The following is a 114,029-nucleotide window of genomic DNA, read 5'->3' as shown; positions in this document are numbered from 1 at the left end:
TGATGCTGGCGCGCGCCGGTTTCGATGTGCACTTTTTGTTGCGCAGCGAGTTTTCGGCGGTGGCTGAGCGCGGTTTGCAAATCAACAGCGCGGTGCATGGCCCGCTGACGTTGCATCCGGCGCAGGCCTATTCGTCCGCCGAAGACATGCCCAAGTGCGACTGGCTGTTAGTGGGGGCGAAGACTACCAGCAACGCCGGCCTGGCTCCGTCGATCATTCAAGCGGCCAAACCGGATGCGAAAGTGCTGGTGCTGCAAAACGGTCTCGACGTCGAAGATGGCTTGCGTGAGCTGCTTCCCGATTCCCTGCACCTGTTGGGTGGCTTGTGCCTGATCTGCGTGCATCGCGAGGGGCCTGGACAAGTTACCCACCAAGCCTTGGGCGCGGTGAACGTCGGTTACCACAGTGGTCCGTTCAGCGCTGACGCTGCACGCATGGCGATCGTCGAGGAGGGGGCCGGGTTGTTCCGCGCCGCCGGAATCGATTCCCAGGCGATGGCCAATCTGCACCAGGCGCGCTGGCAGAAACTGGTGTGGAACATCCCCTACAATGGACTCTCGGTACTGCTCGGCGCCAGCACCACGCCGCTGATGGCGGACGCCGACAGCCGTATGCAGATCCAGGCGTTGATGGCCGAAGTGGTGCAGGGTGCCAAGGCCTGCGGCCAGGACATACCGCCGGGATACGCCGATTACCTGTTCATGATGACCGAGAAAATGCCCGACTACTGGCCGAGCATGTACCACGACTTTTTACATAAGCGACCGCTGGAGCTGGAGGCGATTTACGCTCGGCCACTGGCAGCGGCCAAAGCGGCGGGCTGTGAGCTGCCGCGCATCGAAGCGCTGTATCGTAATTTACGTTTTATCGACCGGCGCAACGTTTAGGTCGTTTTTTTGTGAGGGGCGGGGGAAAGCATGGCCAAGAACATCGATGACAAACTGGTGCTGGCGATTTCGTCGCGTGCCCTGTTCGACCTGAGCGAGAGCCACAAGGTCTACCTGTCGAGCGGTGTCGAAGCCTATCGGCAATACCAGATTGAGCATGAGGACGAAATCCTCGCACCTGGCGATGCTTTTCCGCTGGTGGAAAAACTCCTGAAACTCAACAGTCGCCTCGGCCGCGCGCGGGTCGAGGTGATTCTGGTCTCGCGCAACAGTGCCGACACCGGCCTGCGCGTATTCAACTCGATTCACCATTACGGTCTGGCGATTTCCCGCGCGGCGTTTGTTGGCGGGCGCAGTCCGTATCCGTATCTGAAAGCCTTTGGTTGCGACCTGTTTCTTTCGACCCATGCCGAAGACGTACGCGCGGCGCTGGATGCCGGATTCGCAGCGGCGACGATTCTGTCCGGTGGTGCCAGTCGTGCGGCCAGTGACGAATTGCGCATCGCCTTCGACGGCGACGCAGTGATTTTTTCCGACGAGTCGGAACGCGTCTATCAGTCCGGCGGGCTCGAAGCGTTCCAGGCCAAGGAGCGTGAGTCGGCTCGCGAGCCGTTGCGCGGTGGGCCGTTCAAGGGCTTTCTGGCGGCGCTCAATCTGTTGCAGCGCGAGTTTCCCGATGACGATTGCCCGATCCGCACGGCGCTGGTCACTGCACGTTCGGCGCCGGCCCATGAGCGGGTGATCCGCACCTTGCGCGAGTGGGACATTCGTCTCGACGAGTCACTGTTTCTCGGTGGCCTGACCAAATCGGCGTTCCTTGAAGCCTTCGCCGCCGACGTGTTTTTCGACGATCAGGCCGGTCACTGCGAACTCGCCCGCGAAGTGGTCGCCACCGGTCACGTGCCTCACGGCATCAGCAATGAGCCGTCCATCTAAAGCCCTGTGCTTCAAGACGTTGCGTCGCCCGTCGTAGTCGCCAAGGCACTGCTAAGCTGAATCAAATCTCCGCCATGTTGGCACGCGAGGAGGTCATATGATTCGTTCGATGCTGTATGCCACTGACCTCGGTCTGTACGCACCGTTAGTGATGCAGCATGCCCTGGCGTTGGCGCGAACGTTCAATGCCGATCTGTACGTGGTGCATGCGGTGGAGCCGATGGGGCTGTTTGCCGAATCGGTGTTGCAGAGCTATCTCGACGAGCAGGCATTGAACGAATTCCACAGTCAGGGTCTGAAAACAGTCATCGCCAATATCGAGCAGCGGGTGCTGGACAGTTTTCGCGAAGAACTGGGGGATGAAGGCGAACAGGATCTGCAGCGCATTCGCGCCGTGCGCGTGCTGCAGGGCGATCCGTCGCAGGTGATTCTCGACCAGGTGCAGAAACTCTCCGTCGATCTGCTGATCGTAGGCAGTCATAGCCATGGGGTGGGCGCGGAAACGCCGTTGGGGCGCACGGCGGCGCGGGTCCTGCAATTGGCCAAGGTGCCGGTTTATCTGGTGCCGTTAGTGGAGCGGCGGCGGCGGGAGGATCGCTAAGGCAGGAATAATGGCGCTTTGATAAAAAAGTTCTAGATTTATTATTCAAACCATTAATATAGTTATATACCGTCGCTGATGCCCGTGGCGTCTACCTGCTTTGAGGGATTCATATGAAGCTTCAACAATTGCGCTACATCTGGGAAGTGGCGCACCACGACCTCAACGTTTCCGCTACAGCCCAAAGCCTTTACACCTCGCAACCGGGCATCAGTAAACAAATCCGCCTGCTGGAAGACGAACTCGGTGTCGAAGTGTTTGCCCGCAGCGGCAAACACCTGACCCGCGTGACCCCGGCCGGCGAGCGCATCATCACCACCGCCGGTGAGATTCTGCGCAAGGTCGAAAGCATCAAGCAGATCGCCCAGGAATTCTCCAACGAGAAGAAAGGCACCCTGTCGATCGCCACCACCCACACCCAGGCACGTTATGCACTGCCGCCGGTGATCAGCAATTTCATCAAGCAATACCCGGACGTGGCGCTGCACATGCACCAGGGTTCGCCGATGCAGATCGCCGAAATGGCCGCTGATGGCACTGTGGATTTTGCCATCGCCACCGAAGCGCTGGAGCTGTTCGGCGATCTGGTGATGATGCCGTGCTACCGCTGGAATCGTTGCGTGGTCGTACCGCAGGGCCATCCGTTGACCAAGTTGCCAAAGCTGACTCTGGAAGCGCTGGCCGAATACCCGATCGTGACTTACGTGTTCGGTTTCACCGGCCGTTCGAAACTCGACGAAGCCTTCAGCCATCGCGGCCTGACGCCGAAAGTGGTGTTCACCGCCGCCGACGCCGACGTGATCAAGACTTACGTGCGTCTGGGTCTGGGCGTGGGCATCGTCGCTAAAATGGCAGTCGACACCAAGCTCGACAACGATCTGGTGGTGCTGGATGCCAGTGAATTGTTCGAATCGAGCGTGACCAAGATCGGTTTCCGTCGCGGTACTTTCCTGCGCGGCTTCATGTGCGACTTCATCGAGAAGTTCGCCCCGCATCTGACTCGGGAAGTCATGGCCAAAGCCATTCAGTGCCACAACAAGCAGGAACTGGAAGAGCTGTTCGACGGCGTCGAGCTACCCGTTCACTGATCAGTTGCCTCAGAGTACCTCGGTGACAGCAAACTGTTGCCGAGTGCCCGCCACCAGAATCTCCACCTCATCACCTTCGCACTTGCCCAGCAGACCTTTGCCCAGCGGCGAGCGCGGAGTGATGACGGTAATCGGCTGACCGACCACATCGACTTTCAGGCCTGCTGCATCCGGCGCCAGAAACAGCCATTGCTCGCGACCCTTTTCGTCCTCCAGGCCGAGCAGGGCACCGACTTCGATACCACGGTTTTCATCGTAGGCCCGCAGCGTCAGGTTCTGGCACAACGCCAAAGACTGACGGATTTCCTCGACCCGTTTTGCTTGCCCGGCTGCCAGATACGACGCTTCCAGACCCAGCGTGTCGTACTTGTTTTCGGCGATGTTTTCTTCGTGCGTCGCGGTTTCGTAAGCGGTTTGCGCGGCGCGTTCGGCGATGTCGAGGTCGATGCGCAGTTTGTCGAGAATCAGTTGGTGGACGATGTGCTTATTCATGATCAATCGCAGAATTGCAAAACGTTGGCGCGGCTTTTCTCGCTCGGGGCCGTCTGATCCTGTTGCAGCCAGAACTGGCATTTCGGATTGGACAGGTTACGCGTGCTGCCGCGTGCCTGATCCAGACGTGCCTGTTGTTCGTTCTTGCGCAGGTTTTCTTCGTACTGCTGGAACTGCGGGCTCGGCGGAGGAATGTCCGGTTGCACCTGCACGACCGGTGGATTGGCCAGTTGCTGCACCGCTTGCGCAACCGGTGCCAATTGCTCCTTGAGCAAAAAGTGCGACAGCAGCCAGCAGGTCAGCGCAATGGCGACAAAGCCCAGCCACATGCCCAGGGCAATGCTGCCGGTCAAATGCAGCGGGCTAAGCTGAACAGGCAACGGGCGACGCGGATTGGGGCGATAGGGCATGGCTGCCTCCTGGCGGATGATTGCGGGCAAGTGGCGATTGTCGCACGAAGATTAATCGCCGTCGGCTCTTCTGCGCGAGGTGATTTATGCGGACAATCGCAGCTTTTGCCAACGGGAGTCTTGAATGCCGCAATTGAAACCCCGCTGGGATATTTTCTGCACGGTGGTCGACAACTTTGGCGACATCGGCGTGACCTGGCGTCTGGCTCGGCAATTGGTGGCTGAGCATGGTTTGGCGGTGCGCTTGTGGGTCGATGATCTGCGCGCCTTCGAACGCATTTGCCCGGCGATTGATATCAACGCCGCACAGCAATCGCAACAAGGCGTTGAAGTGCGGCACTGGCCGGCTGACTGGGTGCACACAGAGGCGGCGGATGTGGTGATTGCAGCGTTCGCTTGTCAGTTGCCCACTGACTACATGGATGCGATGGCTGCGCGCGAGCAGCCGCCACTGTGGATGAACCTCGACTATCTCAGCGCCGAAGACTGGGTGATTGGTTGTCACGGCTTGCCGTCGGTCAAATACAAATCGGTGCAGAAGTTCTTTTTCTTTCCCGGATTCCAGCCAGGCACTGGCGGGCTGTTGCGTGAGCGCGGCTTGCTCGAGCAGCTTCGGCAGTTTCAACAGGATGCCGAAGCTCAACGGCAATTCCTGCAAGGTCTCGGGATCGCTCCTGCGTCTGACGCCCAGCTGATTTCGTTGTTTGCCTACGAGAATGCCGGGCTGGCCAGTTGGCTGGACGTTTTGGCGGCGGACGCTGCGCCGACTCACCTGTTGGTGCCGGAAGGGCGGATTCTTGGCGACGTGGCGCGCTGGCTCGGGGTGGAAGCCCTGACGGTGGGCGAGATCAATGTGCGTCAGTCGTTGACCGTGCAGGTGTTGCCGTTCGTCCGTCAGGATCAATACGACCACTTGCTCTGGTGCTGTGATTTCAACGCGGTGCGTGGTGAGGACTCGTTTGTGCGGGCGCAGTGGGCGGGGCGGCCGATGCTCTGGCACATCTATCAGCAGGACGAAGACATCCATCTGGACAAGCTTGATGCCTTCCTCGCGCTTTACACAAAAGGTCTGTCATCGGCCGCTGCCGAGGCGATGAACGGTCTGTGGCGAGCCTGGAGCGCCGGTCAGCCTATCGGTGAACACTGGCTCGAAGTCCGCAATCATTGGCCAGAACTGCAGGAAAATGCCGAAGCGTGGTGTCTGGAACAAGGCTTGCAGGCCGATCTTGCCGCAGCGCTGGTACAGTTTTACCTAAATTGGATATGATACGCGGCCTAGATTTTTGTAAATCCCATCCAAATTCGGATATTCGCAATGAAAACTGGTAAAGAACTGAAACCCGGTACCGTGATCCGTCTCGAGAACGATCCTTGGCTGGTTCAGAAAGCTGAATTCACCAAGTCGGGCCGTAACAGCGCGATCATGAAGACCAAGCTGAAAAACCTGCTGACCGGTTACAAGACCGAGATCGTTTACAGCGCTGACGACAAACTGGACGACGTAATCCTCGACCGCAAAGAAGCGACCCTGTCCTTCATCAGCGGCGACACCTACACGTTCATGGACACCACTGACTACACCATGTACGAGCTGAACGCTGAAGACATCGAAGCTGTTCTGCCTTTCGTTGAAGAAGGCATGACCGATGTTTGCGAAGCGATCTTCTTCGAAGAGCGTCTGGTTTCCGTAGAGCTGCCGACCACCATCGTGCGCGTAGTTGACTACACCGAAGGTTCGGCTCGTGGCGACACTTCCGGCAAAGTCATGAAGCCTGCCAAGCTGGCCAACGGTACTGAGCTGCAAGTTGCTGACTTCATCGAAATCGGTGACAAGATCGAAATCGACACCCGCGAAGGCGGTTCCTACAAAGGCCGTGCCAAATAAGCACCGCTTTTTACGGAAAGAAAAAGCCCGGCCATTGAGCCGGGCTTTTTTGTGCCTGCGATTTCTCATTAACCACCGACTCCTGTGGGAGCGAGGCTGCTCGCGAATGCGGGGCGTCATTCAATGAAATGTTGACTGACAGGACGCCTTCGCGAGCAGGCTCGCTCTCACAGGGGGTTTGTGTCCGGTTTCAGACGGTGGTGTGCAGACGTACATCGACGTTGCCACGGGTGGCGTTGGAGTACGGGCAAACCTGGTGAGCGGCGTCGACCAGCGCTTGCGCATCGGCTTGTTCCAGGCCTGGCAGGCTGATGTGCAGGTCGATGTCCAGACCGAAACCGCCAGGGATCTGGCCGATACCGACGTGGGCGGTGATCGAGGCGTCGTCAGGGATTTTGCGTTTGGTCTGGCTGGCGACGAATTTCAGTGCGCCGATGAAGCAGGCCGAGTAGCCGGCAGCGAACAGCTGCTCAGGGTTGGTTGCCGCGCCGCCGGCACCGCCGAGTTCTTTCGGAGTGGCGAGCTTGACGTCGAGGATGTTGTCGCTGGAGACCGCACGACCGTCACGGCCGCCAGTGGAGGTTGCGATTGCAGTGTAGAGAGTTTGCATGGTGTGAGCCTCGTTGAGTGTGATTTTGTGCGCTAATTATTTGCGCGCTAAGTAAGTGCCAGATGAATGTATCGCGCGAATATTTAGTGCGCAAGATAAATTTCGAAAAATGTCCCGCTGGACTGATCTGGCTGACTCGTCCATCGGCTGGAAAGATTCGACTTAGAGGGGATGGCGAGACAATGGGAGCGCTGAAAAATAATTTTCAGTCGATGAAATCAAATGTAGGAGTGAGCCTGCTCGCGATAGCGGTGTGCCAGTCAACTCAGAAGTCGACTGAACCACCGCTATCGCGAGCAGGCTCACTCCTACAGGGATTGGTGGGCCTTAAATAAGGCTTTCTTGTAGATGACTGCGCAGCGCCTGCAACTCCGCTTGCAGCTTCTGCAGCCGTTCCAGAGTGAAACCGCTGGCGCCGAGGATGCATTGCGGAACGGTCTGGGCTTTTTCTTTCAGCGCTCGGCCTTGCTCGGTCAGCTCGACAATCACCACCCGCTCATCCTCACGACTGCGGGTGCGGCTGAGCAACCCTTCGCCTTCCAGACGCTTGAGCAGTGGCGTCAGCGAGCCAGGATCGGTCAGCAACCGCGAGCTGATTTCTCCGACCGTCAATCCATCCTTCTCCCACAACACCATCATCGCCAGGTACTGCGGATAGGTCAGGTTCAAGGCTTGCAGCAGCGGTTTGTAGACCTTGGTCATCATCAGCGAAGTGGAATGCAGGGCGAAGCACGCCTGGTTATCCAGCAGCAGGTCGTCGCAGGTGTCGCGTTGGGAAGTCATGTCAAAGCCTTGTTCGGTGATGGTCATGAATCTAGCGCTCGAATCTTTAATGCGCCAGATAATTCTCCGGATCTAATGGCGGCCGAGATCCCGTTGCAGCGCCAGATCCCACGGCGGCACTGGACTGAAACGAGTTTTGAGGTATTCAAGCAACAAGCGGCTGCGCGAGTTGGTTTGCTGTTCCATGCGCAGTGCGTAGATGCCGGTGGATTCCGGGGCCGGCAGACCGTTCTCGCAGAACAGCGGGACCAGTTCACCGCGCAGCAGGTATTCGCTCGCCAGCCAGGTCGGCAAATGCGCAATCCCTAATCCCGCCAAAGCCCCACACACCAGCGCTTCGGCATTGTTGGCGCTCATGCGGATGCGCGCCGGGCGGTGCAAGTGCATCTGGCCTTCCTGCTCGAACCGCCAGGCGAAGGGCGGGGCGAGGCCTTCCCAGTCCAGACCGTCATGCTCGCCAAGTTGCGCCGGACTGCCGGGCACACCCCGGCGTTTGAGATAGTCAGGACTGGCACAGGCTATGCGCACCATGCTCGCCAAAGGCGTCGCCACCAATCGCGTGTCAGCCATTTGCCCGGCACGCAGCACCAGGTCAACCTTGCCCAGGTTCGAGCCGCCCATGTCGACGAAACTGTCGATCAAGTGCAACTGCACATCCAGCCCCGGGTAGAGGACGAGAAAGTCGGCGATCACCGGTGCCAGATGCCGTCGCCCGAACGCGGCGGGGGCGTCGATGCGAATCAAGCCTTCCGGCGCGCTGCTCAAGGACACGGCTTCGGCCCGCGCCAGTTGCAACTCGGCGACAATGCGCCGGGCACGTTCGGCAAACGCCAGACCGGCGGGTGTGGCTCTGACGGCGTGGGTGCTGCGTATAAATAACTGGCTGCCGACGGCGCTTTCCAGGCTGTCGATCCGTCGCGCAACGGCCGAAGGTGTCAGCGGATGACGGCGCGAGGCGGCGGAAAAGCTGCCACTCTCGAGCACATCGAGAAACAGCCCTAATTGTTCAGTCAGTTGGTTGGGGTTCATGAGAATTGACGCTTGTGCGAAATCGGCATAGCCATTGTGCGTTGCTGTGCGTTTCCCCGCCAGCCGCGACTGCGTAGGATGATCAGCCTGACGTGAGAGGAATTCGGCTGTGATGGAGTTTTTGTTGTACCTGTTGTTCGGCGCCGCCCTTGGCACACTGGGCGGCATTTTCGGCATCGGCGGCGGCTTGATCGCCATTCCGTTGCTCGGCGTGTGGTTTGGTCTCGATCAGCAGATTGCCCAAGGCACGGCGCTGGTCATGGTGGTGCCGAACGTGATGCTGGCGCTGTGGCGCTATCACCAGCGCAATCGCATCGAACTGCGGCATGCGTTGCCCTTGGCGGTGATGGGTTTTTGCTTTGCGTGGATCGGTTCGATCTGGGCGGTGGGTATCGATGCGCAAACCATGCGCATCGGTTTTGTCGCTTTCCTGGTGGTGCTCTCGGCGTACAACCTGCTGAAGATGTTCGGCAAGCAACCCGCTGCGACTTCCGAGATGCGCTATTCCTGGCCTTGGCTCGGCGTTCTCGGTGCGGCGTCCGGAACCATGGGCGGCTTGTTCGGTGTCGGCGGTGCCGTGGTGGCAACGCCGGTGCTGACCAGCCTCTTCGGCACCACGCAAGTGGTCGCTCAGGGCTTGTCGCTGGCGCTGGCGTTGCCAAGCACCGGCGTGACCCTGGTGACCTACGCGGTACATCACGAAGTGGACTGGATGATCGGCCTGCCGCTGGCCATCGGCGGTCTGGCGAGCATCAGTTGGGGGGTGAAAGTTGCCCACGCCATGCCGGAAAAGCTTCTGCGCGGGCTGTTCTGCGGTTTCCTGGTGCTGTGTGCGGTGATGCTCGCGTTTAAAGTTTAAAACCTTCGACGATATGCTCGGCCAGGCACTCGGTGATCGGCGACGGATTGTTCAGGTTGCGGATCAGCATGATGCTGGCCTCGGGCAACAGCGGCAGATCTTCGGCGGCGCCGAGAATGCGCATGTCCGGGGTGATCAGGCTTTCCAGTTGCGCGGTGATCGCCAGACCCGCGCTCACCACTGCCATCAACGCCGAGAGGCTGGTGCTGTTATATGCGATGCGGTATTCGCGGCCCATCGCATCCAGTGCGTTACACGCCCACAAGCGGCAGAAACAATCACTGTTGAACATCGCCAGAGGTAGTGGCGTTTGTTCGTGGGCGCTGAAATTCTGCGCCTCGGCCCAGACAAAACGCTCCTTGCGCAGCAACTGACCGATTTCGTTGCCCGGTTCACGGGTGACGATCGACAAATCCAGGTCAGTCCGCTGCAACAGTTGTTTGGTCGATTCGCAATGCACTTCGATCTGGATCAGTGGATAGAACTGCGCAAACCGCGACAGGATCCCCGGCAGAAAACGCATCACGTAGTCATCCGGCGTGCCGATGCGCACGGTGCCGACCATGTGCGGCTCGCGCAAGGTGTTGAACACTTCGCTGTGCAGCTTGAGGATGCGCCGCGCGTATCCGAGCAGCACCTGGCCTTCAGCGGTCAGGCGCACCTGGCGTCCGTCGCGCTCAAACAACTGCCGCTGCAACACGTCTTCTTCCAGACGCTTCATCTGCATGCTCACCGCCGACTGCGTGCGGTTGACCATTTCGCCGGCGCGGGTGAAACCGCCCTGATCGGCAATCGCGACAAAGGTGCGCAGGACATCGGTATCGATACTGGGGTAGGCCGACAATTGATGAATCTCCGTGATGCATGCCATCAGAAACATTCGTTGGATTGATCTTAGCGCCGGCGCGAGACTTGAGCCATCCACAAAGGAGGCAACACGATGAAAGGTCAAAGAGAGTATGTAGACGACGCAAAATTTTCCGGCCACGGCCATCTCGTTTCCGACCTGCTGCACAAGTTTAGCCGCTGGTACGAATTGCACCGTGAACGCGAGCTGCTTGCCAGTCTGAGCGACGAAGCGTTGAAAGACATCGGCGTCAGTCGTGCCGACGTTGAACACGAGTCCGTGCGGCCGTTCTGGGATGATCCGATGCATAAATGACCCGCTGCATAAATGATGAGCAGAACGCTACACAAACCCTCTTCCAGTGAGGTAGGTTGCGAGCAGACAAGGAGATGCTCATGCCCGCGACTCTGGCCTTTTCCCTCAAACAGGCGCGACGACTGGCGCTGGCTGCCCAAGGGTTCAACGGGCGCCAGCCGCCGACCGTCAAGGCGCCACACGTCAACCGGCTGATCGAAAGGCTGGGTTTGCTGCAAATCGACTCCGTCAACGCCGTGGTGCGCTCGCACTACCTGCCGCTGTTTTCCCGTCTCGGCTCCTATTCTTCCGATTTGCTCGACCAGGCTGCCTGGAGTTCGGGGCGACGTCGCACGTTGTTCGAATACTGGGGACACGAAGCCTCGTTGCTGCCGATGTCGATGTATCCGTTGCTGGGCTGGCGCATGCAGCGGGCCAGGCGTGGCGAGGATATTTATCAGCAACTGGCCAGATTCGGTCGCGAGCAGCAGGACGTGGTGCGTCGGGTCTTGAATTCGGTGCAAGAGCAGGGCGCGTTGGGCGCCGGCAGCCTTTCAACCCGTGCAGACAAGGCCGGACCGTGGTGGGACTGGAGCGCGGAAAAACATGCGCTGGAGTGGCTGTTCGCGGCGGGTGAAGTGACGGTGGCGGGGCGGCGTGGTTTTGAGCGTTTGTATGATTTGCCGGAGCGGGTGATCCCTTCATCGATCCTGCAGCAGGCGTTGCCTGATGAAGCCGAAGCGCAACGTGGCCTGCTATTGCACGCGGCACAGGCCTTGGGTGTCGGTACTGAAAAAGACCTGCGTGATTACTTTCGCCTGAATCCGGCGGATGCGCGGCCACGTCTCGCGGAACTGGTCGAAGCCGGGCAATTGCAGATGTGCGAGGTCGCCGGTTGGCGGCAAATCGCCTATTGCCTGCCGGAGCCGAGCGTCCCGCGCAAGGTCATGGCCAGTGCGCTGCTGTCGCCCTTTGATTCGTTGATCTGGGAGCGTAGCCGGACTGAGCGCTTGTTCGATTTTCGCTATCGGCTGGAGATTTATACGCCACAGGACAAGCGAGTCTACGGCTATTACGTGTTGCCCTTCTTGCACAACGAGAGGATCGCCGCACGGGTCGATTTGCGCGCCGAACGGGCGGCGGGGCAGTTGGCAGTGCATGCGCTGCACGAGGAAGCGCCGGGGCTGGATGAGCAGGGGATGCTGGCGCTGGCGGAGAATCTGCGGCGGATGGCGGATTGGTTGGGGCTGGCGCGGGTGCAGTTGAATTGTCAGCGCGAGAGTGCGGCGCGGTTGCGGGTGGCAATGGCGCAGGTCGGCTGACTGAGTTGGCCCCTTCGCGAGCAAGCTCGCTCCCACAGGGGATATGCGAACGACACAAATCCAGTGTGGGAGCGAGCTTGCTCGCGAAGGAGGCGACGCGGTCTAGCGGCGAACCTGCTTCAGGGTTTCAGCAATCAAAAACGCCAACTCCAGCGACTGATCAGCATTCATCCGTGGATCACAGTGCGTGTGATAGCGATCCGACAAGCCATCTTCAGTAATCGGCCGCGCACCACCGATGCACTCGGTGACATTCTGCCCGGTCATCTCGATGTGAATGCCGCCGGCATAACTGCCTTCCGCCTCGTGCACCTGGAAGAACTGTTTAACCTCGCCAAGGATCTGCGCAAAGTCGCGGGTCTTGTAGCCGCTGCTGGCCTTGATGGTGTTGCCGTGCATCGGGTCGGAACTCCACAGCACTTGCTTGCCTTCGCGCTGCACCGCGCGGATCAGCGCCGGCAGGTGATCGCCCACCTTGTTCGCGCCCATCCGCGCAATCAGGTTGAGGCGCCCCGGATCGTTGTCCGGGTTGAGCACGTCGATCAGGCGGATCAGGTCATCGGGATCCATGCTTGGGCCAACTTTGACGCCGATCGGGTTGTTCACCCCGCGCAGGAATTCGACGTGCGCGCCGTCGAGCTGACGGGTGCGGTCGCCGATCCACAGCATGTGCGCCGAGCAATCGTAGTAATCGTTGGTCAGGCTGTCGCGGCGCACGAAGGCTTCTTCGTAGTTCAGCAGCAGCGCTTCGTGGGCGGTGAAGAAACTGGTTTCGCGCAGTTGCGGCGAGCTGTCCATGCCGCAGGCGCGCATGAACGCCAGGGTTTCATCGATGCGGTCGGCGAGGTGACTGTATTTTTCTGCCAGCGCCGAGTTGGCGATGAAATCGAGGTTCCACTTGTGCACTTGGTGCAGGTCGGCAAAACCGCCCTGAGCAAACGCGCGCAGCAGGTTCAGGGTCGCGGTGGACTGGTGATAGGACTGCAGCAGGCGCTCTGGATCCGGCACGCGGCTCTTTTCGTCGAAGCCGATGCCGTTGACGATGTCGCCCCGGTAAGCCGGCAGCGTCACGCCGTCGATGGTCTCGTCGTTGGCCGAGCGCGGTTTGGCAAACTGACCGGCCATGCGCCCGACCTTGACCACCGGGCAGCCTGCGGCGAAGGTCATGACGATCGCCATTTGCAGTAACACTTTGAACGTGTCGCGAATCTTCGCAGCGGAGAATTCGGCAAAGCTTTCCGCGCAATCGCCGCCCTGCAGCAGGAATGCCCGGCCCTGGGTGACTTCGGCAAACTGGCGGCGCAGTTCGCGCGCTTCGCCGGCAAACACCAGTGGCGGATAACTGGCTAGCGTCTGCTCGACCTGGCGCAGATGCGCCGCGTCAGGATATTGGGGTTGTTGCTGGATCGGCAGGGCGCGCCAGCTATCAGGACTCCACGGTTGGCTCATCACGGTCTCTAATTGGTTCTACGCACGGGAAGCCCATGGTAGCAGCAATTAGTACGTGACCTGCTCCCGCCCCATCGCCGACAATCGCCGCTTTGCCACGGCGCCACAGCGGTGCCATCGCGTCACCGCGCCCGGTGACCATCAGGAGACGAAATGACTGAGGAGCGCGTCGAGCATCTGCTCGCCGAAGTACAGGATGAGTTCGGCGTGATTCGCGTGCTGGAAGTGGCCGATTACCGCTTTCTCGAGTTCGGCGATGCGATCGAGCAGAGCTGCGTGTTCACCGCCGACCCGAGCTGGCTCGAATACGATTACACCCGCGCGATGCTGATCGGCGCGTTGTGCCACGAGCAGCCGGAGAGCGCGCTGTTTCTCGGGCTCGGCGCCGGTACATTGACCCAGGCCTGCCTCAAGTTTCTGCCGCTGGAAGATGTCGAAGCCATTGAACTGCGTCCGGATGTGCCGCGCCTGGCCATCGAATACCTTGGCCTGGACGATGATCCGCGGCTGTACATCCGTGTTGGCGATGCGCTGGAGTTACTGCCGACGGCTGAGCCGGCGGACCTGATTTTTGTCGACCTGTATACCGATGTCGGTCCGGGCGTCGGGCATCTGGCCTGGAGTTTTCTCGGCGACTGCCAGAAGCGTCTGAATCCGGGTGGTTGGCTGGTGATCAACCAGTGGGCCACCGATGACGGCAAGCCGTTGGGTGCGGCGTTGTTGCGCGGGCTGTATCACCGGCATTACTGGGAATTGCCGGTGAAGGAGGGCAACGTGATTCTGATTGTGCCGGCGGACCTCGATCAGGAGCTGGACATGCAGGCACTGACGGCCCGGGCTGAAGCGCTGGCGCCGCGGTTGGGGTATTCGTTGCAGTCGTTGATCAACAGTATTCGCCCGGCGACCTGAGTCGTCAGTGATGGCCTCTTCGCGAGCAGGCTCGCTCCCACATTGGAATGCATTTTCCCTGTGAGCGAGCCTGCTCGCGAAGAGGATCTGATAACCAGCAAATATTTCAGATCCCTTTGAAGACTCCAGGCCGCCGCTCCACCAGCGACCGCACCCCTTCCTTGGCATCCTCACTCGCCAACAATTTCTTCACCAACGCCGGTAACCCTTGCGCGGCCGCTGTCTCACCTTCATACCGCGCCTGCCGCGCCGACATCAACGTCGCCTGCACCCCCAACGGCGCCTGCCGCGCAATCCGCTCAGCCAATTCAATCGCCCGCGGCAGCAGGTCTTCGCTGGCCATGACTTCCTGCACCAACCCCAGGTGCAACGCCTCGTGCGCATCAAACTCATCGCCGGTCAGCAGCCAGCGCATCGCGTTGCCCCAACCGGCGATCTGCTGAAAACGTAAAGTCGCACCACCAAAAGGAAAGATCCCACGCTGCACTTCCATCTGCGCGAAGCGGGTATTGCTCGCACACAGGTTTATATCGGCTGCCAGCATCAGCTCGATGCCGATGGTCAGGCAATAACCCTGCGCGGCGACTATCACTGGTTTGCTCACCCGTGGGCCGACGAAAACGCCCCACGGATCGCAACCGCCGGTCGGAACCTGCCAGCCCTGGGCGAGGGCGGAACTGGCGTTGACCAGATCCAGGCCAGCGGTAAAGTGCTCGCCATGCCCGAACACCACCGCCACCCGCGCTTCGCTGTCGGCCTCGAACTCGCCGTAGGCCAAGCTCAGCTCGTTGAGCAGGTCGAGGTCGAAAGCATTGCGCTTGGCCGCTCGATCCAGGCCAATCAGATGGACGTGACCACGACGTTCACGGCTGACGCGGCCGGGGCAGGGCTGATTCATGGGTAGATCCTCGGGCGGGAAGGGCGGGTGCAGCGACGGTATGCCGCACATCAGTGAATCGTTTAAGCGTCATCGCCCGCAGGGCCGGGCCTTTGAAAAATAGACCTTCGCGCGATTATCCGCAAAACCCCGTTACACAGCGGTGACACGCTCATTCAGGCAATAAAAAAAGCTCCCTTTTTGGGCAAAATCCGGTATAGTGCGCGCCGGCCTTTAACCGGGCCGCGTTTAGGTAGCGCATTTCCCGAAGTCAGCTTCGGCTGCACGTCCGCATTGCGGGCTCTTCCCGGACGATTCTTTTTTTCATTCATTCGTTTTCGCAAATCCCCGCCGACAAAGCTGCCAGGGCGACTCTTGAGTCTCAACACGGCATGCGCAGCTTTGGAGCATGGGTCTTTGCGGATGCACTTAGAGGCAGACCCATGACCCAGGAAACCGGCGGATTCGCCGCTTTTAATCTTAACCCGAATATTCTTGCAGCCGTCGCAGCGACTGGCTACGAAGAGCCTTCGGCGATTCAGCAGCAATCGATCCCGATCATCATGGCCGGCCAGGACATGATTGGTCAGGCGCAAACCGGTACCGGTAAAACCGCCGCGTTCGCACTGCCTATTCTGCACCGCATCGATCCTGCCAAGCGCGAACCGCAAGCCCTGATCCTGGCGCCAACTCGTGAGTTGGCGCTGCAAGTAGCAACCGCTTTTGAAACCTACGCCAAGCAAATGCCGGGCGTTACCGTTGTGGCCGTTTACGGCGGCGCGCCTATGGGCCCGCAACTGAAAGCAATCCGTAATGGCGCACAGATCGTTGTCGCCACTCCGGGCCGTCTGTGCGACCACCTGCGTCGCGACGAAAAAGTTCTGTCGACCGTGAACCACCTGGTTCTCGACGAAGCTGACGAAATGTTGAAACTGGGCTTCATGGATGACCTGGAAGTCATCTTCAAGGCTCTGCCAGCGACCCGTCAGACCGTTTTGTTCTCGGCTACCCTGCCGCAGTCGATCCGCGCCATTGCCGAACGCCATCTGCGCGATCCGCAACACGTGAAGATCCAGACCAAGACCCAGACCGTTACCGCGATCGAACAGGCTCACCTGTTGGTTCACGCTGACCAGAAGACTTCGGCCGTTCTCAGCTTGCTGGAAGTGGAAGATTTCGACGCTCTGATCATGTTCGTACGCACCAAGCAAGCGACCCTGGATCTGGCCAGCGCCCTCGACGCCAAAGGCTACAAAGCCGCGGCGCTGAACGGTGACATCGCCCAGAACCAGCGTGAGCGCGTTATTGACTCGCTGAAAGATGGCCGTCTGGACATCGTTGTCGCGACCGACGTAGCTGCTCGTGGTCTGGACGTTCCGCGCATCACTCACGTGTTCAACGTTGACATGCCGTACGACCCAGAGTCCTACGTTCACCGTATCGGCCGTACTGGCCGTGCCGGTCGCGAAGGTCGTGCACTGCTGCTGGTGACTCCACGTGAGCGCCGCATGCTGCAAGTGATCGAGCGTGTAACCGGCCAGAAAGTTGCTGAAGTACGCCTGCCGGACGCTCAAGCCGTTCTCGATGCGCGCATCAAGAAACTGACCAACAGCCTGTCGCCGCTGGTCGCTGATGCCGAATCGACCCACGGTGAGCTGCTCGATCGTCTGACTGCAGACATCGGCTGCACCCCGCGTGCTCTGGCTGCTGCGCTGCTGCGCAAAGCTACCAACGGTCAAGCGCTGAACCTGGCGGCGATCGAGAAGGAACGTCCACTGGTGCCGAACAACGCACCGCGTGGCGACCGTCCTGAGCGCACTGGTGATCGTCCTGATCGTGGTGACCGCGAGCGTCGCGCGCCAATGCCTTTGGGCGAAGGCCGTGCTCGTTGCCGTACCGCGCTGGGTGCGCGTGACGGTATCGCTGCGAAAAACCTGCTGGGCGCCATCCTCAACGAAGGCGGTCTGGCCCGTGAAGCGATCGGTCGCATCCAGGTGCGTGACAGCTTCAGCCTCGTCGAGCTGCCGGAAGATGGTCTGGACAAACTCCTGACCAAACTGAAGGACACTCGCGTTGCTGGCAAGCAGTTGAAGCTGCGTCGCTATCGCGAAGATTGATCCGCCCTTGGGCTGATTGATCGAACATAAAAAATCCCCGACTGGTTCGGGGATTTTTTTTGCCTGTTTTTTGCCTTTGTGGGAGCGAGCCGGCTCGCGAAGGCATCAACCGAAGCGGTAAATATCCATGCCCAGCGCACCCATTGTGAATCCCTTGTGCGCCACGCTGAACTCACCCCCCGCACCCCGGGCAAAATACAACGGCAACAAATGCTCATCACTCGGATGACTGCGCACCGCATGCGGCGCCTGCTGACGATAATCGTGCAGCGCTGCCTCATCGTCGGCCGCGAGCTTATCGATCACCCAGTCACGGAAATCCCGCGCCCAGGGCTCAACGCTTTCCGGGCCGGCGTGCCAGTCCAGTTCGCGCAGGTTGTGCGTGATGCTGCCGGAGCCGATCAGCAAAATGCCCTGATCACGCAGACTCGCCAGTGCCCGGCCGACTCGGGTTTGCAGCGCCGGGCCGCCACGGCTCGGCAGAGAGATTTGCACCACCGGGATATCCGCCTGCGGATACATCAGCGACAACGGCACCCAGACGCCATGATCGAACGGGCGTTGCGGGTCGAGACGGGCAGGCAGGTTGTTGGCAGTCAGTAGATCAGCCACCTCAGCAGCCAGTTGCGGATTACCCGGTGCCGGATACTGCACTTCAAACAGCGCCCGGGGAAAGCCGCCGAAGTCGTGCCAGGTTTCCGGTTGCGCATGGCTGCTGACCAGCAGTTCCTGGCTTTCCCAGTGCGCGGAGACGATAACGATGGCTTTGGGTTTCGGCAATTCGGCGGCCAGACGAGCCAGAGCCGGGCCACTGGCGCCGGGCTCCAGGGCCAGCATGGGTGAACCATGGGAAATGAACAAGCTGGGCAACATGATGGGTTCCTGAGCGTTAAGATGGCTTCATCTTCAGTCAGATCATTGATCTAAATCTAATATAAGTTTTAACGCTTTTTGATCGAATTATTGGGAGTGATGCATGCAGCCTGAGTTTTGGCACAAGAAGTGGGCTTCGGGGCAGATTGGTTTCCATCTGCCTGAGGTAAACCCGTATCTGCAGCGGCACTGGGCGGTACCGGCAGCGGCGCGAGTGCTCGTGCCTTTGTGTGGGAAAAGTCTGGATCTGGCGTGGCTGGCCGGACGCGGTCATCAGGTGCTCGGGGTCGAACTGTCGGAAAAGGCTATCGAGGACTTTTTCAGTGAACATCAGGTGCAGCCGCAGATTAGCCAGAAGGGCGCGTTCAAGGTTTATCGCGGTGAAGCCATCGAGCTGTGGTGCGGTGACTTTTTTGCGCTAACGGCGAGCGATGTGGCCGATTGCGCCGCGTTGTACGACCGCGCCGCGCTGATTGCCTTGCCGGCGACGATGCGTGAGCGGTATGCGGCGCATCTTCAGCAGATTCTGCCGCAGGGTGTGCACGGGTTGTTGATTACGCTGGACTACGATCAGGCGCAGATGCCGGGGCCGCCGTTTGCGGTGGGGGATGATGAGGTGCAGCGGTTGCTGAGTGGTGCCTGGCAGGTGCAGATGCTGGAAGAGCAGGATGTGCTGGGGGAGAGCGGGAAGTTCCTTCAGGCTGGCGTGACGCGGCTGGAGGAGCGGGTCTACCGGGTTTCTTCCCGATAGTTTGTTGGCGCCGTTACGGGCCTCTTTGCGAGCAAGCTCGCTCCCACAGTGATTTGTGCTATGTCACAGATCGCCTAAACACCGCAGAACCCTGTGGGAGCGAGCTTGCTCGCGAAAGGGCCGGCACTGTCGGCGCACACTCCAAAGATGTAAAAAAGGCCCGCATCACTGCGGGCCTTTTTCATTGTTACACCGGTCGGATCAACCGCGACGACGCAGGGCGTCGATACGCTCTTCCAGCGGCGGGTGGCTCATGAACATGCGGGCAAAGCCCTGTTTGATACCACCGTTGATGCCAAAGGCGTTAAGGGTGTCCGGCATGTGCACCGGCAGGCCCTGTTCGGCGCGCAGGCGTTGCAGTGCGCCGATCATTGCGCTGGTACCGGCCAGGCGGGCGCCGGCTTCGTCGGCACGGAATTCGCGCTTGCGCGAGAACCACATGACGATCGCACTGGCGAGAATGCCCAGTACCAGTTCGGCAAAAATGGTCGCCACGTAGTAGGCGATGCCTTGGCCTTCTTCGTTCTTGAAGATCACTTTGTCGACGAAGTTGCCGATGATCCGCGCAAAGAACATCACGAAGGTGTTCACCACGCCCTGGATCAGCGCCAGGGTGACCATGTCGCCGTTGGCGACGTGGCCGATTTCGTGGGCCAGCACGGCTTTCACTTCATCGGGTGAGAAGCGCTCGAGCAAGCCCTGGCTGACCGCGACCAACGCGTCGTTCTTGTTCCAGCCGGTGGCGAAGGCGTTTGCTTCGTAGGCCGGGAAAATACCGACTTCGGGCATCTTGATCCCGGCTTCGCGGGACAGTTGCTCGACAGTTTGCAGCAGCCATTGCTCATGCCGGGTACGTGGCTGGCTGATGATCTGGGTGCCAGTGCTCATCTTCGCCATCCACTTGGAGATGAACAGCGAGAACAGCGAGCCGGCGAAACCAAAGACTGCACAGAAAACCAGCAGCTGACTAAGGTCGAGATCAACCCCGTTGGCCGCCATGAACCCGTTGAAGCCGAAAAGGCTCAGGGTGATGCTGGCTATCAGCACGACCGCCAGGTTAGTGGCCAAAAACAGCAGGATGCGCATCATGGTTGTAGAAATCTCCTCAAGCTAAAGATGTAGCGTACTGCGGGGTATATAAGGTGCTGCACCGGGCTATTCAACTGAGTGACTATTTCAAACTGTGTCCTACAGCGGATTCTTCGGTGCCCGGCACATTTCCCACGACAGATAACGATAGGGATGACGGCCAGCCGCGACCCGTCGCCATTAAGCTGGACGCAGGTAAACGGTACGAATCGCAAGTGTAGAAGGCGTGCGCGGACGCGGAACGCAGAAGTGTTGCTGAATCAGACAGTGCGCAACGTTTGGCCGTTGCGCACTGCTGGCCAGTTACTGGCGGTAGGACTTGAGGAAGTTGCCGATACGGCCGATGGCCATTTCCAGATCGTCGACGCGGGGCAGGGTGACCACGCGGAAGTGATCCGGCCACGGCCAGTTGAACGCCGTGCCCTGTACCACCAGCAGCTTCTCGGAGAGCAGCAGGTCGAGGACGAACTTCTCGTCGTTATGGATCGGGCAGACTTTCGGGTCGATCTTCGGGAACGCATACAGCGCGCCCATCGGCTTGACGCAGCTCACGCCAGGAATGTCGTTAAGCAATTCCCAGGTGCGGTTACGCTGTTCCAGCAGACGACCCTGCGGCAGCACCAGGTCGTTGATGCTCTGATAGCCGCCCAAAGCGGTCTGGATCGCATGCTGGCTCGGCACGTTGGCGCACAGGCGCATGTTGGCCAGCATGTCGATGCCTTCGATGTAGCTCTGCGCGTTGTGCTTCGGCCCGGAAATGGCGATCCAGCCGGAGCGGAAACCCGCCACACGGTAGGACTTCGACAGACCGTTGAAGGTCAGGCACAGCAAGTCCGGGGCTAGCGACGCGGTGCAGATGTGCACGGCATCGTCGTACAGAATCTTGTCGTAGATCTCGTCGGAGAACACCACCAGGTTGTGCGCGCGGGCGATTTCCAGCATGCCCAGCAACACTTCCTTCGAATACACCGCGCCGGTCGGGTTGTTCGGGTTGATGATCACCATCGCTTTGGTGTTCGGGGTGATCTTGGCCTTGATGTCGGCCAGATCCGGGAACCAGTCGGCGCCTTCGTCGCACAAGTAATGTACGGCGTTACCGCCGGCGAGGCTGACGGCGGCAGTCCACAACGGGTAGTCCGGGGCGGGCACCAGCACTTCGTCGCCGTTGTTGAGCAGCGCCTGCAACGACATCACGATCAGTTCGGATACGCCGTTACCCAGATAGATGTCTTCGATGCCGACACCTTCAACATTCTTCTGCTGGTAGTACTGCATCACCGCTTTACGCGCGCTGAACAGACCTTTGGAGTCGCTGTAGCCTTGCGCGGTCGGCAGGTTGCGGATCACATCCTGAAGAATTTCGTCCGGCGCTTCGAAACCAAACGGCGCCGGGTTGCCGATGTTCAGCTTGAGGATGCGCTGGCCTTCCTCTTCCAGTCGTTTGGCGTGCTTGAGCACCGGGCCGCGAATGTCGTAGCAGACGTTGGCGAGCTTGTTCGATTTGCTGAACTGCATGGCGATGTGATCCCGAAAATGAACGATCCAGGCGGCGGATGGACAACCGTACTGGGATTCCTGCGTCTTCACACAGGCGGACGTCTTGAGCCGTGGCTCCCATAATCCGTTTGAATGCGCCCGGTCTGGCTGCCAGACTGGTGCGTGACGAGGCGCAATCATACGTGCCGCCCGATCCGTGGAAAAGGTACAGATCGGGCTTTTTCAGCCGCTGAGGTGTGATGATGGAAAAGTTGGAAAAAACCCTGGAAGAATGGCGGGCGATGCTCGACCCTGAGCAGTACAACGTTTGTCGTCTGAGCGCGACCGAGCGCCCGTTCTCCGGTAAATACAACGACACCAAGACCGATGGTATCTACCACTGCGTCTGCTGCAACGAGCCGCTGTTCGACTCCAAGACCAAATTCGACTCCGGCTGCGGCTGGCCGAGCTTCTACGCGCCAATCGGCGAAAGCGCGATGACTGAAATCCGTGACATCAGTCACGGCATGATCCGTACGGAAGTGAAGTGCGCGCGCTGCGATGCGCATCTGGGTCATGTGTTCCCGGACGGCCCGCCGCCGACTGGTTTGCGTTATTGCATCAATTCGGTTTGCCTGGATCTGGTTCCACGCGCATAAACGAATGAAGGCGACCTTCGGGTCGCCTTATTATTCGATAATTAAATTGCACACAATTTAATTGCTCGCTATGTTTGATCTTTCTTGACTGTCTGCGGAGCCCGACGCCATGAGCGACAACCTGTTGAACATTCCGTGCACCACCATCAAGGGGGAGCAAAAGACCCTCGCCGATTTCGCCGGTAAAGCGGTTTTAGTGGTCAACACCGCGAGCAAATGCGGTTTCACTCCACAGTACAAAGGCCTCGAAGAACTGTGGCAGACCTACAAGGATCAGGGCCTGGTGGTTCTGGGCTTTCCGTGCAATCAGTTCGGCAAGCAGGAGCCGGGTAACGAAGGGGCGATCAGTGAGTTCTGCGAGCTGAACTTCGGCGTCAGCTTCCCGCTGTTCAAGAAGATCGACGTTAACGGTGGAGACGCGCATCCGCTGTTCGTGCAGCTGAAAAAACGCGCGCCGGGCCTGCTTGGCTCCCAGGGCATCAAGTGGAACTTCACCAAGTTCCTGATTGGCAAGGACGGAAAACTGGTCAAGCGTTTTGCCCCGACCACCAAGCCGCAGGAGCTGAGCGGCGAGATCGAAGCCCTGCTCAAATGAACAGCTTGCCGGTCGATTCGCTGAAGCTCGACAACCAGTTGTGCTTCAAGCTGTACGCCGCCTCTCGGGCGGTGATTCGTGCCTACAAACCGATGCTCGATCAGCTCGGCCTGACGTACCCGCAATACCTGGCGATGCTGGTGTTGTGGGAATGGCAGGACGCTGCGCCGGAGCAACCGACGGTCAAGGCGTTGGGCGAGCGTCTGGCACTGGACTCGGGCACGCTGACGCCATTGCTCAAGCGTCTGGAACAGTTGCAATGGGTACAGCGCCAGCGTTCAACGCGTGACGAGCGCGAAGTGCACCTGAGTCTGACGCCGGCGGGGCAAGCCTTGCGCGAGCAGGTCGGGCCGCTCAAGGCCCGATTGCTGTGCGACAGCGGGGTGGATCTGGACCGTCTCAATGAGTTGCGTGACGGCCTCGATCACTTGCTGGGGCAGATCAAAGCGCTGTCGTAGTCGGGATCCACTGATCGAGCAGCGCCGCCAGCTCTTCACGGCGAAACGGCTTGGCCAGATAGTCGCTCATGCCGGCTGCGCGACAGCGTTCGCGTTCTTCGGACATGGCGTTGGCGGTCAGAGCGACGATGGGCAGGCTCGGCCAGCGCCCGCTTTGACGGATCTGTCGGCTGGCTTCGTAGCCATCCATCACGGGCATGTTGCAGTCCATCAGCACCAGATCGAATTCGTGATACTCCAACTGATCCAGCGCTTCGGCACCGTGGGCGGCGACGATGACCTCGCAGCCCAGTTTGCCGAGCATGCCTTTGGCCACCAGTTGATTGACCGGGTTGTCCTCGACCAGCAACACCCGCCCGCGCCGCACCGAGGGAGACGTTTCGAGCTGCGCATCGTTAACGGCGACCACGTCCGGTTGCAGGGTACGTCGCAGGTTCTGGTAGAGCGCATTACGCGCCAATGGTCGGGCCTGTTGCTGCAGAGGCGCGAGTGCGGCGGCTTCTTCGCTGGGCAGGAAACTGCCGTAGGCGGTTACCAGCAAAATCGGCGCCCCAAGCGTCGGGCGCAAACCGAACAGGCACTCCGGACAATCGGTGATCACCACGTCCGGCGTCAGGCCCAGCAGTGAGTCATCGATGGTGCGCTGCTCATATGTAAGTCCCCACACCGGCAGCAGGCTCTGCAACAGTTCCGCCAGTCCACTGCTGGCAGCGGTGATGGCGAGGATTTTTCCGTGCAGCGGCGCCGGAACCAGTGCGCGGGTATGACACGGCAATGGCAGCTCGGCACAGAACTGACTGCCGAACCCGGTTTCGGAACTGATGGTCAGACGCCCCTGCATGGCTTCGCAGAGGTTATACGTCAGCGCCAGACCCAGCCCGGTGCCGCCATATTGTCGAGTGATACCGGCGCCCGCCTGAGTGAACGGCTGGAAGATTTTCAGCTGCGCGTCCTGGGCGATACCGATGCCGGTGTCGCAGACCTCGATGCGCACGCCATCCTTGTAGGTCGACAAGCGCACATCGACCCGGCCGAAGCGGGTGAATTTCAGCGCGTTGGACAGCAGGTTGCTGACGATCTGCCGCACGCGAGTCGGATCGCCCAGCACCAGTGCCGGGAAGTGCGGGTCGATCAGGCAGGTCAGTTCGACGCTCGGCGCGGCATTCTGCGACAGCAGGTTGGCGGTGTCTTCGATCAATGAGCCAAGATCGAACGGGATGTGCTCAAGCTCCAGTTGCCCGGCATCGAACTTCGACAGGTCGAGAATATCGTTGAGCAATTCGACCAGCACCTTGCCCGAGTCGTGGGCGATCGACAGTTGTTGCTGCTGTTCGGCATTCAACGGACCGTCGAGTGACAGCGCGATCATTCCCAGCAGGCCGTTGAGCGGCGTGCGGATCTCATGGCTCATGTTGGCGAGGAACGCCGAGCGGGCCTCGGCCATTTCCAGGGCGGTGCTGCGGGCGACTTCGAGTTCCTGATTGGACTGGCTCAGCCGTGCGTTGATCGCCTTGAGTTCAGCGGTGCGCGCCGAGACGATGTTTTCCAGTTGTCCGAGGTAGTCGGTCAGACGGTTTTCGGCGTTGCGTCGCTGCTGGATCTCGGTGGCAATGTTCTCGAATTGCTGATTGGCGACTTTGACCAGCACGCCGATTTCATCGTTGCCGTGGCCGGACGGGCACTCCAGCGTGGTCGGCTCGGCGCTGCGCGGGTCGCGCCCGCTGAGTTCGCGGATGACCCGCACCAGTGGTTTGGTCAACATCACATAGAACAGCGCCAACAGGATGCCGGTGAGAATCAGGCTGCGGGCGAAGCCATTGAGCAGGGTCACCTCGGCGCGGCGCAGGAAGCGACTGCCGAAGGCATAGGTGTCGACCTCAAGGCTTAACACGCCCAGCGATTCATTGGGCAGATGATCCAGATACAGACGGTCTTCGAACTGGCGTTTGGCGCCAAACAGGAAGTCGCTGATGACCCGATAGCCGCTTTGCAGTTCCGGGCGTTTGACGCTGGCCAGCACCGTATTGTTGTTGTCGATCAGTTGCGCAGAAATGATTGCCGGCGAGCGCAACAGGCCCAGGGTCAGTTCCTGCGCCAGTTCGGCGTCGATGTTGTAGGCGATCCGTGAGGCCGGGTTATGGCTGATTTCCAGCAAAGACAGGATTTCACGGTTGATGGAGGCGTCTTCACTGGCATAATCGATGCCGATTTGCAGCAGGCTGAGCAGCGTGCCCAGAATGAACCCGACCAGCACGGTAAGCCTGGCTTGCTTGTAAGACAGCCGGTGGGTGAATTTGATATCCATGGGGTGTTGAACCACTTCCGTTTCCCTTCGCTGCTCAAGCATAGTCGATCATGTATGGATACCGAGGTTCCCGAATCGCCTTGTAACAAGGCTTGGTAGGGTGATTTTTATCTGTGTGTCGTCGCAGGATTCACCATCATCACTGTGAACGTGCCCGAGGAGAAGACGTGGATTCCCGATTAAATGCTTTTCTTGAACGCGCCGAGTCGGTTCTGGCGCGTATCGAACCGTTGTTGCCGGCACCACGGCCGGTGATCGACTGGGGCACTTGTCTGGCGGCGCGCTGGCAACGCGACGGGCGCAGCGGCTATCTGATGCCGCTGGAAGTCAGCCTCGACATGCGCTTGTCCGACCTGATCGGCGTTGACCGTCAGCTCGAACAGCTGGGGCGCAACACCCAGCAGTTTCTCGATGGCATGCCGGCCAACCATGCGTTGCTCTGGGGTTCGCGCGGTACCGGCAAGTCGTCGCTGGTGCGGGCCTTGCTGGCGGAACACGCCGCCACCGGCCTGCGCCTGATCGAGATCGAGCGTGATCATCTGGCGGATCTGCCGCGGGTGGTCGAGCAGATCGGCAAGCTGCCACAACGCTTCGTGCTGTTTTGCGATGACTTGTCGTTCGAATCCGGTGAAGGCGATTATCGCGTTCTCAAAAGCGTCCTCGACGGCTCGCTCGAGCAGGCCCCGGACAATGTCTTGCTGTACGCCACCTCCAACCGCCGCCACTTGGTGCCGGAAAAGGAGAGCGATAACGAAAACTGGAAACGCGTCGACGGCGAACTGCATCCCAGCGAAGCCGTTGAAGACAAGATCGCGCTGTCGGACCGTTTCGGTCTGTGGCTGTCGTTCTATCCGTTTACCCAAGAACACTTCCTTAACGTCGTCGAACACTGGATCGGTCAGTTGGCCGCCAAGGCCGGCCTGAGCTGGCAGCGCGACGAAGCACTGGACATCCTCGCCGTGCGTTGGGCCACCGGCCGCGGTAATCGCAACGGACGTTGCGCGTACCAATTCGCCCGTTACTGGGTGGGACTGAAATTGTTGGAGCACAAGGCATGATTGATTTGCAGCAAAGCGGCCAAGGCCTCGAAGGCTATGGCATGTTGGCCGCACAACTGGAATCGCTGCTGGCGGACGAGCGCGATTTCATCGCCAACGCCGCGCAGTTTTCGGCGTTTCTGTTCAACCAGCTCGATGACCTGAACTGGGCGGGCTTTTACCTCAATCGCAACGAAGAACTGGTGCTTGGTCCGTTCCAGGGGCAGATCGCCTGCGTGCGCATCCCGTTTGGCCGTGGTGTGTGTGGCGCGGCGGCGGCCACTCGGCAAACCCAGCGCGTTGAAGACGTACACGCGTTCCCGGGGCATATCGCCTGCGACAGCGCCTCGAACAGCGAGCTGGTCGTGCCGTTGGTCAAGGACGGTCGCCTGATCGGTGTACTCGACCTCGACAGCCCGAAGCTGGCGCGTTTTACCGCGCAGGATCAGGCTGGCATCGAGCAACTGGCAGCGATTTTCCTGCGTCTGACCGACTGCTGATCATGCGGTGAGGCCAGCCTTGTGCAACAGGCTGGCCGGATCGACGTTATCGATCTGTGCGGGATCGAGAAAGCGCACGGCGTACTGCATGTAAACGCCTTCGTTGATGAACAATCCGAATAGCTGAGCATCGATGTGCGCCTCACGGCACATGGTGGCCATGATCGCCAAGGCCTCGCTCAGGGTTTTGGCCTTTTTGTACGGGCGATCGGCTGCGGTCAGCGCCTCAAAGATATCGGCAATCGCCATCATTCGCGCGGGCAGGCTCATGTCCTCACGCTTCAGGCGTTTCGGGTAACCGGTGCCGTCCATTTTTTCATGATGACCGCCGGCGATTTCGGCAATGCTGTCGAGGTGGCCGGGGAAGGGCAGGTGGCTGAGCATCATGATCGTCTGCACCATGTGGTGATTGATCATGTAGCGCTCTTCGCGGGTCAGGGTGCCACGGTTGATGCTCAGGTTGTACAGCTCGCCGCGATTGTATTTGTAGTGCGGTACATCCAGTTTGAAGCCCCATGGATTGTCTTCGGGGATCAACTCGTTCGGGTCGCGTTCAAGCAAGTGCTCTGGCTTGTCTGCCAAAAGCTTTTCACTGACCGGCAGATTCGGTGCCGGCGTGCGCGCCTGACGCCGGTTCTCTTCCCATGACACGCCCAAGCGGTCATCAAGGGTGCGTAGCCAGGTGCGTTGCGCCAGATGGTCAAGGCGCTGCAGATCCGCCTCTGCCATCGCTTCACTGCCCAGATTGCAGCGCGCGACAAACGTAAAATCGTCGTCCAGCGCCGTCAGCGTGGCATCGCGCAATTCGGCCAGTGCAGTCTCATCGCCGCCCAGAGCGCACGCCTGCCAATAGCTGATCCAGGCATCACGCTTGAGCACTTCGAAACGCGTGCGAATTTCATGAATACGGTCGTTGATGGTTTCCAGTTTGGTGGCCTTGTCGACCACGTATTCCGGCGTCGTCACCTTGCCGCAGTCGTGCAGCCACGCGGCAATGTGCAAGGCTTCCCATTCATCCTCGCTCGGTTGGTAGGCACTGAACGCCGGCGCCTCGCTTGCCGCTGCCGCCTGAGCGAGCATCAACGTCAGCTCTGGCACGCGCTGACAATGGCCGCCGGTGTACGGACTCTTGGCGTCGATGGCGCCAGCGAGCAGTTGAATGAAGGCGTCGAGCAATTGCTTTTGGCGGGCTTGCAGGCGTTGGCTCTCGATGCTGACCGCCGCCGCGCCGGAGACAGCCTGGAGGAACGCGATGCGATCAGGGCGCAGTTTTTCCAGATCGGCTGCCGTGCCGCTGTCGCTCACCAGCAGAATCAGCAGGCCGATGGTTTCGTCGTGGCGGTTGTGCAGGCGGATGCCGATCAGATGGATGCGGGGCGATTGCATTGCCAGCAGGACCTTCTGCAAGTCGCCGGCCTGATCGACGCCGAAGTTGCTCACCACGTTATTGGCGCCGACCAATTGTTCAAACCACGCCGGCCCTTTGTTCTGCTGCAGGTCGTGGCCCTGAATGTCGAATGCTTCCAACGCCTGAGACGTACCATCGATCACCAGCCCGTATGGCTCCATGCGGCTGCTGTCGCTTTCACGCAGATAGATCAGCCCTGCCTGCGCCTGCGCAATCTGCACCGTTTCAAACAGCACCCGTTGCAGCAGCGGGGCGAAGCGGGTTTCGGCGCCGAGGGTGTCGGTAATCCGGAAGAAACTCGCCAGGGTGTCTTTCATCCGCGCCATCGACACGCTCAACTGGTCGACTTCAAGCACCGGCGAGCGGCGGGCCAGAGGAAAGTTGAAATCGAAACTGCGAATCGCGTCGGCTTCCTTGACCAGTGCATGCAACGGCTTGACCAGAATTCGCGAAATCACCCAGCCCAGCGGCAGGCACAGCAGCAGGGTCGCGAGGGTGATCAGCGCGCCTTGCCAGCGCAGGCGGTAGGCATCGATCAATAACTCGTCCTCGGGCACCAGCAGCGCCAACTGCAAACCTTTCGGACCGCCCTCCTGAATGTTGCTGCGGGCGACGATCCACTGGCGACCATCGGCTTCCAGGCGATTGCCTGTGGCTGCGCCGGACAACAGCGCATGCAAGCCCGGACTCAGATCCGCCGCTTTGGCCAGATGCGCGCCGCTACTGTCGACGATCAGGCGTTCGCTGTCGGGATAGGCCACAGCGTTGCCTTCGGCATCGAACAGGGCAATTTCGGTGGAGGGTGTGACGACATGTTTGCTCAGCGCCGCCGACAGGGCGACCAGCGTCAGGTCAGCACCGATGACGGCGTTCTCGCCGCTGCGTCGGGCCAGCGTCGTGCCGACATTGCGCGTGGAGAAAAACACGTAGGGCTCGGTGGTGATTTGTTCGTTTTGCTGGCGAGCATGGTTGAACCACGCGCGGCTACGCGGATCGTAGCTGTCGTCGGGGTTGTCCTGACGGCTGATCAGCGACAATGTCTGGTCAAAAAACAGCGATTGCGAGTGCATCGCGCCCTGCGGGTCATGTTCGATACTCCAGACCTGATACGCCGCCGCTTCAGGGGCCTTGAGCAATGTCTTGATGGCGGCGCTGCGCAGCGGACGCACCATGAAAAAATCGCCATTGGCATAACCCAGATATAGCGACGCCAGATTGGGATTGTCGCTGAGCGACTGGCTAAACGGTCGGAGCAAGGGCAAGCGTTGTTCAAGGCGCGCGGCCTGAGTGGCGGGGTCATCCGCCAGCAAACTCAGCAGGTGCCGAATCGGCTGATAGGTGGCGGACATGTCCAGACGTACGTCTTGTTCGATCCTGTCGAACAGCTTTTCGCTGCTCGACAGGATGATCTGCGTGGTCTGGTGATAATTGAACAGGCCCAGTACGACCCCGGTGAGCAGCAACAGGAATGTGAACATGACGCTGATGTGCACATGCAGCGGAAACCGGCGTTGCTCCGGGCGCAGTGGGCTGGGCATTTCGGACTCTCCATGATGGTTAACTCACTGCTCAGCGCCAAGCATAGTTAAGGCAAGCTCATTGTGCTTCGATCCGACACCGCCAATTGTTGCTGTAGTGCCTGCTCCAGTTCGAGCATGGCGCGGTTGCTCGCCTCGCAACGGCGAGCGACTTCGTCTGTCGCCATGGCCTCGGCGCAGGCCTGCTCAAGGGCATCGCAACACTCGATCACGCGCGATGCCTGCGCGATACGTGCCGCACCCTTGATTTTGTGAGCGACCACCGCCAGCGCCCCGCGATCCTGTTCCGGCGACAGTGCGAGCAGTTCCTCTCGGTCGATACGGCTGCTTTTGAGCAATTCCGCCAGCAGACGGCGAGCCTGGGCCGGATTGCCACCGGTCAGCATGTTCAGGTTTTGCAGGTTGAAAGCCGGCGGCGCTGATGTCGGTGTGATGCCATCGACCCACTGGCTGAGCAGGCTCAGGCTCAGGGGTTTGAACAGGCAGTCGTTCATGCCGGCCTGCTTGCAGCGCTGGATTTCTTCGGGCTGCGCATTGGCCGTGAAGCCCAGCACGGTGCATGGCGGACAGCGCGCCTGCAGTTCCTGCTGTCGAATGGCGCGGGTCAGTTCATAGCCATTCATCAACGGCATGTTGCAGTCGACAATCACCAGATCGAAGTGGCCGGTTTTCCACAGTTCCAGGCCGCTGCAACCGTTCTCGGCAATGCTGAAGTGATGGCCGAGAAACTCCAGTTGTTGACACATCAGCAGGCGATTGGCGGGATGGTCGTCCACCACCAACACGCGTAAGGGGGTCTGCGATGCCTTGATTGGGGATTCACTTTTGACCGTGCTCAGCTGTATCGGCAGCGTTTCCAGTGCCAGCGAGACGCAGACCTGGGTGCCGATGCCAGGCTGGCTGCTCAATTGCAATTGCCCGCCCATCATTTCGCACAGGTTACGGCTGATCACCAGCCCCAGGCCGGCACCACCTCTGCCTTGCTGGCTGCTGTTTTCCGCTTGGGCAAACGGTTCGAACAAGCGCTGCTGATCCTCGGCACTGATACCGACGCCGCTGTCCTGTACGGTCAACTGCATCAGGGCGCGGGCAGGTACATCGGTGTTCATGAGGTCGAGGGTGATCCGCACATGCCCCTGCTCAGTGAATTTGATCGCATTGCTGACCAGATTCGACAGCACCTGCTTGAAACGCAGTGGGTCCAGATGCACATCGACGGCCAGATCCGGTGGGTTGAAGATGACTTGCAGGGAGAGGTTTTTCTGCCGGGCGAGACCGTCGAAGATCCTGGCGACTGACGTCACCGTATCGACCAGATTGACCCGTTCCGGACAAAGACTCAGACGCCCGGATTCGATCCGTGCGATGTCGAGAATGTCGCCGATCAAACCCAGCAAGTCCTTGGCCGAGTGGTACGCGGTGTCGATGGATGAGCGATCCGGATGCTGCGGATCCATGCGTTTGAGCGTCAGTTCGAGCATGCCGATCACCGCGTTCATCGGCGTGCGGATCTCGTGGCTCATGGTCGCCAGAAAGGTGCTTTTCGCCCGGTTGGCCTCATCCGCCCGTTCTTTGGCCGTACGCAACTCGTCGAACAGCTGGCGGCGCTCGCTGATGTCGATCCAGCCGCCAATGATGCCTTTCACCTCACCGCTGGAGTCGCGGTACGGCAGTATCCAGTGATAGATCGTCAGACGCCGGTTGCCGATGTGCAGGGGCCGGTCGACGACCATCGGCGTGCCTTCGGCGATGACACGCTGGTAATCGGCCTGAAAGGCCTGGGCCTCGAAGGCATTGCTCAGGGAGCCATCGATGACGTTTTTGCCGATGACATCCTCGCGGCGGGCATTGAATGCTTCGAGATAGCTCTCATTGCAACTTTGCAACCGGCCCTGGCGGTCGCGCACGTAAATTGGATGCGGTGTGCCGTCGACCAGCGAACGCATGAATTCGAACTGGTCGTTCAGCGCTCGTTCGGCAGCCTGGCGTTTTTTGATCTGGTGGCGCATGTAAGCGTTCCAGACCAGCAGCAACAGCAGTAACAGGAAAGCGCCGATGATCACTTGATAGAACAGGCGTTGGTAGTTGTGCCAGATGTTCTGCGAGACAGTCGAGTAACCGCGCCAGCGTCCATTGATCACCCCCAGTTCGTCGGGGGCGATGCTCAACAACGCCTTGTTGATGATCGACGTCAGTTCCGTGTTGTCCCGCGCGGTCGCCAGTGAAAACGCCGCCTGGCCCGTGCCGATCGTGGTGGTGATCTGCAGCGCCTGATTGAAGATTCGTGAAGAAATGAAGTAGTTGGCAATCACCAGCGAGTTCACCGCACCGTCGACATGGCCTTCAGCGAGCTGGGACACCGCGCTGAACGTATCTGCCGTTTCGATCAACTGGATGCGCGGATATTCCCGACGCAGGTACTCGACCATCGGATTGCCTTGGGCAATCGCCAGTCGCTTGCCCTTGAGCTTGCCCAGATTGGTCGGACCATCCGCGCTTTTGCGGGTCAGCAGAACGTAGGAGTTTTCCAGATAGGGACGACTGAAATTGAGGGTTTTCTCGCGCTCCGCCGTCGGCAGTAATGCGGCGATCAGATCGGCTTGATGACGGTCGATCTGCTGGATCATTTCCGCGTCGTTGCGGCTGCGACGGATCTCGAAACGCAGGCCGGTGCGCAGGCGGATCAGCTCGAGCAGGTCGGCACTGATGCCGCGAAAATTACCGTCGTTGTCAAAGAATGTCAGCGGCGCGAACGCTTCATTGACCACCACACTGACCACCGGATGCTGTTTGAGCCACGCTTCTTCGCGCTGTGTCAGTTGCAGTTTCCGGTCGGTGAGCAGCAGATCGTTGCCAGCGCTCCAGCGCTTGGCAATATTGTCACGCTCACTGGCCGGCACAGCTTTTAGTACTGCATCGATGATCGCCAGCAGTTGTGGGTTGTTGCGGCGCACGGCGAAGCTGAATCCCTGGGCTTCCTGCTTGCCGAAATTGGCCATGCGCACGTTGTTCAGATAACCCTTGTTGATCATGTAGTGAGTTGAAAGCGTGTCGCCGAGAAACACATCGGCCTGATCGAACGCCACGGCGTTGATTGCATTCTGGTAGGAGGGGTAGCAGGTGATGAGCGCTTTGGGGTATAGCGCTTTGACTTCGGGCAACGGCAGATAGTGATAGACCATGCTCAATCGCAGCCCGGCCAGGCCTTCGGTGAGTGAGCGGGTTTCGTCCTCGCGGGTAACCAGCACCGGCATGTCAACGGCGTAGGGTATCGACAGCGCCAGGTTGGCATTGCCCGCTTCGAAGCCGTTCGCGGTACCGAGCAGGTCGATCCGGCCATCGACCAGTGCGCTAATCGCCGCGTCCCGAGAGGGAAAGCGCTGCACCCGGATCGGTAGACCGGTGGCCTGGCCGAGGAGCCCGGCGTAATCGGCCGTCAGACCTTCGTAATCCTTGCCGCTGGTCGTCATGTCAAAAGGCGGGTAGTCGGGCGCGGAGGTGCCCACGACCAGTTCGTTACGTGTCAGCAGCCACTGCCGTTGGGAGTGTTCGAGCGTGACCGGAACTGGCTCGTCCGCCGACCGGCTGAGCAAGGCGTAGTCAGGTGAGGTGCCGGGCATGGCGAACACATTGGCGCTCAGGTAAAAACCTGCGCTCAACGCAATTAAATAGTCCTTTAAACGGCTAGGCATGCGGGCTCTCACACGAGTGCGTTTCGTTTGGCCATCTCGATAAGTTCTACAAGGGATTTGGCCTTGAGTTTTTGCATCAGACGTTTTTTGTAGGTGCTGACGGTTTTATTACTCAGAAACATGCCCTTGGCTATTTCCTTGTTAGTGCGACCCTGGGCGAAAAGTTGCAAGACCATCAACTCACGATCATTAACAGATTTGAATAATTCAAGTTCGGCAAAACGGATGTCGTCGCTGCGCACCGGATTCAATGCCTGGCTGGGGAAATAGTTGTAACCGGACAGTACCGCTTTGATCGCACTGACCAGTTCACTCAAGTCTTCCTGTTTACAGACATAACCCGATGCGCCGGATTGCATGCAGCGAATGCCGAACAGCGTCGGACACTGTGCCGTCAGGATCAGGATCTTTAACGGGGAACCCATGGCATTGAAGCGAGCCAGTACTTCGAGGCCATCCAGCTTGGGGATGCTCACATCGAGAATGACCAGATCGGGCATGCACTCGCGCACCATTTGCATGGCATCGACTCCGTTATCGGTTTCACCGACGACCTTGTAACCTTCATGCTCCAGCAGCATTCGAACGGCGAGACGGATGACCGGGTGATCGTCGACAATAAAAACGGAGTTCATAATCAAATCCCATGCAAGCACGAATAAAGCGCGCACCTTAGCTCAGTTGAATGAGCACTCGCATGAAGTGACATGGCTTCAGTCACGATATCGGATTAATCCTACAATTAATGAAGAAACGGACTACAACCAAACTAGGTTTGACGTAAGGAAGTGCTGGATTTGAACGGGCTTATAGTTTGACTTGAATGATTTGCAAGTACTGGCCGTAAATGGCTTTTTAAAGATGTTTAAAGTTGCTGATTCGTCGGCGCAATAATTGCCGCTATTCCAGCCATATCAGACGCCAGTCGACACTTGTGGGTCGATAATCACAGGCTGTGTGGATACGGGCGGCCATCGTTATGGCCGCCCGTAGGCGAGCGGGTCAGTGACTGGAGCGCCCGGTCATTTCCAGCGCCATGTCGCTGGCGTAGCTGTCGGTCATGCCGGCGATGAAATCGATCATGCGCAGAAACGACGTGTGTAACGATCCCTGCGGATCCGGTGCGTTACTGCCCAGCAGATCGAGAATGCGCCGGCTTTTGAATGACGGTGTACGACCGTTGTGTTGTTCCAGCGCCGCGCCGCAGAACGAGTTGAGCAGAATCTCGAGCGTGGTATAGGCGCCGATTTCATGCAGGGTTTTGCGTTTGTCCTGAAAGATTTTCTTGCGGGCGATGTCCTTGGCATTCAGCACGCAACGCTTGGCCGGGCCGTGCATGTGCTCGACCAGATCGCCGTGCAGCGTGCCGGCGAGGAGGGCGTCCTGTTGCTCGACAAAGGCCCGTGCGGCGGCGTTGGTCAAATGCTCGATGGCCTTGCCGCGCAGGATCGCCAGTTTGCGTCGGCGCGAATCCTGCGGGCCGAGCTGGCGATAGGTTTCCGGCAGATCATCACCCACCAGCCCGAGCAGCAGCGATTCGACTTCGGCGTACTCCAGCAGCTCCATTTCGAGACCGTCTTCGAGATCAATCAGCGCGTAGCAGATGTCGTCGGCGGCTTCCATCAGGTACACCAGCGGATGACGCGCCCAGCGCTGGTCTTCGATTTGCGGCAGGCCCAGTTTGTGGGCGATCTGCTCGAGCAGCGGCAACTCGCTCTGATAGCAGCCGAATTTGTGTTTCTTGTAGCCCAGGGAGTCGGCGTGGCGCGCGGTCCACGGGTACTTCAGGTAAGTGCCGAGGGTGGCGTAGGTCAGTCGGGTGCCGCCGTCGAACTGGTGATACTCTAGCTGAGTCAGGACCCGGAAACCCTGGGCATTGCCTTCGAAATTGAGGAAGTCGGCGCGTTCGGCTTCGCTCATGCCGTCGAGCCAGCCGCGTCCGGCGGCCTGCTGGAACCAGTGGCGGATGGCGTCTTCACCGGAATGACCAAACGGCGGATTGCCGATATCGTGGGCCAGACACGCCGATTGCACCACCATGCCGAGATCGGCCGGGTCGCACCATTCGGGCAAGGCATTGCGCAGGGTTTCACCCACCCGCATGCCCAGCGAACGGCCGACGCAACTGACTTCCAGCGAGTGGGTCAGGCGCGTGTGAATATGATCGTTGCTGGTGACCGGGTGGACCTGGGTCTTGCGCCCGAGACGGCGGAAGGCGCCGGAGAAGATGATGCGGTCATGGTCTTTGTGGAAAGGGCTGCGGCCAAGTTCTTGCGGGCTGTGCAGCGGCTTGCCGAGGCGTTCGCGGTTGAGCAGGGTGTGCCAATCCAAGGCTGATTCTCTCCGTCAGGTGACTGGGGGCGTTGGCCCCTAGCTTCCCGGTTCACGTCCGCCCCTGCAAGCGGAACTACAGTCCGGCGGCGTCAATATCGATCAGCAGCAAACGTTCACCGTTGTCGAAAAACTGCCCGGCTGTCAGGCAGTACTGATTGCTGGTGGCATCGCGGTAGGTATTGGAGAGCGTCAAGCGCCGCTCCTCCCAACCTTCGGCGAGCAAATGATAGAAGTACGGGCGCCACGACCAGTTGTGCCCCAGATAGCGATTGTCGGCGACCCAGCCATGCTGCCGCCATTCCAGATTGGGCGTCAGTTGCGTGCCGTGGCGATCGCATTGATAAAACCGCAGCAGCCAGGGGAAGGCGTCCAGTTGTGGCAAAGCGCTCAAAGGGGCATGGGCCTGAGCCCAGGCTTGCAGGATCGACATCAGTTCAGCGAGTTGCTGGCGCATTTGCATCAGTCGTCCGCGCTCCACGAGTTTCTGCCGGACATAGCGCTGGCGCAGCTCGGCGAAGCGTTGGACGAATGCGTCACTGGGGAAAAACGCCTCCTGTGCCCGTGCGAACAGGAATCCCTGCACATAGCGCGATCCGCATTCCAGGGCGAAATTCAACTGCGCTTCGGTCTCGACGCCTTCGGCGATGATCCAGCAGCCGGTCTTCTCGGCCATCTGCGCGAGGGCCTTGACCACGTCGCTGCTCGGCCCGCCCAGTGCCGCGGCCTGGAACAGCCGCATATCGAGTTTGAGAATGTCCGGTTGCAGCGCCAGCACCCGATCCAGTTGCGAGTAGCCGGCGCCAAAGTCGTCGATGGCGATTCTTGCTCCCGCCTCGCGATAGCGCGCGACGACTTCGGCCAGACGTTGACCATTGCCACCCAGTTCGGTGATCTCGAAGACGATGCGTTGCGGATCGATACCGTAGCGCGCCAATTGTTTGAGGCTGGGCAGGGCCTGATCGGCGCGCAGGCGACTGATCCAGCGTGGCGACATGTTCAGGCTGAGAAACCAGTCTGCCGGCGCTTCATGCAAGCGGCTCAAGGCGTTATCGCGGATCTGCCGGTCGAGACGGCGCAGGGCAATGGCGGGCGTGCGCGGGTCGGCGAATAGAGGCCCAACCGAGTTCAGTTGACCGTCGGCCTGGCGCAGGCGCCCCAGTGCTTCGACGCCGGCAATGCGTCCGGTGGCGGTATCGATGAAAGGCTGAAAGCAGGCGAGCGGTTGCCCGTCGATCACGGGGCCTCCTTAGTGGTTCTTGTTCTGGTGAACCCCGCCGACCGGGTAGGCGCACGGGATCGAATCTCCGGATAAAGAGATTCATCCCGCCGACAGTGCAAGAATGTAGCCAGATGTATCTGTTTAGCGTTTCGCCGAGCTCTGCATCACCAGTTTGATCAGCGGCCCCAGGCTGGTGCCGAGCCGAATCAAGCGGGTCAGGCCACCGACACCGCCGCTTTTCGCGCCTTTGCCAGTGATGAATCCCAACAGCGTAACGGCGGCCACGCCCCACAAAGGCGCGTGTTTGATGCCGAAACCACCTTGCAGGTTTTGCGACATGCCGCGCATGCGCTGCAGAGGCTGCATCACTTGCCCGGCTTCATGGCGGATTTCCTGACGATGCATTTCCATGCGCAGGCGGATCAACGCCTTGCGCATTTCCCGACGCGAGCTGTTGTGTGGCAGTTCAGGCAGGCTCATGGCAGCAGGCGCTCCCGGTCGTTGGCCAGCTCTTCGAGCGTGCCGTGGAAAGGCGAGGACTCATCGAAGATCGCAGCCTTGAGGCGCAGCGCGCAGAAGATCGAGGCCAGGGTATAGAACACGCACAGGCCGATGATCGCAGCAAGGCGATAAGTGTCCCAGAACACAATCATCACCAGTGTCGATAAGCCCACCAGTAATAACAGGGCAAAAACCAACGCCAGGCCTGCGAACAGTAACAGGCTGACGGTACGTGATTTCTGCTCCTGCAATTCAATGCCGAACAATTCGACATGGCTGTGCAGCAGACCGAGAACGGCGGCGCCCAGGCGTCGCGTGGAAGAGGCGGTGCCCGCAGTCGGGCCGGATTCACCGATCGACATAATCAGCGCCGGGTAGCCAACAGGCCGATCAGGAAGCCGACACCGGCGGCAATACCGACGGACTGCCAAGGGTTGGCCGAGACGTAATCTTCGGTGGCAGTGACCGCCGCCTGACCGCGATCACGCAAGGTTTCTTCGGTCAGTTTCAAGGTTTCGCGGGCGCGCAGCAGGCTGTCGTGAATCTGCTCGCGCAGCTCATCGGCCTGATCGCCGGCCAGGGTGGCGGTGTGCTCGAGCAAGCGCTCGGTGTCGGCGACCAAAGTCTGGAAGTCGTTCATCAGGATTTCTTGAGCGGTCTTTGCCTTGATGCTGGCCATGGGTGGATCTCCGTAAGTGACGTCTGAAGCGTTCGAGTATGAGCCTTGCGCGAAGGTTCAGTACAAATGACTGGTACAACTTTTGCTGTGTCGTGGTGCGTTCCCCGGCGGTTGTGCGCTGTTGCCGGGCGTGCGCCTCGAGAAACCTTATCCCAAACAAGCCCGGTTCGTGTCAGGACATCGATCTCGTGCGCCAAAGCGGTTCGTCGGACCTTCGGATCTGTGACTGCGTGGTCGCAACTTGGTGCATGAAATGTGCGCATGAACCGCTTTGGTGCCTTTTTCGCCTTTAGGTCTGCCTGCTTATGGAAAATCTGCAAAGCGCTGTGGACACTCTGGTTCACAGCTCCAATACCTTGTTCATTCTGATCGGTGCGGTGATGGTGCTGGCGATGCATGCCGGTTTCGCCTTTCTGGAAGTCGGCACGGTGCGCCAGAAAAACCAGGTCAATGCACTGTCGAAAATTCTCAGTGATTTCGCCGTCTCGACCCTGGCCTATTTCTTTATAGGCTATTGGATTTCCTATGGCGTGACCTTTATGCAGCCGGCGGCGGTACTGAGTGCCGATCACGGTTATGGACTGGTGAAGTTTTTCTTCCTGCTGACTTTTGCCGCAGCGATCCCGGCGATCATTTCCGGCGGTATCGCCGAGCGCGCGCGTTTCGTGCCGCAGTTGTGCGCCACGGCCTTGATTGTCGCGTTCATCTACCCCTTTTTCGAGGGCATGATCTGGAACGGCAACTACGGTTTGCAAGCGTGGCTGACGGCACAGTTCGGTGCCGCTTTCCATGACTTTGCCGGTTCCGTGGTGGTGCACGCCATGGGCGGTTGGCTGGCGCTGGCGGCGGTATTGCTGCTGGGGCCGCGTAATGGCCGTTATCGCGACGGTCGTTTGGTGGCGTTCGCACCGTCGAGCATTCCCTTTCTGGCCTTGGGTTCGTGGATTCTGATTGTCGGCTGGTTCGGCTTCAACGTGATGAGCGCGCAGACGCTGCAAGGCGTCAGCGGTCTGGTTGCGGTCAACTCGTTGATGGCGATGGTCGGCGGCACCATGGCGGCGCTGCTTGTCGGACGTAATGACCCGGGCTTTCTGCATAACGGCCCGTTGGCAGGGTTGGTGGCGATCTGTGCCGGGTCGGATCTGATGCATCCGGTCGGCGCGCTGGTGACTGGCGCGATCGCCGGTGCACTGTTTGTCTGGTGCTTTACCGCCGCCCAGGTGAAATGGCGCATCGACGATGTCTTGGGTGTGTGGCCATTGCACGGGTTGTGCGGCGTGTGGGGCGGGATTGCCTGCGGGATTTTCGGCCAGACTGCGCTCGGCGGTATTGGCGGCGTCAGCTTGATCAGCCAGTTGATCGGCACCGCGCTGGGTGTTGCGGTGGCGCTGATCGGTGGCTTCGCTGTGTACGGCGTGATCAAGGCGCTGCACGGGCTGCGCTTGAGTCAGGAACAAGAGTATTACGGCGCCGACCTGTCGCTGCACAAGATCGGCGCGGTAAGTCAGGATTAAGTCTCGGCATCGTCGCTACCGGGATAAAAACCGTGGAGCATGCGATACCGGTCGATGCGCACCTGATCGACTTTTTCCTGCACCTGATGCGCCGGCAAGCCGAGCATGATCAAGGCGTGAGAGGCGAGCATCAGGCTCGATTCCAACAGTTCCGGCACCACTTCGGTGGCGCCGGCGGCTTTCAGTTCGGCCCACTGGCTGTCGTCGCGGGTACGCACCAGTATCGGTACGTGGGCGTTGAGCCGACGTGCTTCCTTGAGGATACGCAGGGCAATGTCGCTCTGATCCACAGCAACCACCAACAGTCTGGCGCGTAGCAGGCCCACGGCGGTCAGCAGGTCGCCGCGCGACGAGTCGCCGTAATGCACGTCGCTTTCTCCACTGGCGGCTTCCTGTACCCGCACCGGGTCATTGTCCAGCGCAATAAAAGGCTGCTTGGCGTTGCGCATGAAACGACCGATGGATTGGCCGACGCGGCCGTAGCCGCAAATCACCACATGCTGGTTGAGGTCGGCGTTGAGGGCGCTGATCTCTTCGATTTGCGCCTCCTGATTGGGTTTGCGGTGCAGCACTGCTGCGATGCGTGGCGCTGCGCGCAGCAACAGGGGCGTCAACAACATCGAGCAGAACGTCGCCGCGAGCAGCAGGTCGCTCAGTGCTTCGGGCATCATGCTGTGTTGCTGCATCTGTGCCATCAGGGCGAAGCAGAACTCGCCCCCCTGGGCCAGCGCCAGACCGCTGCGCCATGCTGTTTCGCTGTCACTGCCGCGCCACTTCACCAGCAAGGCCACGACGATACCCTTGATCACCATCAAACCGACGGTGAGCCCGAGGATCAGCAGGCTGTGACTGACGAACAGTTGCAGGTCGATGAGCATGCCGATGCTGACGAAAAACACCCCGAGCAGAATGTCGCGGAACGGCCGGATATCCGCCTCGATCTGGTGTCGATAGTGGCTTTCACCGAGCAACATGCCGGCCAGAAACGCACCAAGGGCAGGGGACAGCCCCAGCAGGTGCGTCAGCCACGCGGTCAACAGCACAATCACCAGCGCCAGCAGCACAAACAGTTCTGCCGAGCGTGACGCGGCCACTTCATGAAACAGCCTCGGCAGTAACCAGCGACTGGCCAGCAGCAGACCGACAAACAGCACCACGGTTTTTGCCAGGGTCAAAGGCAACGCCCAGTACCAGGCTTGTTCGCTGCTGCCGGCAAACACCGGCACCAACGTCAGCAGCAATACCGCGATAACGTCCTGAAACAGCAAAACGCCGACAGCATTCTGGCCATGACTGCTGAACACCTCGCCGAGGCTGCCCAATTCTTTGGTCACAATCGCCGTTGAGGACAGCGAAAGCCCGGCACCGAGCAACAGCGCCGGCGTCATCGGCATGCCCAACAGCATCAGCAGCAAACCGAGCAGCGCGGTGCTGATCAGCACCTGCTGGCTGCCGAGACGAAACACCACCTGGCGCAGGGCGATCATCTTCGACAGGGAGAACTCCAGGCCCAGTGAAAACAACAGAAACACCACGCCCAACTCGGCTACGTCAGGCAAGTGTTCGCTTTCGTTGACCCAGTCGAAGGCACTCGGCCCGACCAGCAGTCCGACGCACAGGTAACCCAGAACCGGTGGCAACCGCAGGCGACGGAACAGGGCAATGACCACGAGGGACGAGGCGAGGATGATCAACAGATTGGCAAACACTGGACACTCCGATGGCAGATCAGGCTTTTCAAGCGTAGAGGCAAAAAGACCGGGAGGATCGCGCAAATGATTTTTCTGTGGACTGATTTGCGTCAGGGTTTTGCCTGTGACCCTTTGTTGAGGGGCTGGAGCCTTTGGGCGGCGCTGGCTCGACGGGTTTTCAGGTGCGGCCTAGAATAGGCCCACTCATTTTTTGGTTGAGCAATCATGCCTCCTGAATGTCAGCTGTTCGGCACCCTTGGATGCCATTTGTGTGAAGTCGCCGAGGCCGAGTTGATGCCTTTTGTCGAGCACGGCTTGCTGGTGGAACTGGTCGACATCGCTGAAGACGAATCCTGGTTCGAGGCTTATAGCCTGCGGATTCCGGTGTTGCGCCGTGTCGACAGCGGGGCTGAGCTGGACTGGCCATTCAGCGCTGATGAGGTCGTCGCGTTTCTGGGTTAATCCGCATTTTCTGGTTTATCCCGCCGGTCGCTACTGCCATGCATTCCTTGGCATTTTGCGGTTTCATCGGTTACTGTATGTTCATACAGTAAATGCGTCAGAGGGATGAACCGTGGTCAATGTCGAACAGTTGAAAAACAGCGTGAACCGGATGTCGGTTGACGTGGTGCGCGAGGCCGTTCTCGAATTGCGCCTGGACGGGCTGGTCACGGAAGGCAAGACGCCGTTCAACAAGCTGCATTTCAACACTTGCTTTGCCGAAATCGAGGCCTTGTTTCAGCGTGCCGGTTACCACAAGCAACTGGATGTGGTCGGTTATCAGGGGCTGCTCTACGCCTTGTACGATCCGGGGCGCTGGGAGGCAGTTGATGTATTGCGCTGGCTCAAGGAATTCACTGACGCCGCAGCGCTGAAAACAATTCCGGCCTGAACATTCTGCGCTAGGTTCGTTTCCCTCAGTGCTGGATAATGCCGCCCTGCATTGAGGGTCCGATTTTCGTATGTCCACATCTACATTTTCCGCTGCTCAGAATCAGGCGAGCACACTTTATCTGCCGCCCGGTAAATGGCTGACCGTACTCGATTGTCTATGCGAGCATTTCAGCGCCATTGACCGTGAGCAATGGCTGGACCGCATCGCTCGGGGACGTGTGCTGGACGGCCATGGCCAGCCGATCCCGGTGGACTTGCCTTACAAGGAAGGTCTGCGGATTCATTATTTTCGCGAAGTGCCGGACGAGAAGCCGATCCCGGTAGTCGAGTCGATTCTGTATGCAGACGAACATCTGGTGGTGGCTGACAAACCGCATTTTCTGCCGGTGACGCCCGCCGGCGAATACGTTGAGCAAACCCTGTTGCGCAGGCTGATTCATCGCCTGGACAATCCTCACTTGGTGCCGCTGCACCGCATCGACCGGCATACGGCGGGACTGGTGATTTTCTCGGCCAATCCGCAAACCCGATCGGCTTATCAGTCGCTGTTCCCCACGCGGCAGATCGACAAGCGTTATGAGGCCATCGCTCCGGCACTGCCCGATCTGAATTTCCCCTTGGTGCACAAAAGCCGTCTGGTCGATGGCGAACCGTTTTTCCGCATGCAGGAAGGCGTGGGTGCCAGTAATACCGAAACGGCGGTGGAGGTTCGGGAAAAGCATAGCGATCTGTGGCGCTATGGTTTGTTTCCGGTGACTGGCAAGAAACATCAACTGCGCGTCCACATGACTGCGCTGGGGGCGAGCATCTGCAACGATCCGTTCTATCCGCAGGTGTTGAAAGACGTCGAGGATGACTATGCCAATCCGTTGAAGCTGCTGGCGCAAGGCTTGCGGTTTATCGACCCGGTGACCGGTGAGGAGCGCGAATTCGAGAGCCGGATCACCTTGCAGTGGTGATATCGACTTCACTTTTCGAGCGCCCATGAAAAAGCCCGCAATCAATGCGGGCTTTTCTGTATCCGGTGTCGATCCAGAGCTTACAGCTCTTTAACGGTACGAACCTGATCCTTGTTGATGCGGGTTTCTTTGCCGTCCAGCTGTTTGAACTCGTAGAAGCCCGAATCGTCATCGTATTTCGGGGTGTCGACGGCCTGGATTTCGCGACCGTCATTCAAGGTGATCACTGTAGGCGACGAGCAACCGGCGAGGGTGGCAAGGCCCAGTGCGAGCATGAAAGTGGCGAGGGTCCGTTGAGTCATGGGTGTGTCTCCGAATGGGAATTCTTTTGGTTACTGAGCTTGAGACGTATACAAGGCGTGAGAGTTCCTTGAATGGTGTCAGTCTGACACAGTGTTATGGGAATTTAACAGTTCGGGGGTGTTCAGGTTGGCCAGCCGCGGGTCGTTGTCAGGGCACTCCAGGGCAGTGGCGCCGAGACCGCGCATGACCCGGCCGGGGCTGCGTTCACCGGCATTCCAGGCATCTTCGAAAGCCGTTAGAAGAGCCACCGGAATCACACACAGCAAGGGTTCCCAATGCTCGTCATGGCGCAACATTAAAGGTTTTTCAGGATGCTGATTGGCAGTCTCGCGCATGCTTTGCAGCAGCGCGGCGTCAATTCGCGGAACGTCGCACGGCAAAACCAGCAGGTGGCTATGGCGCGCCGCTTTCAGACCGGCACGAATACCCGCCAATGGCCCCGGAAAATCGCCCTCGTCATCGACCACCAATTGATCGGCAAACGGTGCGTAACGCTCGCGGTTGCGGTTGCAGGAGATGATCAGGTCGTCAGTCAGCCCGCGTACCCTACGCTGCAAATGTGCAATCAAAGGTTCGCCCAGCCACTCGACCAGGCCTTTGTCCTGACCGCCCATGCGTTGGCCGCGCCCGCCTGCCAGGAGCAGAATGGAGCAGGGGGGGCAATTGCGAATCGCGGGTCATGGCAGCTCTCCAGAGGGGCGGCGAAAAAATAGGGCGCTGTGATATAACACCGGGCTGTTTCTCCTACAACTGGACGAGCCTATGAAAGCCAAGGCTGATGTACCTTTCGTGCCGCTCAATATTGCGGTGCTGACAGTCAGTGACACCCGAACTCTGGAAACCGACACCTCAGGCCAGGTCTTCGTCGATCGCTTGACGGCGGCGGGCCACCGTTTGGCGGAGCGGGTTTTGCTCAAAGATGACCTCTACAAAATTCGCGCGCAAGTCGCCACCTGGATTGCCGACGATGTCGTGCAGGTCGTGCTGATCACCGGCGGTACCGGATTTACCGGTCGCGACAGCACGCCGGAAGCGGTTGCCTGCCTGCTGGATAAACAGGTCGACGGGTTTGGAGAGTTGTTCCGGCAGGTTTCGGTAGCCGATATCGGTACCTCGACAGTTCAGTCCCGTGCGCTGGCCGGTTTGGCCAACGGCACGCTGGTGTGCTGTTTGCCAGGTTCGACCAATGCCGTACGCACCGGTTGGGATGGCATCCTGGGCGAGCAGTTGGACGCGCGTCATCGCCCGTGCAACTTCGTGACTCATTTGAAGCAGGCAGCGCCTTGTGAATCCCGTGGGTAAGCCGGGCAAGACCGGAGCGCTGATGCCGGTCGAGCTGGCGCTGGAGCGCCTGCTCGACATGGCCGAGGCGTCGCCGATTGTCGAGCATGAGTATTTGCCGCTGGCTCAGGTTCAGGGGCGTGTGCTGGGCGAAGACCTGATTTCGACGCTGGATCTGCCACCCTGGCCAAACAGCGCCATGGACGGTTATGCGCTGAATCTGGCCGACTGGACGGGCGAACCGATGCCGGTCAGTCAGAAGGTGTTTGCCGGGCAATCCCCCGAACCGCTGAAGCCGGGCACCTGTGCACGGATCTTCACCGGGGCGCCGGTGCCCGCGGGCGCTGATTGCGTGGAAATGCAGGAAAACGCTGAGGTTCAAACCGATGAACGGGTGCGTTTCCTTGAACCGATGAAGGCCGGGCAGAACATTCGCCCGCAAGGTCAGGAAACCACAGTCGGTGAACTGATCCTGCCCGCCGGAACTCGGCTGGGTCCGATAGAGCAGGGATTAGCCGCATCGTTGGGCTGCGCCGGATTGAAGGTCGTGCGCAAGGTTCGTGTTGCGGTGATTTCCACTGGCGATGAATTGGTCGAGCCGGGCCAGGCCCTGGGGCCGGGACAGATATACAACAGCAATCGAGTGTTGCTGTGCAGTTGGCTGCAACGACTGGGTTGTGAAGTGATCGATGCCGGTATTCTTCCGGATGATTTGGCCACTACCCGCACCCGTCTGGGGGAGTTGCAGGATGTTGACCTGATTCTTTCCACCGGTGGCGTGTCGGTGGGTGAGGCGGATTTTTTGGGTGTCGCATTGCGTGAAGAGGGCGAGCTTGCCCTTTGGAAGCTGGCGATCAAACCCGGAAAACCGCTAACTTTTGGCCATTTCCGCAACGTGCCGGTCATTGGCTTGCCAGGCAACCCGGCGTCGACACTGGTGACCTTTGCGCTGCTCACTCGGCCTTATCTGTTACGCCGTCAGGGCGTTCGGGTCGTCGAGCCGCTGAAGTTCACCGTGCCAGCGGGGTTTGACTGGCCGGTGGCAGGCAATCGGCGTGAGTACCTGCGAGGCCGCCTTGAGCAAGGACGGGCGACTGTCTACCGCAATCAGAGCTCAGGTGTACTGCGTAGCGCCGCTTGGGCAGATGGATTGGTCGAAGTGCTGGAAGGTCGCACGCTGAGCATCGGAGACGAAGTGGTCTTCATCCCGCTGAGTGACTTGCTCGACTGATCGCTATCTCGTAAATGCAGGCGTCGGCTGACTCAGGCGGCGCCTGCAATGACTGATTCAATTAATTGCTGATCAATGTCACAAGCTGATCGAATCGGCTATTGGCCACCCAGCCCAGCAAACCCAGCACTACCGCTGTTGCACCCGCCGAGTACGCAAGCCGGTGTTTGATCGTTCGGACATCACCGCGAATTTCGTCCATGTCCCGTCGAAGGTATTTGAGATGGGTTTCCAGCTCGGTAACACGGGGTTCCATATCAACTTCTCCAGTGGTTCTGCCGCTGTTTTTGAAATCGGACTTGTGATTCGCGCGACTTTCGACAATCGGTCCAACCGGGCTCATGGGTATTCTCGCTTCATGACCAGGCATGGAAGCATCTACCGATTGTTTCAACTGTTTGCTTGCAACCTTTTCCAGCTCTCGAACCGGCAAGAGCCCATGGGGTGTATCCACTCATTACATGCACGTCCTTGTGTGTTGGATTGAAAATCGATACCGCCTACACACGGTGACGCAATGCTCGAACCGGGTCAATTAAGCCGATTCCGCATGTTTTGTAAGAAAAGGTACCGCTGTGTAGGACGTCCGGCGCCAGGAGGCTGAATTAATTACGGGTATGACGGCTTTTTTGCGTGCGCCAGTGGTCAAGATGTCTTAACCGATCGATTTGGGAGTGATGTTATGAGTGAACGCCGGGCGCTGTTGATTCTGCATGGCAAGCAGGCACTCAACGAGGCGGTACGCACCGCCGTCGAGGACAAGCGCAAGCAAGGCTGGGAGCTGGCCGTGCGTCTGACTTGGGAGGCAGGGGACGCACAGCGCTGGGTAGAACAAGCCTTGGCCGACGGCTACACGAAAATCATTGCCGGGGGCGGCGATGGCACCTTGCGCGATATCGCCGAAGCGCTCGCCGCGCATCCTGGCAAAGCCAGCCTCGTACTCCTGCCTTTGGGCACTGCCAACGATTTTTCCCGTGCCGCCGGCGTACCACTGGAGCCTGCCGAAGCCCTTGAGCTGCTCGATGTGCCACCGCGCGCCATCGATCTGGGTGAAGTGGGCGGGCAGATTTTTCTCAACATGGCCACCGGTGGTTTCGGCAGCCAGGTCACGGCCAATACCTCCGAGGACCTGAAAAAAGTACTTGGCGGTGCTGCTTATCTGTTCACTGGCTTGTCACGATTCAGCGAGCTGCATGCCGCTTACGGCGAACTTCAGGGGCCGGATTTTCACTGGCGTGGCGAGCTGTTGGCACTGGGTATCGGCAATGGCCGACAGGCCGGCGGTGGACACGTATTGTGCCCGGAGGCGCTGGCCGATGATGGCTTGCTGGATATCAGCATTCTGCCGGCGCCCCAAGAGTTGGTGGGCACCTTGAAGACGCTGCTCAGCGATGGTTTCGGGATCGACAACATGTTTGTTCGCACCCGTTTGCCATGGGTCGAAATCAAGGTGGCCGAGGGGCTGTGCATCAATCTTGATGGCGAACCGCTCGAAGGTGACAGCATGCGATTCGAGGCGCGTCCGGCGGCGTTGCGCGTGCATTTGCCGGAACATTCTCCCTTGTTGAGCAGCGCCGGGCTGGTCAGTCGTCCAGGCTGATGATCTGCTCACGCACGGCGAACAGCACCAGACCCGCCACGTCGTAGATTTGCAGTCGCTTCATGATCTGTGAACGGTGGGTCTCGACAGTCTTGATGCTCAGGCCCAGGCCATTGGCGATTTCCCGGGTGGATTTTCCGCGCACGATCAAGCGCAGGATTTCCAGTTGGCGCGCGGTCAGATTGTGCGAGTCGGCTGCCTCCGGCTGCTGCTTCTGATTACGGGTCAGCGCCTGATTGATGACGGTATGGGCGATGGCCGGGCTCAGGTAGCGCTCGTTGTTGCGCAGGGCTTCCAGTGCATGCTCAAGTTCTGTCGCTGTGGTGTCCTTGAGCAGGTAGCCGTGGGCGCCGGATTCCAGCGCCTGCATGATCAGCGCCGGATCGGTGTGCATCGACAGGATCAACACCTTGCTCTGCGGGCGTACCCGCTTGAGCCGTTGCAGGGCTTCCAGGCCACCGGTTTCTTTCATGGAGATATCCAGCAACACGATATCCGGATTCAGTTGCTCGACCATTTCGAGCAGCTGCGAACCGTCATTGGCCTCGCCAATCACCGCGTAACCGGGAATATCCAGCACCAGAGCGCGCACGCCGGCCCTGATCAGCGAGTGGTCATCCACCAGAAGTAAGTTGCAAGTCAACGCATAACCTTATTCGTACTGGCCCGCTCGAGTGCGCGTGGCGCCCACGGGAAGAGTGCTTCGATTTGAGTGCCTTTGCCCGGTTCGCTGATGACGTTCAGGGTGCCACCCAGTTGCTCGATTCGTTCGGCCATCCCGGCCATGCCTCGTTGTCCTTCACGACCGGGGTTGGCCGCCGGGGCGAATCCCAGGCCGTCATCGCTGATCAGCAACGTCAGACCTTTGGGCAGACGTTGCACGCGTATCACCAGATTTTTTGCCTGGGCATGACGCAGGATATTGGTAACAGCCTCTTGGGTAATACGAAAGGCGGCGACTGCCATTTCTTCCGGAATGCCATTGAGCCGCTGCTGGCAATCGAGGCTCCAGTGCACGTTAGTGTTGGCCAATGTCTTGAGCAGGTGCGCACGCAGGCTGGCTTCAAGTCCCAGGCTGGTCAACTGGCGCGGGTTGAGAATGGCTGAAACGTCGCGCACCTTGTTGAGGGTTTCTTCCAGGGTGTCGCACAGCGCGGTGCATTGTTCCTGCAAGTCGTCGGGCATGCGCCGCTTGAGCCATTCGCTTTGCAGTTTGGCGGCCGTCAGCAGTTGGCCGATATCGTCGTGCAGTTCGCGGCTGAGGCGATGACGCTCGTTTTCCTGGACTTCCAGCAAGCGGTCAGCGAGTTCCTGCGGCTGAAACTTGATCGATTTGCGTGACAGTCGATATTGCACCCAGACGCACGCAGTAGCAGCGATATCGAGCAGCAGCAATCCCAGGCAAAGTGGTGTTGAAAGAGCGTAGGTCAGCAAACTGCCGAGCGTGGCCGCGACACACAGTATGAGTGTGAACCGGCGAGCATTTTCGCGGGAGGGTGGCCATGTAGTGATTGACTTGAGGCTGGCGTACATAACGGATGGAGCCAATGGATGTTCGCTGCGGGCAGACCGGCCGGTGGCTGACGGGTCTCTGTCTGAAAATGCTATCAATTATGTTATTGATTTCAACGCGGTTCAGTAAACGTATTGGCCGCCCAATCATCAGTGGATAGCGATCTCTGAGGTCACTGTGCCACTAATTTGAAAGCAACTAATGGGCGGCATAATACCACTTAAGATACCGTTGGTCGCGTTTGCTATATATGTCCATTGAGTCAGGAAATACGTGATATTGGACGCAAGTTCCATAATGGAAAAGTCGATTTGTTGTGTTCGATAGATGTCAGTGTTGCCTGAAGTTGTGCTTGTTTGCACACAGGTAAACCCTGAGGCCGGCAAAAAATATCGGCGTCGGCTTTCAGTGATTATTTAGTTCGACTTGTCGCTGGCAGGTATGAACTATTCAATTGCGACATTCAACGCTTGTGTACCAAGTGCTTGCGCGGGTACCGAGTGCGGGTCAGGCTTGTCCCGAGTAGGGCAGTTGGGGCAAACGTTTGCCCGTCCGGGGCGGTTGATGGCGGCTTTGGTTGACCTGGAAGGCGAATGCTTCGAGCAGCGAAGCCTGCTCACTTTCATCCAGACTCAGTTGCCCTGTCTGCTGATCGACCAGTTCAAGCTGCCAGGCCATTAATGTGAAGCAATCCTGCAAGGCTTGCAGGGCCTGTTCGTGAAGGTCGACGTGATCCTGATTGAGGTTGAGCAGACTGTAAATGTGCAGGGAAAACTCGGAAATTGCCTCCAGCGCCAGGGCTTCAGCCCTGCGTGCGAGTTTCAGCAGAGTACCGAGCATGCACTCGATGGCGTCCTTGTCATTGCTGATCAATTGCAGATGGCTGAGGCATTCTTCGGACTTGGCCAGGAGTTGCTCGGCCTCGACAAGGAATTCGGGGAAGCGTTGTACCCACTCTTTGCGGTCCATTGGCATGCTTATCTCCACAACGTCATGTCTGATGAGGGAATGCCGTGTGTGGCGACGATCGTGAATCGTCGGGAGATCGCGCCCAGACGTGCAAGTGCACAGACTGAGAGGTTCCAGAGGGCTTGTTTCCACTGAACTGCGATCGCACACAATAGCCTGACTCCGTTCATGCAATGAGAATGGCGTCACATTAATGGCTATTGGATATTGCGAATATCAGGTTGGGCCTGATTGTTACTAGGGGAATCCCTTAGACGCGGGAACCTACCGTGCAAACCGAGGTCGCGCCGCAGAGAATGTAGCAGATGAAAATCACCGGGCCAGTAAACCATGATGTTAATGTGACATCAATGCCTGTTCATGGCATTTTTGATGGGGTCGGGTATGGCAATCAAGAACTGCGATTTGCCGCCGATAACCTCACATAGTGAATTCATCAGAACAAGCCCAGGAGTCATTGATGGCCGGCATTCTCGACACGGTAGACCAACGCACGCAACTGGTGGGTGAGAATCGCCTGGAAATTCTCATGTTTCGACTGGCCGGGCGGCAGTTGTTCGCAATCAACGTGTTCAAGGTTCAGGAAGTGCTGCAACTGCCGAAACTGACCTTGATGCCGCAGCGTCATCCGTTTGTGTGCGGAGTGGTCAATCTGCGCGGTCAGACCTTGCCGGTCATTGACCTGTCGCAAGCGATCGGTATGCGTCCGTTGGTGCCGGGGCCCAACAGCACGATCATCGTCACCGAATACAACCGCTCGGTGCAGGCCTTCCTGGTGGGCGGTGTGGATCGTATCGTCAACATGAACTGGGAAGCCATTCTGCCGCCGCCGACCAGCGCCGGGCGTCAGCACTATCTGACCGCGATCAGCAAGGTCGACGATCAACTGGTGGAAATCATCGACGTCGAGAAAGTCCTCGCCGAAATCGTCCCGTACAACGCCAAGGTCTCGCGTGAAAAACTCGATGATCCGGTGCTGGAACGCGCTCGCGGCCGTGAAGTGCTGCTGGTCGACGACTCCAACGTGGCACTTTCGCAATTACGCGACACCCTCGGCCAGCTCGGGGTAAAAATGCACATTGCCAGCGATGGCCTGAAGGCGCTGAACATGCTCAAGGCCTGGGCCGACACCGGCGTCAACATGACCGACAAGCTGCTGATGATTTTCACCGATGCGGAAATGCCGGAAATGGATGGCTATCGCCTGACCACCGAAATTCGCAACGACCCGCGTCTGCGTGGCCTGTACGTGGTGCTGCATACTTCGCTGTCCGGCAGTTTCAACGATTCGATGGTGAAGAAGGTCGGTTGCGACAACTTCCTCTCCAAGTTCCAGCCGGACAAACTGGTCGACGTGGTTCGCCAGCGTCTGATGCTCGACGAAGTTCCGGCCTGATCACACACCCATTGCAGGAGTGAGCCTGCTCGCGATAGCGGTGTGTCAGCCCCGAATCATTACCTGACACACCGTTATCGCGAGCAGGCTCACTCCACAGTTATTGCTCTTTGATTCCTGATCAAGCTCGTATAGGGTGGCGTTTTTACCCTCCAGGGAGCTGGCCATGCTGCGTCTGAGCGCGCTTTATCGTTACCCGTTGAAATCCGGCAAAGTCGATGTGCTGCGCAGTGTTGATCTCGACAAGCTGGGGCTTGATGGCGATCGACGCTGGATGCTCGTGGACGAGGCCAGCGGCCGCTTTCTGACCCAGCGTGCTGAAGCGAAGATGAGTCAGTTGTCGGCGCTATGGAATGCGCAGGGCGGTCTGACCCTTAGTGCGCCGCAACAGCCTCCCATCGAAATCGCCTTGCCGGGCAACGATGCCGAACTGCGTGGCGTGACGATCTGGCGCGATACCTTGCGTGTGCCGGATGCCGGTGATGAGGCGGCCCGTTGGGTCAGCGATTTCATCGGCAAACCGACCCGGCTGGTGCAGGTGCCGCTGGATCGCGCCCGGACCACCCAGGCAGGCTTCGGCAAGGATGACGATCAGGTCGCGTTCGCTGATGGATTTCCGCTGTTGTTGATCGGCGCGGCCTCTTTGCAGGACCTTTCGCAACAGGTCGGACGACCATTGGAAATGCTGCGTTTTCGGCCGAACCTGGTGATCGAAGGCAGTGAGGCTTATGCCGAAGACAGTTGGAAGCGCATTCGCATTGGCGATGTTGAATTCCGCGTGGTCAAGCCGTGTTCGCGTTGTATCCTCACCACCATCGACCCGCAAACCGGTGAGCGCAGTGCCGACCGCGAGCCTCTGGCCACCTTGCAGAAGTACCGCGCCGAAGTCGATGGTGCGATGTTCGGCCAGAATCTGGTCAACGACAACAATGGCCGACTCGAAGTCGGCATGCCGGTGGAGATTCTCGAGTAATCCGTCTCTGAAACGAAAATGCCCGTGTCCTTGGACACGGGCATTTTTTTATCGCAGTGAAAGCCGTGGGTTTAGCCGCGGTACTCGCACAGGTAAGCGGTGTCGACCGCAACTTTCAGCTGGAACTTGCTGTTGGCCGGGACGTTGAACTGGCTGCCGGCGGCGAAGGTTTCCCAGTCGCTGCTGTCGGGCAGTTTGACGGTCAGTGCGCCGGAAACCACATGCATGATTTCACGCTGAGCGGTGCCGAATTCGTATTCGCCCGGGGCCATGACGCCGATGGTCGCCGGGCCTTCAGCGGTGCCAAAGGCGATCGACTTGACGGTGCCGTCGAAGTACTCGTTGACTTTAAACATGGGCGATTCCTCGAAAAGGGTTAGAAATTGGAGGCGGCCAGTATGCACAAGGCTTTTCGCGCCGTCACCTGCCCGGCGTCTGTCCGGTGAGTTCTCGAATTGACCCTAGAGTGGCAACACCAGTGGCAACAACCGCGCAGTGTTGCGCGCATCTTCCAGTGCCCGATGCTGCTGGCCGCTGAACTGCATGCCGGCCAATTGCAGCGCACCGTTGAGGCCTAATGGACGCTCCAGGCGGCGGGCCTTGGCGAAGCGTTGTTTGAGATTCATGTGCGGCACTTTGCTCAAGCCACTGTCGATTTGCAGACGCTGCCACTCCTGCAACAACTGCTTGCGGTCGTAATCACCCCAACTGGCCCAGCCTTCAAGGCGTGTCTGATGTTGCGCGAGCCAGCGTTCGAACGCCGGCCAGACTTCAGTCAACGGCTGAGCCGAGTCGATATTGGCCTGAGTGATGTGCGTGAGTTCACGACAAAAAGGCGTGAGCAACGGCCGTCGCGTCGGTTTGACGAAACGCTGGAAGTGATCCTGCTCGCGCCCGGCGCGATCGACCAGGGTGGCGCCGATCTCGATAATTTCCATTTCGGTGACTGGCCAGCCACCCTCATCGGTGGTGGCTTCCAGATCTATGACCAGCCAGTGAGGCATCGCAGGGTTCCTGATTTCCGCGTTCTGATAACTCAGAGCGTAGTCAAAACCCGCACGGGCGTGTGGCTGACTACTCGATCTGCAACAGAACCTGACGATTTTTTACCTGATCGCCAACCTTGACCTGCACCCGCTTGAGCACGCCGTCGATACCGGCCTTGAGCGGGTGCTCCATTTTCATTGCCTCCAGCACCACCAGCAACTGACCCTTACTGACCGGACTACCTTCGCTGACCAGTACGTCGACGATGGCACCGTCCATGGGGGCTTTCAGGGTGCCGGAGCTGACGCTGGTCTGACTGTCGATCACGGCGTGAGTTCGATCCTCAAGGTGCAGACTGCCGGGATGGCAGAACAACCAGAGTTGCTCGTCATTCAGGCGGTAGGTGTGGCGCTGACGAAGACCGTCAACTTCCAGCGTGACCGACTGGGCATCGTGGTCGATAAGTTTCAATTCAAGCGTGCGGTCGGCTAGCTGCACTTTGAACACGCCGTGTGCCTCAGCGAGTAGGTGCACGGTCCAGGTCTGATCGTCGAGGCCGAGGCGATAATGCAGCGGCACATTCGCGTTATTGCGCCAGCCGTTAAGTGGTGCGCGGTGGCTGCGGGCGCTGGTTTGATAGAAAAGTACCGTCGCGATCGCCAACTGCTCGGCATCCGGAATGGAGCGGTGCAGGCAAGGGTGATCACTGAAGTGCCGGGCGATGAAGGCAGTACTGAAGTCGCCGCTGATGAACTGCGGGTGTTGCAACAGACTGGCGAGCAGGCGCTGATTACTCTGTACACCCAATAGCACCGTGTCCTGTACCGCGCGCAACAGTTTGCGTCGGACTTCCTCGCGAGTCGCACCCCAGGCGATCAGCTTACCGAGCATCGGGTCGTAGAACGGGCTGACCGATTGCCCTTCAAGCAAACCATGGTCGATTCGCGTACCGTGCTGCAGCGCCGGTTCCCAGGCTTGCACTCGGCCGGTTTGTGGCAGGAAGTCTTGCGCGGGATCTTCGGCGTAAAGCCGCACTTCCATGGCATGTCCGTTGAGCTGAACCTGATCCTGGGTCAGCGGCAACGGCTGACCTTCGGCAACGAGCAATTGCCATGCGACCAGATCCAGCCCGGTAATCAGTTCAGTTACCGGGTGCTCGACTTGCAGACGCGTATTCATCTCCAGAAAGTAGAACTGGCCGCGTGTGTCGAGCAGAAACTCAACGGTGCCAGCGCCGACATAGTTCACTGCGCGCCCGGCTTTCAATGCCGCTTCACCCATGGCCTGACGCAACTCGGCGGTCATCACCGGGCAGGGTGCTTCTTCGATGACTTTCTGATGGCGACGCTGAATTGAGCAGTCACGTTCGCCCAGGTAGATCAGGTTGCCGTGCTGATCGCCGAACAGCTGCACTTCGACATGCCGTGGCTCGATCAACGCTTGTTCGAGGATCAGTTCGTCGCTGCCGAACGCGTTCAATGCTTCGGAGCGCGCGGTGCGCAGTTGCGCCGGCAGATCAGCCGCATTTTGCAGCAGACGCATGCCGCGCCCACCACCGCCGGCACTGGCCTTGATCATCAATGGGTAGCCGATTCGCTCGGCTTCTCGCAGCAGGGTGGCGTCGTCCTGTTCGGCGCCTTGATAACCGGCGATGCACGGCACACCCGCTTCGAGCATGGCGATTTTTGACTGGCGTTTGCTGCCCATCAATTCGATGGCTTCGACGCTGGGGCCGATGAAGATCAGCCCGGCCTGTTCGCAGGCGCGGGCGAATTCGGCGTTTTCCGAAAGAAAGCCGTAGCCGGGATGGATCGCGTCAGCACCGCTGCGGCGAGCGGCGTCGAGGATCGCCGGGATGTTGAGGTATGACTGTTGAACGGGGGGCGGACCAATGCGAACGGCTTGGTCAGCCATCTGAACGTGCAGGGCATCGGCGTCGGCATCGCTGAAGACGGCGACGGTGCGATAGCCCAAGGCTTGGGCGGTGCGCTGGATGCGGCAGGCGATTTCACCGCGGTTGGCGATCAGGATTTTGTGGATGGCGGGCATGGTGATCTTCCTGAGTATTTGGCGGTGAATGTGATGGCCTCATCGCGAGCAGGCTCACTCCTACATCTGGAATGCATTTCCCCTGTAGGAGTGAGCCTGCTCGCGATGCTTTTAAGTGGCCCACCGAGGTTTACGCTTCTGCACAAAAGCCATGGTTCCCTCCACACCTTCGGCGCCAGTCACTGCTTCGCTAAACCACTGCGCCGCCTCATCGAGCAATTCACTTGAAGGCTGCCCGGCACTCGCCAACAACAATTTCTTGGTCATGGCATTCGCCTCCGGCGCGCAACACAGCACATGTTGCAACACCTCATCCAGCCGCTCAGCCAAGGCCTGCGAATCCTCTTCGACGAAATGCACCAGCCCTAGACGGCGTGCCTGGTGCCCATCGAAACGTGCGGCGGTCAGTGCCAGTCGACGGGTTTCGGTGAGGCCGATGCGCTGCACCACAAACGGCGCAATCTGCGCCGGCAGCAAGCCGAGGCTGGTTTCCGGTAAACCGAATTGCGCCTGATGATCGGCAATCGCGATGTCGCTGACACAGGCCAGACCGAAACCACCGCCGAGCACCGCGCCTTGCAGCACGGTGATCAGCACTTGCGGCGTGTGCTGGGCTTCTTCCAGCAGGGCGCCGAATGCCCGGTTCAGAACGCGATAAGCCTCGGTGCCTTGAGCGCGAGCGCTGGCCATGTCCTTGATATCGCCACCGGCGCAGAAATGCCCGCCGGCACCGCTGAGCACCAACGCCCGAACAGCGCGGTCATCACGCACAGCCGCCAGCACCGTGCGCAGTTCGCTGACCATCTGCAGGCTCATCGCATTTCGACTGTCCGGCCGATGGAGGGTGATGTGCAGCACGCCGCCATGCAGTTCCAGCAACAGCGTCTGACATTGCGGCAGGCTGCTCATTTCTTTTTCCCCGGGAGGATGCCCATCAGTTTGCAGATAATCCCCAACATGATCTCGTCGGCGCCGCCGCCAATCGATACCAGCCGGACATCGCGGTAGGCGCGGGCCACCGGGTTGTCCCACATGAAACCCATGCCGCCCCAATATTGCAGGCAGCTGTCGCTGACTTCACGGCCCAGACGCCCGGCCTTGAGCTTGGCCATCGACGCCAGCCGCGTGACGTCCTGGCCTTTCACGTACTGCTCGGTGGCCTGATAGACCAGCGCGCGCAGGCATTCGATTTCGGTCTGCAATTCGGCGAGGCGGAAGTGGATGACCTGGTTGTCGATCAGTGCATTGCCGAAGGTCTTGCGCTCCTTGCAGTACTCGATGGTGCTGTCGACGCAATATTCCAGCCCCTTGATCATGTTTGCCGCGCCGAACAGGCGTTCTTCCTGAAACTGCAGCATCTGCATCATGAACCCGGCGCCTTCATGGCCGATGCGATTGCGCTGTGGCACGCGCACGTTGTCGAAAAACACCTGGGCGGTTTCCGAGCTGCGCATGCCGAGCTTGTCCAGGTGCGAGCTGAGGCTGATCCCCGGCGTGTTCATCGGCACCATGATCAGCGATTTGTTGATGTGTGGTTTGTCGTCCGAGGTGTTGGCCAGCAGGCAGATGAAATCGGCGCTCGGCGAGTTGGTGATCCACATCTTGCTGCCGTTGATCACATAGTCGTCGCCGTCCTTGCGCGCGGTGGTTTTCAGCCCGGCGACGTCGGAGCCTGCACCGACTTCGGAGACGCCGATGCAACCAACCTGCTCGCCAGTGATCGCCGGGCGCAGGAACTCTTCGCGCAATTCATCGGAGCCGAAACGGGCGAGGGCAGGCGTACACATGTCGGTCTGCACGCCGATCGACATCGGAATGCCGCCGCAATGAATGGTGCCGAACTCTTCGGCGGCGACAATCGAATAGCTGTAATCGAGGCCCATGCCGCCGAATTTTTCCGGCTTGGAAATCCCCAGCAAACCGAGGTCGCCGGCCTGGCGGAAAATCTCGTGGATCGGGAAGCGTCCAGCCTTTTCCCATTCATCGACGTGCGGATTGATCTCGTGCTCGACAAATTGGCGGACGGTACGGCGCAGGGCTTCGTGTTCCGGGGTGAAGATCATTGTTATTGTTCTCCGTAGGGTCCGTGGCGGTCAGAACCGGCTGACGCCGAAGCTATTGGGTTGCAGCTTGCGAATGTCGGCCTCGTGGCAGATGTCCAGCAAGTAGCCGAGCAGGGTGCGCGTGTCGCGCGGATCGATCAGCCCGTCGTCCCACAGGTTGGCGCTGCCATAGAGAGCGGTGGACTGGCTGTCGAGTTTCTGCGCGGTGACTTGTTCGAGCATGTCGAGCATTTTCGGGTCTGGCGTCAGGCCGTCCTTCAACTGCTTGGCTTCGGTAACGATGCGCAAGACTTTGCCGGCCTGCGCACCGCCCATCACCGCCGTGCGGCTGTTCGGCCAGGCGAAGATGAAGCGCGGATCGAGTCCGCGTCCGCACATCGCATAGTTGCCGGCACCGTAGGAACCGCCGACGACCATCGTCAGTTTAGGCACCCGTGCATTGGCTACCGCTTGAATCAGTTTCGAGCCGTGTTTGATCACGCCTTGCTGCTCGGATTCGGTGCCGACCATGAAACCGGTGGTGTTGTGAAAGAACAGCAGCGGCGTCTGGCTCTGATCGCACAACTGAATGAACTGCGCCGCTTTGCTCGCGCCGTTGGGTGTGATTGGGCCGTTGTTGCCGATGAACCCGCAGGCGCGGCCCTGAATCTTCAACTGGCCGCAAACAGTTTGCTGATCGAACTCGCCCTTGAATTCGACGAAGCAGGATTCGTCGGCAATGCGCGCGATGATTTCGCGCACGTCGTAAGGTTTTTTCGGATCGTCGGGGATCAGCCCGAGCAATTCATCGATGGGGTAGAGCGGCTCTTTGTATTGCGGCTCCGGCAACCACGGCAGTTGCTCGTTCCACGGCAACATACGGAGGATTTCACGGACCTGACGCACGCCATCGGCATCGTTTTCAGCAAGGTATTCAGCCGTTCCGGCGACCTGTGCGTGCATCTCGGCGCCACCGAGTTCTTCATCGGTGGCGACTTCGCCGGTGGCCGCTTTCAGCAGTGGCGGACCGGCGAGAAACAGCTTGGCCTTGCCGCGCACCACCACCACGTAATCCGACAGCCCCGGCTGATAGGCGCCACCGGCCGTGGCCGAACCATGCACCACGGTAATCTGCGGCAAACCCATTGCCGACATCCGCGCCTGATTGGCAAAACTGCGCGCGCCTTCGACAAAAATCTCGGCGGCGTAATTGAGGTTGGCGCCGCCACTTTCGGCAAGGGTGATCACCGGGAGTTTGTTTTCCTGGGCGATCTGTTGCAGGCGCAGGGATTTTTTCAGGCCAGTGGGCGAGATCGTCCCGCCCTTGATTGCGCTGTTGTTCGCCACCACCATCGCGCGAATGCCGCAGACGTAACCGATACCGGCGATCAGTCCGCCACCGGCGGAACTGCCGTCCTTGTCGTCGTGCAACTTGTAGCCGGCGAGGCTGGCCAGTTCGAGAAACGGCGCGCCGGGATCGAGCAACAGATTCAAGCGCTCACGGGGCAGCAGTTGCCCGCGCTTGTCGAACCCGGCTTTGGCTTCGGTGGCCTTGTTCAACAGGCTCTGTTCGAGTTGCTGCACATGTTCGATCGCCGCGAGCATGGCCGAGCGGTTGCGGGCAAACGCTTCGCTGTGCGGGTCGAGTCGGGACTGGATCTGCGGCATGGCTTACTCCTTGTCCTTCAGCACATCGGGTAAATAGGCGCGGTGAAAGCCGTTGAACGACTCGCTGTGGGTCGCCTTGTGCAACGGCCATGCACGGCTGCCGAGGCTGGCCGCGCCGTCGATTTTCAAGGTGCTGCCACTGATAAATGCGGCGGCCGGGCTCAGCAAAAAAACAATCGCCGCACTGACTTCCGACTCGGTGCCGATGCGCTTGAGTGGCACATGTTCACGCAGGGTCGGAATCACCGCTTTGAATGCGCCTTCGTAAGTGTCCATGCCGCTGGAGGCAATCCAGCCCGGCGCCACCGCGTTGACCCGCACGCCGGCATAACCCCATTCGAACGCGGCAGTTTTGGTGAAGTTGTCCATGCCCGACCGCGCCGCGCCAGAGTGACCCATGCCGGGCATGCCGCCCCACATGTCGGCGAGCATGTTGACGATGTTGCCGCCGTGTTTGCTCATCGACTGGTTGAACACTTCCCGCGCCATCAGAAAACCACCGACGAGGTTGGTGCGCAGCACGGTTTCGAAACCTTTCTGATTGATCGAGGCCAAGGGCGACGGGTACTGGCCGCCGGCATTGTTGACCAGACCTTGGATCGGTCCGTGTTCAGCAATCAATTCGCTGACCAGCTGTTTTACCGCTTCTTCATCGCGGATATCGCAAGCCTTCCAGTGCGCGCGGCCACCGTCCTCGGCGATTTCGTCGGTGACCTTTTGCAGCTTCTCCGGCTTGCGCCCGACCAGCAGCACATTGGCGCCGAGGGCCGCCAGTTCATGGGCGGTGCAGCGACCGATGCCACTGCCGCCACCGGTGACGATGATGGTCTGGTCGCTGAACAGATCGGCGTGGAAAATCGACGCGTAAGCCATGCAAACAATCCTCTAGTCGAGCTGTTCGGCGATGCTCTGCGGCACCGGGATCTGGATTTCCAACAGTTGCTGGGCGAAGGCTTTGCCTTGCGGATCGATGCGCAGACTGGCCACGCCGCCACCGCCGAGGGCGTTTTCCAGGAGAAAGTTGAGGCTGTGGGTGCCGGGCAGATACCAGCGTTCGACCCGGCCGTGGATCGGATCGAGTACATGGCTCATCCAGTCGACGATCACCGCCGGGGTCAGTGCTTCGGCGATCCACGGCAGGTATTCGGGTTTGCGCGGCATCACGCCAATGTTGCTGTGATTGCCCTTGTCACCGGAGCGCGCGACGGCCAGTTTCACCAGCGCCACACTGGCATCGGCGCGGCCCTGTGGTTTGGGCGGCTGATGGGGCAGGGGCAAATCCGCGCTGTCGAGTGCGCTGAGCGAAGGCAGGGCGCATGGATAACGTTGACCGGCCATGTCGATCTGTACTGTGCAGGCGCTTTTATCGATCAGGAATGAAAACAGACGAATCAGCGGATACACCGTTGGCCGCCCGCCGATGATGCCGGTCAGCCCCGGCGCCATGCCGGTCGCGGCTTGGGCAATTTCCCGGGAGAACAGTACCAGCGCCTGTTTGCTCGGGTGGCGCACGGCGAGCTTGATCACCACTTCGCGGCTGTCACGGCGCTGGCCGTGGGGGCCGTAGGTGGCTTCGCTGCCGAGCAGTTCGATGTTGATTTCGCTGTAGGGCACCCAGCCGCGCTGGCTGAACATTTGCGAAGTCTTGTCGATGATCGACTGACTGACCCGCTGCGCTTTTTCCACTGCATCGATACCGGCGATCAGGCAACTGGCGGTGCAACGAAACCCTTCCGGGTAGGTGGCGCTGACCTTGTATTTATCGCTTGGTGGCAGGCCTTTGGCGCCGTGGACGTGCACGGCATTCTTGCCTTGTTGCTGAAGTTTGACCTCGGTGAAATTGCAGACCACGTCGGGCAACAGATAGGCCTGCGGATCGCCGATTTCATAAAGCATTTGCTCGCCGACGGTCAGCGGTGTGACCAGTCCGCCGCTGCCTTCGGGCTTGCTGACGATGAACTGGCCGTCGGCGCTGACTTCCACGATCGGAAAGCCGATGTGCTCGTAATCCGGCACTTCGCGCCAATCGGTGAAATTGCCGCCGGTGCATTGCGCGCCGCATTCGATGATGTGCCCGGCGAGCGCAGCCTGGGCGAGTTTGTCGTAGTCGTGCCATGACCAGCCGAATTCATGCACCAGCGCCGCACTGACCACCGCGCTGTCGACCACGCGCCCAGTGATGACAATGTCGGCCCCCAGGCGCAGCGCTTCGACAATGCCCGGCGCGCCAAGGTAGGCGTTGGTCGACACGCACATTAGCGGCAGCGGGGCGCCGCTGAACATTTCGGTGATGCCGCTGAGCTGTTTGAGCTGTGGTTGCAGATCATCGCCCAGTAATACGGCGATTTTCAGTGCGACGCCGGCCTTGTCGCAGACCGCTTGCAGGGCGGCGGCGCAGGCTTGCGGATTGATCCCGCCGGCATTGCTGATCACGCGGATGTTCTGCTCGGCCAGTTGCGGCAGCAGTGGTGTCAGCACGTCGATGAAGTCGCCGGCAAACCCCGCCTGCGGGTCCTTCATGCGTGCCCCGGCCATGATCGACATTGTGATCTCGGCCAGGTAATCGAACACCAGATAATCCAGCTTGCCGCCCTCCACCAGTTGCGCGGCGGCGGTGGACGTATCTCCCCAGAATGCACTGGCGCATCCGATGCGAACGGTGGTGGGCATTTTTATCTCCGACTCAGCAACCTGCGACAGAAGTGTCCTGAGGCTACCAAGCAAGCGCTTGGTTTGTAAACAGTTGAAACTATCTTCTGCCCAAGCGCTTGCTTGGTTGCCGCTGGCGGCTTAAATTGCGCGCAACCCTGCGGTTTCAGGGGGCAACAGACTGATCGACTGTAGGAGAGAACGGGTGGACGAGCAAAAAGCCCTGAGGGTCATGCGCGATTTGGTTGATGAAGGCCAATTGACCGACCCTGACAGCGCCCGCGGCAAATTGCTGCAAGTGGCCGCTCACCTGTTCCGCAACAAAGGCTACGAACGTACCACGGTGCGCGATTTGGCCGGCGCCGTCGGCATCCAGTCGGGAAGCATTTTTCATCACTTCAAAAGCAAGGATGAAATCCTCCGGGCGGTGATGGAAGAAACCATCCGCTACAACACCGCGTTAATGCGGGCAGCCCTGGCCGATGCGGCCAATGTGCGCGAACGCGTGCTGGCGCTGATTCGCTGCGAACTGCAGTCAATCATGGGCGGCAGCGGTGAAGCCATGGCAGTGCTGGTTTACGAATGGCGTTCGCTGTCCGAAGAAGGCCAGGCCAAAGTGCTGGCACTGCGCGATGTCTACGAGGACATCTGGCTGCAAGTGCTGGGTGAGGCCAAGGACGCAGGATTTATCCGTGGCGATGTATTTATTACCCGACGTTTCCTCACTGGCGCACTGTCCTGGACGACCACCTGGTTCCGTGCCGGCGGCAGTTTGAGCCTCGATCAGTTGGCCGACGAGGCGCTGATTCTGGTCCTCGAAGCGCGTTGAAGCACTTTCTATCCGGCCGGGAAACTGGCTAACTGGGCGAAACCGCCTAGCTTGAATGCATTGATCGGTATTTTTTCGGGGAGTGGGGTGTTTTGAAGTCTTTGCCAATTCGGACGGCCGCGGGCTTGATGCTCGCAGCGCTGGCTGCATTTTGGGTATTGCCCGCTCAGGCAGCGCAATTGGTCCGGGTCGGCGCGGCGCATTTTCCGCCTTACACCGTTCGCCCGGAAAACGGTGCCGACACAGGCCTTCTGCCGCAATTGGTCGAGGCCCTTAATCGCCTGCAAAGCGATTATCAGTTCGTCCTCGTGCCCACCTCGATTCCCCGGCGTTTCGGTGACTTCAAGCAGGGCCGGATCGACATGGCAATTTTCGAGAATCCCGATTGGGGCTGGAAGGAAATTCCCCACACAGATGTCGACATGGGCCTTGAGGATGCGGAAATTTTCGTCGCACAACGCGAAGATGGCCGGCAGCAGAATTATTTCGCCGACCTCACTGGCAAGCGCCTGGCTCTGTTCAGCGGTTATCACTACGAGTTCGCCAACTTCAACGCTGACCCGAAATACCTCGCACAGAATTACAACGCCACGCTGACCTATTCCCACGACAGCAACCTGCTGATGGTGCTGCGCGGGCGCGCCGATGTTGCCTTGGTGACCCGTTCCTATCTGTTCGATTACCTGCTGCGTAACGAAAAAGTGCGCGACGAGTTGCTGGTGTCGCAGCGCATCGATCAGGTCTATCACCATTACGCGATTCTTCGTCCGACCGCGCCGATCACCGGCGCGGCGTTTGGCAAGTTGTTGCAGGGTTTGCGCGACAACGGTGAAATGCTGAAGATTTTCGATCCGTACAAGATTGCCGTAGTGCCGGTGCCTCACCACTGAGGCACCGATTTTCGGGCAAAGCCTAAATTTTCCCTCCCGGATCACGTCCCATCGTTGAACTGTCGACGATTATCGTGAGCCCGACCCATGTCCAATCTGAATGACCTGACTTCCCTGGCCTTGCCTGCGGGCAGTCAACTGATCGCTGATGTCAGCGAAAGCCGTCTGAGCCTGAGCCTGGACGGACAACCGCTGATCCGCTTGCGCCTCGATCAAGACGTAAAGGGGCCGATCCAGATCGATGAGCGTTTTGCGTTGCCGCCCGGGCAGGCGTTGTGGGCAGCCTGTTACTGGCTGTTCGCGCGGGATCCGGCGTGCCGGCAATTGACCTGGCAACTCGATCAGCCACCGACCGAAGCGTTGCTCAGTGGCTTGCTGGTGAGCACCGAAGTGGCTGGCGAATATCGCTGCGAGCGCACGCTGTTCTGGCAATTGCCGCAACCTTGGCTTGGGACTTCGCTGACGGGCAGCTATCCGCAGCAAATGGTCATCAGCCAAGGTAAACGTCATCCGCTGCGGCCAGTCAAACCGCGCGGTGAAGTGTATCGGCGTTTCGATGCCCGCCTTGGTGCGTGGATTTCCCTGCGCACTGTAGAGATCGAAGCAGACCTGGCGCGCTTCAACCGCTGGCAGAACAGCCCGCGCGTCGCCAGTTTCTGGCAGGAAGAGGGCAGCCTCGAGAAGCATCGCGAATACCTGAGCAAGCTCGATGCTGACCCGCATACGCTGACGCTGATTGGCTGTTTCGATGATCAGCCGTTTGCCTATTTCGAAGCCTACTGGGCCAAGGAAGATCGCATCGCGCCGTTCTACGATGCCGACAACTACGATCGCGGTATTCACATGCTGGTCGGCGAGGAAGAGCACCGTGGCCCGCATAAAGTGGCGAGCTGGTTATCGGCGCTGGTGCATTACCTGTTTCTCGATGATCCGCGCACTCAGCGGGTGGTCGCCGAGCCACGGGCCGACAACGCGAAGATGATCGGCCATATGCAGAATCAGTGTTTTCACTGTGAGAAAGAGTTCGACTTCCCGCACAAGCGCGCGGCGCTGATGATGTTGGGGCGTGAGCGATTTTTTGATCGGTGCAGGTTGGCGTGAGCTGATCGGGCTCAGGATCTTTGTGATTTTGAGTCCGTCTTCGCGAGCAAGCTCGCTCCCACATGGTTTCTGCATACGCAGATCTAATGTGGGAGCGAGCTTGCTCGCGAATGGCTTGACGCCGAATTCAGATCCTAGCGACGAGCCGCAATCACCGCATCCCGCCGACTGCCCGACACCTTGCGGCAGTGCACCAGTGCATCACGAATCATGAAGTTGACCAGGGTTGGCGAAACACCCAGTTCCTTGGCAATGTCCTTTTGCGGCACGCCGTGCAGGCGGTACATCTCGAACGCATAGCGCGTGCGGCTGGGCAGTTCGGTCAGCGCGTCGGCGATGTTTTCCAGGGTCGAGAAATTGATATGCGAGGTTTCCGGCGAAGCACCCTGGATGACCACATTCAGCCCTTCCTCTTCAGGGCCGGAGTACTTCTGCTCAAGCGCCTGTTTGCGGTAGTGATCGATGGCGAGGTTGCGCACGATCTGGAACAGATAGCTCAGTTGAGCCTTGATCGACGACGTGATCGGTGGCGCCGATTGCAGTCGGAAAAACGCATCCTGCACCACATCTTCGGCGCGCGAACGGCAGCCGGTAATGCGGGCTGCAATCTTGACCAGAATCAGTCGATTGTCGACGAATGCATGAAGTAGCGGTGAATCGCACTTGCTTGTGGATACTTGTTCCGTCATGGAAATCACCTTGCTGCCAAATAGGTTCGTGGGGCGCCTTGGAGGAGGGGCGTCCTACACATCGAGCGACAAATTATGTTGAATGATAATGATTGTCAATTGAGAAAGAGAAGTAATGCGCTACAAAAGTGCGTTCTGAGAACTGCGACATGCCGCCGCACCCCGGCCGCATTGGCGCTCCTGCCCGCCGACTAATTATTTCAAGACGTCATCCGTTCTCATTGGTGAATGGTTCCGGGCGCACAACCCCGGCCACACCACATTCCGCAGCCTTGCGTGGTCGGCACAGACCGCGCCCTGCATGCCCTTCGAGGGGCGTGACGCAGCAAACCCGATTCCATTAGCAAGCCGAATTCAGGCAGGAAACCTCATGACCGACGCGTTCGAACTTCCCAGCACCCTGGTCCAAGCCCTCCAGCGCCGCGCGGCCCTGACGCCGGATCGACTGGCCTTGCGTTTTCTCGCCGAAAACGAAGAGCAGGCTGTGGTACTCAGTTATCGTGAGCTGGATGAGCGCGCACGCACCATTGCGGCAGCGCTGCAAGCCGAGGCTGCCTTCGGTGACCGCGCGGTATTGCTGTTTCCCAGCGGTCCGGATTACGTCGCGGCATTTTTCGGTTGCCTTTACGCCGGCGTGATCGCAGTGCCGGCCTATCCGCCGGAATCCGCGCGCCGTCACCATCAGGAGCGTTTGCTGTCGATCATTGCCGACGCCGAACCGCGTCTGCTGCTGACCAGCGCCGACCTGTGCGACGCCTTGCAGCAGATCGAGGGTGCGCCGCCGTTGTTGTGTGTCGACACTCTCGACAAGACACTGGCGCAAAACTGGGTTGAACCGAGCCTGCCGCAAGACCACATCGCTTTCCTGCAATACACCTCCGGTTCGACTGCACTGCCCAAAGGCGTGCAAGTCAGCCACGGCAATCTGGTCGCCAACGAACTCCTGATCCGTCACGGTTTCGGCATCGACGTGAACCCTGACGATGTGATCGTCAGCTGGCTGCCGCTGTACCACGACATGGGTTTGATCGGTGGTCTGCTGCAGCCAATTTTCAGCGGCGTGCCATGCATTCTGATGTCGCCGGCGTACTTCCTCGGTCGGCCATTGCGCTGGCTGGAGGCGATCAGCGAATACGGCGGCACCATCAGCGGCGGGCCGGACTTCGCCTATCGCTTGTGCAGCGAACGGGTCAGCGAGTCGGCGCTGGAACGTCTCGATCTGAGTCGCTGGCGCGTGGCCTATTCCGGTTCCGAGCCAATCCGTCTCGACACCCTTGAGCGCTTCGCCGAGAAGTTCGCCGCATGCGGTTTCAGTGAGCACAGCTTCATGGCCTCGTACGGTTTGGCCGAAGCCACGCTGTTCGTCGCCGGCACCCCGCGCGGCACCGGTATTCCGGCACTGCGCGTGGACGATCAGGCGCTGGCACAAAACCGCGCCGAGCCGGGCGATGGCAGCCCAATCATGAGTTGTGGTATCAGCCAGCCGGAACACGCGGTGTTGATCGTCGAGCCGAACACACTCGTTGAACTCGCCGACAACGCAGTCGGCGAAGTCTGGGCCGCAGGCCCGAGCATCGCCCACGGCTACTGGCGCAATCCTGAAGCGAGCGCCAAGACCTTCGTCCAGCACGCCGGCCGCACCTGGCTGCGCACCGGCGACCTGGGCTTCATGCGCGACGCGGAGCTGTTCATCACCGGACGCCTGAAAGACATGCTGATCGTGCGCGGCCACAACCTGTATCCACAGGACATCGAAAAAACGGTCGAGAACGAAGTGGAAGTGGTGCGCAAGGGTCGCGTCGCTGCATTTGCGGTCAATCAGGATGGCGAGGAGGGCATCGGCATCGCGGCGGAAATCAGCCGCAGCGTGCAGAAAATCCTCCCGCCGGAGGCATTGATCAAAGCCATTCGCCAAGCCGTGGCTGAGGCTTGTCAGGAAGCCCCGAGCGTGGTGGTGCTGCTTAATCCCGGCGCCTTGCCGAAAACTTCCAGTGGCAAATTGCAGCGCTCGGCGTGCCGCAATCGTCTGGCCGATGGCAGCCTCGACAGCTACGCGGTGTTCCCGTCGAACACCGTTGAAAGCCAGGATGCAGTCACCAGCGCCTCAGAACTTGAAGGCTTGATCGGCAAGATCTGGGCTGAGCAACTCAACGTCAAACAGGTCAATGCCGACGACCACTTCTTCCTGCTCGGCGGCAACTCGATCGCCGCTACGCAAGTGGTCGCCCGCGTGCGTGAAGAACTCGCGCTTGAGCTGAACCTGCGCCTGTTGTTCGAAGCACCGACCCTGGCAGCGTTCGCCGCAGCCGTTGCGCAACAGCAGCAGGACGGCGGCAGCGCCCAAGGTGCAATCACCGCGTTGTCGCGCAGCGAGCCGATGCCGCAATCGCTGGCGCAAAACCGTTTGTGGATCACCTGGCAACTCGACCCACAGAGCAGCGCCTATAACATTCCCGGTGCCCTGCGTTTGCGTGGCGAACTGGACGAAGACGCTTTGCGTGCCAGCTTCCAGCAACTGATCGAACGCCACGAATCCCTGCGCACGCGTTTCTTCGAGCGCGACGGCGTGGCCCTGCAACAAGTGACTGTCGGCGCCAAATTCAACCTGCAACTGATCGACATCAGCGACTTGCCGGCGCCTGAGCGCGAGGCCCATGCGCAACAAATCCGCGAAGACGAAGCACGCACCCGGTTCGACCTGGAAAAAGGTCCGCTGCTGCGGGTGACGCTGGTGCGTCTCGACGACGAAGATCACCAATTGCTGGTGACGCTGCACCACATCATTGCCGACGGCTGGTCGCTGAACGTACTGATCGATGAATTCTCGCGCCTGTACGCCGCCGCTTCGCAAGGGCTGACGGCCAACCTCGCGCCATTGCCAACCCAGTACGCCGACTACGGCAGCTGGCAGCGTCAATGGCTGGCGCAAGGCGAGAGCGCGCGGCAACTGGCCTGGTGGAAAGCGCAGTTGGGCGACGAGCATCCAGCGCTGGAACTGGCCACCGATTACCCACGCTCCGCCAAGCAAACTCACAGCGCCGCACGCCACACCGTGCGTCTGGGCGCGAGCCTCAGCGATGCGCTCCGTAACACGGCACAGGCTCAGCAATCGACCCCGTTCATGCTGTTGCTCGCGGCATTCCAGAGCCTGCTGCATCGCTACAGCGGTCAGCGCGACATCCGCATCGGCGTACCGAATGCCAACCGTCCACGCCTGGAAACCCAGGGCCTGATCGGCTTCTTCATCAACACCCAAGTGCTGCGAGCAGAGATCGATTCGCGCCTGTCATTCGTTGCGCTGTTGGCCCAGGCCCGCAACGCCGCACTCGGTGCCCAGGCGAATCAGGATCTGCCCTTCGAACAACTCCTCGAAGCCTTCCCGCAGGCCCGCGAACAAGGTCTGTTTCAGGTCATGTTCAACCACCAGCAACGTGATCTGAGTGCGCTCAAACGTCTGCCGGGTCTGCTCGCCGAAGAACTGCCGTGGCACAGCCGCGAAGCCAAGTTCGACCTGCAATTGCACAGCGAAGAAGACCGCAACGGTCGCCTGACCCTGTCGTTCGACTACGCCAGCGAACTGTTCGATGTGGCGACCATCGAGCGTCTGGCCGAGCATTTCAGCAACCTGTTGCGCGACGTCTGCGAACGTCCGGAGCAAGCCATCGGTGATCTGCAACTGCTGACCGCCACTGAGCACGATCAGCAACAGCACTGGGGCGTTGCGCCATGCACCCCGGCGCAACAATGGCTGCCAGAACTGCTCAACGAACAGGCGCGTCTGACCCCGGAACGCACCTCGCTGGTGTGGGACGGCGGCAGCCTCGACTTTGCCGAATTGCACGCGCAAGCCAACCGCCTCGCGCATTACCTGCGCGACAAAGGCGTCGGCCCGGATGTCTGCGTGGCCATCGCTGCCGAGCGTTCGCCGCAACTGCTGATCGGCTTGCTGGCGATCATCAAGGCCGGCGGCGCCTATGTGCCACTGGACCCGGATTACCCGGCCGATCGTCTGGCTTACATGCTCCGCGACAGCGGCGTCGAACTGCTGCTGACCCAGACCGAATTGCTCGGCCGCTTGCCGGCCAGCGACGGCGTCAGCGTGATCGCCATGGACGCGCTGCACCTGGAAAACTGGCCGAGCCAGGCACCGGGTCTGCACCTGCACGGTGATAATCTCGCCTATGTGATTTACACCTCGGGTTCCACCGGCCAGCCGAAAGGCGTCGGCAACACCCACGCGGCACTGGCCGAGCGTCTGCAATGGATGCAGAACACCTACCGCCTCGATGAAACCGATGTGCTGATGCAAAAGGCACCGATCAGTTTCGACGTGTCGGTGTGGGAATGCTTCTGGCCACTGATCACCGGCGCGCGTCTGTTGATTGCCGGCCCCGGCGAACATCGCGATCCGCATCGCATCGCCCAGCTGGTTCAGGCCTATGGCGTGACCACGCTGCACTTTGTACCGCCGCTGCTCGCGCTGTTCATCGACGAACCACTGAGCGCCGAATGCACCAGCCTGCGCCGGGTGTTCTCCGGCGGCGAAGCGCTGCCCGCCGAACTGCGCAACCGCATCCTCGCGCAACTGCCGGCGGTGCAATTGCACAACCGTTACGGCCCGACTGAAACCGCGATCAACGTCACCCACTGGCATTGCACCACTGCCGATGGTGAGCGCTCGCCGATCGGTCGTCCGCTGGGCAACGTGATCTGCCGCGTGCTCGACGCCGATCTCAATCCGCTGCCGGCCGGTGTGCCGGGTGAATTGTGCATCAGCGGCATCGGCCTGGCTCGTGGTTACCTTGGTCGTCCATCGATGACCGCTGAACGCTTTGTGGTCGATCCATTGGGCGAGCAGGGCGCCCGGTTGTACCGCACCGGCGACCGCGCGCGCTGGACATCCGATGGCGTGATCGAATACCTCGGCCGCCTCGATCAGCAAGTCAAACTGCGTGGCTTCCGCGTTGAACCGGAAGAAATCGAAGCACGCTTGCTCGCCCAGGACGGCGTCGCCCAAGCCGTGGTGCTGGTGCGCGAAACCGCTGCCGGTGCGCAGCTGATCGGCTACTTTGCCGCGACCGATGCCAGTGAAAATCCTGACGAGCAAATCACCCGGCTGAGAACCGCGCTGGCCGCCGAGCTGCCGGAATATATGGTCCCGACGCAACTGATGCGTCTGGATGCCATGCCCCTGAGCCCCAGCGGCAAACTCGACCGCCGCGCCTTGCCCGAGCCGCATTGGCAAGTGCGCGAACACGTCGAACCGGTGACTCAACTGGAACAGCAGATCGCCGCGATCTGGCGTGAAGTGCTCGGGCTGCCTCAAGTCGGCCTGCGCGACGACTTCTTCGCCCTCGGCGGCCACTCGCTGCTGGCCACGCAAATCATCTCGCGCAGCCGTCAGGCCTGCGACGTCGAACTGCCGTTGCGTGCCTTGTTCGAGCACAGCGAACTCGGAGATTTCGCCGAGCAAATCCGCTTGATCCAGATCAGCGGCCGCACCAACAAACAGCCGCCAATTGACAAGGTTGATCGCAGCCAACCGGTACCGTTGTCTTACTCGCAACAGCGCATGTGGTTTCTCTGGCAGATGGAACCGGACAGCCCGGCCTACAACGTCGGCGGCATGGCGCGTCTGCGTGGTGTCCTGCATGTCGAGCGTTTCGAGGCCGCGTTGCAAGCGCTGATCCTGCGCCACGAAACCCTGCGCACCACCTTCCCGAGCGTCGACGGCGTCGCCCGCCAACAAGTGCATGGCGAAACCGGTGTGCGCATGGGCTGGAAGGATTTCTCAAAACTTGCCGCCGATGTGCGTGAGCAAAAGGTTCAGCAACTGGCCGATGACGAAGCGCATCTGCCGTTCGATCTGGAAACCGGCCCGCTGCTGCGCGCCTGTCTGGTGAAGACTGCCGAGCACGAACATTACTTTGTCCTGACTCTGCACCACATCGTCACCGAAGGCTGGGCGATGGATATTTTCGCCCGGGAACTCAGTGCGCTGTACGAAGCCTTTGTCGATGACCGTGATTCGCCGCTTGAGCCGCTGCCGGTGCAGTACCTCGACTACAGCGTCTGGCAACGCAACTGGCTGGAATCCGGCGAGCGTCAGCGCCAACTCGACTACTGGACCGCGCAACTCGGTCGTGAACATCCGCTGCTGGAATTGCCGGGGGACCGTCCGCGTCCCCCAGTGCAAAGCCATCAGGGTGAGCTGTTCCGTTTCGACCTCAGCGACGACCTCGCCGCGCGGGTTCGTGCGTTCAATGCGCAAAACGGTCTGACCCTGTTCATGACCATGACCGCCGCACTCGCGACGCTGCTTTACCGCTATAGCGGCCAGACCGATCTGCGCATTGGCGCGCCGGTGGCCAACCGCATTCGCCCGGAAAGTGAAGGGTTGATCGGTGCGTTCCTCAACACCCAAGTGCTGCGTTGCCAGCTCGACGGCATGATGTCGGTCGGCGAACTGTTCGAGCAGGTGCGTCACACCGTGATCGAAGGCCAGTCGCATCAGGATCTGCCATTCGATCATCTGGTTGAAGCCTTGCAACCGCCGCGCAGCGCTGCGTACAACCCGCTGTTTCAGGTGATGTGCAACGTGCAGCGCTGGGAATTCCAGCAGAGCCGCATGCTCGCTGGCATGACCGTCGAGTACCTGGCCAACGATGCACGAGCGACCAAGTTCGACCTCAACCTGGAAGTCACCGACCTCGACCATCGCCTCGGTTGCTGCCTGACTTACAGCACCGATCTGTTCGACGAGCCGACCATCGCGCGCATGGCCAAGCATTGGCGCAATCTGCTCGAAGCGCTGATCGCCGATCCGCAGCAGCGCCTCAGTGAATTGCCGCTGCTCGATGCGCCTGAGCAACAGCACCTGCTCGACAGCCTCGGCATCGAGTCGGGCGAGCATCGTCTCGATCAGTGCATTCATCACCTGTTCGCCGAACAGGCGCTGGCCCGCAAAGACGCGCCGGCCCTGACCTTCGCCGGGCAGACCCTGAGCTACGCCGAACTCGACGCCCGCGCCAATCGTCTGGCCTGGGCCTTGCGTGAGCGCGGGGTCGGCCCCCAAGTGCGCGTGGGTCTGGCGCTGGAGCGTTCGCTGGAGATGGTCATTGGCTTGCTGGCGATTCTCAAGGCTGGCGGTGCGTATGTGCCGCTGGACCCGGAATACCCGCTCGACCGTCTGCATTACATGATCGAAGACAGCCGCATCGGCCTGCTGCTCAGTGATCGCGCCATGTTCAAAGCCCTTGGCGATCTGCCGCCAAGTGTGGCGCGCTGGTGTCTGGAAGAAGACAGCGCGGCACTCGCCGCTTACCCGGCCCGCGAGCTGCCGTTTATCAGCCTGCCGCAGCATCAGGCGTACCTGATTTACACCTCGGGTTCGACCGGTAAACCAAAAGGCGTGGTGGTCTCCCACGGCGAAATCGCCATGCACTGCCAAGCCGTGATCGAGCGGTTTGCCATGCGCCCCGACGACTGCGAACTGCATTTCTATTCGATCAACTTCGACGCGGCGACCGAGCGCCTGTTGGTGCCGTTGCTCAGTGGCGCGCAGGTGGTGTTGCGTGCGCAGGGTCAGTGGGACGCGGAAGAAATCTGCGGCTTGATCCGCACGCATAAAATCAACGTGCTTGGTTTTACCCCGAGCTACGGCAGCCAGTTGGCGCAGTTCCTCTCGACGCAAAACGAAATCTTGCCGGTGCGGATGATCATCACCGGCGGCGAAGCGCTGACCGGTGAACACCTGCAACGGATTCGCGCGGCGTTCCAACCGGCAATGTTCTTCAATGCCTACGGCCCGACCGAAACCGTGGTCATGCCCCTGGCCAGTCTGGCGCCGGAGGTGCTGGAAGAGGGTGCCGGCAGTGTGCCGATCGGCAGCGTGATTGGCGCACGCGTGGCGTACATTCTCGACGCCGATCTGGCATTGGTACCGCAAGGTGCAACCGGTGAATTGTTCGTCGGCGGCGCCGGTCTGGCCCAGGCCTATCACGACCGTCCGGGCATTACCGCCGAGCGTTTTGTCGCTGACCCATTCGCCACCGATGGCGGGCGCATGTATCGCACCGGCGACCTGGTGCGCCAGCGTGCCGATGGTTTGGTGGAGTATTTGGGACGAATCGACCATCAGGTGAAAATCCGTGGATTCCGTATCGAACTGGGCGAAATCGAAACGCGTCTGCTCGATCACGATTCGATCCGTGAAGCCGTGGTGCTCGCACTGGATGCCCCAAGCGGCAAGCAACTGGTTGGCTATCTCGTCACCGAGGTTGCTGAGCAAAGTGAAACCCGTCAGGCTGAACTGCGCGAAGCCCTGAAATCGCACCTCAAGGCACAACTTCCGGATTACATGGTGCCGACTCACCTGATTCTGCTGGCGAGCATGCCGCTGACCGCCAACGGCAAACTCGACCGTCGCGCCTTGCCGGCGCCCGATCCTGAGTTGAATCGTCAGGACTACGTCGCGCCGAGTAACGAACTGGAGCAGACCCTGGCGCAGATCTGGTGCGAGGTGCTCAACGTCGAGCAGGTCGGCCTCAACGACAACTTCTTCGAACTCGGTGGCGACTCGATTCTGTCGATCCAAGTGGTCAGCCGTGCGCGTCAGCAAGGCATTCATTTCAGCCCGCGTGATCTGTTCCAGCATCAGACCGTGCAAACCCTCTCCGCTGTGGCCAGTCGTACCGAGCAGGTGACGGCCGAGCAAGGCCTGGTGGCTGGCGAATCGGCCCTGACGCCGATTCAACATTGGTTCTTCGACACGGAAATCCCGGAACGTCAGCACTGGAACCAAGCGTTGTTGCTGGAGCCAACTGTGGCACTGGAACCGCATCGACTGGAGCAGGCGCTGCTGGCGGTGATTGAGCAGCATGACGCCTTGCGTCTGCGCTTCACCGAGGCCGACGGCCAATGGCAAGCGACGCATCAACCGGTCTCCGATGCGGTGGTGTTGTGGCAAGTGCGCGTGACCTCGATGGACAAGTGTGAAGCACTGTTCGCTGATGCCCAGCGCAGTCTCGATCTTGAACAAGGCCCGTTGTTGCGTGCCCTGCTGGTTGACGGCCCTGAAGGTCAGCAACGCCTGTTCATCGCGATTCATCACTTGGTGGTCGACGGCGTGTCGTGGCGCGTTCTGCTCGATGATCTGCAAACCGTGTATCGCCAACTCGACGCCGAACAAGCGGTAAAACTGCCGGCGAAAACCAGCTCTTTCAAGGACTGGGCGGCGCGTTTGCAGGCCTACGCCGGCAGCGAATCACTGCGCGAAGAACTCGACTGGTGGCAGACCCACCTGGCTGGGCCGAACGCTGATCTGCCCTGCGAAAATCCACAGGGCGGCCAGCAGAATCGTCACGCACAAACCGTCAGCGTGCGCCTCGATGCCGAGCACACCAAACAGTTGTTGCAACAGGCTCCGGCGGCCTATCGCACGCAGGTTAATGACCTGCTGTTGACGGCGTTGGCCCGAGTGTTGTGCCGCTGGAGCGGTCAACCGTCGGCGCTGATTCAACTGGAAGGCCACGGCCGCGAAACCCTGTTCGACGAGATCGACCTGACCCGCACCGTCGGCTGGTTCACCAGCGCTTACCCGCTGCGTCTGACCCCGCACAACATCGAAGAAGCCGCCGGGCAGGGCGCTTCGATCAAGGCGATCAAAGAACAACTGCGCGCCGTGCCGCATAAAGGTCTGGGTTATGGCGTGCTGCGTTATCTCGCCGATGACCTCAGCCAGCGCAGCATGGCCGCGCTGCCGCAGGCGCCGGTTACCTTCAACTACCTCGGCCAGTTCGACCAGAGCTTCGGCAGCGATGCGCTGTTCCGTCCGCTGGACGAGCCGGTCGGTGCCGCGCACGATCCGCAGGCGCCATTGCCCAACGAGTTGAGCATCGACAGCCAGGTTTACGGCGGTGAATTGCTCCTGCGCTGGACCTTCAGCGCCGAGCGTTATGACGCGCAGACCATCAACGATCTGGCTGACGCTTACCTCGGTGAGCTGCAAAGCCTGATCGCCCATTGCCTGCAAGACGAGGCCGGCGGCCTGACGCCATCGGACTTCCCGCTGGCCAGGCTGACTCAGGCGCAACTCGATGCCTTGCCGGTGCCGGCCGCGTACATCGAAGACGTCTATCCGCTGACGCCGATGCAGGAAGGCATGTTGCTGCACACCTTGCTCGAACCGGGCACCGGCCTGTACTACATGCAGGATCGCTACCGCATCAACAGCGAACTCGACCCGCAGCGTTTCGCTCAGGCCTGGCAAGCGGTGGTCGCCCGTCACGAAGCGCTGCGTGCCTCGTTCTGCTGGAACGTTGGCGAAGACATGCTGCAAGTGATTCATACGCCGGGTCGTACGCCAATCGAATATCTGGACTGGAGCGCCATCGCTGAAATCGAGCAGGAACCGAAGCTGCAAGCGCTGCTGCAACGCGAGCGCGAGGCCGGTTTCGATCTGCTCAATCAGGCGCCGTTCCACTTGCGCCTGATCAAGGTCGGCGCGTCGCGTTACTGGTTCATGATGAGCAACCACCACATCCTCATCGATGCCTGGTGCCGCTCGTTGCTGATGAACGACTTCTTCGAGATTTACACCGCGCTGGGTGAGGGTCGTGAAGCGCAACTCGCCGTACCACCGCGTTACCGCGATTACATCGGCTGGCTGCAACGCCAGAGCCTCGCCGAAGCGCGGCAGTGGTGGCAGCAGAACCTGCAAGGGTTCGAGCGCACCACGCCGATTCCGAGCGACCGTCCATTCCTGCGTGAACATGCCGGTGAAAGCGGCGGCATGGTCGTCGGCGACCGCTACACCCGCCTCAATGTCGAGGACGGTGCGCGTCTGCGGGAACTGGCGCAGGCGCATCAACTGACCATCAACACCTTCGCCCAAGCGGCGTGGGCCTTGGTCCTGCGGCGCCTAAGCGGTGATCGTGACGTGCTCTTCGGCGTCACCGTGGCCGGGCGTCCGGTGGACATGCCGGAGATGCAACGCACCGTCGGTCTGTTCATCAACAGCATCGCGCTGCGGGTGAAAATGCCCGGGGACGATCAGCGCAGCAGCGTGCGTCAGTGGCTCAGTGGTTTGCTCGACAGCAACATGCAACTGCGCGAGTACGAATACCTGCCGCTGGTGAACATTCAGGAACAAAGCGAATTGCCGAAAGGCCAGCCGCTGTTCGACAGCCTGTTCGTCTTCGAGAATGCCCCGGTGGAAGTCTCGGTACTGGACCGTGCGCAGAGCCTGAATGCGACCTCGGATTCAGGCCGTACCCACACCAACTTCCCGCTGACGGCGGTGTGTTACCCGGGCGATGACCTCGGTCTGCACCTGTCGTACGACCAGCGTTATTTCGACGAATCGACCATCGAGCGCATGCTCGGCGAGTTCAAACGTCTGCTGCTGGCGCTGGTCGATGGCTTCCATGGCGACATGGCCGATCTGCCGCTGCTAGGCACAGAGGAACAGGACTTTCTGCTGCACGGTTGCAACCAGAGTGCCCACGATTATCCGCTGGAGCAGAGCTACGTGGCGCTGTTTGAAGCGCAGGTTGTCGCGCATCCGCAGCGCATCGCCGCCAGTTGCCTGGATCAGCAACAGAGCTATGCCGAGCTGAACCACAATGCCAACCGTCTCGGCCATGCACTGGTCGCCGCCGGTGTGCAGATGGATCAACCGGTGGCCTTGCTCGGCGAACGCAATCTCGATCTGCTCGGCATGATCATCGGCAGCTTCAAGGCTGGCGCGGGTTATCTGCCGCTGGATCCGGGCCTGCCGAGCCAGCGTCTGCAACGCATCATCGAATTGAGCCGCACGCCGGTGCTGGTCTGCTCCAAAGCATGCTTTGAACAGGCGCAGACCTTGCTGGATGAATTCAGCTGCGCCAATCGCCCGCGCTTGTTGGTCTGGGAAGAGATTCAAGCGGCAGCGACAGCGGCGCAGAACCTCGGCATTTACAGCGGCCCGGACAACCTCGCTTACGTGATCTACACCTCGGGTTCGACCGGCCTGCCGAAAGGCGTAATGGTCGAACAGCGCGGCATGCTCAATAACCAGTTGAGCAAGGTGCCGTATCTGCAACTGAGCGAGGCCGATGTGATTGCGCAGACCGCTTCGCAAAGCTTCGATATTTCGGTCTGGCAGTTCCTTGCCGCGCCGTTGTTCGGAGCGCGAGTGGACATCGTGCCGAACACCATCGCCCACGATCCGCAAGGTTTGCTGGTGCATGTGCAAGCGCAGGGCATCACCGTGCTGGAGAGTGTGCCATCGCTGATTCAAGGCATGCTCGCCTCGGAGCGTCTGAGTCTTGATGGCTTGCGCTGGATGCTGCCGACCGGTGAAGCAATGCCGCCGGAGCTGGCGCACCAATGGCTGCGGCGTTATCCGGACATTGGTTTGGTCAACGCGTACGGTCCGGCGGAGTGCTCGGACGACGTGGCGTTCTTCCGTGTCGACATGGCGTCGACGCGCGGCAGTTACTTGCCGATCGGCACGCCGACCGACAACAACTTGCTCTATCTGGTCGATGGTGCGCTGGAACTGGTGCCGTTGGGCGCGGTGGGTGAGTTGTGTGTTGCCGGGACCGGCGTCGGGCGCGGCTATGTCAGCGATCCGCTGCGCACCGCGCCGGTGTTTGTGCCGAACCCGTTCGGTGCGCCGGGCGAGCGTCTGTATCGCACCGGTGACCTGGCGCGGCGTCGCAGCGACGGTGTGCTGGAGTACGTTGGCCGGGTCGATCACCAAGTGAAGATTCGCGGCTATCGCATCGAGCTGGGTGAGATCGAAGCGCGCCTGCATGAACAGCCGGAAGTGCGCGATGGCGCGGTCGCTGTGCAGGAGGGCGTCAACGGTAAACACTTGGTCGGTTATCTGGTTGCGGCCGATTCAGCACTCAATCCGAGCGAACGCCTGGAGCGGATCAAGCAGCGCCTGCGCGCCGAACTGCCAGAGTACATGGTGCCGCTGCACTGGTTGTGGCTCGAGCAAATGCCGCTGAACGCCAACGGCAAGCTCGATCGCAAAGCCTTGCCGGCGCTGGAGATCGGCCAGTTGCAGAGCGAGGATTATCTGGCCCCGCGCAATGATCTTGAACAGACGTTGGCTGATATTTGGGCTGAGGTGCTGAAGGTCGAAAAGGTCGGTGTACGCGACAACTTCTTCGAGCTGGGCGGGCATTCGTTGCTGGCCACGCAGATCGCCTCGCGGGTGCAGAAAACCCTGCAGCGCGATGTGCCGCTGCGAGCGATGTTCGAGTGCAGCACGGTGGAGGAGTTGGCTGAGTACATCGATGGACTGGCGGCGAGTGATATCACCGAGGAGAAGGTTGATCGGTTGAATGATCTGATGGCGGAGCTGGAGGGCCTCTGATTCTCTAGTGTCTGCACTGGCCCTTTCGCGAGCAAGCTCGCTCCCACACTCAGTACTGTGTAAGCAGAACCAATGTGGGAGCGAGCTTGCTCGCGAAGGCGTCAGTAGCAGCAACACAAACCGCATCATCTCCAAGGTTGACGACCAGCAACCGGCAGCTCAGTCTGCCGGTTCTCTTTTTTGTCGCGGGGGTGGTCGATGCCTTTTTTCACGGTGGACGGACAAGCGCTGCATTACATTGATCAAGGCACTGGTCCGGCAGTTTTGCTGGCCGGCAGCTATCTGTGGGATCAGGCCATGTGGGCGCCGCAGATCGCCGCGTTATCGCCGCACTATCGAGTGATTGCACTGGATTTGTGGGGCCATGGCGAATCGGGACGGTTACCTGAGGGCACAACATCCCTGGACGACATCGCCCGTCAGGCGCAGGCCCTGCTTGATCATCTGGATATCGACCGCGTCACCCTGGTTGGCCTGTCGGTCGGCGGCATGTGGGGCGTGCGTCTGGCGTTGTCGGCACCGCAGCGGATCAACGGTCTGGTGTTGATGGATACCTACGTCGGCGTCGAACCTGAACCCACCCGTCAGTATTACTTTTCGCTGTTCAAGCAAATTGAGGAAACCGGCGAAATCTCCGAGCAACTACTGGATATCGTCGTACCGATCTTCTTCCGTCCGGGCATCGATCCGCAGTCGGCGCTGTATCAGGATTTTCGCGCGAAACTGGCGGCGTACTCTTCGGATCGGCTGCGCGAAAGCATCGTGCCGATGGGGCGAATCACCTTTGGCCGTGATGATTTGTTGCCACGGCTGGGCGAATTGAACGCAGCGACCACGCTGGTAATGTGCGGCGATCAGGACAAGCCGCGACCGCCGTCCGAAGCAAAGGAAATGGCCGAGTTGATCGGTTGCCCGTGGGTGTTGGTGCCGGAAGCGGGGCATATCTCCAATCTGGAGAATCCGCAGTTTGTCACCGAGGTGTTGTTTACCTTCCTCAGCGAGCGCAACCGTTAGACCGAGTAATCGTTCTTCGTCGGAACGCCGTCCGGAGACAGGCTCGCTCCCACAGTGACCGCATTGAACACAGAGTCTGTGAACACATTCGATCCCTGTGGGAGCGAGCCTGCTCGCGAAGGCGTCATTTCAGGCGCCAACAAACCCGGAATTATTTAGGCCCGAGAATCTTCACCAACTTGTCCGGCGAAGGCGCGCCTTGTTGCTGTTGCAGCTCGCCCTTGTCATCCATGTAGAAAATCGCCGGCGTCGCCTGCAAGTCGAGGTCTTCCATCAACTGCATGTTGGCCGCCAGTTTGGTCTGCACGGCCGCCGGAATATCTTTCAGCGCTTTCAGTGAGCTGCCCTTGCCAGCCTTCTCGTGATCTTCCAGTGCCTTGGCCGGGTCTTTCGCCGCCAGCAACGCGGCCGATTTGCCCGGGCTGTCTTCGCGAATGATGCCGACCATGATGTGCCGCAGTTGCACCTTGCCAGCCTTGACCCATGGCCGTGCCTGTTCCCAGAACATGTTGCAGTACGGGCAGTTCGGGTCACTGAACAGGTACACGGTGCGCGGTGCATCCTTGTTGCCGTCCTGAATCCAGTTGCTCGCTTCGAACTTGGCCCAGACTTCCTTGGCCATCGGCGCGTAAACCAGTTTTTGCAGTGGCTCGCTGCTCAGGTCTTTACCGTCGGCGTCGTACAGATTGCCCAGCAACACGTGTTTGCCATCCGGGGTCAGGTACAGCGCCATGCCGCGATTCTGATACTGCGCCGCATACCCGCGCAGGCCATCGGGGGCGGCGAACTGGCCGACGATTTTCGCGCCTTTGGCTTCGATCTGTTTGATCGCCGCAGGCAGTTCTTCTGCAGCCTGCACCGACGGCAAGTGCAGCAGGGCGGTGCCCAGAGTCAGCGTCAGCAGGTGGCGGAGGCGGGGCATGGCAGTTTCCTTGCAGAGGTGGCCGGTGCAGTGGCCGGGTTCGAATTCGGGGTTGGGGTGGCGAAGTTTTCCAGCGCGCGCGCCAGGCTGGCGTTGGACAGCTCACCCAGGTGGCTGGTCAGCAGCCGACCGTCAGGGCTATAGAACAGCGTAGTCGGCAATGCCATGGAACCGACGGCCTGACCCAGCCGACCACTGCGGTCGAACAGCACGTTATTGAGGCTCAGGCCCTGGGTTTCGAGAAACGTCGCCACGCTCTGCATGCTTTCGGCCTGATTGACGAACAGGAAGGTCAGATCCGGGCGTTGTTGCTGAGCGCTTTCCAGCACCGGCATCTCGCGCCGGCACGGCGGGCACCAGGTCGCCCACAGATTGATCACCAGCGGGCCGCCCTGATAATCACGGAGCTGAATGGTTTCCCCGGCCGCATTGCGCAGGGAGATGTCCGGCAGCCGGGTGCCTTGTTCGTAGAGGTTCAACGACAGTGTCGCCAACAGCCAGAACGCCAGGCCGCTGGCCACGCCAAACCCCAACGGGCGACGCAGCCCTGGACGGCGCCAGCCGCGATACAGGGCGACCAGCAACAGCACGATCACCCCCGGCCAGGCGAGGAAACCACCGTCGCGCAAATCGATGATCTGCCACGGGTCATTGCGATAGTGCGACCAGTACAGCAGCACAAAGGCAATTCGCGCCGCGAGCATGCCCAGCAGAAACAGGCTGAACAATGCTGACTCGGGGTTATCACCGCCACGCTTGGCCACCCGCCAGCCGACAAAGGTTGCCAGCGCCAGGGCACTGATCAGCAGCAGGTGGTTAAGCGCGATGGCAAAGGTGCCGAGGGTGAAAGTCAGCATTAATGGGCATCTCGGGTGGCAGTCCAGTGTTGCAGGAATGTCTCGGCGTCGACTTCGCCGGTGATGCGCTGGCTGCGGCGTTCTTCGCCATCGGTGCCGATCCAGACGAAGCTCGGCGGCCCCGGTACTTTGTAGCGGCTGAGCAGTTCGCGGCTGGCGGCATTGTCGGCAGTCACATCGAGCCGCAGCAGGCGTACATCACTCAACGCCTGCATGACCTTGTCCTTGCCGAACACCTGCTTCTCCATGACCTTGCACGACACACACCAGTCGGCGTAGTAGTCGAGCAGCACCCACTGGCCTTGAGCCTTGGCGGCATCGAGTTCGCGTTGCAGCGCCGCCGGCTCCTTGATCGTGGTGAACGCATCGTGAGCCGACGACGCCGCTGTGCCGGCGCGGCCGGCACTGTAGACCTGCAACGGTTGATACGGATCATCGCTGCCGCCCGCCGCACCGATCACCAGCAGACTGCCCCACAACCCGAGCAGCAACGAACTGGCGCCGAACAACTGCGCAACGCGGCCAAAACCTTCGGACTGTTTCCAGGCGCAGAACGCGGCGATCAACAGCAGTGCACCGCACAGACCCAGCCACAACGAAGCATCCAGCACCGGGCGCAGCATCAACAGCGCGGTGGCGAGGAAGAGGAAACCGAACACGCCTTTGAGCAGGTTCATCCAGGCGCCGGGTTTTGGCAGGAAGCGATTGCCCACGGTCACCAGCAACAACAACGGCACACCAATGCCGATGCCCAGCGAGAACAGGATCAAGCCACCGTGCAGGGCGTTGCCGCTCTGCGCGATATACAGCAACGCCCCCGCCAGCGGCGCGGTCATGCAAGGCCCGACCAGCAGACCGGACAATGCACCGAGCACCCCGGCACCGATCAGGCTGCCACCGTTGCGACTGCGCGAGGCGTGTTCAAGACGATCACGCAGGGCCACCGGCAATTGCAATTCAAAGAAGCCAAACATCGGTAAGGCCAGCACCACAAAGATTGCGGCGAATGTGCCGAGCAGCCAAGGGTTCTGCAACCAGGCCTGCAGGTTCGCGCCGAGCAGCGCAGCAATCACGCCCATCGCCGCATACACCAGCGCCATGCAAATCACGTAACTGCCGGCCAGCGCGAAACCGCGACGCGGGGTGGCACCACTGCCGACCACCATGCCGGCCAAAATCGGCAGCATCGGCAACGTGCAAGGTGTAAACGCGAGCAACAGACCGAGGCCGAAAAACACCAGCAGACTCCAGCCCAGCGCCCGTTGTTGCAGACTGCTGGCCAACGCCTGATCCGGTGCTTCTGCGCCTGCGGCCACCGCTGCTTTGCCGCCCAGGTCAATCACCCGGGTTTGCGGCGGATAGCACAGACCGGCATCGGCACAGCCCTGATAGCTGACCTTGATCTGCCCCGTGGCTGCCGCCGGGATTTTCACTTCCAGCCCTTGGCGATAGACCGGTTGCTCTCCGAAAAACTCGTCGCTGTGGGATTCGCCCTCCGGGAGCGTCGGCTGCTGTGCTGCGTTCAGTCCGTCGAATTTCAGGCGTTTCTGATACAGGTAATAACCGTCGGTGATTTGCCAGAACAACTGCGTTTCACCGGATTCGAGGCGTTCGGATGTGAGCACGAATGCCTGGTCGACCGGCAGAAACTCCGGTTTTGACTCAAATGGATTGTTCCCCGCCTGGGCCAGGCTGGAGATCAGCAGAGCAAACAAAAGAAAAAAATGACGCATGGAGGAGCCTTGTCCCTGTGCAAGTAAGACGCAGAATGGGCGGCGGCGATTAACCGATAATTAACCGTATCCTACAAGGTCCTCCGGCTTCGGCCAATCAGCCGCGCAGCAGTCCGGGCCAGTTCTCGTCATTGATGGTTTGTGGGCCGGAGACTAGACGGTCGGACTGAATGTTGTAAGTCAGGTATTGGTTGTTGGTCAGGAAGATGTACCAGTAGCTGTCGGCAAAAGTCCGGTCATTTTGCGCTGCCGTGATGATCCGGTCCTTGTACGGTTGCAGCGCGCCAAGTTGATGATCCCCGAAGGATTTGTAAGTCAGGGTCTTTGCCTTGTAGTTAAACGATAGATAGTGCCCATCGTTGAGGATGAATCTGAACAGGAACGGGTGACCGGTTAGTTGAAACCAGGTGCCTGCGATGATTTTGTCGAAGTAGGGCAGTATTGGCTTCCAGATTGAATCGGAAACTTTATAGAAGGCATCGACCTTGTCTTTGTCTTGATTGTATTTACACACCACGGGTGTTGTTCCCTGATAGAAGAACAACCAGGCAATATCTTCATCGGTCGGGGTGTTCCAGCCGAATGAAGTGGTTGTCAGTCCGAAACGCAAGCCTTTGGCATAAGGACCAAAGCTGTCCCAGCTATCGGTAACCGGGGCGGGGTAGTTGGTGGATACCTTGTTGTCAGCGAGATCGAATCGAGAATAGGTGTCGCTGTCCTTGAAGAAGAAATAAATACGGTCGGGGCCGGAGCGCCAATCGATCGCGACGAAGTTTTTTAGTTGAGGCATGTTCATTAAGTCCTTTTAAAAGTTGTAGGTAATCGCCAGCTGAAAACTAAATGATTGAAGGCGTCTTACAAAGGGAGGAATTGTTTCTTTATTCGTGGGGAGAAGTTTTTAATGCGGCGTGACTATAGGTTTGCGCAATCGGGCGGCACCGGCTTTTGCGCCCGGCTTCCCGTATGCGTCGGTGACGGCCATAATTGCGCCTTAATCCTCGCCTGTTTCACTCGCCTTTTTGTTTCCGGAGTACCCATGCACGTACTGGTTTGCGAAGACGATGAACTGATCGCCAGCGGTATTGTTGCGGGACTCAGTGCCCAAGGCCTGACCGTCGAACACGTCAACACGGCATCGAAGGCCCGCGCGATACTTAAAGTCGCCGAATTCGACGTGATGGTGCTCGATCTTGGCCTGCCCGACGAAGATGGCCTCAAGTTGCTGCAACAACTGCGTCAGAGTGGCCTGGAGATTCCAGTGCTGATCCTGACCGCGCGTGACTCGGTCACCGACCGCGTTGACGGCTTGCAGGCCGGGGCTGACGATTACCTGCTCAAGCCGTTTGATCTGCGCGAACTGTTCGCCCGCCTGCAAACCCTGTTGCGCCGGGTTGCCGGGCGCAGCGTCAACCTGATCGAGCATGGCGCGCTGACATACGATCCGAGCAGCCGCGAAACCACCCTGGCCGGGCAACCGGTGGACTTGTCGCGCCGCGAGCAATCGCTGTTGCAGGCGCTGCTGCACAATCGTGGCCGGGTGCTGTCCACCGAGCAATTGAAGGACAGCGTCTACGGCTTCAACGATGAACTGGAAAGCAACGCGCTGAACGTGCACATCCATCACCTGCGCAGCAAACTGGGCAAAGGCATCGTCGAAACCGTGCGCGGTCTGGGCTATCGCCTCGGCCCGGCCGACGGTGGAGATCAAGGCAAGTGATGAGCCTGCGACTGCGCCTGAGCCTGACCCTCGGCGCTGCGTTTGCGCTGATCTGGGCGCTGGCGGCGGCCTGGATGCTCAGTGACCTGCGCAATCAGATGATGTTCTCTCTCGACCAGCGTCTGGTGGCCTCGGCGCGCATGGTCGCCGGGCTGCTGGAACAGTTGCCGACGCTGCCGAGCAAGGGCGAGGGCACGCATTTCAGTGCCGAACAACTGAATATCCCCGGCGGCATGGCCTGTCAGGTCAGCTCGTTGCGCGGGGAAATACTCGCGCGCAGTCACAATAATCCCGAACAAGCGCTGGAAGCCGAGAAAATGGGCTTCCATGACCAGATGATCGATGGCGCGCCGTGGCGCAGTTTCACCCTGGCCCGGGGCGATGTGCGCATCACCACGGCCGACCGGCAGATCGAGCGCGAAGCCCTGAACATGTCGATCCTGCTGGCGGCGTCGGTGCCGGTGGGCGTGGCGCTGCTCGGCTGCCTGTGCCTGTTGTGGCTGGGCATCGGCCAGGGGCTGGCGCCGCTCAACCGTCTGCGTGAGGCGCTGATGCGGCGCAATGCCGACTCGCTTGAGCCGTTGCAGATCCAGACCTTCCCCAGCGAATTGAAGCCGCTGCTGGAAACGCAAAATCAGTTGTTTCAACGCATCGGCAAGACCATCGAGCGTGAGCGCCGTCTGACCGGTGACGCAGCACATGAACTGCGCAGCCCGCTGACGGCGATCAAGACCCACCTGCAAGTTGCGCGCATGACCGATGGCAGCGCCCGCGATCAGTCGCTGGCGCGGGCCGAGGAGGGCGCCGATCGCTTGCATCGCACCCTCGAACAGTTGTTGTTGCTGGCGCGGGTCGAGGGCAGCCTGTCGTTCGATGACGGTTCGCAGTGCAGCGCCGAGCAAGTGGCACGCCTGGCGATCCAGGACGCCACCGGTGGCGAGCACCAGCGCATCAAACTGCAACTGCCGGCCGGGCTTAGCGCTGTACCGCTGCACATGCCGGCGGTGCTGTCGATCGCGGCGCTGCGCAATCTGCTCGACAACGCCTTGCGCCATACCCCTGAGGACTGCGCAGTCGAACTGAGTCTGGAAACCATTGGCAACCGCGTGCGGTTTGTCGTGCGTGATCATGGCCCGGGCATTGCACCGGATGATCTGCAACACCTGACCCAACGCTTCTGGCGCAACGGCCAGAGCACCGGTTGCGGCCTTGGCCTGGCGATTGTCCAGGCGATCGTTCAGCGCTGCGACTGCGCCCTGCATTTCGACAGCCGCCCGGATGGCCTGCGCGTCGAGCTGACCATGCCATTGCAACCTGTCTGACCTGACCACAAATCCCCTGTGGGAGCGAGCCTGCTCGCGAAGACGGCGGCACAGTCAGCATCCAAGTGGCTGACAAAACGCGTTCGCGAGCAGGCTCGCTCCCACAAGGGCGGATGGGTTGGAACATCAAATGTAACTTTTCGACATTCGCTATCCGGCAGGGGTGGGGGGTAAGGTCAGCGCAGCTTTGACTCAATGGATTGAGGGAATTGCGCCATGGAAGCACCCATCTGCATTCGTCCCGCCACACTGGCCGACGCCGGCATCATCAGCCGCATCATCGAACGTTCGATCCGTATCGGTTGTGCGCTCGACCACCGTAACGATCCGATACGGGTCAGCACCTGGATCACTCAGCAATCCGCCGACTTCATCAGCGCCCGCCTCGCCGACCCGCACTTCTATTTATGCATGGCTTTACTGGCGGACAAACCGGTCGGTGTCGGTATGGCACAGGCCAGTGGTGACATTTCCCTGTGTTACGTGCAGCCAGAATCCTTTCGCCGGGGCGTCGGGCGCGCGTTGATGCACGATCTGGAAGGCTGGTTGCGGGTTCGCGACGTTGCTCAAGCGAATCTCAACAGCACGCGCACCGGCCGTGCTTTTTATCGCCGTCTGGGCTATCGCGAGTCAGCGCCGCCCGTCGAATACCAAGGCGTGCAGACCCTGCCCATGCACAAGTCGTTGGCAGCGCCGGCCTGACAACACGATCACGGGCTAAATCCTCAGGCCCCTTAAGCGTTTCCAGAACAGGAAAACCTGCAAGTGCGCTCCGCGATTGGAATGCGCACCTGTCCGGTGTGCTGTTTTGGTCACTATCCATAGCCAATTGAGGGGTCGAGAGATGTCAGTCGCCACCAGCCTTATCGAAGAGTCGTCGGCCCGGGTTACCTCGGCGCCGGCCGAAACGCTGTACCAGTTCAACGAATCGCCATTGCTGGCTCGTCAGGCCCGGCAGGAGTCCAACGCGCGCAGCTATCCACGACGCATTCCATTGGCACTGAAGCGCGCCAAAGGCCTGTATGTCGAAGACGTTGAAGGGCGCACGTTCATCGACTGCCTCGCCGGGGCCGGCACGCTGGCGCTGGGGCATAACCACCCGGTGGTGATCGAAGCAATCCAGCAGGTACTGGCCGATGAATTGCCATTGCATACCCTCGACCTGACCACGCCGGTCAAGGATCAGTTCGTCCAGGACCTGTTCGGCCTGCTGCCGCCCGCCCTGGCGGCGCAAGCGAAAATCCAGTTCTGCGGCCCGACCGGCACCGATGCGGTGGAAGCGGCATTGAAGCTGGTACGCACGGCGACCGGGCGCAGCACCGTGCTGTCGTTCTCCGGTGGTTATCACGGTATGAGCCAGGGCGCGTTGAGCCTGATGGGCAGCCTGGGGCCGAAAAAACCGCTGGGTGCGTTGCTCAGCAATGGCGTGCAGTTCATGCCGTTCCCGTATGACTACCGTTGCCCGTTCGGCCTCGGTGGCGCGGCGGGTGTGAAGGCCAACCTGAGCTATCTGGAAAACTTGCTCAACGACCCGGAAGCCGGCGTGCAACTGCCCGCAGCGGTGATCGTCGAAGCGGTGCAGGGCGAGGGCGGTGTGATTCCGGCGGACATCGAGTGGCTGCGCGGCTTGCGCCGGATCACCGAAAAGGCCGGCGTGGCGTTGATCGTCGACGAGATCCAGAGCGGTTTCGCCCGCACCGGCAAGATGTTTGCCTTCGAACACGCCGGTATCACCCCGGATGTGGTGGTGTTGTCCAAAGCCATCGGCGGCAGCCTGCCGTTGGCCGTGGTGGTCTATCGAGATTGGCTCGACACCTGGCAGCCGGGCGCGCACGCCGGCACCTTCCGTGGCAATCAAATGGCCATGGCGGCAGGTTCTGCGGTGATGCGTTATCTGGTTGAGCACAAGGTCTGCGAACACGCTGCTGCCATGGGCGAGCGCCTCAGCGAGCACCTGCACATCCTGCAACGGGACTTCCCGCAACTGGGCGACATTCGTGGTCGCGGCCTGATGCTCGGCGTCGAGCTGGTCGAGCCGAACGGCCCACCGGATGCGCTCGGTCATCCGCCGGCGTTCGCACGACTGGCGCCGCTGGTCCAGCGTGAATGCCTCAAGCGTGGGCTGATTCTGGAGCTGGGCGGTCGCCATGGCGCAGTAGTACGTTTCCTGCCGCCGCTGGTGATCACTGCCGCCGAAATCGACCGTGTCGCGGAAATTTTTGGCCGTGCTTTGGCCGCTGCCACCGCTGCGCTGTAAATTTTTCGCCGCGCCGAACGTTCTTTCTACATACCCGGCTGCACTCAGCGTGCAGCCCACCCTTATAACGATGGAGAACCAGCATGACGTCAGTATTCGACCGCGAGGACATCCTCTTTCAGGTCGTGGTCAACCACGAAGAGCAATACTCGATCTGGCCGGACTACAAAGCCGTGCCGCAAGGCTGGCGCACCGTGGGCAAGAGCGGCCTGAAAAAGGAATGCCTGGCCTATATCGAAGAAGTCTGGACCGACATGCGTCCGCTGAGTTTGCGTCAGAAGATGGAAGCCCAGACCGCCGCGCAATAAGCGGCCGGGCAAAAAGAACCCGCTGGACTGGAAACAGTCAGCGGGTTTTTTCATGGCTGGAGTTTGTGTTGTCAGGTCAGGCCTCTTCGCGAGCAAGCTCGCTCCCACAGGTGAGTTGTGAACGACACAGATCCAATGTGGGAGCGAGCTTGCTCGCGAAGAACGATAACGCGGTTTCGGCTAAAACTAAGCTCCGCTCAGCCCTTTGAGCAGCAAATCAACATTGCCTTCCAGCTCCGCCACCGGATCCGCCGCATCGGTGCTCAAAACCACCAGATGACTGCCCGACTCGGCAATTGCCGCTTTCACCGCGTCCGATGGCTGTCGATGATGCAGGACCACCGCGACATCATTGTCCTTGAGCGTCGCCGTCAGTTTTTTCAGATCCTGCGGCGTCCATTCCGCATCAGGGCGTGGATCCTGGCCAACCAGCTCCAGATTCAGACTACCGATCAGATAACCAAAGTGATCACTCAAACTCATCACACTCAGATTGTCGGCACTCGCCAACCGCGCCTCGCTGTCGGCGCTGAGCTTCAGCAAACGCTGCTTCAACGTCGCCAGATTCGCCTCGATCGCAGGCTTGGCGCCCGGTGCCAAGCGCACCAGATCCGCCGCCATCACATCCGCCATGCGCCCCATGTTGTTGCTGGCCAGCCATGGCTGACTGTTCAAGCCATCAACCTTCAGATCCGGTTGTACGGCAATGCCCGGGAGGGCGCCGTCGACCGGGCGCGCCGCATCGACTTCAACGATGCGGATGTTGCTGCGGCGAGCGATCGGGTACAACTGGTCATCTGGCCACAGCGAGCGCACGCCAATGACGGCATCGGCACCGGTTGCCAGTTTGCTCAGGGCCGGAGCTCCACGCCCCGTAAAGTAGGCACTCTGACGGCTGCCCGGCAGGTTCGCTGGCGCCGCGCGTTCGAGATTGACATCAGTGCCCTTGAGCAGCGCTTCTGCCAAGCCAAAGGTGATGGGCAATGAGGCCAGTACCTGCAGCGGCTTAGCTTTTTCGGCCGCCATCAAAGGCGAGCAGACCACGCCGCACAAGGTCATGGCCAAGGTCAGTTTGCGCAGTGAAAAAGTCATTTATCCAAGATTCCCTTTCAGACTCGGGACAACCCCGCGCGCAATGGCGGCGAGGGCGAAGGCAATGCCGGCGACCAGAATGATCGCGGCGCCGGACGGAATCGGCAGATCAAACACGATCGGCGCGAGGATCCCGCACAGTGTGCTGACCGTGGCGATCAACACCGAGCACCAGAAGAAGCCCTTGAGCGACTGGCTGAGCAAACGTGCCGCCGCCGCTGGAATCACCAGCAGCGCGCCGACCAGAATCGCGCCGATGACTTTCACCGCTGCGACGGTGATCAGCGTCACCAGAATCACGAACAGATAATCCAGAGTCTTCACCGCCACCCCGCGCACCGCCGCCAGTTGCGGGTTGAAACTGGCGAGCATGATGCGGTTGTACAGCGGCAGGGCCAACGCCATGACCAGCGAACCGACGATGGCCAATACCGCCAGATCGTTGCCGTTAACCGTGAGTACCGAACCGAACAGCACGTTCTCGAGAATGTGCACGTTGATCTTGCCCGCGAGAATCAGTAGCAGACTCGCGCCCAGTGCCAGTGACACCGAGAGGAATACGCCGATCAAAGTGTCCGGTGCCAGACCGGTACGGTTGCGCAGGTAATTGAGCAGGATGCCGAACAGCAGGCAGTAGCCGAACAGGCTGCCGTAGGGCCCGGTGTAAGGTTCGCCGAGCAGAATGCCGATGGCTACACCGGTGAGTGCCGCATGGCCCACCGCTTCGGAGAAGAACGCGAAGCGCTTGACCACCACCAGCGTGCCGAGGCCGCCGAGCACCGGGCCGATCAGCAAGCCGGCAAGCAACGCATTGACCACGAAACCGTAGGCCAGCGCTTCCGGCAGATACCCGGACGAGGCCCAGCCTTGCACCATCAAACGAAAGGCTTCGTAACTCATCAGGCAGCGCTCCGTGGATGGGTCGAGAACAAGGTCAGCAGACGTTCCGGGGTCAGCGCCTCTTGCGGTGAGGCATCAAACAGCATGCGGCGGTTTAGACCCGTGACACGGCTGGCCAGACGCCCAACCGCTTCCAGATCGTGCTCGATCCACAGCACGGTGATGCCCGCTGCACGCCAATCGCCGAGCAGACGTTCGAATACCTGAATCCCGGCTTCATCGAGGGCCGACATCGGCTCATCCAGCACCAGCAATTGCGGCGCCGGGATCAGCCCTTGGGCGAGCAGCACCCGCTGTCGCTCACCGCCAGACAGCGCACCCATGCGGCGCTTGCGTTTGTCTTGCATGCCGACGCGTTCCAGCGCTTCACCAATCGCGCCGGCGTAACGCTTGCTCAAACCGAGAAACGCCGGTCGCCGCTGGCACATGGCAGCCATGAAATCGTCGACGGTCATCGGCAGACCGCGATCGAATTCCAGCGCCTGCGGTACATAACCGATGGTGCCGGGTTCGCCGGGCCATTGCAGGCTGAGCTGGCCCTGATGGGGCATTTGTCCGAGCAGGGTCTTGATCAGCGAACTCTTGCCGCCACCGTTGGGGCCGACCAGAGCATGTACGCTGCCGGGCTGCACCTGGAAGGTGACGTTATCCAAAATCGTCGTGCGCCCCAGCGTCAGACAAACCTCCGCAAAATCCAAAGTCGGCCCCGAAACCTGTGGGAGCGAGCTTGCTCGCGAATGCGGTGTGTCATTCGATAAAGATGTTGGCTGACCTGGCGCCTTCGCGAGCAAGCTCGCTCCCACAGGGGATTCGAATTCGGTCGAGATCGTTTCTCTGGAAGTCATGCGCCAGACTCCTGAATCGCCCGCACCACGGTGTTGAGGTTGCCGGTCATTTCCTTTTCGTACTTGTCGGCGGTGTATTCGCCGTAGGAAATGTGCGACAGCGGGTACAGTTTCACGCCGGATTCACGCTGAATGGTGTCGACGTAAGTGGACGGGAAATCCATCTCCGAGAAGATCACTTTCACGTCCAGTTCACGCAACTGGTCAATGGTCTTCTTCAACTGGCTTGGGCTCGGCTCGATACCGTGGGCCGGCTCGACCACGGCGGTCACTTCCAGGCCGAACTCACGCAGCAGATAGTCGTAAGCCGCGTGCACCGTGGCCACGCGCAGTTCCGCGTTCGGCGCTTGCGTCAGTTTTGCCAGGGCGTCGGCACGCATCTGCCGCAGGCGTTTGCCGTAGGCGCGGGAGTTCTGGGTGTAGGTCTTGGCGTTGTCTGGATCGAGTTTGCCCAGTTCGCGGGCAATGTTGTTGACCTGGGCAATGGAAGCGCTGATCGACAGGAACGTGTGCGGGTTCACCACTTTGCCGGCCCCGCGCGCGGCAACCCCGGTGGCCGCCAGCAACGGCACGTTTTCGTTGGCTTCGATGGTTTTGATGTTTGGCGTTTCGCTGGCGGCGATCATGCGGTCGGCGAAGTCGTCATGGCCAACGCCGTTGAGCACGATCACATCCAGCCCGCTGATGCGTTTGATGTCTTCGGCCCGTGGCTCGTAGGCATGCGGGTTGAAACCGGCCGGGATCAGTGGCACCACCTCGGCCTTGTCGCCGACGATGTTGGCCACATAGCTGTAGTAAGGGTGCAGGGTGATGCCGATGCGCAGGCGTTTGGCCTGATCGGCACTGGCCAACGGGCTCAGCAGGCAGGCACACAGGCCCAATAAAAAGAGGCGTAACAATGGACGGCGTGGCGATGAAATAGACATGGGCAAGCGGTCTTCTCTCGGAGGAGGGCGAGGAATCAATGGCGATGTTCGCGGGTAACCCCGGCATCGTATTGCGCGACGATCTGTTTCCAGCCAGCAGCGGACAGCGCCGCCGCAGTGAGTTGCGCCGGGGCCTGAGCGGCAGCATCGCGGCTGAGCCAGATGTCCGGCGCAGCCTTGTCGTCGGCGCTGAGCAGCATCACAAACGAACCGGCGACGGCCGGATTCTGGCTTTGGCCGAAATACGCGGCGTCCGCCAGCAATTGCCAGGCATGACCACCGCGGCTGACCGAACTCGCATCCTGGGCAAATGGCGCAAACCCTTCGTCGGCCAGATTCTGCGGCGTCGGCAGGGCTTGTTGTTCCTCGCGCAGCAAGCGGATTTCATCGAGGGTCACCCGCAGGTCGGCATAGATGCCTTGCTCGGCAGCACTGAGGTCGCGGCGTGCGTCGAGCTGGTGAGTCGCCACTGGCTCGGGCTCATGGGAAACCCCGCGCCACGCGACCACGGAACCGGCGACCGCGAGGATCAACAGGCACAACAGCAGCACATTGAGGGTTTCATGACCGGCACCGGCCGGGCGCACGATTTGGCTGGTGGGCGTACTCATGGGGCTTCGATATCCGCTTGGTCGATTTCCACCACATGGCCCGGGCCCGCGTCGAACAGCACGTAAAATTCGCTGCCGGGTTTCTTGAACGTCAGTGTGGAATCGGCGCCGAGCTTGCCCGGCACCAGAATGGTTTCGTCGTAACCGATCACATCGAGGGTCACCCCCGGCGCGCCGCTGCCGTCGGAGAACCCGCCGGTGCATTTGATCTGTTCGGCGTCGATGGCGGTGCATTCGCACATCGGATTGTGGGCCAGCGCACTGACGCTGAAACCGGCGCACAGCACCAGCAGCACGGCCTTCAGGCGCAGGCGGGAAGAGCGTTGGGAACACGTCATGGTTTGACTCCTTGTTTGTTCAGCCAGGCGAAGGTGGCGGGGGAGGCCTGACTCAGGGGAATCGAAGCCTGATGCATGCTGCCGTCCCAGCCTTCCATGGTGATCCACAGTTCGGCGTCGGGTCTGGTCTTCTCCGGGATCGGCATCTGCGTGCCCATGCGGTAAGGCGTGCCGAAGAAAATCGTACCGGCGGCGCGCAGGCTGCGTGGCTTGCCGATGCGCAGGTAGGTGGCCTTGACCTGCTCGACACAGGCATCGCACAGGGCCGCGCTGAAGTCTTTCATGTAGCCGGCCGGGCCAGTGAGCACCGGCGCTTCGTTGCGCAGTTCGGCCAGGCGCAGGCTCCACGGGCCAACCTGGATATTGCCGATTTCATGTTGGCCCAGCCCGCTGTCACCGCGAAACAGAGAGGCGTCGGCGAAGTATTTGGGCATGAACCCCAGCGGGATCAACAGCAGCAGGACATTGATGTGGAAGCGCCATTTGTGCCAGAAACGCGCGAGTCGAGAAGGCTGTGCCTTGGTGATGGATCTGCTCACAGGCTGGCCTCCGAGGTTTCACGGCTCATCGCCGGTTGTGCCTTGAGGCGGTGTTTCTTGTCTTCGCGCTTCAACGCGTTGGCGGTGGCCAGCGCAGTGCGTTTGGTCCAGATCAACAAGCCGCTGAGGATCATCATGCTCAGGATCAAACCGAAGAAGAACCAGATCAGCTTGATCCAGATGCCGCCGAAGTCGCCGGTGTGCAGTGGCCGCATGGACTCGGTGACGAACTCCAGCGACGAACGATCGGACAGAAGCCGTGAAGCGGCGATGTCGCCGTTGTACGGATTGAGCGTGGCGGTCTGGAACATCAACGGATACCAGCCGCGCCCACCGACGCTCATGTGGCTGTAGGCATTGCCCGGCAGGCTGACGAAGCTGGCTTCCAGCCCCGGAATCTTCTCTTGCGCGAGCTCGACGGCACGGTCCAGGCTGATCCGTGGCGGCGGTGTGCCGGTGGCAGAGATCGGCACGCTCTCGCGGGACATGGCCGGAATGATCGGCTCGCTGGAAATGGCGATCTGGTTGTCGAACAGAATCGCCCGAATCAGAAACCAGATCCCGGTGATGGAAATCACCGCAATGAACCAGATCGACCAGATACCGCACAAGCGGTGGAAGTCACCCCAGAAGATCCGCGCGCCGTGACGCACGCGCAGGGTCGGACGCAGAAAACCTTTCCAGAAGCGCTTGTAGACCACCAGGCCTGTGATCAGCGACACCAGCATCGGCACGCCGAGGAACGACACCAGATACCAGCCCCAACTGAAACCGTTGGTGAACGGCACCAGCCACCAGCCATGCAGGGCGCGGGTGAAGGCCTTGAAATCGAACGTCGGGGCAGGGCCCTGAATCACCCCGGTGTAAGGATTGACGTAGACCGTCTGCGAACGACCGTCCGGATAGCTGACCGCAACGTCGAGGGCGAAGTGGGATTCGTCGGGACGACTGATGCTTTCAACGATGGTCTGTGGTTCGGCTGTTTTGATCGCTGCCATGATCTGGTCATAGCTGAGCAGCGGCGCATCGTCCGCAGGCTGGCTGGCGCGCATCTGCGGGTTGGCCAGCCAGACGATTTCCTGGCTGACCACCGCCAGCGTGCCGGTGACACAGACGATCAGGACAAAGAACCAGATCGGTAACGCCAGCCAGCTATGAACGAGGAACCACAGTTTGGAGCGGGATTTCTTCGACATGATTGCGCGTCTTGATAGCGGTGAAAGGGCGCGTGGCTACGGGCTTCGCAGCACGGCAGACCCCGAAAGACCGAACGTGGCTTTTGCCTACGCGAACGGCCTGCATCTCTATAGGACGAATGAGCGGGACAAATCCCGAAAGGTGATATGAAAGCAAATGTTTCCCAATTCCCCGCTCACCACAAATCCCTTTGTGGGAGCGAGCCTGCTCGCGAAAGCGCCGGGTCAGTCACTTCATCCGTTGCCTGATCCACCGCATTCGCGAGCAGGCTCGCTCCCACAGGGTCTCGCTGATCGGCAGATCAAACACGATTCATGGATGACGCCATCACTGTCTGCCAATTGATGGCCGACCCGCGCTCCCTATGATGGGGATCACCTGATTTCCCTGAGTGAGCGCCTTGATGACCGCCAGAACCCTCTATGACAAACACATCGATTCGCACACGGTATGCCGCCTCGACGATCAGGGTCATGTCCTGTTGTATATCGATCGTCAGGTGATCAACGAATACACCAGCCCGCAGGCTTTCAGCGGTTTGCGCGCGGCCGGGCGCGATGTCTGGCGGCCGGGCACGGCGCTGGCGGTGGTCGATCACGTCAACCCGACCACGCCTGTGCGCATCGCAGCAATGCCCGACGCCGGCGGCGCGCGGCAAGTGTCGTATCTGGCGGAGAACTGCCGGGACTTCGGCATCGAGTTGCTGGACATCCTCGACAAGCGTCAGGGCATCGAACACGTTATCGCCCCCGAGCAGGGCTTTATTCTGCCCGGTATGGTCATTGCCGCTGGCGACAGCCACACCACCACTTATGGCGCACTCGGTGCTTTCGGTTTCGGCATCGGCACCTCCGAGATCGAACACCTGCTGGCTTCGCAGACGCTGGTCTACAAACGACTGAAAAGCCTGCGCGTGACCGTCGACGGCGAGTTGGCGCCGGGTTTGACCTCGAAAGACGTGATCATGGCCCTGATCGGCCGCATCGGTGCTTCCGGAGCCAGCGGTTACGCGATCGAACTCTGCGGCTCGACCATTGATGCCCTCAGCGTTGAAGCGCGCATGACCATTTGCAACATGGCCGTCGAGGCTGGAGCGCGCGGCGCATTCATGGCCCCGGATGACAAAGTCTTCGCCTATCTCAAGGGCAAGCCGCGAACGCCGCAAGGAGAGCTATGGGAACAAGGCGTGAAGAAGTGGCGCGAACTGCGCAGTGATCCCGGTGCGCGGTTTGACCGCGAGATTCACCTCGACGCCAGCGTCCTGGAACCGATGGTCACCTGGGGCACCAGCCCCGATCAGGCCGCTGCAATCGGTGCGCGGGTGTCGGATCCGCAAGCGATCAGCGATCCGGTCCTGCGTCAGGACATGCGTCGCGCCCTCAGTTACATGGGCCTCGAAGCGGGTATGGCGCTCAGCGACATTGTTATCAGCCACGCCTTTATCGGCTCGTGCACCAACGCGCGGATAGAAGACCTGCGCGATGCCGCCAGCGTCGTGCGCGGTCAGCAAGTGGCCGGACATGTGCGGGCGATGATCGTCCCCGGCTCCAGCGAAGTTCGCGCTCAGGCCGAGGTCGAAGGGTTGGCGCAGATCTTTATCGATGCCGGTTTTGAATGGCGTCAGTCCGGCTGCTCGATGTGCCTGGCGATGAACGACGACGTACTCGCGCCCGGCGACCGCTGCGCGTCGAGTACCAACCGCAATTTCGAAGGCCGTCAGGGCGCCGGTGCGCGTACTCATTTGATGAGCCCGGCCATGGTCGCCGCCGCTGCGATCTGCGGTCGACTCACCGATATTCGCCAATTTGGAGAACGCCCATGAGCCTGCAACCCTTCACCCACGTCAGCGGTCGGGCCGCACCGTTACTGGCGGCCAACGTCGACACGGACGTGATCATGCCCAAGCAATTCCTCAAAGGCATTGATCGCCAAGGACTCGATCGCGGGCTGTTTTTCGATCTGCGGTTTCTACGCGATGGCAGCCCCGATCCCGATTTTGTGTTGAACAAACCGACATGGCAGGGCGCGAGTTTTCTAGTAGTCGGAGCGAATTTTGGCTGCGGTTCCAGCCGCGAACATGCGGTTTGGGGCTTGCAGCAGATGGGCATCCGCGCGTTGATCGGCAGCAGTTTTGCCGGGATCTTCTACGACAATTGCCAGCGTAACGGGGTGTTGTTGATCACGCTGGAGGAGGCGCAGGTGCAACGCATCGGACAACTTGTCAGTGAGCCTGAAACGGCGCGGATCGCTATTGATCTGCAGGCTCAGCAGATCAGTCTGGCGGATGGCACGGTGATCGAGTTCCAGATTGATACCCTGCGCAAAACCGCACTGCTGCTCGGCCTGGATGCCATCGGCAGCACCCTGCAACGGCGCGAACAGATCAAGATCTTCGAGCGCGAGCATTTGGCCAACAACCCTTGGCTGTCCTGACCCACCGCTGATCCCTTGTGGGAGCGAGCCTGCTCGCGATAGCGGTGTGTCAGACACAGCAACTTTGACAGATCCACCGCTATCGCGAGCAGGCTCACTCCTACAGGGGGGAGTGGTGTTTTGGGCTACAGCGACAATCCTTTGAAATGCGCCTGCAAAAACTCCACACACGCGCGCAGTTTCCCCGAGTGTGCCAGCCGCGTCGGGTACACCGCCCAGACATTGGCGCTCTGGCTGTAATCGTCGAGCACCTGCACCAAGCGTCCTTGCTCCAGCAACGGTTTCACATCCCACAACGACCGCAACAAAACCCCGCGCCCGTCCAGCGCCCATTGCAAAACGATTTCTCCGTTGTTTGATGACAATGGCCCGCTGACCCGCACGCTCTCTTGCCTGCCGTCGCGATCCAGATTCCAGATCCCAAAGGCGTTGTCGCGCTCCTTGATCACCAGGCAATCGTGCTGTTGCAACTCGTCCAGCATTTGCGGCGTACCGCGCCGTTGCAGATAACCGGGAGCGGCACACAGCACCCGCCGGTTACTGGCCAGGCGTCGACCGATGTGCTGGCCGGGCAGGTCATCGCCGACGCGGATCTCCAGATCGAAGCCTTCGTTGATGATGTCCACCACCCGGTCAAACAGATCGAGGCGAATCTCCAGGTCTGGATAACGTTCGGCCAGCAACGACACCGCCGGGGCTACGTGATTGCGACCGAAACCGAAACTGCTGCAAATGTGCAAACGCCCACGCGGGCTGCCGTGGGCGTCGGAGAGTTCATCGTGCAACTGCTGGAAATCATCGAGAATGCGCAACGCCCAGCGCTGCACGCGCTCACCGTCCTCGGTCAGCGAGACGCGGCGACTGGTGCGGTGCAGCAGGCGTGTGCCGAGGGTGGTTTCGAGAATCTGGATGCGTTTGCTGACGTAGGCCGGTGACAGGCCCAACTCATCCGCTGCAGCGGCAAAGCCGTTCTTGCGGATTACGGTGAGCAGTACGCGCAGGTCTTCGGGCAGGGGCACGGTGTCTTTCTTCTGGGACATGTCAAAAACGAACACTGGCGGCAGAAGCCGCCAGCATAGCACCGAGATCCGGCGGCTCGGCTCAGCGCAAAAAGGCCAATGCTTCGGCGAGCAACGGTTCGGGGACTTCTTCGGCAATGTAATGGCCAGCGGGCAAGGCCTGACCGCTGACGTTGGTCGCCACTTGCTGCCATTCCTTGAGCGGATCGAAGCAGCGCCCGACCGTACCTTCGGCGCCCCACAACACGCGCAGCGGTAGATTCAGCTGATGCCCGGCGGCGATGTCGGCGCGGTCGTGCACAAGATCGATGCCGGCGCTGGCGCGATAGTCTTCGCAGATGCCGCGAGCGCTGCCCGGTCGTTGCAGGCAGCGCAGATATTCGCCAAAGGCTGCATCGGTAAACGGCTTGAACCCGGCGCTGCGGCTGCCCATCACGCTGCGCAGATAGCCTTCCGGATCCGCTTCGATCAGGGTTTCCGGCAGTGGTGCCGGGCGGATCAGGAAGAACCAGTGCCAATACGCGCGGGCGAAGGCTTCGTTGGTTTGCGTATACATCGACAGGGTCGGGGCGATGTCGAGCAGCATCATGCGCTGCACGGCGTTCGGGTGATCAAGCGCGAGACGATGGGCGACCCGCGCGCCACGGTCGTGAGCGAGAATCGAAAACTGTTCGAAGCCCAGCGCCTGCATCAACTCGACATTGTCGCGGGCCATTTCGCGTTTCGAGTAATGGGCGTGCAGCTCATCAGCGGCCGGGCGACTGCTGTCGCCGTAACCGCGCAGGTCGGCGGCGACCACGGTGAAGTGTTCGGCCAGTTGTTCGGCAATCTTGTGCCAGATCACATGGGTCTGCGGGTGCCCGTGCAACAGCAACAGGCCCGGGCCGCTGCCGCCGAGGCGGTAGGCAATGTCGACGCCGTTGACGTGACGCTGGTCTTTGCGGAATCCGGCAAACATCGGGCTGATCCTTTTTCAGGGTTCTGGTTGGCTGCATCCTGAAATCGTCCGGCGTTCGCGGCAAGGGGCAAAGCGTGGTGGGCAGGTTCATGAAGTGTGTTGATGAGTCTCGGTTTGCCAGTGCCGGCCCCTTCGCGAGCAAGCTCGCTCCCACAGTAATTTCCGGTGTGACGATTATCTATGCCACCCAACGAAACCCTGTGGGAGCGAGCCTGCTCGCGAAGAGGCCAGTCCAGACACTGAAATGCTCAACCCTGCTGAAACATCTCCATCGCCCGCTGCTTGATCTGTTCTTCAGTCAGATCTTCCTTGCGCGAGGCCAGAAACCACAGATGCCCATATGGATCCTTCAACGTGCCGCTGCGATCACCGTAAAACTGATCCTTGACCTCGGACACCGTCGTCGCCCCCGCGTCCAGCGCTCGCTGAAAGGACTTGTCGACATCGGTCACGTACAGATGCAAACCAACTGACACGCTTTTATCGGGATTGCTCAACGGCCCCTGATCGCACGGCGAGCCGAGCATGATCGCGCTGTCGCCGATGCGCAGTTCGGCGTGGCCGATGCCGCCGTCGGGCATGGCCAGGCGCATGACTTCGGTGGCGCCGAAGGCTTTTTTATAGAAATCGATTGCCTCGGCCGCTTTGTGGATGCCGAGATACGGGGTAATGCTGTGATACCCCTCGGGGATGGGTTTGACGCTCATGACGTTCTCCCTGAATTGTTGTTCTATGTGACAGGACTCCACCGGATTTGTGGAAGATTCACTATAGAACCGTCCTCGCCGTGCAGGTTTTTGCCCGACGAGCAGTCAATCCTTTGGAAAGTGCGGCCCCGGGCCTTGTTCGCCGAGTACATCGCCCTGATTGCGCAGCGGGCAGGCCTCCATCGACAAACACCCGCAACCGATGCAGCCATTGAGCCGGTCACGCAGTAGCGTCAGTTGTTCGATCCGTTCATCCAGCTCCCGGCGCCATTGCTCCGAGAGGGTTTTCCAGTCGGCCGCGCTGGGCGCACGATCATCCGGAAGGATTTTCAGCGCCTCGCCAATCTCCGCCAATGGAATCCCCAGCCGCTGCGCGACTTTGATCAACGCCACCCGGCGCAGCACTTCGCGCGGATAACGGCGCTGATTGCCGGCATTGCGCTGGCTCTTGATCAAGCCTTTGGACTCATAAAAGTGCAGGGCGGTGACGGCGACACCGCTGCGCGCCGCGACTTCGCCGACTGTTAACTGTTTGTGCACATTTTCTTTGCTGATCATCTGCAGACAGCTCTTGACCTTGACTTAACTAGAGGTTTTACCCTGCAGGTCTTCGAGTCGCAAGGCTCGTCTTACACTGAGTGGGGGCATTCCATGAACAACCGCAGTTTTACCCAATTGATCGAATTTGAAATCGAACCACGCCAACAACCTGCGCTGGTGACTGCACTATCGAGGCAAACCGAGCGTCTGGCTCAGCGCTACGACGGTTTTGTCAGTGCCAGTGTGCAGGCCAGCGATGACGGCCGGCGCGTGCTGAGTTTTCTCCAATGGCAGACCCGCGAGGCAGGGGAGGCGGCGTTTCGCAGCTTTGAAAGCGGCGAGCAGGATTTCTGGCAACTGATTCACACCCATCAGGCGAAAACCATCACCTTCAATTCGTTTCAGGTGTTGAGCAGCATCGCCCGTAGTCCCGACGATGCGCTGCACTGCCATCTGGTTGGCTAGATCGACAACTGGATCAAGCGCTCGCCTTGCAGGTTTTCCGTGAGTCGCCGCTTGTTCACCGCCAGTTCGCCGATCTTGATCAGTCGCGTGCGGGTGACGTTGCGACTCAGACCGAGCAACGCGGCGGTGTGCACCTGGTTGTAATGGCAAAAGCGATACGCTGCGCGCAGCAAGGCGTCCTCGACTTTCTCGTGCAAAGCACCGGCCTGTTGCGCGAACAGTTTTTGAAAGGCCTGTTCCAGCAACGCTTCCGGTGAATCATCGGCGCTGCTGTGATGATCGTCCGGGCGCTCGATACGCAGGTTCGACAGGCGCAGATCATCGCGTTCGATCACGCCATTGCGGCAGATCAGCAGGGTGTGATGGATGACGTTTTCCAGTTCGCGAATGTTGCCCGGCCAACTGTAGCCACGCAGTTTGTGCTCGGCACCGGGGCTGATGCTGACGCGGCCATAACCGAGGCGCTGGCTGTAGGCCTCGATGAAATGGCGCGTGAGCGGGAGGATATCGCCGGGACGCTCACGCAACGGGCTCAATTCCAGATTGACCACGTTGAGGCGGTAATACAGATCCTCGCGGAAATGGCCGGCATTGATGGCCTTTTCCAGCTGCACGTTGGTCGCTGCCAGCACCCGCACATCGATGGGAATGCTTTTGCGCGAGCCCAGCCGCACCACTTCGCGCTCCTGCAACACCCGCAGCAACTTCACCTGAATCGCCATCGGCAGATCGCCGATCTCATCGAGAAACAAGGTGCCGCCGTCCGCCTCCTCGAACCATCCGGCCTTGGCACTCAGGGCGCCGGTGAACGCGCCTTTTTCATGACCGAATAATTCCGCTTCCACCAGCGACTCGGAAAACGCCCCGCAATTGACCGCGATAAACGGCCGATGACGGCGGTTGCTGAGGTTATGAATATGCCGCGCTACCAGCTCTTTGCCGGTGCCGGTCTCACCGATGATCAGCACACTGGCTTCGCTCGGCGCGACCTGTTGCAAATGCGCGAGCAGGGCCTGGGATTTCGGGTCTTCGAACACCTGCGCGGTGGCGCGGATCGACGTGGCGAGCGCGGGGGAGGGCGGTAGGGTCAGCAGTTGCATGGGCTCGTCCTTCTTTTTAGTTCAAATGCAGGCAAGTCAGGAATAGAAAGTCGGCACCGGCAGCGACTGGTTCAGCGCCCAGTCGCCCAGCTCATGGAGTTTGTAGTCCAGCGGGTCGTGCAGGGTTTGCGTGCGCAGGTTGCGCCAGTGACGATCGAGGCGCAGGGAAGCATGAGTGGAACGCGCGCCGGTCACTTCGAACAGACGGCTGCAAATCTCCAGGCCCTGACGGCTGGCGGCAACTTTCGCGGTAGCAATCGCTGTCGCGACTTGGCCGCGCTCCTCGGCACTGAGATTCGCACCCTTGGCCCAGGCTTCATCGAGCAATGCGGCCGCGCGTTCGACCAGCAGACGAATGCCTTCCAGCGCCACCCAGAACTCGCCGTAATGCGCGAGCACGTATGGATCTTCACGCACATCGCGCGCCGAGGATTTGTGCCAGAGCCGGGTTTCGCTGAGGGTGTATTGCCGCGCTTCTTCAAAGGCGCCTTCGGCAATCCCGAGAAACATATGCGTGAACGTCAGCTGCGCGATCAATGGCCGCAGGCAGGCGAACGGCGTGCTCAGCGGGCCGGGATCGAGGAGCAATTCCGACTCTTCGACGCGCACCCGTTCAAAGGTCGCGCTGCCGCTGTCGGTCTGGCGCTGGCCGATGTTGTTCCAGTCGTTGTGCAGGGTGATACCACTGCGGCCGCTGGGAATCGCTGCGATCAGTAATTTGCCGCCAGCGCTCTCATCGACGGCCGAGGCGATCAGCATTTGTGAGTCGCTGGCGCCGGAACAGAAGCTTTTCTTCCCGGAAAATTCGCGCCAGCCGCCGAGATCCTTGACCACGGTCCGAGTGTCGAGCGGGTTGAGCGCATTGCCCCAGAACCAGTTCTGCCGCGCGGTCTGTTCGAACCACGGCTGCCATTGTTCCGGCCGGGAAAACAGGCGCACGGTGGCGAGCATCAAATGATGAAAACCGAAAACGTGGGCGATCGAGCTGTCGACCTTGGCGAATTCGCGAACGACCTGCAGGGTTTCACTCCAGCTCGCGCCGAGGCCGCCGTAGCGGGTGGGAATGCTCAGGGCCAGCAGGCCGCTGTCGCGCAGGGCATCGCGCTCGACTTTTGGCGTGCCACCACGTTCGTCACGCTCGACGGCGGTCAGGGCAAACTCGGCAGCCAGTTGGCGGGCGGTCTGCAATGGGGATAACAAAGTACTTTGCGGTTTGGCGGTCACACCAACACTCCTGAATTCACTCAGCCTGCGGCAGCTCTTACACAAGAGATCCGGTTTACGCCGAGGCTTTTGTGGGCAGCACATCATTGGCAATCATTTCGCCAAACGGCCCGGTCAGATTGGTCACGCCACGCCCGGCCAGACTGGCGTAAGGCTCGGGCAACAGCGGGAACACCAGCTCGGCAAAGCGGTAAGCCTCTTCCAGATGCGGATAACCGGAGAAGATGAAACTCTCGATGCCCAGATCCGCGTATTCCTTGATCCGCGCCGCCACTTGCTGCGGATCGCCGACCAGCGCCGTACCGGCACCGCCACGCACCAGACCCACACCAGCCCACAGATTCGGAGCGATCTCGAGGTTATCGCGACGACCATCGTGCAAAGCCGCCATGCGCCGTTGACCTTCCGAGTCGAAGCGCGAGAAGGATTTCTGCGCGGCCTCAATAGTCTCGTCGCTGATGTGTTCGATCAGTTTGTCCGCCGCTTTCCACGCCTCTTCGGCGGTCTCGCGCACGATCACGTGTAAGCGGATGCCGAACTTCACCTTGCGCCCATGCCGCGCCGCTCGTTCGCGCACGTCAGCGAGTTTTTCTGCAACCGCGGCGGGTGGTTCGCCCCAGGTCAGATAGACATCGACCTGTTCGGCGGCCAGATCATGCGCGGCATCGGAGGAGCCGCCGAAGTACAGCGGCGGATAGGGTTTCTGCACGGGCGGATAGAGGGCTTTGGCGTTCTGCACCTTCAGGTGTTTGCCGTCGAAATCCACCGCTTCGCCCTGCAACACGCGGCGCCAGATTTTCAGGAATTCATCGGTAACTTCATAGCGCTCGGCGTGACTGAGAAAACTGCCGTCGCCACGGTTCTCGTCCGGATCGCCACCGGTCACGACGTTGATCAGCAAACGGCCGTTGGATAACCGGTCAAGCGTCGCAGCCATGCGCGCCGACACCGTCGGCGAGATGATTCCCGGACGGATCGCCACCAGATAACGCAGACGTTCGGTCAACGGCACCAGCGCCGAGGCGATCACCCAGGAGTCTTCGCAGGAGCGTCCGGTGGGGATCAGCACGCCGTGGTAGCCGAGGCTGTCAGCCGCCTGCGCCACTTGTTTCAGATAGTTGAGGGTGACCGGGCGCGCACCTTGGGTAGTGCCCAGATAGTGGCCATCACCGTGGGTCGGCAGGAACCAGAAAACATCCATGAACGGCTCCTCAGGCGATTTTCAGCAAAGGTTTGATTTGGGTGGCGAACAGCGGCGCTGCGCGTTCGGCCGCGAGGCGGATGCGCGCCTTCAACAGTTCGCTGGTGATCTGGTAATCGGCGAAGTCGGCTTCGGTGGCGTACACGCCGATTGGCAAAGTCATGGCCTGAAAGAAGCTGAACAGCGGCCGCAACTGGTGATCGAGCACCAGCGCATGGCGTTCGCTGCCGCCGGTAGCGGCGAGCAGCACTGGGGTGTCGATCAAGGCGTTGAGGTCGATCAGGTCGAACAAGTGCTTGAGCAGGCCCGGGTAGGAACCGCGATAAACCGGCGCGGCAACGATCAGCAGATCGGCCTGTTCAATGGCTTGCAACTCGGCTTCAACCTCTGCACTGAGTTCCTGGCGCGACAGCGCGCCGCCGAGCGGGCGAGCGATATCACCGAGTTCGATCAAATGGCTTTCAATGGACAAGTGCTCGGCCAGTTCGGCGATCAAAGCTTGGGTCAGTACCAGGGTGCGGGACGGACGCCAGGTGCCGCCGGAGAGGGCGACGACTTTCAGGGGACGCGACATGATCAGTTCCTTTTTTCAACAGTTGCTCAGCGAGCAGTGAGTGAGTCACCGGGTCAGAGCAAGCGCTGTACCAAGTCCTGGAAGCCCCGGTTTACAAGGCGTTGAGCGTTAGCGCGGCGGTCACCCCTGTGAGTAGCAGGGCGCTTTGTTGAATCAGTGTTGGCTGAGCAACAGTTGCTGGAGCAACAGTGCTCAGCCCATGCAGGGAGTTATAAAGGCAGTTTGTTATTCCGTAAAAGAACGTTAATTGATATTTATAGATCGTTAAGAGATATGTGCCAGCACGTGTCGATTTCCTGATAGCCACTATTGAGAGCGTTGATTTCTGCGCAAGCGTGCCCGGGCGTAGCCTTTGTCCATCGACTCCCCATTGCTCGCCAGGACGCTCCCATGAATCGTTTACTGACTGTCTCCCTGTTGCTCGCTGTCTCCGTACTCGCCGGTTGTGCTGGACATGTATCACCGGAACTGCGCCCTTACACCGATGAAGAATCCCGCGAATTGGCGATGGAAGCACTGAATCGCAGCGGCTTGTCCTTCGACGAATACCACGCGAAAAAAGCCCAACTGCTCGGTCAGTCGCAGTTCGACAAGAAAGCTGAAATGAGTGCCGAACGTGCCGTACAGCTGCACGGTCGTCCTAGCTGAAAACAAACTGTACTGCTGGAAGTTTTCCCCAACTGTCCGTGGGCTTGCCGGGCGGTGTGGGATAGGGTCTACACCTGAATGACCCTGATGGATTGCCTGCCATGAACCTCTCGCTTGACCTGCTGTTGGGCTTTGCCCTGTTTGCCCTTGTCACCTCGATTACGCCGGGGCCGAACAACACCATGTTGCTGGCATCGGGAGTTAATTTCGGCTTCAACCGCACCATCCCGCACATGCTCGGGATCACTTGCGGCTTCTTCGTTCTGGTCGTGGCCGTGGGCTTTGGCCTCGGTGCGGTGTTTCAGACCTACCCGATTCTCTACACGGTTCTGCGCTATGTCGGCGCGGCCTATCTGCTGTATCTGGCGTGGAAAATCGCTCACTCGGGACCGGTCGGTGACAGTGCCGAAGGCGAGGCCAAGCCGATCAGCTACCTCGGCGCCGCTGCCTTTCAGTGGGTCAATCCCAAGGCGTGGATCATGGCCATCGGGGCCATCAGCACCTACACGCCGATGCAGGGCTATTTCACCAATGTCGTGGTGATTGCCGCGGTGTTCGCCATCATCAACCTGCCCAGCGTCGGCGTCTGGGCGGCCTGCGGTACGTTGTTGCGCAATGTGCTGAAGGATCCGCGCTGGTTGCGCGTGTTCAACTGGGGCATGGCGGCATTGCTGGTGATTTCGTTGTACCCGTTACTTCTCGAAAGCTTTAGCTGACGCATTGCTTCAACCGCAGGCCGGATGCCTGTTAAGCTCGACTTCAGGAGCGTTCCTACGCACTTTTAAATGAAGTTGTTCTTCTTTAACGGCATCCGATCAGGTATTGATGACGCTCTCGAACCGACGCGCAGCTCACAAGGCTGCGCCGTGCCGTTTGCAGACACGAGCCTCCTGATCCCGGAACACGCTCTGCGAGTCATTTATGAACACACGTCCGTTGTATTTCGATTACGCCGCCACCACCCCGGTTGACGAGCGGGTCATCCAGGTGATGATCGAGTGTCTGGGGTTTCACGGTAACTTTGGCAACCCGGCTTCCAGCTCCCACGCGTTCGGCCAGCAAGCCCGACACACGGTCGAGCAGGCCCGCCGACAGGTCGCCGAACTGGTCGGCGCCAAGGCTGAGCAGATCGTCTGGACCTCCGGTGCCACCGAGTCCAATAATCTCGCCCTCAAAGGCGTGGCGCAGGCCCGCGGTGTCCCCGGCGGCCACATCATTACCAGTCAGATCGAACACAAAGCCATCCTCGATACCGCCCGCCAATTACAGGACGCCGGCATCGCCGTGACCTATCTGGTGCCGGACGCCGATGGCCTGATCACCCCGCAAGCGGTCAGTGAAGCCATGCGCGACGACACCTTTCTGGTGTCGCTGATGCTGGTCAACAACGAGTTGGGTACCGTCAATGATGTTCGAGCGATTGGCGAAGTGGTGCGTAGTCGCGAGGCGTTGTTCCATGTCGATGCGGCGCAGGGCGCCGGCAAAGTGGCAATCGATCTAGGGCAATGGCCGGTGGATCTGATGTCCTTCTCCGCACACAAACTCTACGGCCCCAAAGGCATTGGCGCGTTGTATGTCGGCCCACGGGCGCAGCAGCGGTTACAGGCGCAGATTCACGGCGGCGGACATGAAGGTGGCTTGCGCTCCGGGACGTTGGCGACGCACCAGATTGCCGGCATGGGCGCAGCGTTCGCGCTGGCCGCCGAGACGTTCGATGATGAGAAAAAAACGATCGTCGCGTTGCGTGAACGCTTGCTCGAACAACTGCTCAGCCTTCCGGGCGTACGCCTCAATGGTTGCGCCACTCAACGCATTCCGCACACCTTGAGCCTGACCTTCAGCGAAGGTGAATTCAACAGCGCGGCGTTGAGCCATTCGATTGCCTTTTCCGCGACCTCGGCCTGCAACTCGGCCAGTAACACGCCATCCCACGTGTTGTTGGCGCTGGGGCATGACGCGCACCTGGCCGGTCGCACCATTCGACTGAGCCTCGGCCGCTTCACCACCGCCGAAGATATCGATAAGGCCGTGCAACTGATCAAGACCGCCTGCGCCAGTGCTCCGGCATTCTGGGCGACCGGGCTTTAAACGAGCCGACCTCTCGGCTACGAACAATAACGATGAAGTGATTAGCAGGAGACATGATGAGTACCCAGACCTCGACCGAAGGATCGGTGCCCCAGCGCCTGGCGCAGACCCGTGAACTGATGCGCCGTGAAGGCATTCATGCGCTGTTGGTGCCGTCCGCCGACCCGCACTTGTCGGAATACCTGCCGGGTTACTGGCAGGGCCGGCAGTGGTTGTCGGGCTTCCATGGTTCGGTCGGGACGTTGATCGTCACCGCTGATTTCGCTGGTGTCTGGGCCGACAGCCGTTATTGGGAGCAAGCGACCAAGGAGCTCAAGGGCAGCGGCATCGAACTGGTCAAACTGCAACCGGGTCAACCGAGTCCGCTGGACTGGCTGGCCGAGCAAACACCGGAAGGTGGTGTGGTCGCAGTTGACGGTGCGGTGATGGCCGTGGCGTCGGCGCGTACCCTGAGCAGCAAGCTGGAAGCACGCGGTGCGCGCCTGCGTACCGATATCGATCTGCTGCAGGAAGTCTGGAGCGATCGTCCGGGCCTGCCGAATGCACCGATCTATCAGCATCTGCCACCGCAGGCGACGGTCAGCCGTGGCGAGAAACTCGCCAAACTGCGCGAAACTTTGCGGGAGCGCGGGGCCGACTGGCATTTCATCGCCACCCTCGACGACATTGCCTGGCTGTTCAACCTGCGCGGCGGCGATGTGTCGTTCAACCCGGTGTTTGTTTCGTTTGCCTTGATCGATCAGCAGCAGGCGACGTTGTTCGTGGCGCTGAGCAAAGTTGATGGCGAATTGCGCGCAGTGCTGGAACAGGATGGCGTAACGCTGCGTGATTACAGCGAAGTCGCTGATGCCCTGCGTGCCGTTCCGAGTGGCGCGAGCTTGCTGGTCGATCCGGCACGAGTGACCAGCGGTTTACTGGATAATCTCGACAGCGCAGTGAAACTGGTCGAAGGCTTGAACCCGACCACGCTGGCCAAATCGCAGAAAAGTGAAGCCGATGCTCAACACATCCGCCAAGCGATGGAACAGGACGGTGCGGCGCTGTGCGAATTCTTTGCCTGGCTGGAATCTGCGTGGGGCCGCGAACGCATTACCGAACTGACCATCGATGAGAAGCTCACCGCTGCTCGCGAGCGTCGTCCGGATTATGTCTCGCTGAGCTTCAACACGATTGCCGCGTTCAACGCCAATGGCGCCATGCCGCATTACCACGCGACCGAAGAAGAACACGCGGTGATCGAGGGTGACGGCTTGCTGCTGATCGACTCGGGTGGACAGTACCTGGGCGGCACCACGGACATCACGCGGATGGTGCCGGTCGGTACGCCGAGCGAAGAGCAGAAGCGCGATTGCACGCGCGTGCTCAAGGGCGTGATCGCGCTGTCGCGCGCGCAGTTCCCGAAAGGCATTCTCTCGCCGCTGCTGGACGCCATCGCCCGTGCGCCGATCTGGGCCGACAGCGTGGATTACGGCCACGGCACCGGTCACGGCGTTGGCTATTTCCTCAATGTCCATGAAGGCCCGCAGGTGATTGCCTATCAGGCCGCGCCGGCACCGCAGACGGCCATGCAGCCGGGGATGATCACGTCGATCGAGCCGGGTACATATCGTCCGGGCCGTTGGGGTGTGCGTATCGAGAACCTGGCGATGAACCGCGAGGCGGGCAGCAGTGAGTTCGGTGAATTCCTCAGGTTTGAAACCTTGACGCTGTGCCCGATCGATACCCGATGCCTGCTGCCGGCGCTGCTGACTGAGGAAGAGAAACAATGGTTCAACACCTACCACACAGAAGTGCGTGAGCGCTTGAGTCCGTTGCTTGAGGGTGCTGCGCTGGAATGGTTGAACACCCGTACTGCCGCCATCTGACTGGTTGCAATTCAGGCGCTGTTACCAGCGCCTGAATGATCGCCTAGCCCTGGCGCAGGGCTTCTTCAACGAAGTCGAGCCGATCCTGGCCGAAGAACAGCTGATTACCGATGAACATGCTCGGTGCGCCGAACACGCCGCGTTTAACCGCCGTTTCGGTGTTCTCCTTAAGCGCTGCTTTGACAGATTCATCGTTGCTCAGCGCCAGAACTTCCTGCGGGTCGAAACCGTGTTCGCTCAGTACAGCGGCGACAGTCGCGGGCTCGTCGAGGCTGCGTCCTTCAACCCACAGCGCCGTGAACAGACAATCGATAAACGCCTCAAAGCGTTCTGGCTGACGCAACTGGATACCCGTGACCGCACGCATCAGCATCAGTGTGTTGATCGGGAAATGCGGATTGAATCTCAGCGGCACCCCGTAGCGTTTCGCGTAGCGATCCAGATCCTGAAACATATACCGACCCTTCGCCGGAATCATTGCCGGTGACGCGTTGCCGGTTGCCTTGAATACGCCACCGAGCAGCATCGGGATGTAAATCAGTTCACTGTTCGTCTCGGCACAAATCTTCGGCAATTGGGTGTAGGCCAGATAGGTGGCAGGGCTGCCAAGGTCGAAATAGAACTCCACGGTTTTAGTCATTTTCGCGTCTCTGTCGTTATTGTTATGGCGTTGGCTTACCAGCGTTCATTCCAGGGGGCGCAGATCCAGCTCGAACGTCCAGGCATCCCGCGGCTGACTGTGTAGATACCAGTAGTTCTCGGCGATGTGCTCGGGATTGAGGATGCCATCCTGATCTTTGGTCGCGTACTTTTCCGGAAAACCGTTGCGAATGAAATCGGTGTCGATCGCTCCATCGACCACCACATGGGCGACGTGGATGTTCATCGGTCCGAGTTCCCGCGCCATGCTTTGCGCCAGTGCGCGGATACCGTGCTTGGCACCGGCGAAGGCGGCGAATCCGGAAGCACCGCGAAGTCCGGCGGTAGCACCGGTGAAGAGAATCGTGCCGCGATTGCGCGTGACCATGCGTTTGGCCACTTCACGGGCATTGAGGAAGCCTGAGAAACAGGCCATTTCCCAGATCTTGAAATACTTGCGTGCGGTTTCTTCAAGAATGCTGCACGGCACATTGGCGCCGATATTGAACACAAAAGCTTCGATCGGACCGAGGCGAGTCTCGATGTCTTCAATCAGAGCGATTACGTCTTCTTCTTTGCGCGCATCGCAGGCAAAACCGTGGGCTTCACCGCCTTCAGCCTTGATCGCGTCCACCAGCGGCTGCAATTTGTCGGCGCTGCGTCGGGTGACGCAGGCGATGAATCCTTCTTTGGCAAAACGCTTGGCAATCGCCCCTCCCGTGGCATCGCCAGCGCCAACCACTAATACGACCTTCTTGTTAGTCATGGGTAGATGCCTTTATTAAACGATCGTTAAGTGAACGAACGTTATGCTAGGATCCAGACCACGTCAAGGCAGTCGATTCGAGGGCAAACACATGCGTTACTCCGCCAGTCACAAGTTGGAAACCCGGGAAAAGCTATTGCAGAGCAGCTCGCTGTCAGCAAAGCGTTCGGGGTTTTCCACGGTAGGCGTCGACGGCTTGATGAAGGCTATCGGATTGAGTGGCGCGGCGTTCTACAGTCACTTTTCGTCGAAAGATGCGTTGTTCACTGCCATCGTCGAGCGCGAGTTGGGTCAAAGCCTTGAACGATTGGGCGGGGAGGGCACGCGGGATCGTGAGCGACTGGAGCGCTGTCTCAAGCACTACCTGAGCATGGCTCACGTAGAGCAACCTGAGGCCGGTTGCGCGTTGCCGGCGTTGGGCGCAGAAATTGCTCGATCGGATGTTCGGGTGCGCGAGCAGGCCGAGCTGTGGATTTGCCGGCTTCAGGAGCGTTGGGCACAGATACTTGAGAGCGAGACCCTGGCGTGGTCGGTGCTGTCGCAATGCGTTGGGGCATTGGTGGTGGCGCGCATGTTGGCCACGCCGGACGTTCAGCAAGCGGTGCTGAAGTCCAGCCATGAAGAAATTGGCCGGCAGATTGCCGCGCAGCGCTGATCTATTTACAGATGACAATCATGCTGCGACTGGTGTAGCCCGCAGGATTGAGACCGAACGGGTAATCGCCGGGCTCTTCGACGGTGTCACCGGATTTGGCGATGACCTTATAGCCTTTCGGCAAGCAAGCATTGGCGGCGCTGGCGTAGCATTTGTCCCAGGAGGACGATAGCCCTGAGCAGTTGATGTGCAGCCCTTTTTTTCCGCGTTTTACCTTGGTTTCCGAAGTCGCCGCACAACCCGCAATAGCCAGTATGGCGATCAGTATCAAAATTCGTTTCATTACCGTCCTTATAGCGGCCACGAGTCTATTGCCCGGGTTTGCCTGTGTTCGCCTGCGCTCTAAGCGTTTTGAAATCCCTGTCCGAAAAAATCCATGTCTGGCATTGGGTTACAGGTCTAAACATGGCCTAAATACGCACCAATTGCCAGACCTTCGTCAAAACCTCTTTCAATCAGCCGCTATTGCAGGCTTCGCGGCGCTACCCATGGTCATGGTTGCGCCGACAGACGCCAGAATAATGCACAGGATCGCCATCCATTGTGACAGTGTGAGGAATTCGTGCAGAAACAGCAGGCCCGATAAGGCTCCGAAAGCCGGTTCGATACTCATCAGTGTGCCGAATGTCCGTGCCGGCATGCGGGTAAGGGCGACCATCTCCAGTGTGTAGGGCAGGGCGGTGGATAGAATGGCGACGCCAATGGCAATGGGAATCAGGGAGGGGGTCAAAAGCGCTGAACCAGCATGCACGATGCCAATAGGGGCCACGAACAATGCCGCGATCATTACGCCTAATGCTGCGGTCGTCACACCGTTATCGGCACCTGCCTTCTGGCCGAACAGGATATAGAGCGCCCAACAGATACCGGCTCCCAGTGCATACCCAGCACCGACCAGATCGATTCCGGCGCTGGTGGCACCTGTTGGAATCAGCAACGTCAATCCTGCGGCGGCGAGAGCGATCCAGAGAAAGTCGATAGCACGACGGGAGGCATAGATGGCTACAGCCAGCGGCCCGGTGAACTCAAGGGCAACGGCAATCCCCAGCGGTACAGTGCGCAATGACATATAGAAGAGGAAGTTCATTCCGCCTAGAGCCATGCCGTAAACGATGACCGTGCGTAGCGACTTGGCGGTCAGCCTGGCTCGCCAGGGACGCAGTATCAACAGCATGATGACACTGGCAAAGATCAGCCGCAGCGTAGTGGTTCCCTGAGCGCCAACGATGGGGAACATGCTTTTGGCAAGTGAGGCGCCGGACTGGATTGATGCCATGGCTATTAATAGCAGGCCAACCGGGAACAGCATTGAGGCAAGAGAGCGTGGCTGGTCATTCATTGCGCGGCATCGTCCAAGGTAAAAAAGCAGGGTTTTATTTTGATAGTGGGCAATATACTGCGCATTCGTTGCCATCACGTCTATATAAAGGCCGTCTTTTCCGCCTATCGATAGAAAAGTGAAA

Annotated in this window: 103 protein-coding genes and 1 pseudogene (1 of these 104 cut by a window edge); 44 read left to right on the top strand and 60 right to left on the bottom strand. The window is 60.0% G+C overall.

Translation table 11 applies throughout. The annotated features are described in order from the left end of the window. The 4 genes from AB4O11_RS28765 to cysB form a co-directional block, all read left to right on the top strand. A protein-coding gene (locus AB4O11_RS28765) for a putative 2-dehydropantoate 2-reductase (RefSeq protein ID WP_460129701.1) crosses the window boundary here: on the top strand, nt 1-887 show its 3' portion. It extends 70 nt beyond the left edge of the window; the window shows 887 of its 957 coding nt (coding positions 71-957); its start codon lies off the left edge, out of view; the stop codon is at nt 885-887. Between the two features lie 30 nt (nt 888-917). Beyond that, a complete protein-coding gene (locus tag AB4O11_RS28760; protein ID WP_093435175.1) occupies nt 918-1,823 on the top strand; it encodes a 5'-nucleotidase in 906 nt (301 codons plus the stop codon). Nucleotides 1,824-1,920: 97 nt separating this feature from the next. Next, on the top strand, nt 1,921-2,424 hold the full coding sequence (locus AB4O11_RS28755; protein ID WP_016985500.1) for a universal stress protein: 504 nt from the start codon (nt 1,921-1,923) through the stop codon (nt 2,422-2,424). Nucleotides 2,425-2,537: 113 nt separating this feature from the next. Continuing rightward, entirely contained in the window at nt 2,538-3,512 is a 975-nt protein-coding gene (gene cysB, locus AB4O11_RS28750) for an HTH-type transcriptional regulator CysB (RefSeq protein ID WP_003183769.1), read from the top strand. A 9-nt stretch (nt 3,513-3,521) separates the two neighbouring features. Here the strand turns inward: cysB and AB4O11_RS28745 are convergent, their stop codons facing one another. Both AB4O11_RS28745 and AB4O11_RS28740 read right to left on the bottom strand, forming a co-directional pair. Then, the gene (locus AB4O11_RS28745) at nt 3,522-4,004 is read right to left on the bottom strand and encodes a GreA/GreB family elongation factor (protein WP_034155245.1); all 483 of its coding nucleotides are present in this window, start codon (nt 4,002-4,004) and stop codon (nt 3,522-3,524) included. A gap of 2 nt (nt 4,005-4,006) precedes the next feature. After that, on the bottom strand, nt 4,007-4,414 hold the full coding sequence (locus tag AB4O11_RS28740) for a hypothetical protein (protein ID WP_460129699.1): 408 nt from the start codon (nt 4,412-4,414) through the stop codon (nt 4,007-4,009). Nucleotides 4,415-4,538: 124 nt separating this feature from the next. On the opposite strand from AB4O11_RS28740, the gene earP reads away from it, so the two are divergent. Together earP and AB4O11_RS28730 are read left to right on the top strand one after the other, a co-directional pair. Next, nucleotides 4,539-5,681 carry an elongation factor P maturation arginine rhamnosyltransferase EarP gene (earP, locus tag AB4O11_RS28735; RefSeq protein WP_460129697.1) on the top strand — a complete coding sequence of 381 codons (1,143 nt, stop codon included), beginning with the start codon at nt 4,539-4,541 and terminating at the stop codon, nt 5,679-5,681. Between the two features lie 48 nt (nt 5,682-5,729). Then, a complete protein-coding gene (locus AB4O11_RS28730; protein WP_007908599.1) occupies nt 5,730-6,299 on the top strand; it encodes an elongation factor P in 570 nt (189 codons plus the stop codon). Nucleotides 6,300-6,489: 190 nt separating this feature from the next. On the opposite strand, the gene AB4O11_RS28725 is transcribed toward AB4O11_RS28730, so the two are convergent. The 3 genes from AB4O11_RS28725 to AB4O11_RS28715 all read right to left on the bottom strand — a co-directional run bounded on the left by AB4O11_RS28725 (nt 6,490) and on the right by AB4O11_RS28715 (nt 8,721). After that, the gene (locus AB4O11_RS28725) at nt 6,490-6,909 is read right to left on the bottom strand and encodes an organic hydroperoxide resistance protein (RefSeq protein WP_093435168.1); all 420 of its coding nucleotides are present in this window, start codon (nt 6,907-6,909) and stop codon (nt 6,490-6,492) included. 327 nt (nt 6,910-7,236) lie between these two features. Continuing rightward, nucleotides 7,237-7,692, bottom strand: a complete 456-nt coding sequence (locus tag AB4O11_RS28720; protein ID WP_177413141.1) for a MarR family winged helix-turn-helix transcriptional regulator — start codon at nt 7,690-7,692, stop codon at nt 7,237-7,239. A 72-nt stretch (nt 7,693-7,764) separates the two neighbouring features. Then, nucleotides 7,765-8,721: a LysR family transcriptional regulator gene (locus AB4O11_RS28715; protein ID WP_257355721.1), complete on the bottom strand. Its 957-nt coding sequence runs from the start codon at nt 8,719-8,721 to the stop codon at nt 7,765-7,767. A gap of 109 nt (nt 8,722-8,830) precedes the next feature. On the opposite strand from AB4O11_RS28715, the gene AB4O11_RS28710 reads away from it, so the two are divergent. Further along, on the top strand, nt 8,831-9,580 hold the full coding sequence (locus AB4O11_RS28710; RefSeq protein ID WP_175553567.1) for a sulfite exporter TauE/SafE family protein: 750 nt from the start codon (nt 8,831-8,833) through the stop codon (nt 9,578-9,580). On the opposite strand, the gene AB4O11_RS28705 is transcribed toward AB4O11_RS28710, so the two are convergent. Beyond that, nucleotides 9,570-10,424, bottom strand: coding sequence for a LysR substrate-binding domain-containing protein (locus AB4O11_RS28705; protein ID WP_007908606.1), 855 nt, complete (start codon nt 10,422-10,424; stop codon nt 9,570-9,572). The two genes, AB4O11_RS28710 and AB4O11_RS28705, sit on opposite strands and share 11 nt — an antisense overlap. Before the next feature lie 96 nt (nt 10,425-10,520). On the opposite strand from AB4O11_RS28705, the gene AB4O11_RS28700 reads away from it, so the two are divergent. Continuing rightward, nucleotides 10,521-10,742 carry a DUF1127 domain-containing protein gene (locus AB4O11_RS28700; RefSeq protein ID WP_093435156.1) on the top strand — a complete coding sequence of 74 codons (222 nt, stop codon included), beginning with the start codon at nt 10,521-10,523 and terminating at the stop codon, nt 10,740-10,742. Between the two features lie 80 nt (nt 10,743-10,822). Next, the gene (locus tag AB4O11_RS28695) at nt 10,823-12,043 is read left to right on the top strand and encodes a winged helix-turn-helix domain-containing protein (protein WP_460129694.1); all 1,221 of its coding nucleotides are present in this window, start codon (nt 10,823-10,825) and stop codon (nt 12,041-12,043) included. A gap of 102 nt (nt 12,044-12,145) precedes the next feature. On the opposite strand, the gene AB4O11_RS28690 is transcribed toward AB4O11_RS28695, so the two are convergent. Beyond that, nucleotides 12,146-13,492 (bottom strand): class II 3-deoxy-7-phosphoheptulonate synthase, encoded by a 1,347-nt coding sequence (locus AB4O11_RS28690; protein WP_077573929.1) that lies wholly within the window; start codon nt 13,490-13,492, stop codon nt 12,146-12,148. Between the two features lie 153 nt (nt 13,493-13,645). On the opposite strand from AB4O11_RS28690, the gene AB4O11_RS28685 reads away from it, so the two are divergent. Further along, entirely contained in the window at nt 13,646-14,401 is a 756-nt protein-coding gene (locus tag AB4O11_RS28685; protein WP_095125136.1) for a spermidine synthase, read from the top strand. 106 nt (nt 14,402-14,507) lie between these two features. Here the strand turns inward: AB4O11_RS28685 and AB4O11_RS28680 are convergent, their stop codons facing one another. Next, nucleotides 14,508-15,299, bottom strand: a complete 792-nt coding sequence (locus AB4O11_RS28680; protein WP_093435147.1) for a crotonase/enoyl-CoA hydratase family protein — start codon at nt 15,297-15,299, stop codon at nt 14,508-14,510. Nucleotides 15,300-15,721: 422 nt separating this feature from the next. On the opposite strand from AB4O11_RS28680, the gene AB4O11_RS28675 reads away from it, so the two are divergent. Next, on the top strand, nt 15,722-17,395 hold the full coding sequence (locus tag AB4O11_RS28675) for a DEAD/DEAH box helicase (RefSeq protein WP_008088238.1): 1,674 nt from the start codon (nt 15,722-15,724) through the stop codon (nt 17,393-17,395). Between the two features lie 105 nt (nt 17,396-17,500). Here AB4O11_RS28675 and AB4O11_RS28670 read toward each other — a convergent pair whose 3' ends face one another. Continuing rightward, nucleotides 17,501-18,268 (bottom strand): DODA-type extradiol aromatic ring-opening family dioxygenase, encoded by a 768-nt coding sequence (locus tag AB4O11_RS28670; protein ID WP_093435145.1) that lies wholly within the window; start codon nt 18,266-18,268, stop codon nt 17,501-17,503. A 103-nt stretch (nt 18,269-18,371) separates the two neighbouring features. On the opposite strand from AB4O11_RS28670, the gene AB4O11_RS28665 reads away from it, so the two are divergent. After that, a complete protein-coding gene (locus AB4O11_RS28665) occupies nt 18,372-19,019 on the top strand; it encodes a thiopurine S-methyltransferase (protein WP_460096503.1) in 648 nt (215 codons plus the stop codon). Between the two features lie 201 nt (nt 19,020-19,220). On the opposite strand, the gene htpX is transcribed toward AB4O11_RS28665, so the two are convergent. Further along, nucleotides 19,221-20,108 carry a protease HtpX gene (gene htpX / locus AB4O11_RS28660; protein WP_007908619.1) on the bottom strand — a complete coding sequence of 296 codons (888 nt, stop codon included), beginning with the start codon at nt 20,106-20,108 and terminating at the stop codon, nt 19,221-19,223. 303 nt (nt 20,109-20,411) lie between these two features. Further along, nucleotides 20,412-21,623: a pyridoxal phosphate-dependent aminotransferase gene (locus AB4O11_RS28655; protein ID WP_007908620.1), complete on the bottom strand. Its 1,212-nt coding sequence runs from the start codon at nt 21,621-21,623 to the stop codon at nt 20,412-20,414. 224 nt (nt 21,624-21,847) lie between these two features. Here AB4O11_RS28655 and msrB point away from each other — a divergent pair, with 224 nt between their 5' ends. The 3 genes from msrB (at nt 21,848) to AB4O11_RS28640 (ending at nt 23,296) form a co-directional block, all read left to right on the top strand. Further along, a complete protein-coding gene (msrB, locus tag AB4O11_RS28650; protein ID WP_093435141.1) occupies nt 21,848-22,243 on the top strand; it encodes a peptide-methionine (R)-S-oxide reductase MsrB in 396 nt (131 codons plus the stop codon). A gap of 109 nt (nt 22,244-22,352) precedes the next feature. Further along, entirely contained in the window at nt 22,353-22,838 is a 486-nt protein-coding gene (locus AB4O11_RS28645) for a glutathione peroxidase (RefSeq protein WP_016985485.1), read from the top strand. Beyond that, entirely contained in the window at nt 22,835-23,296 is a 462-nt protein-coding gene (locus AB4O11_RS28640; protein ID WP_116256540.1) for a MarR family winged helix-turn-helix transcriptional regulator, read from the top strand. The genes AB4O11_RS28645 and AB4O11_RS28640 overlap by 4 nt, the downstream gene beginning before the upstream one ends. Here the strand turns inward: AB4O11_RS28640 and AB4O11_RS28635 are convergent. Next, nucleotides 23,280-25,601 carry a hybrid sensor histidine kinase/response regulator gene (locus AB4O11_RS28635; protein ID WP_093435137.1) on the bottom strand — a complete coding sequence of 774 codons (2,322 nt, stop codon included), beginning with the start codon at nt 25,599-25,601 and terminating at the stop codon, nt 23,280-23,282. The two genes, AB4O11_RS28640 and AB4O11_RS28635, sit on opposite strands and share 17 nt — an antisense overlap. Before the next feature lie 167 nt (nt 25,602-25,768). On the opposite strand from AB4O11_RS28635, the gene AB4O11_RS28630 reads away from it, so the two are divergent. Together AB4O11_RS28630 and AB4O11_RS28625 are read left to right on the top strand one after the other, a co-directional pair. Then, complete coding sequence (locus AB4O11_RS28630) at nt 25,769-26,659, top strand: ATP-binding protein (protein WP_093435135.1); 891 nt, start codon at nt 25,769-25,771, stop codon at nt 26,657-26,659. Beyond that, the gene (locus AB4O11_RS28625; protein WP_093435133.1) at nt 26,656-27,138 is read left to right on the top strand and encodes a GAF domain-containing protein; all 483 of its coding nucleotides are present in this window, start codon (nt 26,656-26,658) and stop codon (nt 27,136-27,138) included. The genes AB4O11_RS28630 and AB4O11_RS28625 overlap by 4 nt, the downstream gene beginning before the upstream one ends. On the opposite strand, the gene AB4O11_RS28620 is transcribed toward AB4O11_RS28625, so the two are convergent. The 8 genes from AB4O11_RS28620 to AB4O11_RS28585 form a co-directional block, all read right to left on the bottom strand. Next, nucleotides 27,139-30,084 (bottom strand): HD domain-containing phosphohydrolase, encoded by a 2,946-nt coding sequence (locus AB4O11_RS28620; RefSeq protein ID WP_460091782.1) that lies wholly within the window; start codon nt 30,082-30,084, stop codon nt 27,139-27,141. A gap of 47 nt (nt 30,085-30,131) precedes the next feature. Beyond that, on the bottom strand, nt 30,132-33,776 hold the full coding sequence (locus AB4O11_RS28615) for a transporter substrate-binding domain-containing protein (protein ID WP_460129690.1): 3,645 nt from the start codon (nt 33,774-33,776) through the stop codon (nt 30,132-30,134). Between the two features lie 8 nt (nt 33,777-33,784). Continuing rightward, complete coding sequence (locus tag AB4O11_RS28610) at nt 33,785-34,411, bottom strand: response regulator transcription factor (RefSeq protein WP_007908640.1); 627 nt, start codon at nt 34,409-34,411, stop codon at nt 33,785-33,787. Nucleotides 34,412-34,778: 367 nt separating this feature from the next. Continuing rightward, nucleotides 34,779-36,107 carry a deoxyguanosinetriphosphate triphosphohydrolase gene (locus AB4O11_RS28605; protein ID WP_093435126.1) on the bottom strand — a complete coding sequence of 443 codons (1,329 nt, stop codon included), beginning with the start codon at nt 36,105-36,107 and terminating at the stop codon, nt 34,779-34,781. A gap of 76 nt (nt 36,108-36,183) precedes the next feature. Continuing rightward, nucleotides 36,184-37,347: an EAL domain-containing protein gene (locus tag AB4O11_RS28600; protein WP_093435124.1), complete on the bottom strand. Its 1,164-nt coding sequence runs from the start codon at nt 37,345-37,347 to the stop codon at nt 36,184-36,186. Between the two features lie 123 nt (nt 37,348-37,470). Then, on the bottom strand, nt 37,471-37,809 hold the full coding sequence (locus tag AB4O11_RS28595; RefSeq protein ID WP_449123506.1) for a hypothetical protein: 339 nt from the start codon (nt 37,807-37,809) through the stop codon (nt 37,471-37,473). After that, nucleotides 37,806-38,192, bottom strand: coding sequence for a phage holin family protein (locus tag AB4O11_RS28590; protein WP_007908652.1), 387 nt, complete (start codon nt 38,190-38,192; stop codon nt 37,806-37,808). The genes AB4O11_RS28595 and AB4O11_RS28590 overlap by 4 nt, the downstream gene beginning before the upstream one ends. A 2-nt stretch (nt 38,193-38,194) precedes the next feature. Continuing rightward, nucleotides 38,195-38,509 carry an ElaB/YgaM/YqjD family protein gene (locus AB4O11_RS28585; RefSeq protein WP_007908653.1) on the bottom strand — a complete coding sequence of 105 codons (315 nt, stop codon included), beginning with the start codon at nt 38,507-38,509 and terminating at the stop codon, nt 38,195-38,197. Between the two features lie 305 nt (nt 38,510-38,814). Here AB4O11_RS28585 and AB4O11_RS28580 point away from each other — a divergent pair, with 305 nt between their 5' ends. Further along, a complete protein-coding gene (locus tag AB4O11_RS28580) occupies nt 38,815-40,023 on the top strand; it encodes an ammonium transporter (RefSeq protein ID WP_095048442.1) in 1,209 nt (402 codons plus the stop codon). Here AB4O11_RS28580 and AB4O11_RS28575 read toward each other — a convergent pair. After that, a complete protein-coding gene (locus tag AB4O11_RS28575; RefSeq protein WP_460129688.1) occupies nt 40,020-41,732 on the bottom strand; it encodes a cation:proton antiporter in 1,713 nt (570 codons plus the stop codon). The genes AB4O11_RS28580 and AB4O11_RS28575 overlap by 4 nt on opposite strands. Nucleotides 41,733-41,939: 207 nt before the next feature. Here AB4O11_RS28575 and AB4O11_RS28570 point away from each other — a divergent pair, with 207 nt between their 5' ends. From AB4O11_RS28570 to AB4O11_RS28560, 3 genes are all read left to right on the top strand, one after another. Continuing rightward, the gene (locus AB4O11_RS28570; RefSeq protein WP_093435113.1) at nt 41,940-42,176 is read left to right on the top strand and encodes a glutaredoxin family protein; all 237 of its coding nucleotides are present in this window, start codon (nt 41,940-41,942) and stop codon (nt 42,174-42,176) included. Nucleotides 42,177-42,288: 112 nt separating this feature from the next. Then, complete coding sequence (locus AB4O11_RS28565; protein ID WP_093435111.1) at nt 42,289-42,606, top strand: transcriptional regulator; 318 nt, start codon at nt 42,289-42,291, stop codon at nt 42,604-42,606. Nucleotides 42,607-42,676: 70 nt separating this feature from the next. Beyond that, nucleotides 42,677-43,567: a pseudouridine synthase gene (locus AB4O11_RS28560; RefSeq protein ID WP_460129686.1), complete on the top strand. Its 891-nt coding sequence runs from the start codon at nt 42,677-42,679 to the stop codon at nt 43,565-43,567. 80 nt (nt 43,568-43,647) lie between these two features. On the opposite strand, the gene AB4O11_RS28555 is transcribed toward AB4O11_RS28560, so the two are convergent. Beyond that, nucleotides 43,648-43,869 carry a YgdI/YgdR family lipoprotein gene (locus tag AB4O11_RS28555; RefSeq protein WP_007908660.1) on the bottom strand — a complete coding sequence of 74 codons (222 nt, stop codon included), beginning with the start codon at nt 43,867-43,869 and terminating at the stop codon, nt 43,648-43,650. A gap of 78 nt (nt 43,870-43,947) precedes the next feature. Then, on the bottom strand, nt 43,948-44,541 hold the full coding sequence (gene mobA / locus AB4O11_RS28550; RefSeq protein WP_460131172.1) for a molybdenum cofactor guanylyltransferase MobA: 594 nt from the start codon (nt 44,539-44,541) through the stop codon (nt 43,948-43,950). Between the two features lie 91 nt (nt 44,542-44,632). Between mobA and moaB the strand changes: the two genes are divergently transcribed. Together moaB and AB4O11_RS28540 are read left to right on the top strand one after the other, a co-directional pair. Further along, the gene (gene moaB / locus AB4O11_RS28545; RefSeq protein WP_460129684.1) at nt 44,633-45,172 is read left to right on the top strand and encodes a molybdenum cofactor biosynthesis protein B; all 540 of its coding nucleotides are present in this window, start codon (nt 44,633-44,635) and stop codon (nt 45,170-45,172) included. Beyond that, nucleotides 45,156-46,382, top strand: a complete 1,227-nt coding sequence (locus AB4O11_RS28540; RefSeq protein WP_460129682.1) for a molybdopterin molybdotransferase MoeA — start codon at nt 45,156-45,158, stop codon at nt 46,380-46,382. Before moaB ends, AB4O11_RS28540 begins: the two co-directional genes overlap by 17 nt. A 61-nt stretch (nt 46,383-46,443) precedes the next feature. On the opposite strand, the gene AB4O11_RS28535 is transcribed toward AB4O11_RS28540, so the two are convergent. Next, nucleotides 46,444-46,752: a hypothetical protein gene (locus AB4O11_RS28535; protein WP_460131169.1), complete on the bottom strand. Its 309-nt coding sequence runs from the start codon at nt 46,750-46,752 to the stop codon at nt 46,444-46,446. A 312-nt stretch (nt 46,753-47,064) separates the two neighbouring features. On the opposite strand from AB4O11_RS28535, the gene yegS reads away from it, so the two are divergent. Next, complete coding sequence (gene yegS, locus AB4O11_RS28530; protein WP_093435097.1) at nt 47,065-47,982, top strand: lipid kinase YegS; 918 nt, start codon at nt 47,065-47,067, stop codon at nt 47,980-47,982. Here the strand turns inward: yegS and AB4O11_RS28525 are convergent. The 3 genes from AB4O11_RS28525 to AB4O11_RS28515 all read right to left on the bottom strand — a co-directional run bounded on the left by AB4O11_RS28525 (nt 47,966) and on the right by AB4O11_RS28515 (nt 50,470). Further along, the gene (locus AB4O11_RS28525) at nt 47,966-48,625 is read right to left on the bottom strand and encodes a response regulator (RefSeq protein ID WP_093435094.1); all 660 of its coding nucleotides are present in this window, start codon (nt 48,623-48,625) and stop codon (nt 47,966-47,968) included. The two genes, yegS and AB4O11_RS28525, sit on opposite strands and share 17 nt — an antisense overlap. Then, nucleotides 48,622-49,515: a sensor histidine kinase gene (locus AB4O11_RS28520; RefSeq protein ID WP_093435091.1), complete on the bottom strand. Its 894-nt coding sequence runs from the start codon at nt 49,513-49,515 to the stop codon at nt 48,622-48,624. The genes AB4O11_RS28525 and AB4O11_RS28520 overlap by 4 nt, the downstream gene beginning before the upstream one ends. Nucleotides 49,516-50,002: 487 nt before the next feature. Further along, on the bottom strand, nt 50,003-50,470 hold the full coding sequence (locus AB4O11_RS28515) for a hypothetical protein (protein WP_093435088.1): 468 nt from the start codon (nt 50,468-50,470) through the stop codon (nt 50,003-50,005). Nucleotides 50,471-50,924: 454 nt separating this feature from the next. Between AB4O11_RS28515 and AB4O11_RS28510 the strand changes: the two genes are divergently transcribed. Continuing rightward, nucleotides 50,925-51,860, top strand: a complete 936-nt coding sequence (locus AB4O11_RS28510) for a chemotaxis protein CheV (RefSeq protein WP_064391361.1) — start codon at nt 50,925-50,927, stop codon at nt 51,858-51,860. Between the two features lie 166 nt (nt 51,861-52,026). After that, nucleotides 52,027-52,833 carry an MOSC domain-containing protein gene (locus AB4O11_RS28505; RefSeq protein ID WP_460129679.1) on the top strand — a complete coding sequence of 269 codons (807 nt, stop codon included), beginning with the start codon at nt 52,027-52,029 and terminating at the stop codon, nt 52,831-52,833. A gap of 71 nt (nt 52,834-52,904) precedes the next feature. Here the strand turns inward: AB4O11_RS28505 and ppnP are convergent, their stop codons facing one another. From ppnP to AB4O11_RS28465, 8 genes are all read right to left on the bottom strand, one after another. Then, nucleotides 52,905-53,189, bottom strand: coding sequence for a pyrimidine/purine nucleoside phosphorylase (gene ppnP, locus AB4O11_RS28500; protein WP_003226701.1), 285 nt, complete (start codon nt 53,187-53,189; stop codon nt 52,905-52,907). Nucleotides 53,190-53,294: 105 nt separating this feature from the next. After that, complete coding sequence (locus AB4O11_RS28495; protein ID WP_095048433.1) at nt 53,295-53,837, bottom strand: 3'-5' exonuclease; 543 nt, start codon at nt 53,835-53,837, stop codon at nt 53,295-53,297. Between the two features lie 70 nt (nt 53,838-53,907). Further along, nucleotides 53,908-55,869, bottom strand: coding sequence for an acetyl/propionyl/methylcrotonyl-CoA carboxylase subunit alpha (locus AB4O11_RS28490; protein WP_460129677.1), 1,962 nt, complete (start codon nt 55,867-55,869; stop codon nt 53,908-53,910). A 111-nt stretch (nt 55,870-55,980) separates the two neighbouring features. Beyond that, nucleotides 55,981-56,778 carry an enoyl-CoA hydratase/isomerase family protein gene (locus tag AB4O11_RS28485; protein ID WP_460129675.1) on the bottom strand — a complete coding sequence of 266 codons (798 nt, stop codon included), beginning with the start codon at nt 56,776-56,778 and terminating at the stop codon, nt 55,981-55,983. Then, nucleotides 56,775-57,932, bottom strand: coding sequence for a citronellyl-CoA dehydrogenase (gene atuD, locus AB4O11_RS28480; RefSeq protein ID WP_186620625.1), 1,158 nt, complete (start codon nt 57,930-57,932; stop codon nt 56,775-56,777). Before atuD ends, AB4O11_RS28485 begins: the two co-directional genes overlap by 4 nt. Before the next feature lie 30 nt (nt 57,933-57,962). Beyond that, on the bottom strand, nt 57,963-59,579 hold the full coding sequence (gene atuC, locus AB4O11_RS28475) for a geranyl-CoA carboxylase subunit beta (RefSeq protein WP_460129673.1): 1,617 nt from the start codon (nt 59,577-59,579) through the stop codon (nt 57,963-57,965). Between the two features lie 3 nt (nt 59,580-59,582). Beyond that, nucleotides 59,583-60,452, bottom strand: a complete 870-nt coding sequence (locus AB4O11_RS28470; protein WP_460129671.1) for an SDR family oxidoreductase — start codon at nt 60,450-60,452, stop codon at nt 59,583-59,585. A gap of 12 nt (nt 60,453-60,464) precedes the next feature. After that, nucleotides 60,465-62,249 (bottom strand): acyclic terpene utilization AtuA family protein, encoded by a 1,785-nt coding sequence (locus AB4O11_RS28465; RefSeq protein WP_460129668.1) that lies wholly within the window; start codon nt 62,247-62,249, stop codon nt 60,465-60,467. A gap of 184 nt (nt 62,250-62,433) precedes the next feature. Between AB4O11_RS28465 and AB4O11_RS28460 the strand changes: the two genes are divergently transcribed. The 3 genes from AB4O11_RS28460 (at nt 62,434) to AB4O11_RS28450 (ending at nt 65,048) form a co-directional block, all read left to right on the top strand. After that, complete coding sequence (locus tag AB4O11_RS28460) at nt 62,434-63,057, top strand: TetR/AcrR family transcriptional regulator (protein WP_093435063.1); 624 nt, start codon at nt 62,434-62,436, stop codon at nt 63,055-63,057. Nucleotides 63,058-63,149: 92 nt separating this feature from the next. Then, complete coding sequence (locus AB4O11_RS28455) at nt 63,150-63,947, top strand: substrate-binding periplasmic protein (protein WP_093435061.1); 798 nt, start codon at nt 63,150-63,152, stop codon at nt 63,945-63,947. Nucleotides 63,948-64,034: 87 nt separating this feature from the next. After that, on the top strand, nt 64,035-65,048 hold the full coding sequence (locus tag AB4O11_RS28450) for a GNAT family N-acetyltransferase (RefSeq protein WP_320337677.1): 1,014 nt from the start codon (nt 64,035-64,037) through the stop codon (nt 65,046-65,048). A 134-nt stretch (nt 65,049-65,182) separates the two neighbouring features. Here AB4O11_RS28450 and AB4O11_RS28445 read toward each other — a convergent pair whose 3' ends face one another. Beyond that, on the bottom strand, nt 65,183-65,737 hold the full coding sequence (locus AB4O11_RS28445) for an RNA polymerase factor sigma-70 (protein WP_093435057.1): 555 nt from the start codon (nt 65,735-65,737) through the stop codon (nt 65,183-65,185). A 370-nt stretch (nt 65,738-66,107) separates the two neighbouring features. On the opposite strand from AB4O11_RS28445, the gene AB4O11_RS28440 reads away from it, so the two are divergent. Further along, nucleotides 66,108-79,106 (top strand): non-ribosomal peptide synthetase, encoded by a 12,999-nt coding sequence (locus tag AB4O11_RS28440; protein WP_460129665.1) that lies wholly within the window; start codon nt 66,108-66,110, stop codon nt 79,104-79,106. Nucleotides 79,107-79,304: 198 nt separating this feature from the next. Next, nucleotides 79,305-80,120 (top strand): alpha/beta fold hydrolase, encoded by an 816-nt coding sequence (locus AB4O11_RS28435; protein WP_460129662.1) that lies wholly within the window; start codon nt 79,305-79,307, stop codon nt 80,118-80,120. Between the two features lie 151 nt (nt 80,121-80,271). On the opposite strand, the gene dsbG is transcribed toward AB4O11_RS28435, so the two are convergent. The 4 genes from dsbG to AB4O11_RS28415 all read right to left on the bottom strand — a co-directional run bounded on the left by dsbG (nt 80,272) and on the right by AB4O11_RS28415 (nt 84,422). Further along, on the bottom strand, nt 80,272-81,042 hold the full coding sequence (gene dsbG / locus AB4O11_RS28430) for a thiol:disulfide interchange protein DsbG (protein ID WP_460129660.1): 771 nt from the start codon (nt 81,040-81,042) through the stop codon (nt 80,272-80,274). Then, nucleotides 81,018-81,899 carry a prolipoprotein diacylglyceryl transferase family protein gene (locus AB4O11_RS28425; protein WP_460129657.1) on the bottom strand — a complete coding sequence of 294 codons (882 nt, stop codon included), beginning with the start codon at nt 81,897-81,899 and terminating at the stop codon, nt 81,018-81,020. Before AB4O11_RS28425 ends, dsbG begins: the two co-directional genes overlap by 25 nt. Beyond that, nucleotides 81,899-83,632 carry a protein-disulfide reductase DsbD gene (dsbD, locus tag AB4O11_RS28420; RefSeq protein ID WP_460129654.1) on the bottom strand — a complete coding sequence of 578 codons (1,734 nt, stop codon included), beginning with the start codon at nt 83,630-83,632 and terminating at the stop codon, nt 81,899-81,901. The genes AB4O11_RS28425 and dsbD overlap by 1 nt, the downstream gene beginning before the upstream one ends. A 97-nt stretch (nt 83,633-83,729) precedes the next feature. Then, complete coding sequence (locus AB4O11_RS28415; RefSeq protein ID WP_093435045.1) at nt 83,730-84,422, bottom strand: hypothetical protein; 693 nt, start codon at nt 84,420-84,422, stop codon at nt 83,730-83,732. A 246-nt stretch (nt 84,423-84,668) separates the two neighbouring features. On the opposite strand from AB4O11_RS28415, the gene AB4O11_RS28410 reads away from it, so the two are divergent. From AB4O11_RS28410 to AB4O11_RS28390, 5 genes are all read left to right on the top strand, one after another. Next, a complete protein-coding gene (locus AB4O11_RS28410) occupies nt 84,669-85,349 on the top strand; it encodes a response regulator (protein WP_034155191.1) in 681 nt (226 codons plus the stop codon). Beyond that, entirely contained in the window at nt 85,349-86,671 is a 1,323-nt protein-coding gene (locus tag AB4O11_RS28405) for an ATP-binding protein (protein WP_460129650.1), read from the top strand. The genes AB4O11_RS28410 and AB4O11_RS28405 overlap by 1 nt, the downstream gene beginning before the upstream one ends. A 216-nt stretch (nt 86,672-86,887) precedes the next feature. After that, a complete protein-coding gene (locus AB4O11_RS28400; protein WP_093435041.1) occupies nt 86,888-87,373 on the top strand; it encodes a GNAT family N-acetyltransferase in 486 nt (161 codons plus the stop codon). 142 nt (nt 87,374-87,515) lie between these two features. Continuing rightward, a complete protein-coding gene (locus tag AB4O11_RS28395) occupies nt 87,516-88,928 on the top strand; it encodes a diaminobutyrate--2-oxoglutarate transaminase (protein WP_460129647.1) in 1,413 nt (470 codons plus the stop codon). A gap of 83 nt (nt 88,929-89,011) precedes the next feature. Then, nucleotides 89,012-89,236, top strand: a complete 225-nt coding sequence (locus AB4O11_RS28390) for an MbtH family protein (RefSeq protein ID WP_186620653.1) — start codon at nt 89,012-89,014, stop codon at nt 89,234-89,236. A gap of 186 nt (nt 89,237-89,422) precedes the next feature. Here the strand turns inward: AB4O11_RS28390 and AB4O11_RS28385 are convergent, their stop codons facing one another. From AB4O11_RS28385 to AB4O11_RS28350, 8 genes are read right to left on the bottom strand one after another with little or no spacing between them, the layout of a single operon-like run. Further along, nucleotides 89,423-90,328 (bottom strand): metal ABC transporter substrate-binding protein, encoded by a 906-nt coding sequence (locus AB4O11_RS28385; protein WP_460129643.1) that lies wholly within the window; start codon nt 90,326-90,328, stop codon nt 89,423-89,425. Continuing rightward, nucleotides 90,329-91,228, bottom strand: coding sequence for a metal ABC transporter permease (locus AB4O11_RS28380; RefSeq protein WP_007917717.1), 900 nt, complete (start codon nt 91,226-91,228; stop codon nt 90,329-90,331). Next, nucleotides 91,228-92,073, bottom strand: a complete 846-nt coding sequence (locus tag AB4O11_RS28375) for a metal ABC transporter ATP-binding protein (RefSeq protein ID WP_460129640.1) — start codon at nt 92,071-92,073, stop codon at nt 91,228-91,230. The genes AB4O11_RS28380 and AB4O11_RS28375 overlap by 1 nt, the downstream gene beginning before the upstream one ends. Continuing rightward, nucleotides 92,070-92,999, bottom strand: coding sequence for a metal ABC transporter substrate-binding protein (locus tag AB4O11_RS28370; RefSeq protein WP_460129637.1), 930 nt, complete (start codon nt 92,997-92,999; stop codon nt 92,070-92,072). The genes AB4O11_RS28375 and AB4O11_RS28370 overlap by 4 nt, the downstream gene beginning before the upstream one ends. 35 nt (nt 93,000-93,034) lie before the next feature. Further along, nucleotides 93,035-93,610 carry a DUF6162 family protein gene (locus tag AB4O11_RS28365; protein WP_093435030.1) on the bottom strand — a complete coding sequence of 192 codons (576 nt, stop codon included), beginning with the start codon at nt 93,608-93,610 and terminating at the stop codon, nt 93,035-93,037. Next, nucleotides 93,607-93,948 (bottom strand): hypothetical protein, encoded by a 342-nt coding sequence (locus AB4O11_RS28360; RefSeq protein ID WP_460129634.1) that lies wholly within the window; start codon nt 93,946-93,948, stop codon nt 93,607-93,609. The genes AB4O11_RS28365 and AB4O11_RS28360 overlap by 4 nt, the downstream gene beginning before the upstream one ends. Next, the gene (locus AB4O11_RS28355; RefSeq protein ID WP_460129632.1) at nt 93,945-94,487 is read right to left on the bottom strand and encodes a thiamine pyrophosphate-binding protein; all 543 of its coding nucleotides are present in this window, start codon (nt 94,485-94,487) and stop codon (nt 93,945-93,947) included. The genes AB4O11_RS28360 and AB4O11_RS28355 overlap by 4 nt, the downstream gene beginning before the upstream one ends. Beyond that, entirely contained in the window at nt 94,484-95,683 is a 1,200-nt protein-coding gene (locus tag AB4O11_RS28350; protein WP_460129629.1) for a PepSY-associated TM helix domain-containing protein, read from the bottom strand. Before AB4O11_RS28350 ends, AB4O11_RS28355 begins: the two co-directional genes overlap by 4 nt. Before the next feature lie 404 nt (nt 95,684-96,087). Here AB4O11_RS28350 and leuC point away from each other — a divergent pair, with 404 nt between their 5' ends. Together leuC and leuD are read left to right on the top strand one after the other, a co-directional pair. Further along, nucleotides 96,088-97,506 (top strand): 3-isopropylmalate dehydratase large subunit, encoded by a 1,419-nt coding sequence (leuC, locus tag AB4O11_RS28345; protein ID WP_460129626.1) that lies wholly within the window; start codon nt 96,088-96,090, stop codon nt 97,504-97,506. Next, complete coding sequence (gene leuD, locus AB4O11_RS28340) at nt 97,503-98,117, top strand: 3-isopropylmalate dehydratase small subunit (RefSeq protein ID WP_116256565.1); 615 nt, start codon at nt 97,503-97,505, stop codon at nt 98,115-98,117. Before leuC ends, leuD begins: the two co-directional genes overlap by 4 nt. A 125-nt stretch (nt 98,118-98,242) precedes the next feature. Here leuD and AB4O11_RS28335 read toward each other — a convergent pair whose 3' ends face one another. From AB4O11_RS28335 to soxR, 4 genes are all read right to left on the bottom strand, one after another. After that, nucleotides 98,243-99,157 carry a LysR substrate-binding domain-containing protein gene (locus AB4O11_RS28335; protein ID WP_414925634.1) on the bottom strand — a complete coding sequence of 305 codons (915 nt, stop codon included), beginning with the start codon at nt 99,155-99,157 and terminating at the stop codon, nt 98,243-98,245. Nucleotides 99,158-99,218: 61 nt separating this feature from the next. Further along, nucleotides 99,219-100,094, bottom strand: coding sequence for an alpha/beta fold hydrolase (locus AB4O11_RS28330; protein WP_460129623.1), 876 nt, complete (start codon nt 100,092-100,094; stop codon nt 99,219-99,221). A 248-nt stretch (nt 100,095-100,342) separates the two neighbouring features. Further along, nucleotides 100,343-100,801 (bottom strand): VOC family protein, encoded by a 459-nt coding sequence (locus AB4O11_RS28325; protein WP_093435014.1) that lies wholly within the window; start codon nt 100,799-100,801, stop codon nt 100,343-100,345. A gap of 105 nt (nt 100,802-100,906) precedes the next feature. Continuing rightward, on the bottom strand, nt 100,907-101,359 hold the full coding sequence (gene soxR / locus AB4O11_RS28320) for a redox-sensitive transcriptional activator SoxR (RefSeq protein ID WP_460091649.1): 453 nt from the start codon (nt 101,357-101,359) through the stop codon (nt 100,907-100,909). A 93-nt stretch (nt 101,360-101,452) separates the two neighbouring features. Here soxR and AB4O11_RS28315 point away from each other — a divergent pair, with 93 nt between their 5' ends. Next, the gene (locus AB4O11_RS28315; RefSeq protein WP_093435009.1) at nt 101,453-101,806 is read left to right on the top strand and encodes an antibiotic biosynthesis monooxygenase; all 354 of its coding nucleotides are present in this window, start codon (nt 101,453-101,455) and stop codon (nt 101,804-101,806) included. Here the strand turns inward: AB4O11_RS28315 and AB4O11_RS28310 are convergent. The 4 genes from AB4O11_RS28310 to msuE are packed head-to-tail and all read right to left on the bottom strand — an operon-like array spanning nt 101,803 to nt 105,905. Next, a complete protein-coding gene (locus tag AB4O11_RS28310; RefSeq protein WP_099756810.1) occupies nt 101,803-102,906 on the bottom strand; it encodes a sigma-54 interaction domain-containing protein in 1,104 nt (367 codons plus the stop codon). The genes AB4O11_RS28315 and AB4O11_RS28310 overlap by 4 nt on opposite strands. A 36-nt stretch (nt 102,907-102,942) precedes the next feature. Then, a complete protein-coding gene (locus AB4O11_RS28305; protein ID WP_116256569.1) occupies nt 102,943-104,130 on the bottom strand; it encodes an acyl-CoA dehydrogenase family protein in 1,188 nt (395 codons plus the stop codon). 55 nt (nt 104,131-104,185) lie between these two features. Beyond that, nucleotides 104,186-105,331 carry an FMNH2-dependent alkanesulfonate monooxygenase gene (gene ssuD / locus AB4O11_RS28300; RefSeq protein ID WP_007949711.1) on the bottom strand — a complete coding sequence of 382 codons (1,146 nt, stop codon included), beginning with the start codon at nt 105,329-105,331 and terminating at the stop codon, nt 104,186-104,188. A 10-nt stretch (nt 105,332-105,341) separates the two neighbouring features. Further along, nucleotides 105,342-105,905 (bottom strand): FMN reductase, encoded by a 564-nt coding sequence (gene msuE / locus AB4O11_RS28295; protein WP_093434995.1) that lies wholly within the window; start codon nt 105,903-105,905, stop codon nt 105,342-105,344. Between the two features lie 390 nt (nt 105,906-106,295). Between msuE and AB4O11_RS28290 the strand changes: the two genes are divergently transcribed. The 4 genes from AB4O11_RS28290 (at nt 106,296) to AB4O11_RS28275 (ending at nt 110,506) form a co-directional block, all read left to right on the top strand. After that, nucleotides 106,296-106,553 carry a hypothetical protein gene (locus AB4O11_RS28290; RefSeq protein WP_093434993.1) on the top strand — a complete coding sequence of 86 codons (258 nt, stop codon included), beginning with the start codon at nt 106,296-106,298 and terminating at the stop codon, nt 106,551-106,553. 101 nt (nt 106,554-106,654) lie between these two features. Beyond that, nucleotides 106,655-107,269, top strand: coding sequence for a LysE family translocator (locus tag AB4O11_RS28285; RefSeq protein ID WP_034155169.1), 615 nt, complete (start codon nt 106,655-106,657; stop codon nt 107,267-107,269). Between the two features lie 205 nt (nt 107,270-107,474). Beyond that, complete coding sequence (locus AB4O11_RS28280) at nt 107,475-108,641, top strand: aminotransferase class V-fold PLP-dependent enzyme (protein ID WP_460129621.1); 1,167 nt, start codon at nt 107,475-107,477, stop codon at nt 108,639-108,641. A 56-nt stretch (nt 108,642-108,697) separates the two neighbouring features. Next, on the top strand, nt 108,698-110,506 hold the full coding sequence (locus tag AB4O11_RS28275; protein ID WP_460129619.1) for an aminopeptidase P family protein: 1,809 nt from the start codon (nt 108,698-108,700) through the stop codon (nt 110,504-110,506). 43 nt (nt 110,507-110,549) lie between these two features. Here the strand turns inward: AB4O11_RS28275 and AB4O11_RS28270 are convergent, their stop codons facing one another. Together AB4O11_RS28270 and AB4O11_RS28265 are read right to left on the bottom strand one after the other, a co-directional pair. Beyond that, nucleotides 110,550-111,146 (bottom strand): 2-hydroxychromene-2-carboxylate isomerase, encoded by a 597-nt coding sequence (locus AB4O11_RS28270; RefSeq protein WP_093434986.1) that lies wholly within the window; start codon nt 111,144-111,146, stop codon nt 110,550-110,552. Nucleotides 111,147-111,181: 35 nt separating this feature from the next. Next, nucleotides 111,182-111,911, bottom strand: a pseudogene (locus AB4O11_RS28265) (SDR family oxidoreductase). A gap of 91 nt (nt 111,912-112,002) precedes the next feature. Here AB4O11_RS28265 and AB4O11_RS28260 point away from each other — a divergent pair. Beyond that, on the top strand, nt 112,003-112,566 hold the full coding sequence (locus AB4O11_RS28260) for a TetR/AcrR family transcriptional regulator (RefSeq protein WP_093434982.1): 564 nt from the start codon (nt 112,003-112,005) through the stop codon (nt 112,564-112,566). A gap of 1 nt (nt 112,567) precedes the next feature. Here AB4O11_RS28260 and AB4O11_RS28255 read toward each other — a convergent pair whose 3' ends face one another. Together AB4O11_RS28255 and rhtA are read right to left on the bottom strand one after the other, a co-directional pair. Next, entirely contained in the window at nt 112,568-112,849 is a 282-nt protein-coding gene (locus AB4O11_RS28255; protein ID WP_093434980.1) for a hypothetical protein, read from the bottom strand. 168 nt (nt 112,850-113,017) lie between these two features. Then, entirely contained in the window at nt 113,018-113,905 is an 888-nt protein-coding gene (gene rhtA, locus AB4O11_RS28250; RefSeq protein WP_093435527.1) for a threonine/homoserine exporter RhtA, read from the bottom strand. Between the last annotated feature and the right edge of the window lie 124 nt (nt 113,906-114,029).

The sequence above is a fragment of the Pseudomonas sp. H1_D05 genome (assembly GCF_054682705.1).
This window is presented reverse-complemented; position numbering and strand designations above follow the sequence as displayed.

Bases quoted from the DNA above. Each gene is read 5' to 3' on its own strand.
- AB4O11_RS28330 (WP_460129623.1), bottom strand. From the start codon at position 100,094: ATGTTTGCCGGATTCCGCAAAGACCAGCGTCACGTCAACGGCGTCGAC.
- AB4O11_RS28670 (WP_093435145.1), bottom strand. From the start codon at position 18,268: ATGTTGCCCAGCTTGTTCATTTCCCATGGTTCACCCATGCTGGCCCTG.
- AB4O11_RS28325 (WP_093435014.1), bottom strand. From the start codon at position 100,801: ATGAGCGTCAAACCCATCCCCGAGGGGTATCACAGCATTACCCCGTAT.
- AB4O11_RS28290 (WP_093434993.1), top strand. From the start codon at position 106,296: ATGAATCGTTTACTGACTGTCTCCCTGTTGCTCGCTGTCTCCGTACTC.
- atuD (WP_186620625.1), bottom strand. From the start codon at position 57,932: ATGATCTTCACCCCGGAACACGAAGCCCTGCGCCGTACCGTCCGCCAA.
- soxR (WP_460091649.1), bottom strand. From the start codon at position 101,359: ATGATCAGCAAAGAAAATGTGCACAAACAGTTAACAGTCGGCGAAGTC.
- AB4O11_RS28610 (WP_007908640.1), bottom strand. From the start codon at position 34,411: ATGAACTCCGTTTTTATTGTCGACGATCACCCGGTCATCCGTCTCGCC.
- AB4O11_RS28515 (WP_093435088.1), bottom strand. From the start codon at position 50,470: ATGCCAATGGACCGCAAAGAGTGGGTACAACGCTTCCCCGAATTCCTT.
- msrB (WP_093435141.1), top strand. From the start codon at position 21,848: ATGGAAAAGTTGGAAAAAACCCTGGAAGAATGGCGGGCGATGCTCGAC.
- AB4O11_RS28695 (WP_460129694.1), top strand. From the start codon at position 10,823: ATGCCCGCGACTCTGGCCTTTTCCCTCAAACAGGCGCGACGACTGGCG.
- AB4O11_RS28655 (WP_007908620.1), bottom strand. From the start codon at position 21,623: ATGCAGTTCAGCAAATCGAACAAGCTCGCCAACGTCTGCTACGACATT.
- AB4O11_RS28635 (WP_093435137.1), bottom strand. From the start codon at position 25,601: ATGGATATCAAATTCACCCACCGGCTGTCTTACAAGCAAGCCAGGCTT.
- AB4O11_RS28690 (WP_077573929.1), bottom strand. From the start codon at position 13,492: ATGAGCCAACCGTGGAGTCCTGATAGCTGGCGCGCCCTGCCGATCCAG.
- AB4O11_RS28510 (WP_064391361.1), top strand. From the start codon at position 50,925: ATGGCCGGCATTCTCGACACGGTAGACCAACGCACGCAACTGGTGGGT.
- AB4O11_RS28745 (WP_034155245.1), bottom strand. From the start codon at position 4,004: ATGAATAAGCACATCGTCCACCAACTGATTCTCGACAAACTGCGCATC.
- AB4O11_RS28505 (WP_460129679.1), top strand. From the start codon at position 52,027: ATGCTGCGTCTGAGCGCGCTTTATCGTTACCCGTTGAAATCCGGCAAA.
- AB4O11_RS28570 (WP_093435113.1), top strand. From the start codon at position 41,940: ATGCCTCCTGAATGTCAGCTGTTCGGCACCCTTGGATGCCATTTGTGT.
- AB4O11_RS28395 (WP_460129647.1), top strand. From the start codon at position 87,516: ATGTCAGTCGCCACCAGCCTTATCGAAGAGTCGTCGGCCCGGGTTACC.
- AB4O11_RS28385 (WP_460129643.1), bottom strand. From the start codon at position 90,328: ATGACTTTTTCACTGCGCAAACTGACCTTGGCCATGACCTTGTGCGGC.
- AB4O11_RS28260 (WP_093434982.1), top strand. From the start codon at position 112,003: ATGCGTTACTCCGCCAGTCACAAGTTGGAAACCCGGGAAAAGCTATTG.
- dsbD (WP_460129654.1), bottom strand. From the start codon at position 83,632: ATGCGTCATTTTTTTCTTTTGTTTGCTCTGCTGATCTCCAGCCTGGCC.
- AB4O11_RS28495 (WP_095048433.1), bottom strand. From the start codon at position 53,837: ATGCCTCACTGGCTGGTCATAGATCTGGAAGCCACCACCGATGAGGGT.
- atuC (WP_460129673.1), bottom strand. From the start codon at position 59,579: ATGCCGCAGATCCAGTCCCGACTCGACCCGCACAGCGAAGCGTTTGCC.
- AB4O11_RS28360 (WP_460129634.1), bottom strand. From the start codon at position 93,948: ATGACGTGTTCCCAACGCTCTTCCCGCCTGCGCCTGAAGGCCGTGCTG.
- AB4O11_RS28755 (WP_016985500.1), top strand. From the start codon at position 1,921: ATGATTCGTTCGATGCTGTATGCCACTGACCTCGGTCTGTACGCACCG.
- AB4O11_RS28440 (WP_460129665.1), top strand. From the start codon at position 66,108: ATGACCGACGCGTTCGAACTTCCCAGCACCCTGGTCCAAGCCCTCCAG.
- AB4O11_RS28405 (WP_460129650.1), top strand. From the start codon at position 85,349: ATGAGCCTGCGACTGCGCCTGAGCCTGACCCTCGGCGCTGCGTTTGCG.
- htpX (WP_007908619.1), bottom strand. From the start codon at position 20,108: ATGATGCGCATCCTGCTGTTTTTGGCCACTAACCTGGCGGTCGTGCTG.
- AB4O11_RS28445 (WP_093435057.1), bottom strand. From the start codon at position 65,737: ATGACGGAACAAGTATCCACAAGCAAGTGCGATTCACCGCTACTTCAT.
- moaB (WP_460129684.1), top strand. From the start codon at position 44,633: ATGAAAGCCAAGGCTGATGTACCTTTCGTGCCGCTCAATATTGCGGTG.
- earP (WP_460129697.1), top strand. From the start codon at position 4,539: ATGCCGCAATTGAAACCCCGCTGGGATATTTTCTGCACGGTGGTCGAC.
- ppnP (WP_003226701.1), bottom strand. From the start codon at position 53,189: ATGTTTAAAGTCAACGAGTACTTCGACGGCACCGTCAAGTCGATCGCC.
- AB4O11_RS28335 (WP_414925634.1), bottom strand. From the start codon at position 99,157: ATGTCCCAGAAGAAAGACACCGTGCCCCTGCCCGAAGACCTGCGCGTA.
- AB4O11_RS28310 (WP_099756810.1), bottom strand. From the start codon at position 102,906: ATGCAACTGCTGACCCTACCGCCCTCCCCCGCGCTCGCCACGTCGATC.
- AB4O11_RS28390 (WP_186620653.1), top strand. From the start codon at position 89,012: ATGACGTCAGTATTCGACCGCGAGGACATCCTCTTTCAGGTCGTGGTC.
- AB4O11_RS28365 (WP_093435030.1), bottom strand. From the start codon at position 93,610: ATGAGTACGCCCACCAGCCAAATCGTGCGCCCGGCCGGTGCCGGTCAT.
- AB4O11_RS28380 (WP_007917717.1), bottom strand. From the start codon at position 91,228: ATGAGTTACGAAGCCTTTCGTTTGATGGTGCAAGGCTGGGCCTCGTCC.
- AB4O11_RS28275 (WP_460129619.1), top strand. From the start codon at position 108,698: ATGAGTACCCAGACCTCGACCGAAGGATCGGTGCCCCAGCGCCTGGCG.
- yegS (WP_093435097.1), top strand. From the start codon at position 47,065: ATGAGTGAACGCCGGGCGCTGTTGATTCTGCATGGCAAGCAGGCACTC.
- AB4O11_RS28740 (WP_460129699.1), bottom strand. From the start codon at position 4,414: ATGCCCTATCGCCCCAATCCGCGTCGCCCGTTGCCTGTTCAGCTTAGC.
- AB4O11_RS28425 (WP_460129657.1), bottom strand. From the start codon at position 81,899: ATGCTGACTTTCACCCTCGGCACCTTTGCCATCGCGCTTAACCACCTG.
- AB4O11_RS28590 (WP_007908652.1), bottom strand. From the start codon at position 38,192: ATGTCGATCGGTGAATCCGGCCCGACTGCGGGCACCGCCTCTTCCACG.
- ssuD (WP_007949711.1), bottom strand. From the start codon at position 105,331: ATGGATGTTTTCTGGTTCCTGCCGACCCACGGTGATGGCCACTATCTG.
- AB4O11_RS28620 (WP_460091782.1), bottom strand. From the start codon at position 30,084: ATGCCCAGCCCACTGCGCCCGGAGCAACGCCGGTTTCCGCTGCATGTG.
- AB4O11_RS28280 (WP_460129621.1), top strand. From the start codon at position 107,475: ATGAACACACGTCCGTTGTATTTCGATTACGCCGCCACCACCCCGGTT.
- leuC (WP_460129626.1), top strand. From the start codon at position 96,088: ATGACCGCCAGAACCCTCTATGACAAACACATCGATTCGCACACGGTA.
- AB4O11_RS28685 (WP_095125136.1), top strand. From the start codon at position 13,646: ATGACTGAGGAGCGCGTCGAGCATCTGCTCGCCGAAGTACAGGATGAG.
- msuE (WP_093434995.1), bottom strand. From the start codon at position 105,905: ATGTCGCGTCCCCTGAAAGTCGTCGCCCTCTCCGGCGGCACCTGGCGT.
- AB4O11_RS28700 (WP_093435156.1), top strand. From the start codon at position 10,521: ATGAAAGGTCAAAGAGAGTATGTAGACGACGCAAAATTTTCCGGCCAC.
- AB4O11_RS28490 (WP_460129677.1), bottom strand. From the start codon at position 55,869: ATGCCCGCCATCCACAAAATCCTGATCGCCAACCGCGGTGAAATCGCC.
- AB4O11_RS28665 (WP_460096503.1), top strand. From the start codon at position 18,372: ATGCAGCCTGAGTTTTGGCACAAGAAGTGGGCTTCGGGGCAGATTGGT.
- cysB (WP_003183769.1), top strand. From the start codon at position 2,538: ATGAAGCTTCAACAATTGCGCTACATCTGGGAAGTGGCGCACCACGAC.
- AB4O11_RS28400 (WP_093435041.1), top strand. From the start codon at position 86,888: ATGGAAGCACCCATCTGCATTCGTCCCGCCACACTGGCCGACGCCGGC.
- AB4O11_RS28595 (WP_449123506.1), bottom strand. From the start codon at position 37,809: ATGAGCCTGCCTGAACTGCCACACAACAGCTCGCGTCGGGAAATGCGC.
- AB4O11_RS28270 (WP_093434986.1), bottom strand. From the start codon at position 111,146: ATGACTAAAACCGTGGAGTTCTATTTCGACCTTGGCAGCCCTGCCACC.
- AB4O11_RS28470 (WP_460129671.1), bottom strand. From the start codon at position 60,452: ATGGCTTACGCGTCGATTTTCCACGCCGATCTGTTCAGCGACCAGACC.
- leuD (WP_116256565.1), top strand. From the start codon at position 97,503: ATGAGCCTGCAACCCTTCACCCACGTCAGCGGTCGGGCCGCACCGTTA.
- AB4O11_RS28555 (WP_007908660.1), bottom strand. From the start codon at position 43,869: ATGACTCAACGGACCCTCGCCACTTTCATGCTCGCACTGGGCCTTGCC.
- AB4O11_RS28615 (WP_460129690.1), bottom strand. From the start codon at position 33,776: ATGCCTAGCCGTTTAAAGGACTATTTAATTGCGTTGAGCGCAGGTTTT.
- AB4O11_RS28435 (WP_460129662.1), top strand. From the start codon at position 79,305: ATGCCTTTTTTCACGGTGGACGGACAAGCGCTGCATTACATTGATCAA.
- AB4O11_RS28725 (WP_093435168.1), bottom strand. From the start codon at position 6,909: ATGCAAACTCTCTACACTGCAATCGCAACCTCCACTGGCGGCCGTGAC.
- AB4O11_RS28560 (WP_460129686.1), top strand. From the start codon at position 42,677: ATGTCCACATCTACATTTTCCGCTGCTCAGAATCAGGCGAGCACACTT.
- AB4O11_RS28465 (WP_460129668.1), bottom strand. From the start codon at position 62,249: ATGCCCACCACCGTTCGCATCGGATGCGCCAGTGCATTCTGGGGAGAT.
- AB4O11_RS28410 (WP_034155191.1), top strand. From the start codon at position 84,669: ATGCACGTACTGGTTTGCGAAGACGATGAACTGATCGCCAGCGGTATT.
- AB4O11_RS28370 (WP_460129637.1), bottom strand. From the start codon at position 92,999: ATGTCTATTTCATCGCCACGCCGTCCATTGTTACGCCTCTTTTTATTG.
- AB4O11_RS28350 (WP_460129629.1), bottom strand. From the start codon at position 95,683: ATGTCGAAGAAATCCCGCTCCAAACTGTGGTTCCTCGTTCATAGCTGG.
- AB4O11_RS28580 (WP_095048442.1), top strand. From the start codon at position 38,815: ATGGAAAATCTGCAAAGCGCTGTGGACACTCTGGTTCACAGCTCCAAT.
- AB4O11_RS28535 (WP_460131169.1), bottom strand. From the start codon at position 46,752: ATGCCTGGTCATGAAGCGAGAATACCCATGAGCCCGGTTGGACCGATT.
- dsbG (WP_460129660.1), bottom strand. From the start codon at position 81,042: ATGCCCCGCCTCCGCCACCTGCTGACGCTGACTCTGGGCACCGCCCTG.
- AB4O11_RS28485 (WP_460129675.1), bottom strand. From the start codon at position 56,778: ATGAGCAGCCTGCCGCAATGTCAGACGCTGTTGCTGGAACTGCATGGC.
- AB4O11_RS28715 (WP_257355721.1), bottom strand. From the start codon at position 8,721: ATGAACCCCAACCAACTGACTGAACAATTAGGGCTGTTTCTCGATGTG.
- AB4O11_RS28255 (WP_093434980.1), bottom strand. From the start codon at position 112,849: ATGAAACGAATTTTGATACTGATCGCCATACTGGCTATTGCGGGTTGT.
- AB4O11_RS28285 (WP_034155169.1), top strand. From the start codon at position 106,655: ATGAACCTCTCGCTTGACCTGCTGTTGGGCTTTGCCCTGTTTGCCCTT.
- AB4O11_RS28520 (WP_093435091.1), bottom strand. From the start codon at position 49,515: ATGTACGCCAGCCTCAAGTCAATCACTACATGGCCACCCTCCCGCGAA.
- AB4O11_RS28640 (WP_116256540.1), top strand. From the start codon at position 22,835: ATGAACAGCTTGCCGGTCGATTCGCTGAAGCTCGACAACCAGTTGTGC.
- AB4O11_RS28645 (WP_016985485.1), top strand. From the start codon at position 22,353: ATGAGCGACAACCTGTTGAACATTCCGTGCACCACCATCAAGGGGGAG.
- AB4O11_RS28375 (WP_460129640.1), bottom strand. From the start codon at position 92,073: ATGACTTCCAGAGAAACGATCTCGACCGAATTCGAATCCCCTGTGGGA.
- AB4O11_RS28720 (WP_177413141.1), bottom strand. From the start codon at position 7,692: ATGACTTCCCAACGCGACACCTGCGACGACCTGCTGCTGGATAACCAG.
- AB4O11_RS28760 (WP_093435175.1), top strand. From the start codon at position 918: ATGGCCAAGAACATCGATGACAAACTGGTGCTGGCGATTTCGTCGCGT.
- AB4O11_RS28730 (WP_007908599.1), top strand. From the start codon at position 5,730: ATGAAAACTGGTAAAGAACTGAAACCCGGTACCGTGATCCGTCTCGAG.
- AB4O11_RS28680 (WP_093435147.1), bottom strand. From the start codon at position 15,299: ATGAATCAGCCCTGCCCCGGCCGCGTCAGCCGTGAACGTCGTGGTCAC.
- AB4O11_RS28315 (WP_093435009.1), top strand. From the start codon at position 101,453: ATGAACAACCGCAGTTTTACCCAATTGATCGAATTTGAAATCGAACCA.
- AB4O11_RS28585 (WP_007908653.1), bottom strand. From the start codon at position 38,509: ATGGCCAGCATCAAGGCAAAGACCGCTCAAGAAATCCTGATGAACGAC.
- rhtA (WP_093435527.1), bottom strand. From the start codon at position 113,905: ATGAATGACCAGCCACGCTCTCTTGCCTCAATGCTGTTCCCGGTTGGC.
- AB4O11_RS28625 (WP_093435133.1), top strand. From the start codon at position 26,656: ATGATTGATTTGCAGCAAAGCGGCCAAGGCCTCGAAGGCTATGGCATG.
- AB4O11_RS28450 (WP_320337677.1), top strand. From the start codon at position 64,035: ATGTCCAATCTGAATGACCTGACTTCCCTGGCCTTGCCTGCGGGCAGT.
- AB4O11_RS28415 (WP_093435045.1), bottom strand. From the start codon at position 84,422: ATGCCTCAACTAAAAAACTTCGTCGCGATCGATTGGCGCTCCGGCCCC.
- AB4O11_RS28675 (WP_008088238.1), top strand. From the start codon at position 15,722: ATGACCCAGGAAACCGGCGGATTCGCCGCTTTTAATCTTAACCCGAAT.